This is a genomic window from Mesorhizobium sp. M8A.F.Ca.ET.207.01.1.1 (genome assembly GCF_004794715.1).
GTDB lineage: Bacteria > Pseudomonadota > Alphaproteobacteria > Rhizobiales > Rhizobiaceae > Mesorhizobium.
Genome location: NZ_SRUS01000005.1, coordinates 45,404 through 155,658, shown reverse-complemented (window position 1 = coordinate 155,658; position 110,255 = coordinate 45,404). Strand labels below are relative to the sequence as shown.

The 110,255-nt window shown below is 63.5% G+C and carries 112 protein-coding genes, 3 pseudogenes and 1 riboswitch (1 of these 116 cut by a window edge); of the genes and pseudogenes, 67 read left to right on the top strand and 48 right to left on the bottom strand.

The genetic code is table 11. From position 1 onward, the window contains the following. The 3 genes in view from EN850_RS16265 to EN850_RS16255 are tightly spaced (at most 23 nt apart) and all read right to left on the bottom strand, a layout consistent with a single transcriptional unit that may run on beyond the window. Nucleotides 1-215, bottom strand: partial view of a DUF488 domain-containing protein gene (locus tag EN850_RS16265; RefSeq protein ID WP_135929810.1) — the 5' portion only. It extends 148 nt beyond the left edge of the window; the window shows 215 of its 363 coding nt (coding positions 1-215); its start codon is at nt 213-215; its stop codon lies off the left edge, out of view. A gap of 21 nt (nt 216-236) precedes the next feature. Continuing rightward, nucleotides 237-1,493 carry an aminopeptidase gene (locus tag EN850_RS16260; RefSeq protein ID WP_136091752.1) on the bottom strand — a complete coding sequence of 419 codons (1,257 nt, stop codon included), beginning with the start codon at nt 1,491-1,493 and terminating at the stop codon, nt 237-239. A gap of 23 nt (nt 1,494-1,516) precedes the next feature. Next, the gene (locus tag EN850_RS16255; RefSeq protein WP_135916257.1) at nt 1,517-2,482 is read right to left on the bottom strand and encodes a LysR substrate-binding domain-containing protein; all 966 of its coding nucleotides are present in this window, start codon (nt 2,480-2,482) and stop codon (nt 1,517-1,519) included. A gap of 94 nt (nt 2,483-2,576) precedes the next feature. Here EN850_RS16255 and EN850_RS16250 point away from each other — a divergent pair, with 94 nt between their 5' ends. From EN850_RS16250 to sbmA, 3 genes are all read left to right on the top strand, one after another. Beyond that, entirely contained in the window at nt 2,577-2,801 is a 225-nt protein-coding gene (locus tag EN850_RS16250; protein ID WP_127873071.1) for a hypothetical protein, read from the top strand. A 71-nt stretch (nt 2,802-2,872) separates the two neighbouring features. Next, the gene (locus EN850_RS16245; protein WP_136091751.1) at nt 2,873-4,033 is read left to right on the top strand and encodes a YbfB/YjiJ family MFS transporter; all 1,161 of its coding nucleotides are present in this window, start codon (nt 2,873-2,875) and stop codon (nt 4,031-4,033) included. Nucleotides 4,034-4,147: 114 nt separating this feature from the next. After that, on the top strand, nt 4,148-5,407 hold the full coding sequence (gene sbmA / locus EN850_RS16240; protein ID WP_135865271.1) for a peptide antibiotic transporter SbmA: 1,260 nt from the start codon (nt 4,148-4,150) through the stop codon (nt 5,405-5,407). A 34-nt stretch (nt 5,408-5,441) separates the two neighbouring features. Here the strand turns inward: sbmA and EN850_RS16235 are convergent, their stop codons facing one another. Next, nucleotides 5,442-6,446 carry a polysaccharide deacetylase gene (locus EN850_RS16235; RefSeq protein ID WP_127281116.1) on the bottom strand — a complete coding sequence of 335 codons (1,005 nt, stop codon included), beginning with the start codon at nt 6,444-6,446 and terminating at the stop codon, nt 5,442-5,444. A 216-nt stretch (nt 6,447-6,662) separates the two neighbouring features. On the opposite strand from EN850_RS16235, the gene EN850_RS16230 reads away from it, so the two are divergent. Together EN850_RS16230 and der are read left to right on the top strand one after the other, a co-directional pair. Beyond that, nucleotides 6,663-7,328, top strand: coding sequence for a tetratricopeptide repeat protein (locus EN850_RS16230; protein WP_127281117.1), 666 nt, complete (start codon nt 6,663-6,665; stop codon nt 7,326-7,328). Then, nucleotides 7,325-8,758, top strand: a complete 1,434-nt coding sequence (der, locus tag EN850_RS16225; protein WP_135865273.1) for a ribosome biogenesis GTPase Der — start codon at nt 7,325-7,327, stop codon at nt 8,756-8,758. The genes EN850_RS16230 and der overlap by 4 nt, the downstream gene beginning before the upstream one ends. Nucleotides 8,759-8,777: 19 nt before the next feature. Here der and EN850_RS16220 read toward each other — a convergent pair whose 3' ends face one another. After that, nucleotides 8,778-9,695: a LysR substrate-binding domain-containing protein gene (locus EN850_RS16220; protein WP_136091750.1), complete on the bottom strand. Its 918-nt coding sequence runs from the start codon at nt 9,693-9,695 to the stop codon at nt 8,778-8,780. Nucleotides 9,696-9,812: 117 nt separating this feature from the next. On the opposite strand from EN850_RS16220, the gene EN850_RS16215 reads away from it, so the two are divergent. From EN850_RS16215 to EN850_RS16185, 7 genes are all read left to right on the top strand, one after another. After that, nucleotides 9,813-11,102 (top strand): MFS transporter, encoded by a 1,290-nt coding sequence (locus tag EN850_RS16215; protein ID WP_136091749.1) that lies wholly within the window; start codon nt 9,813-9,815, stop codon nt 11,100-11,102. 145 nt (nt 11,103-11,247) lie between these two features. Beyond that, complete coding sequence (locus EN850_RS16210; protein WP_135916261.1) at nt 11,248-12,432, top strand: cell wall hydrolase; 1,185 nt, start codon at nt 11,248-11,250, stop codon at nt 12,430-12,432. A 258-nt stretch (nt 12,433-12,690) separates the two neighbouring features. Beyond that, the gene (locus EN850_RS16205) at nt 12,691-13,092 is read left to right on the top strand and encodes an AtpZ/AtpI family protein (RefSeq protein WP_136091748.1); all 402 of its coding nucleotides are present in this window, start codon (nt 12,691-12,693) and stop codon (nt 13,090-13,092) included. Between the two features lie 84 nt (nt 13,093-13,176). Beyond that, nucleotides 13,177-13,935, top strand: a complete 759-nt coding sequence (locus EN850_RS16200; RefSeq protein WP_027142301.1) for a F0F1 ATP synthase subunit A — start codon at nt 13,177-13,179, stop codon at nt 13,933-13,935. Nucleotides 13,936-14,018: 83 nt separating this feature from the next. Then, entirely contained in the window at nt 14,019-14,243 is a 225-nt protein-coding gene (locus EN850_RS16195) for a F0F1 ATP synthase subunit C (protein WP_013896722.1), read from the top strand. Between the two features lie 62 nt (nt 14,244-14,305). Beyond that, on the top strand, nt 14,306-14,905 hold the full coding sequence (locus EN850_RS16190; RefSeq protein WP_127280807.1) for a F0F1 ATP synthase subunit B: 600 nt from the start codon (nt 14,306-14,308) through the stop codon (nt 14,903-14,905). Between the two features lie 10 nt (nt 14,906-14,915). Further along, nucleotides 14,916-15,407 carry a F0F1 ATP synthase subunit B gene (locus tag EN850_RS16185; protein ID WP_136091747.1) on the top strand — a complete coding sequence of 164 codons (492 nt, stop codon included), beginning with the start codon at nt 14,916-14,918 and terminating at the stop codon, nt 15,405-15,407. A gap of 284 nt (nt 15,408-15,691) precedes the next feature. Here EN850_RS16185 and EN850_RS16180 read toward each other — a convergent pair whose 3' ends face one another. Together EN850_RS16180 and EN850_RS16175 are read right to left on the bottom strand one after the other, a co-directional pair. Next, entirely contained in the window at nt 15,692-16,387 is a 696-nt protein-coding gene (locus tag EN850_RS16180; protein WP_127280809.1) for a ribonuclease HII, read from the bottom strand. Nucleotides 16,388-16,540: 153 nt separating this feature from the next. Further along, nucleotides 16,541-17,695: a PA0069 family radical SAM protein gene (locus EN850_RS16175; RefSeq protein WP_127277529.1), complete on the bottom strand. Its 1,155-nt coding sequence runs from the start codon at nt 17,693-17,695 to the stop codon at nt 16,541-16,543. Nucleotides 17,696-17,846: 151 nt separating this feature from the next. On the opposite strand from EN850_RS16175, the gene EN850_RS16170 reads away from it, so the two are divergent. Both EN850_RS16170 and EN850_RS16165 read left to right on the top strand, forming a co-directional pair. Continuing rightward, complete coding sequence (locus EN850_RS16170; protein ID WP_127873156.1) at nt 17,847-18,359, top strand: glycosyltransferase; 513 nt, start codon at nt 17,847-17,849, stop codon at nt 18,357-18,359. 150 nt (nt 18,360-18,509) lie between these two features. Then, entirely contained in the window at nt 18,510-19,484 is a 975-nt protein-coding gene (locus EN850_RS16165; protein ID WP_136091746.1) for a hypothetical protein, read from the top strand. Nucleotides 19,485-19,491: 7 nt separating this feature from the next. Here the strand turns inward: EN850_RS16165 and EN850_RS16160 are convergent, their stop codons facing one another. The 7 genes from EN850_RS16160 to EN850_RS16130 all read right to left on the bottom strand — a co-directional run bounded on the left by EN850_RS16160 (nt 19,492) and on the right by EN850_RS16130 (nt 23,776). Continuing rightward, nucleotides 19,492-19,932, bottom strand: a complete 441-nt coding sequence (locus EN850_RS16160; RefSeq protein ID WP_136091745.1) for a hypothetical protein — start codon at nt 19,930-19,932, stop codon at nt 19,492-19,494. Between the two features lie 138 nt (nt 19,933-20,070). Then, the gene (gene moaB, locus EN850_RS16155) at nt 20,071-20,625 is read right to left on the bottom strand and encodes a molybdenum cofactor biosynthesis protein B (RefSeq protein ID WP_127873081.1); all 555 of its coding nucleotides are present in this window, start codon (nt 20,623-20,625) and stop codon (nt 20,071-20,073) included. A 1-nt stretch (nt 20,626) separates the two neighbouring features. Then, nucleotides 20,627-21,514 carry a 4-(cytidine 5'-diphospho)-2-C-methyl-D-erythritol kinase gene (locus EN850_RS16150; protein ID WP_127277520.1) on the bottom strand — a complete coding sequence of 296 codons (888 nt, stop codon included), beginning with the start codon at nt 21,512-21,514 and terminating at the stop codon, nt 20,627-20,629. Nucleotides 21,515-21,540: 26 nt separating this feature from the next. After that, entirely contained in the window at nt 21,541-21,726 is a 186-nt protein-coding gene (locus EN850_RS16145) for a hypothetical protein (RefSeq protein WP_127277518.1), read from the bottom strand. An 83-nt stretch (nt 21,727-21,809) separates the two neighbouring features. Continuing rightward, complete coding sequence (locus EN850_RS16140; protein WP_127277532.1) at nt 21,810-22,673, bottom strand: S49 family peptidase; 864 nt, start codon at nt 22,671-22,673, stop codon at nt 21,810-21,812. 78 nt (nt 22,674-22,751) lie between these two features. Continuing rightward, nucleotides 22,752-23,552 (bottom strand): methyltransferase, encoded by an 801-nt coding sequence (locus tag EN850_RS16135; RefSeq protein ID WP_127873083.1) that lies wholly within the window; start codon nt 23,550-23,552, stop codon nt 22,752-22,754. Continuing rightward, nucleotides 23,552-23,776, bottom strand: coding sequence for a DUF2007 domain-containing protein (locus tag EN850_RS16130; protein WP_015318845.1), 225 nt, complete (start codon nt 23,774-23,776; stop codon nt 23,552-23,554). The genes EN850_RS16135 and EN850_RS16130 overlap by 1 nt, the downstream gene beginning before the upstream one ends. Nucleotides 23,777-23,965: 189 nt before the next feature. Here EN850_RS16130 and EN850_RS16125 point away from each other — a divergent pair, with 189 nt between their 5' ends. The 5 genes from EN850_RS16125 (at nt 23,966) to EN850_RS16105 (ending at nt 28,824) form a co-directional block, all read left to right on the top strand. Continuing rightward, nucleotides 23,966-24,982, top strand: coding sequence for a polyprenyl synthetase family protein (locus EN850_RS16125; RefSeq protein WP_136091744.1), 1,017 nt, complete (start codon nt 23,966-23,968; stop codon nt 24,980-24,982). 107 nt (nt 24,983-25,089) lie between these two features. Then, the gene (locus EN850_RS16120) at nt 25,090-25,758 is read left to right on the top strand and encodes a GntR family transcriptional regulator (RefSeq protein ID WP_135916267.1); all 669 of its coding nucleotides are present in this window, start codon (nt 25,090-25,092) and stop codon (nt 25,756-25,758) included. Between the two features lie 107 nt (nt 25,759-25,865). Further along, complete coding sequence (locus EN850_RS16115; RefSeq protein ID WP_135916268.1) at nt 25,866-26,459, top strand: biotin transporter BioY; 594 nt, start codon at nt 25,866-25,868, stop codon at nt 26,457-26,459. Beyond that, nucleotides 26,456-26,905 (top strand): DUF1284 domain-containing protein, encoded by a 450-nt coding sequence (locus EN850_RS16110; RefSeq protein WP_127873084.1) that lies wholly within the window; start codon nt 26,456-26,458, stop codon nt 26,903-26,905. Before EN850_RS16115 ends, EN850_RS16110 begins: the two co-directional genes overlap by 4 nt. 143 nt (nt 26,906-27,048) lie before the next feature. Then, entirely contained in the window at nt 27,049-28,824 is a 1,776-nt protein-coding gene (locus EN850_RS16105) for a tetratricopeptide repeat protein (protein ID WP_127873085.1), read from the top strand. 101 nt (nt 28,825-28,925) lie between these two features. Here the strand turns inward: EN850_RS16105 and EN850_RS16100 are convergent, their stop codons facing one another. Next, nucleotides 28,926-29,387, bottom strand: coding sequence for a GNAT family N-acetyltransferase (locus tag EN850_RS16100; protein WP_127873086.1), 462 nt, complete (start codon nt 29,385-29,387; stop codon nt 28,926-28,928). Nucleotides 29,388-29,590: 203 nt separating this feature from the next. Here EN850_RS16100 and EN850_RS16095 point away from each other — a divergent pair, with 203 nt between their 5' ends. Beyond that, on the top strand, nt 29,591-30,538 hold the full coding sequence (locus tag EN850_RS16095) for a glycine--tRNA ligase subunit alpha (RefSeq protein ID WP_127873087.1): 948 nt from the start codon (nt 29,591-29,593) through the stop codon (nt 30,536-30,538). Nucleotides 30,539-30,541: 3 nt separating this feature from the next. Here the strand turns inward: EN850_RS16095 and EN850_RS36365 are convergent, their stop codons facing one another. Continuing rightward, nucleotides 30,542-30,718, bottom strand: coding sequence for a hypothetical protein (locus EN850_RS36365; protein ID WP_189521882.1), 177 nt, complete (start codon nt 30,716-30,718; stop codon nt 30,542-30,544). A gap of 194 nt (nt 30,719-30,912) precedes the next feature. Between EN850_RS36365 and glyS the strand changes: the two genes are divergently transcribed. Further along, the gene (gene glyS, locus EN850_RS16090) at nt 30,913-33,291 is read left to right on the top strand and encodes a glycine--tRNA ligase subunit beta (protein ID WP_135881545.1); all 2,379 of its coding nucleotides are present in this window, start codon (nt 30,913-30,915) and stop codon (nt 33,289-33,291) included. Between the two features lie 109 nt (nt 33,292-33,400). Next, nucleotides 33,401-33,688 (top strand): ATPase, encoded by a 288-nt coding sequence (locus EN850_RS16085; protein ID WP_135881544.1) that lies wholly within the window; start codon nt 33,401-33,403, stop codon nt 33,686-33,688. 104 nt (nt 33,689-33,792) lie between these two features. Here EN850_RS16085 and EN850_RS16080 read toward each other — a convergent pair whose 3' ends face one another. Further along, nucleotides 33,793-34,179 (bottom strand): hypothetical protein, encoded by a 387-nt coding sequence (locus tag EN850_RS16080; RefSeq protein ID WP_127280336.1) that lies wholly within the window; start codon nt 34,177-34,179, stop codon nt 33,793-33,795. Between EN850_RS16080 and EN850_RS16075 the strand changes: the two genes are divergently transcribed. After that, complete coding sequence (locus EN850_RS16075; RefSeq protein ID WP_136091743.1) at nt 34,178-34,360, top strand: hypothetical protein; 183 nt, start codon at nt 34,178-34,180, stop codon at nt 34,358-34,360. The genes EN850_RS16080 and EN850_RS16075 overlap by 2 nt on opposite strands. On the opposite strand, the gene EN850_RS16070 is transcribed toward EN850_RS16075, so the two are convergent. Then, on the bottom strand, nt 34,353-34,823 hold the full coding sequence (locus tag EN850_RS16070) for a hypothetical protein (RefSeq protein ID WP_348642430.1): 471 nt from the start codon (nt 34,821-34,823) through the stop codon (nt 34,353-34,355). The two genes, EN850_RS16075 and EN850_RS16070, sit on opposite strands and share 8 nt — an antisense overlap. Before the next feature lie 154 nt (nt 34,824-34,977). Between EN850_RS16070 and EN850_RS16065 the strand changes: the two genes are divergently transcribed. From EN850_RS16065 to EN850_RS16055, 3 genes are all read left to right on the top strand, one after another. Then, nucleotides 34,978-35,952 (top strand): L-threonylcarbamoyladenylate synthase, encoded by a 975-nt coding sequence (locus EN850_RS16065; protein WP_167531502.1) that lies wholly within the window; start codon nt 34,978-34,980, stop codon nt 35,950-35,952. A 9-nt stretch (nt 35,953-35,961) separates the two neighbouring features. Beyond that, the gene (locus EN850_RS16060; protein ID WP_127873094.1) at nt 35,962-37,392 is read left to right on the top strand and encodes an FAD-binding oxidoreductase; all 1,431 of its coding nucleotides are present in this window, start codon (nt 35,962-35,964) and stop codon (nt 37,390-37,392) included. Nucleotides 37,393-37,582: 190 nt separating this feature from the next. Further along, nucleotides 37,583-38,149, top strand: a complete 567-nt coding sequence (locus EN850_RS16055; RefSeq protein ID WP_136091953.1) for a DUF6101 family protein — start codon at nt 37,583-37,585, stop codon at nt 38,147-38,149. 42 nt (nt 38,150-38,191) lie between these two features. Here EN850_RS16055 and ubiA read toward each other — a convergent pair whose 3' ends face one another. Further along, a complete protein-coding gene (gene ubiA / locus EN850_RS16050; protein ID WP_189591153.1) occupies nt 38,192-39,175 on the bottom strand; it encodes a 4-hydroxybenzoate octaprenyltransferase in 984 nt (327 codons plus the stop codon). Between the two features lie 68 nt (nt 39,176-39,243). Then, nucleotides 39,244-40,155 carry a LysR family transcriptional regulator gene (locus EN850_RS16045; protein ID WP_127278162.1) on the bottom strand — a complete coding sequence of 304 codons (912 nt, stop codon included), beginning with the start codon at nt 40,153-40,155 and terminating at the stop codon, nt 39,244-39,246. A 90-nt stretch (nt 40,156-40,245) separates the two neighbouring features. On the opposite strand from EN850_RS16045, the gene EN850_RS16040 reads away from it, so the two are divergent. Then, nucleotides 40,246-41,067, top strand: a complete 822-nt coding sequence (locus EN850_RS16040; protein ID WP_127278157.1) for a phytanoyl-CoA dioxygenase family protein — start codon at nt 40,246-40,248, stop codon at nt 41,065-41,067. A gap of 164 nt (nt 41,068-41,231) precedes the next feature. Then, nucleotides 41,232-42,509 carry a phosphoribosylamine--glycine ligase gene (gene purD / locus EN850_RS16035; protein WP_135921563.1) on the top strand — a complete coding sequence of 426 codons (1,278 nt, stop codon included), beginning with the start codon at nt 41,232-41,234 and terminating at the stop codon, nt 42,507-42,509. A 22-nt stretch (nt 42,510-42,531) separates the two neighbouring features. Here the strand turns inward: purD and EN850_RS16030 are convergent, their stop codons facing one another. Both EN850_RS16030 and EN850_RS16025 read right to left on the bottom strand, forming a co-directional pair. Continuing rightward, nucleotides 42,532-43,641, bottom strand: a complete 1,110-nt coding sequence (locus tag EN850_RS16030) for a glycoside hydrolase family 25 protein (protein WP_135865426.1) — start codon at nt 43,639-43,641, stop codon at nt 42,532-42,534. A 175-nt stretch (nt 43,642-43,816) separates the two neighbouring features. Next, complete coding sequence (locus EN850_RS16025) at nt 43,817-44,053, bottom strand: hypothetical protein (protein ID WP_135865428.1); 237 nt, start codon at nt 44,051-44,053, stop codon at nt 43,817-43,819. Between the two features lie 208 nt (nt 44,054-44,261). On the opposite strand from EN850_RS16025, the gene EN850_RS16020 reads away from it, so the two are divergent. After that, the gene (locus EN850_RS16020) at nt 44,262-46,031 is read left to right on the top strand and encodes an acyl-CoA dehydrogenase (RefSeq protein WP_135865307.1); all 1,770 of its coding nucleotides are present in this window, start codon (nt 44,262-44,264) and stop codon (nt 46,029-46,031) included. 20 nt (nt 46,032-46,051) lie between these two features. Continuing rightward, nucleotides 46,052-46,804: a crotonase/enoyl-CoA hydratase family protein gene (locus EN850_RS16015; protein WP_135932591.1), complete on the top strand. Its 753-nt coding sequence runs from the start codon at nt 46,052-46,054 to the stop codon at nt 46,802-46,804. Nucleotides 46,805-46,815: 11 nt separating this feature from the next. Here the strand turns inward: EN850_RS16015 and pdxH are convergent, their stop codons facing one another. Then, nucleotides 46,816-47,433 (bottom strand): pyridoxamine 5'-phosphate oxidase, encoded by a 618-nt coding sequence (pdxH, locus tag EN850_RS16010; RefSeq protein WP_127280934.1) that lies wholly within the window; start codon nt 47,431-47,433, stop codon nt 46,816-46,818. A gap of 40 nt (nt 47,434-47,473) precedes the next feature. Here pdxH and EN850_RS16005 point away from each other — a divergent pair, with 40 nt between their 5' ends. The 4 genes from EN850_RS16005 to EN850_RS15990 all read left to right on the top strand — a co-directional run bounded on the left by EN850_RS16005 (nt 47,474) and on the right by EN850_RS15990 (nt 50,533). After that, on the top strand, nt 47,474-47,935 hold the full coding sequence (locus EN850_RS16005; protein ID WP_135932592.1) for an RT0821/Lpp0805 family surface protein: 462 nt from the start codon (nt 47,474-47,476) through the stop codon (nt 47,933-47,935). Nucleotides 47,936-48,036: 101 nt separating this feature from the next. Then, nucleotides 48,037-48,969, top strand: a complete 933-nt coding sequence (locus tag EN850_RS16000) for a J domain-containing protein (RefSeq protein WP_135881535.1) — start codon at nt 48,037-48,039, stop codon at nt 48,967-48,969. Nucleotides 48,970-49,074: 105 nt separating this feature from the next. Beyond that, nucleotides 49,075-49,893, top strand: a complete 819-nt coding sequence (fabI, locus tag EN850_RS15995; protein ID WP_015318818.1) for an enoyl-ACP reductase FabI — start codon at nt 49,075-49,077, stop codon at nt 49,891-49,893. A 52-nt stretch (nt 49,894-49,945) separates the two neighbouring features. Next, nucleotides 49,946-50,533 (top strand): histidine phosphatase family protein, encoded by a 588-nt coding sequence (locus tag EN850_RS15990; RefSeq protein WP_135932593.1) that lies wholly within the window; start codon nt 49,946-49,948, stop codon nt 50,531-50,533. A gap of 108 nt (nt 50,534-50,641) precedes the next feature. Here the strand turns inward: EN850_RS15990 and EN850_RS15985 are convergent, their stop codons facing one another. Beyond that, complete coding sequence (locus tag EN850_RS15985; RefSeq protein ID WP_135881533.1) at nt 50,642-50,905, bottom strand: DUF1344 domain-containing protein; 264 nt, start codon at nt 50,903-50,905, stop codon at nt 50,642-50,644. Between the two features lie 185 nt (nt 50,906-51,090). On the opposite strand from EN850_RS15985, the gene aroC reads away from it, so the two are divergent. Continuing rightward, nucleotides 51,091-52,206, top strand: a complete 1,116-nt coding sequence (aroC, locus tag EN850_RS15980; RefSeq protein WP_136091740.1) for a chorismate synthase — start codon at nt 51,091-51,093, stop codon at nt 52,204-52,206. 83 nt (nt 52,207-52,289) lie between these two features. Beyond that, nucleotides 52,290-53,390, top strand: coding sequence for a 3,4-dihydroxy-2-butanone-4-phosphate synthase (ribB, locus tag EN850_RS15975; protein WP_135929836.1), 1,101 nt, complete (start codon nt 52,290-52,292; stop codon nt 53,388-53,390). 19 nt (nt 53,391-53,409) lie between these two features. Here the strand turns inward: ribB and EN850_RS15970 are convergent, their stop codons facing one another. After that, nucleotides 53,410-54,630 (bottom strand): MFS transporter, encoded by a 1,221-nt coding sequence (locus tag EN850_RS15970; RefSeq protein WP_136091739.1) that lies wholly within the window; start codon nt 54,628-54,630, stop codon nt 53,410-53,412. A 119-nt stretch (nt 54,631-54,749) separates the two neighbouring features. On the opposite strand from EN850_RS15970, the gene EN850_RS15965 reads away from it, so the two are divergent. Then, a complete protein-coding gene (locus tag EN850_RS15965; protein ID WP_135865315.1) occupies nt 54,750-55,358 on the top strand; it encodes a TetR/AcrR family transcriptional regulator in 609 nt (202 codons plus the stop codon). Nucleotides 55,359-55,445: 87 nt separating this feature from the next. Beyond that, nucleotides 55,446-56,429 carry a hypothetical protein gene (locus tag EN850_RS15960; protein ID WP_246689228.1) on the top strand — a complete coding sequence of 328 codons (984 nt, stop codon included), beginning with the start codon at nt 55,446-55,448 and terminating at the stop codon, nt 56,427-56,429. A gap of 167 nt (nt 56,430-56,596) precedes the next feature. Here the strand turns inward: EN850_RS15960 and bluB are convergent. Further along, nucleotides 56,597-57,103, bottom strand: a pseudogene (gene bluB / locus EN850_RS37150) (5,6-dimethylbenzimidazole synthase); the annotation flags it as partial. 171 nt (nt 57,104-57,274) lie between these two features. Next, nucleotides 57,275-57,457: riboswitch (cobalamin riboswitch) on the bottom strand. Nucleotides 57,458-57,635: 178 nt separating this feature from the next. On the opposite strand from bluB, the gene EN850_RS15950 reads away from it, so the two are divergent. From EN850_RS15950 to EN850_RS15925, 6 genes are all read left to right on the top strand, one after another. Then, nucleotides 57,636-58,562 (top strand): histone deacetylase family protein, encoded by a 927-nt coding sequence (locus EN850_RS15950; protein ID WP_135865318.1) that lies wholly within the window; start codon nt 57,636-57,638, stop codon nt 58,560-58,562. Nucleotides 58,563-58,565: 3 nt separating this feature from the next. Further along, entirely contained in the window at nt 58,566-58,817 is a 252-nt protein-coding gene (locus EN850_RS15945; protein ID WP_127280686.1) for an exodeoxyribonuclease VII small subunit, read from the top strand. Between the two features lie 92 nt (nt 58,818-58,909). Beyond that, nucleotides 58,910-59,176, top strand: coding sequence for a DUF2277 domain-containing protein (locus EN850_RS15940; RefSeq protein WP_027035955.1), 267 nt, complete (start codon nt 58,910-58,912; stop codon nt 59,174-59,176). Between the two features lie 40 nt (nt 59,177-59,216). After that, entirely contained in the window at nt 59,217-60,137 is a 921-nt protein-coding gene (locus tag EN850_RS15935) for a pirin family protein (RefSeq protein ID WP_136091737.1), read from the top strand. A gap of 72 nt (nt 60,138-60,209) precedes the next feature. Beyond that, on the top strand, nt 60,210-62,147 hold the full coding sequence (gene dxs, locus EN850_RS15930) for a 1-deoxy-D-xylulose-5-phosphate synthase (RefSeq protein ID WP_189524561.1): 1,938 nt from the start codon (nt 60,210-60,212) through the stop codon (nt 62,145-62,147). A 148-nt stretch (nt 62,148-62,295) separates the two neighbouring features. Then, the gene (locus tag EN850_RS15925) at nt 62,296-62,502 is read left to right on the top strand and encodes a hypothetical protein (RefSeq protein ID WP_246689227.1); all 207 of its coding nucleotides are present in this window, start codon (nt 62,296-62,298) and stop codon (nt 62,500-62,502) included. Nucleotides 62,503-62,571: 69 nt separating this feature from the next. Here EN850_RS15925 and EN850_RS15920 read toward each other — a convergent pair whose 3' ends face one another. Beyond that, nucleotides 62,572-62,973: a GFA family protein gene (locus tag EN850_RS15920; RefSeq protein ID WP_127873113.1), complete on the bottom strand. Its 402-nt coding sequence runs from the start codon at nt 62,971-62,973 to the stop codon at nt 62,572-62,574. 172 nt (nt 62,974-63,145) lie between these two features. On the opposite strand from EN850_RS15920, the gene EN850_RS15915 reads away from it, so the two are divergent. The 3 genes from EN850_RS15915 (at nt 63,146) to EN850_RS15905 (ending at nt 67,777) form a co-directional block, all read left to right on the top strand. Then, entirely contained in the window at nt 63,146-63,910 is a 765-nt protein-coding gene (locus tag EN850_RS15915; RefSeq protein WP_127873114.1) for a TlyA family RNA methyltransferase, read from the top strand. Next, nucleotides 63,907-65,142 (top strand): class I SAM-dependent RNA methyltransferase, encoded by a 1,236-nt coding sequence (locus EN850_RS15910; protein WP_127279342.1) that lies wholly within the window; start codon nt 63,907-63,909, stop codon nt 65,140-65,142. The genes EN850_RS15915 and EN850_RS15910 overlap by 4 nt, the downstream gene beginning before the upstream one ends. Before the next feature lie 157 nt (nt 65,143-65,299). Then, complete coding sequence (locus EN850_RS15905; RefSeq protein WP_135916282.1) at nt 65,300-67,777, top strand: caspase domain-containing protein; 2,478 nt, start codon at nt 65,300-65,302, stop codon at nt 67,775-67,777. 142 nt (nt 67,778-67,919) lie between these two features. On the opposite strand, the gene EN850_RS37735 is transcribed toward EN850_RS15905, so the two are convergent. The 4 genes and pseudogenes from EN850_RS37735 to EN850_RS15890 form a co-directional block, all read right to left on the bottom strand. Further along, the gene (locus EN850_RS37735) at nt 67,920-68,039 is read right to left on the bottom strand and encodes a transglutaminase-like cysteine peptidase (protein ID WP_281407279.1); all 120 of its coding nucleotides are present in this window, start codon (nt 68,037-68,039) and stop codon (nt 67,920-67,922) included. An 88-nt stretch (nt 68,040-68,127) separates the two neighbouring features. Then, nucleotides 68,128-68,562, bottom strand: a pseudogene (locus tag EN850_RS15900) (transglutaminase-like cysteine peptidase); the annotation flags it as partial. A 290-nt stretch (nt 68,563-68,852) separates the two neighbouring features. Next, nucleotides 68,853-70,265 carry a metalloprotease TldD gene (gene tldD / locus EN850_RS15895; protein ID WP_135916283.1) on the bottom strand — a complete coding sequence of 471 codons (1,413 nt, stop codon included), beginning with the start codon at nt 70,263-70,265 and terminating at the stop codon, nt 68,853-68,855. A 172-nt stretch (nt 70,266-70,437) separates the two neighbouring features. Further along, a complete protein-coding gene (locus EN850_RS15890; protein ID WP_127281239.1) occupies nt 70,438-70,998 on the bottom strand; it encodes an invasion associated locus B family protein in 561 nt (186 codons plus the stop codon). A 259-nt stretch (nt 70,999-71,257) separates the two neighbouring features. On the opposite strand from EN850_RS15890, the gene coxB reads away from it, so the two are divergent. The 13 genes and pseudogenes from coxB to EN850_RS15830 all read left to right on the top strand — a co-directional run bounded on the left by coxB (nt 71,258) and on the right by EN850_RS15830 (nt 81,272). Next, the gene (gene coxB / locus EN850_RS15885) at nt 71,258-72,274 is read left to right on the top strand and encodes a cytochrome c oxidase subunit II (RefSeq protein WP_167531500.1); all 1,017 of its coding nucleotides are present in this window, start codon (nt 71,258-71,260) and stop codon (nt 72,272-72,274) included. 38 nt (nt 72,275-72,312) lie between these two features. Next, nucleotides 72,313-73,965: a cytochrome c oxidase subunit I gene (gene ctaD, locus EN850_RS15880; RefSeq protein ID WP_127279327.1), complete on the top strand. Its 1,653-nt coding sequence runs from the start codon at nt 72,313-72,315 to the stop codon at nt 73,963-73,965. Between the two features lie 75 nt (nt 73,966-74,040). Then, a complete protein-coding gene (locus EN850_RS15875; RefSeq protein WP_127873117.1) occupies nt 74,041-74,985 on the top strand; it encodes a heme o synthase in 945 nt (314 codons plus the stop codon). After that, nucleotides 74,982-75,149, top strand: coding sequence for a hypothetical protein (locus EN850_RS15870; RefSeq protein WP_167531499.1), 168 nt, complete (start codon nt 74,982-74,984; stop codon nt 75,147-75,149). Before EN850_RS15875 ends, EN850_RS15870 begins: the two co-directional genes overlap by 4 nt. After that, nucleotides 75,149-75,781, top strand: a complete 633-nt coding sequence (locus tag EN850_RS15865) for a cytochrome c oxidase assembly protein (RefSeq protein ID WP_127873118.1) — start codon at nt 75,149-75,151, stop codon at nt 75,779-75,781. The genes EN850_RS15870 and EN850_RS15865 overlap by 1 nt, the downstream gene beginning before the upstream one ends. 1 nt (nt 75,782) lies before the next feature. Beyond that, nucleotides 75,783-76,664 (top strand): cytochrome c oxidase subunit 3, encoded by an 882-nt coding sequence (locus tag EN850_RS15860; RefSeq protein WP_127873119.1) that lies wholly within the window; start codon nt 75,783-75,785, stop codon nt 76,662-76,664. Nucleotides 76,665-76,744: 80 nt separating this feature from the next. Continuing rightward, nucleotides 76,745-76,867: pseudogene (locus EN850_RS37850) on the top strand (L,D-transpeptidase family protein); the annotation flags it as partial. Between the two features lie 18 nt (nt 76,868-76,885). Beyond that, complete coding sequence (locus EN850_RS15855; protein WP_027142361.1) at nt 76,886-77,272, top strand: DUF983 domain-containing protein; 387 nt, start codon at nt 76,886-76,888, stop codon at nt 77,270-77,272. After that, nucleotides 77,269-78,024 carry an SURF1 family protein gene (locus tag EN850_RS15850; RefSeq protein WP_189591130.1) on the top strand — a complete coding sequence of 252 codons (756 nt, stop codon included), beginning with the start codon at nt 77,269-77,271 and terminating at the stop codon, nt 78,022-78,024. Before EN850_RS15855 ends, EN850_RS15850 begins: the two co-directional genes overlap by 4 nt. Before the next feature lie 88 nt (nt 78,025-78,112). Beyond that, nucleotides 78,113-79,123, top strand: coding sequence for a 4-hydroxy-3-methylbut-2-enyl diphosphate reductase (ispH, locus tag EN850_RS15845; protein ID WP_127873120.1), 1,011 nt, complete (start codon nt 78,113-78,115; stop codon nt 79,121-79,123). 6 nt (nt 79,124-79,129) lie between these two features. After that, nucleotides 79,130-80,107 (top strand): homoserine kinase, encoded by a 978-nt coding sequence (locus EN850_RS15840; protein ID WP_127280539.1) that lies wholly within the window; start codon nt 79,130-79,132, stop codon nt 80,105-80,107. Continuing rightward, nucleotides 80,104-80,637: a ribonuclease HI gene (gene rnhA, locus EN850_RS15835; RefSeq protein ID WP_127280540.1), complete on the top strand. Its 534-nt coding sequence runs from the start codon at nt 80,104-80,106 to the stop codon at nt 80,635-80,637. The genes EN850_RS15840 and rnhA overlap by 4 nt, the downstream gene beginning before the upstream one ends. 41 nt (nt 80,638-80,678) lie before the next feature. Then, a complete protein-coding gene (locus tag EN850_RS15830; RefSeq protein ID WP_127280541.1) occupies nt 80,679-81,272 on the top strand; it encodes a histidine phosphatase family protein in 594 nt (197 codons plus the stop codon). On the opposite strand, the gene EN850_RS15825 is transcribed toward EN850_RS15830, so the two are convergent. From EN850_RS15825 to EN850_RS15815, 3 genes are all read right to left on the bottom strand, one after another. Next, nucleotides 81,269-81,745, bottom strand: coding sequence for a DUF2938 domain-containing protein (locus EN850_RS15825; protein ID WP_127280542.1), 477 nt, complete (start codon nt 81,743-81,745; stop codon nt 81,269-81,271). The two genes, EN850_RS15830 and EN850_RS15825, sit on opposite strands and share 4 nt — an antisense overlap. A 93-nt stretch (nt 81,746-81,838) precedes the next feature. After that, on the bottom strand, nt 81,839-82,321 hold the full coding sequence (locus EN850_RS15820) for a peroxiredoxin (RefSeq protein WP_135881522.1): 483 nt from the start codon (nt 82,319-82,321) through the stop codon (nt 81,839-81,841). Nucleotides 82,322-82,404: 83 nt separating this feature from the next. Then, a complete protein-coding gene (locus EN850_RS15815) occupies nt 82,405-83,211 on the bottom strand; it encodes a protein-disulfide reductase DsbD domain-containing protein (RefSeq protein WP_127873123.1) in 807 nt (268 codons plus the stop codon). 172 nt (nt 83,212-83,383) lie between these two features. Between EN850_RS15815 and EN850_RS15810 the strand changes: the two genes are divergently transcribed. Continuing rightward, nucleotides 83,384-83,992, top strand: a complete 609-nt coding sequence (locus EN850_RS15810; RefSeq protein WP_127281136.1) for a YqgE/AlgH family protein — start codon at nt 83,384-83,386, stop codon at nt 83,990-83,992. Between the two features lie 25 nt (nt 83,993-84,017). Here the strand turns inward: EN850_RS15810 and EN850_RS15805 are convergent, their stop codons facing one another. Genes EN850_RS15805 through thrC form a run of 4 tightly spaced genes read right to left on the bottom strand, consistent with a single transcriptional unit; the run spans nt 84,018 to nt 90,223 of the window. Continuing rightward, a complete protein-coding gene (locus EN850_RS15805) occupies nt 84,018-86,906 on the bottom strand; it encodes an EAL domain-containing protein (RefSeq protein WP_127873126.1) in 2,889 nt (962 codons plus the stop codon). Nucleotides 86,907-86,909: 3 nt separating this feature from the next. Next, nucleotides 86,910-87,506, bottom strand: a complete 597-nt coding sequence (locus EN850_RS15800) for a GNAT family protein (RefSeq protein WP_127278135.1) — start codon at nt 87,504-87,506, stop codon at nt 86,910-86,912. 12 nt (nt 87,507-87,518) lie between these two features. Next, nucleotides 87,519-88,811 (bottom strand): pitrilysin family protein, encoded by a 1,293-nt coding sequence (locus EN850_RS15795; protein ID WP_127278136.1) that lies wholly within the window; start codon nt 88,809-88,811, stop codon nt 87,519-87,521. Nucleotides 88,812-88,825: 14 nt separating this feature from the next. Then, nucleotides 88,826-90,223 (bottom strand): threonine synthase, encoded by a 1,398-nt coding sequence (gene thrC, locus EN850_RS15790; RefSeq protein WP_135916285.1) that lies wholly within the window; start codon nt 90,221-90,223, stop codon nt 88,826-88,828. Nucleotides 90,224-90,352: 129 nt separating this feature from the next. Here thrC and EN850_RS15785 point away from each other — a divergent pair, with 129 nt between their 5' ends. Then, nucleotides 90,353-91,078, top strand: coding sequence for a hypothetical protein (locus EN850_RS15785; protein WP_127278138.1), 726 nt, complete (start codon nt 90,353-90,355; stop codon nt 91,076-91,078). A 42-nt stretch (nt 91,079-91,120) separates the two neighbouring features. Here the strand turns inward: EN850_RS15785 and EN850_RS15780 are convergent, their stop codons facing one another. Next, complete coding sequence (locus EN850_RS15780) at nt 91,121-91,810, bottom strand: HAD family hydrolase (RefSeq protein WP_127278139.1); 690 nt, start codon at nt 91,808-91,810, stop codon at nt 91,121-91,123. Nucleotides 91,811-91,988: 178 nt separating this feature from the next. Here EN850_RS15780 and EN850_RS15775 point away from each other — a divergent pair, with 178 nt between their 5' ends. Continuing rightward, nucleotides 91,989-93,122 (top strand): site-specific DNA-methyltransferase, encoded by a 1,134-nt coding sequence (locus EN850_RS15775; protein WP_127278140.1) that lies wholly within the window; start codon nt 91,989-91,991, stop codon nt 93,120-93,122. 58 nt (nt 93,123-93,180) lie between these two features. Here EN850_RS15775 and EN850_RS15770 read toward each other — a convergent pair whose 3' ends face one another. Further along, the gene (locus tag EN850_RS15770) at nt 93,181-93,792 is read right to left on the bottom strand and encodes an HAD family phosphatase (protein ID WP_127278141.1); all 612 of its coding nucleotides are present in this window, start codon (nt 93,790-93,792) and stop codon (nt 93,181-93,183) included. Next, nucleotides 93,785-94,924 (bottom strand): A/G-specific adenine glycosylase, encoded by a 1,140-nt coding sequence (gene mutY, locus EN850_RS15765; RefSeq protein WP_127278142.1) that lies wholly within the window; start codon nt 94,922-94,924, stop codon nt 93,785-93,787. Before mutY ends, EN850_RS15770 begins: the two co-directional genes overlap by 8 nt. A 53-nt stretch (nt 94,925-94,977) precedes the next feature. Between mutY and EN850_RS15760 the strand changes: the two genes are divergently transcribed. The 3 genes from EN850_RS15760 to smc all read left to right on the top strand — a co-directional run bounded on the left by EN850_RS15760 (nt 94,978) and on the right by smc (nt 99,968). Beyond that, nucleotides 94,978-95,478 (top strand): DUF721 domain-containing protein, encoded by a 501-nt coding sequence (locus EN850_RS15760; protein WP_127278143.1) that lies wholly within the window; start codon nt 94,978-94,980, stop codon nt 95,476-95,478. A gap of 164 nt (nt 95,479-95,642) precedes the next feature. Further along, nucleotides 95,643-96,386: a DsbA family protein gene (locus EN850_RS15755; RefSeq protein ID WP_127278144.1), complete on the top strand. Its 744-nt coding sequence runs from the start codon at nt 95,643-95,645 to the stop codon at nt 96,384-96,386. 123 nt (nt 96,387-96,509) lie between these two features. Further along, complete coding sequence (gene smc / locus EN850_RS15750) at nt 96,510-99,968, top strand: chromosome segregation protein SMC (RefSeq protein ID WP_136091736.1); 3,459 nt, start codon at nt 96,510-96,512, stop codon at nt 99,966-99,968. 454 nt (nt 99,969-100,422) lie between these two features. On the opposite strand, the gene EN850_RS15745 is transcribed toward smc, so the two are convergent. Next, nucleotides 100,423-102,060 (bottom strand): ABC transporter substrate-binding protein, encoded by a 1,638-nt coding sequence (locus EN850_RS15745; protein ID WP_135881510.1) that lies wholly within the window; start codon nt 102,058-102,060, stop codon nt 100,423-100,425. Nucleotides 102,061-102,185: 125 nt separating this feature from the next. On the opposite strand from EN850_RS15745, the gene EN850_RS15740 reads away from it, so the two are divergent. Continuing rightward, nucleotides 102,186-103,085, top strand: coding sequence for a LysR family transcriptional regulator (locus EN850_RS15740; RefSeq protein ID WP_127873130.1), 900 nt, complete (start codon nt 102,186-102,188; stop codon nt 103,083-103,085). Nucleotides 103,086-103,174: 89 nt separating this feature from the next. Here EN850_RS15740 and EN850_RS15735 read toward each other — a convergent pair whose 3' ends face one another. The 6 genes from EN850_RS15735 to EN850_RS15710 form a co-directional block, all read right to left on the bottom strand. Beyond that, nucleotides 103,175-104,047 (bottom strand): phytanoyl-CoA dioxygenase family protein, encoded by an 873-nt coding sequence (locus EN850_RS15735; protein WP_189343688.1) that lies wholly within the window; start codon nt 104,045-104,047, stop codon nt 103,175-103,177. 134 nt (nt 104,048-104,181) lie between these two features. Further along, nucleotides 104,182-104,937: a GGDEF domain-containing protein gene (locus tag EN850_RS15730; RefSeq protein WP_136091735.1), complete on the bottom strand. Its 756-nt coding sequence runs from the start codon at nt 104,935-104,937 to the stop codon at nt 104,182-104,184. Between the two features lie 144 nt (nt 104,938-105,081). Next, entirely contained in the window at nt 105,082-105,741 is a 660-nt protein-coding gene (locus EN850_RS15725) for a thermonuclease family protein (RefSeq protein WP_246689226.1), read from the bottom strand. Nucleotides 105,742-105,790: 49 nt separating this feature from the next. Continuing rightward, entirely contained in the window at nt 105,791-106,990 is a 1,200-nt protein-coding gene (locus tag EN850_RS15720; protein ID WP_127279954.1) for a penicillin-binding protein activator, read from the bottom strand. Between the two features lie 29 nt (nt 106,991-107,019). Then, entirely contained in the window at nt 107,020-107,388 is a 369-nt protein-coding gene (locus EN850_RS15715; protein WP_127873133.1) for a hypothetical protein, read from the bottom strand. A 72-nt stretch (nt 107,389-107,460) separates the two neighbouring features. Continuing rightward, nucleotides 107,461-110,255: type I secretion C-terminal target domain-containing protein (locus EN850_RS15710; RefSeq protein ID WP_136091733.1), on the bottom strand; the 2,795-nt coding region annotated here is incomplete at its 5' end.

Sequence of the window (110,255 nt, the reverse complement as noted above, 5' to 3'; positions counted from 1 at the left end):
GTCCAGTATCGCTCCTGAAACTCCGCCCAGCGTGCCGGCTCGTGTCCGAACCACTTGCGCAGCTCATCGCTCGGCGCGATGTCCTTCAACCACAACGCCAGAGCGGCATCCTCCTTGCTGACGCCGCGCGGCCAGATGCGGTCGACCAGCACCCGTTGGCCGTCGGCCTTTCCGGGTGCGTCGTAGACACGTTTGACCGCTAGGTCGAAGGCCATCACAGCTCCACGGCGCGCGTGTCAGGCCCACTCGCCCTTGCGCATCACCGGCACGCGGCTGCCATCCTTGGCGATGCCGTCGATGTCGATCTTGTCCGAGCCGATCATCCAGTCGATGTGGATGAAGCTCTTGTTGCCGCCGCGCGCCCCGATTTCGTCCTGGCTGAGCGAGGCGCCGTCGACGAAGCACTTCGAATAGCATTGGCCGAGCGCGATATGGCAGGCGGCGTTCTCGTCGAACAGCGTGTTGAAGAACAACAGGCCGCTGGCCGAGATCGGCGAGGAATGCGGCACCAGCGCCACTTCGCCGAGGCGGCGCGCGCCTTCGTCGGTGTCGAGCACTTTCTTCAGCACGTCCTCGCCCTTCGAGGCCTTGGCCTCGACGATCCGCCCGCCCTCGAAGCGCACCGAGATGTCGTCGATCAGCGTGCCCTGGTAGGACAACGGCTTGGTCGAGGAAACATGGCCCTCGACCCGCCTCGCATGCGGCGTGGTGAAGACTTCCTCGGTCGGGATGTTGGGATTGCAGGTGACGCCGTTCTTGGCGGTCGAGGCGCCGCCCATCCACTCATGGCCGTCCGCCAGCCCGACAGTCAGGTCGGTGCCGGGTCCAGTGAAATGCAGCGCATGGAAATCGTGGCCGTTCAGCCATTCAGTGCGGCCGCGCAAGGCCGCATTGTGCGCCTTCCAGTTGGCGATCGGGTCCTCGACATCCACACGCGAGGCGGCGAAGATGGCGTCGGCGAGTTTCGCCACCGCCACGTCGTCGGCGTCGCCGGGGAAAACCTGCCTGGCCCAGGCCAGATCCGGATAGGCGATGATGTTCCAGTTGATGTCGAAGCCGGTGATCTTCTCCAGCGCCGGCTGGTAGGCCATCGAATTGGCCTTGTTGGCGCGCGCCACCTTCGCCGGATCCTGCGCCGACAGCAGCGACGGATCCTCGCCGCGCACGGCGAGCCGGGCGGCATTGTTGGAAAAGGCCTTCGCCATGCCTTCATAGAGCCAGCCGGCGGCGTGGTCGAAGCCGGCGTCGGCGCCGAAACGGTAGCGTGCCAGCGTCATCTCGTCATCGTTGAAGATCGGCGTCACCAGCCCGGCGCCGGCCTTGTAGGCGTGCTCGACGATGCGCCTGGTCAGCGGCAGCGCCGCGATCGACGACGTCAGCACCAGGTCCTGTCCGGGCTGCAATTGCAGCCCGACCTTGATGGCGACTTCCGCCAGCCTGTCGAGCTTCACCGGGTCGATCGTTGCGGAAACGCCGCGCGAATGTGTGGTCATGATCCTGCCTGTCGTCGTGGGATTTATGATTGAACATAGACCGGTGCCGCGGTGCTTTCCACCGCGATCGCGTCGCTGGGCTCCGCGACCGACGATCCGAACTGCGCCATGGTCGCCGCGATCTCTTCCTTGATCCAGATTTTGAAGTCCCGGACCTTGCGGCTTTCAGGCTTGGTGGCGGAGGTCACCAGCCAGTAGCCGAGGCCGCTCTGGGCGCGGATTCCGAACGGCGCCACCAGCCGCCCATCGGCCAGCGCATCGGCCGTCAGCAATTGCCAGCCCAGCATCACGCCATGGCCGGCGATCGCCGATTCCAGGCACAGCATCGGGTCGGTGAAGCGCGCGCCTTTCTGGAAGTTGACGGGTGGAACGCCGGCAGCGGCGAACCAGCTTTCCCAGTTGATCATCGCCCGCTCGTCGGTGATGGCGCAGGTCCGCGCAAGGTCGCCGATCGACTTCAGTTTTCTTGCAATGCCCGGTGCGCAGACCGGGAAGACTTCCTGCGCCAAAATGAGCTCCGCCTTCCCGCCCGGCCATTTGCCGTCGCCAAGCCGGATGGCAATATCGATGTCGGAATGATCGAGATTGGCCAGCCGCACCGAGGCGTCGATGCGCAACAGCACGTTGGGATGCCGGTCGAAGTGCCGCGACAGCCGTGGCAGCAGCCATTTGGAGGCAAACGCAGGTGCCGCCGAAACAACCAATGTGCATTGGGTTGCCTCGTCGGCCAGTGCCACGGCCTGCGCAAGCTCGCGAAATCCGGCGCCAAGGCGGGCCGCGAAGACGGCGCCGAATTCGGTCAGGACGAGACCGCTCGTCGTCCGCTCGAACAGGGCCTGGCCGAGCTGCTTTTCGGTGCGGCTGATCTGCTGGCTGACGGCGCTGACGGAAACGTTGAGTTCGCTGGCGGCGGTCGCGAGCGAGCCGAGACGGGCGACGGTTTCCACGGCGCGAAGGCCGTTGAGATGAACGCGGTTGAGCATGGCCATTTGAGATTTTCTAAACCGACCCGGCCGAAATCTCAATTGAAAGAGATACCGAAACGGCTGACTTATGGACGGAGACAGGCCCATGGAGCCGGAAATGCTGAGGATGTTGTCGTCGCTGAAGGTCCTGTTCGCCGCCGCTTCGTCGGATGACACGCGCTGCGACGTCGACACGCTGAGCTGGCTGACCGATCCGCTTGCGCATCCCGCGCTTGACGCGATGTCGGAGCGCGAACTCGGCGATGTGCCGTTCCGCTTGACGGCGCGCCGGACCGTGCATGAGACCGTTTCGCTGAACGCCGGTTTCGGCGGGCGCTGCTGAGCGCGCGGTCCGGCACTGGCCCAACACAAGGCGGATTGTTTCACCCGTGCGCAGATTTATTGTGCACTGCAATGACATCGGCCCCATCGACAGCGCTTCGCTACGCCTTCGCCGGCATGATCGCCATGGCCGTCGCCATGGGCATCGGCCGCTTCGTCTACACGCCGATCCTGCCCGGCATGATGGAGGAACTGCATCTGTCGCCGGCCGATGCCGGCTGGATCGCCTCGGCCAACTATCTCGGATACCTCGTCGGCGCGTTGGTGGCGGCGGGCAACTGGGCGCACGGACGCGAGCGTTCGCTGATGCTGGCAGCCCTCGGTGCCAGCGCCGTGCTGGCCGCCCTGATGGGGCTGACCGATGCCATGGCCGCCTTTCTCGCCATCCGTTTTCTGGCCGGTCTGGCCAGCGCCTTCGTCATGGTGTTCATGGCCAGCATCGTTTTCAGCCATATCGCGGAGGCCGGGCGGGGCGACCTGCAGGCATGGCATTTCGGCGGCGTTGGCCTCGGCATCGCGATGTCGGCGGCGATGATGGCCGTGTTGGTCACAGAACATGCCGGCTGGGCGCAGGGCTGGCTGTGGTCGGGCGCGATTTCGGCTTGCGGCTTCGTCGCCGTGGCGCTGCTGGCGAACCAGGGTCCGCTCACCAATGGCGAAGCCGTCCACGAGCCGGCGCTGCCGAAAGACCTGTCGCTGATGAAGGCGATCGTCGCCTATGGCCTGTTCGGTTTCGGCTATGTGGTGACGGCGACCTTCCTCGTCGCCATCGTTCGCCAAGGCGGCGGCAGCCGCGTCTTCGAGGCCGAGGTGTGGATGGTTGCCGGCCTTGCCGGTTTCCCTTCGGTCTGGCTTTGGCAGAAGATATCGGCGCGGATCGGGCTCTATGCCGCCTATGCGTTGGGGTGCTTCGTCGAAGTTGTCGGCGTTACCGCGAGCGTCGCCGTCGGCGGGCGCACGGGGCCGCTGCTTGGCGGCGTGCTGCTCGGCGGCACCTTCATTGCCATCACGGCGCTTGGCCTGCAGGCCGCACGGCAGCAGGCGCCGAAGTCACCCCGGCGCATCTTTGCCTTGATGACCGCTTCCTTCGGTCTTGGCCAGATCATCGGCCCGATCGCGGCCGGGTTTCTGGCCCAGGCGTCGGGCGATTTCTTCCTCGCCTCCATCGTCGCCGCGGCCGTCCTGGTCGTCTCCGGCGCCGTCACATGGTCGGCCGCGCCAAAATCGCCATGATTTGTGGTCTTGCTCTGCGCCTTAAATCGGGCAGCCATTTTCTTTCCCCCTAATGTGTGACCTTATGCCCGCCGAACCCACCTGATTTGCGCATAGATCGAGGAATTCGCCACAGTGTTCGTATCCTTCTTCCCGCAGCCGAAGCTTTTCTTCTCTTCGGCCGCCATCTGGAGCCTTGCGGCGATCCTGTTCTGGTTTTTCGGCGGGGAGCAATTGGGGGGCCTCGTGGGCCTTCCGCCGGCAGCCGCGGATGCGGCGCCGATCATCGGCATCGCCGTGCTGGTGTCGAAACCGTTCCTCTGGTTTTACATCTATTTCGCGCTTTGCGTGGCCATCTTCTACGCATTCTGGAGCTGGTATTCGCCGCATCCTTGGCAGCGCTGGTCGATCCTGATGACGGCGGTCATCCTGTTCTTCATCTATTTCAACGTGCAGGTCAGCGTCGCCGTCAACGCCTGGTACGGCCCCTTCTTCGACTATGTGCAAGGGTTGATGTCGGGGACCGGAAAATCGACCAACGGCGAATTCTACACCGGGCTGGCCGACTTTTCGTGGCTCGCGCTGGTCGGCATGAACGTGCAGGTGGTGAATGCCTTCATCGTCAGTCACTGGATCTTCCGCTGGCGCACGGCGATGAACAACTACTTCATCGAGAACTGGAGCCGGCTGCGCCATATCGAGGGCGCCTCGCAGCGTATCCAGGAGGACACGATGCGGTTCTCGCAGATCATGGAGGATCTCGGTTCCAGTTTCGTCCAGTCGATCATGACCTTGATCGCCTTCCTGCCGGTGATGATCCAGTTGCAGGCCCATATCAGCGAACTGCCGATCATCGGCGCGATCCCGCAGCCATTGGTGGTCGCGGCACTTGCCTGGTGTCTGTTCGGCACGATCTCGGTGATGATTGCCGGCATGAAGCTTCCGGGGCTGCAGTTCCGTAACCAGCGCGTCGAAGCCGCCTACCGCAAGGAACTCGTCTATGGCGAGGATCATGCGGACAGGGCGCAACCCGCCACCACCGCCGAGCTGTTTGCCAATGTCCGGCACAACTATTTCCGGCTCTATTTCCACTACATCTATTTCAATGTCGTCCGGTACACCTACCTGCAGGCCGACAACATTTTCTCGCTGTTGATCCTGGGTCCGTCGCTGGTCGCGCACAAGATAACGTTCGGTGCGCTGAACCAGATTTCCAACGCCTTCGGCAAGGTGACGGGTTCGCTGCAATTCCTGCTTACCTCCTGGTCGACCATCGTCGAACTGCAGTCGGTCCATAAACGCTTGCGCGCCTTCGAGGCGACGCTGCTGGGCGAGCCGTTGCCGGACATCGATCAGCGCTATCTGGCAAGGCAGGGCGCAGAAGACCCGGCTTAGGAAGTCTGGGATTTATGCGAAACGGGTTGGCAGCTCAGCCGCCAACCGTCGCCTGCTTCTGGCTGCCGTCCCGCCGCGAAACATAATCGCGAAAACTGATGCACTCGACATCTGATTTGACGCAGACCTCGCCGGCAAAGCGTTCCAGTGCGTTCCAGTAGGCGCCGTCATTCATCAGTGTGAAGTGGAAGCCGAGTTCCAGCGGAATGCGCTTGCCCTGATATTGCGTGTTGAAGGCGGCGCGGAAGGCCTGGTAGGTGCGGTCGGCGAATTCGCCGGCCTTGCTTGGCCGCTCGAAGCCGCCGGAATGCCGGACATAGAGATTGTAATCCATGGCGATCACCGGCCGTGATTTCGGCCCTTCCGGAATCAGCGGCAGGGAAAAGCGGGTGATGCCGCCGATGGTCGGCGGCAGGGCAGGGCCCTTTGAAACGCCGCTGGCGTCGAACTGATAGCCGGCTGCCGGCAGCGCCTCGTAAAGCGCCTTGCTTGCCGACAGGTAGGGCGCCCGGAAACCCGCCACCGCATGCGCGAAATCGCGCCAGCCCTCGGGTTCGGGCGCAATGCCGTTGATGGCATAGGCGTTTTCTAGAATGTGCTCGAACGAGGCGAATTCCGTCAGCCAGTCGGCCTTGCTCCAGTCCTTGCCGTCGAAATGGCCGCAGGCGTGGCTGGCGATGTCGTGGCCCTCATGGGCGGCGAGACCGATCTGTTCCAGCCGCTCGGCCACGTCCTGCCTGGAGGCGGCAAAGCCGATGTTGGATTTGCCCGCGGTCTTGCCAGGTGCCGCGTATTGGCCGCGTGTCTCGGGCGACAGCAGGAAGACACAGGACAGAAAATAGGTGAAATGCGCCCCGGTGCGCTGGGCCAGCGCCCGGCTACGCTTCCACTGCGAGATGTCGCGGGCACTGTCGAACGAGATGATGACGACCTGCTTCGGCCTCGCTGGTTCTGCTGGCGCGGGCGGGTCGGCCAGGGCCGCGCCGGCGGCGGCGAGCGAGGCAAGCGAAAACGCAATAACACGGGACAGACTGGGCATCGGCAATTTTACAGGCTCCGGGTGGTCAGCAAGCCGGCTATCCCCGAAATGTGGCGCCGGTGCGATTGGGTTTTCGTGGGTTTGCCCCGGGGCAAACATCCGTTTGCCCCCGGGAATAGCCGATTTTCCGGTCGAACCCCTTCCATGCCGACAAAATTTCGCTAAAACGCGGGCTCACGAACGGCCCCGGCCCGGGGCCAAGAATGGTTTTGATCGATGTCCGACGACAGTTTTATCCGTGAAGTCAATGACGAGATGCGCCGCGAGCAGGCGCAGAAGCTGTGGGACCGTTTCGGCCCGGCCTTGCTTGTGATTGCCATCCTGGTGGTGCTCGGTACCGCCGCCTTCGTCGGCTATCGCTATTGGGACGAGACGCGCGCCAACCGCTCCGGCGATGCTTTCTCGCAGGCGTTGAAGCTTGCCAATGACGGCAAGAACGACGACGCGCTGGCCGCGCTCGATCAGCTGGAGAAGGATGGCTACGGCGCCTATCCGCTGCTCGCCCGCATGCGCGCAGCGACCGTCAAGGCCAACAAGGGCGACGTCGACGCAGCCGTCAAGGATTTCGACGACGTCGCCGCCGACACCGCCATTCCCCAGGGCCTGCGCGACATGGCGCGGCTGAGGGCAGCACTCCTGCTCGTCGACCATGGCTCCTTCGCCGACGTGTCCAGCCGTGTCGAGGCGCTGACCTCGGACACCAACACGCTGCGCCACAGCGCGCGCGAGGCGCTCGGGCTTGCGGCCTGGAAGGAAGGCAAGACGCAGGACGCGCTGAAACTGTTCGACCAGATCGCCTCCGATGACGGCGCCCCGCGCAACACGCGCGAGCGGGCGACCTTGATGTCCGAACTGATCCGCGGGTCGGGCAGTGCATCGTGACCTTCAAAGTCGCCATCATAGGCAGACCTAACGTCGGCAAATCGACTCTTTTCAATCGGCTGGTGGGAAGGAAGCTGGCGCTTGTCGACGACACGCCGGGCGTCACCCGTGACCGCCGTGTCCATGCCGCCAAGCTTTACGATCTGCATTTCGACGTCATCGACACAGCCGGCTTCGAGGATGCCGGCGCCTCGACCTTGCCGGGCCGCATGCGCGCGCAGACCGAAATCGCCATCCGCGAGGCGGATCTGATCTTCTTCACCATCGACGCCAAGTCCGGCCTGCTGCCCGATGACAGGACCTTTGCCGAGATCGTGCGCAAATCCGGCAAACCGGTCGTCCTCGTTGCCAACAAGGCCGAGGCGAAGGGCGCGCAAGGCGGCATGCTGGAGGCCTGGGAACTCGGGCTTGGCGAGCCGATCCCGGTTTCGGCCGAGCACGGCCAGGGCATGCCCGACCTGCGCGACGCCGTGATCGAAGCGCTTGGAGAGGCGCGCGCCTTCGGTGAAGACGAGGACAGCGAAGACGAAGAAGCCGCCATCAACGAAGTGCTGATCGGCGAGGACATCGCCGATCCGGATGCCGAGCCGGCCTATGACGATACCAAGCCGATGCGCATCGCCGTCGTCGGCCGTCCTAACGCCGGCAAGTCGACGCTGATCAATGCGCTGATCGGCGAGGAACGGCTGCTGACCGGACCGGAGGCGGGCATCACCCGCGATTCCATCTCCGTCGACTGGGACTGGCGCGGCCGCCGCATTAAGCTGTTCGACACGGCCGGCATGCGCCGCAAGGCCAGGATCCACGAAAAGCTGGAAGTGATGTCGGTGCAGGATGGCTTGCGCGCCATCCGTTTCGCCGAGATCGTCATCATCGTGCTCGACGCAACCATTCCCTTCGAGAAGCAGGATCTGCAGATCGCCGACCTGATCATCCGCGAGGGCAGGGCACCGGTGATCGCCTTCAACAAATGGGACCTGATCGATAACCCGCAGGAGCTGTTGGCCGAACTGCGCGAGAAGACCGAGCGGCTGCTGCCGCAGGCGCGCGGCATCCAGGCCGTGCCGGTCTCGGCCGAGACCGGACGCGGCCTCGACAAGCTGATGGATGCGGTGCTGAGGACGCACAAGGTCTGGAACAGCCGTGTTTCCACCGGCAAGCTCAACCGCTGGCTCGAGGCCATACTGGCGCATCACCCGCCGCCCGCCGTTGCCGGGCGCCGGCTGAAGGTCAAATATGTCACCCAGGCCAAGACGCGGCCGCCGGGTTTCGTGGTCCAGTGTTCGCGGCCGGACGCGATGCCGCAATCTTATGTCCGATATCTCTCCAACAGCCTTCGCGAGGCCTTCGACATGCCGGGCGTGCCGATCCGCATCGCACTGCGCACCTCGGACAATCCGTTTGCCGGCCGGGCCAAGAAGCGCGGCTGAGCCTCGGCGCTCGTGCCGATCAGGCCACGGCACGCAAGCCGGCGGTCCGCGTATTTTCCGGCAGGGCCTGCCGCGCCGCCTCCAGTAATATGTCGGCAAGGCGGGCCGCCACGGGCTCGGGTTCGGCATCCCGACGATGCAGGAACAGCGCCATCTTGGGCAACGCCGGCAGGCCGGCGATCTCGGGCTTCATCGCACTGACGCTGGCCGGCAAGCCGATGTCGGTGCGGATCGTCAGCCCCAGCCCCGCGGCGACAGCCGCCCAGATGCCACCCAGACTGGGGCTCGAGAAGGCCATGCGCCAGGGCAGCCCGGCGCGGTCGAGCGTTTCAGTCGCGACCGTGCGCAGCAGACATGGCGCTTCGAGCGCCACCAGCGGCAGTGGCTCGCCGTCGCGCAGGCTGGTCTCGATGCGCTTGGCCGGACCGATCCAGCGCATCGGAACATCGGCGACATGCTCGCTATAGGGCAGCGTCTGGCCACAGTGCCAGGCAAGCGCGATGTCGAGGCTGCCTGACATCACCCTTTCGGCGAGGTCGTGGCTGCGCGCGATCCTGGCCTCGATCTTGACCTTGGGATGGGCTCGGGCAAATCGGCCCAGCACGTCCGGCAGCACGGCCTCGCCGAAATCCTCCTGCAGACCGAGCCGCACCCAGCCTTCCAGTTCGACGTCATGGATGGCCGCCGCCGCTTCGTCGTTCAAATCGAGCAGCCGGCGCGCATAGCCGAGCATGGTCTCTCCGGCCTCCGTCAGCGCCAGGCCGCGCCCCACTTTGCGGAAGATCGGCGTCGCTGCCTGTTCTTCCAGTTTCTTCAATTGCGCGCTGACCGCCGAGGTCGACCGGCCAAGCCGGTCGGCGGCCTTGGCGAAGCTGCCCAGCTCCATGCCGGTGACGAAACTTCTGAGGACGTCGAGGTCGAATGTCACCCGTTGCATCGTAGTCCTGTTTTTCAGGATTGATCGTCAAAAACTTCCTTATTTTAAGGACGGATTTATGGCGATAGAGAGATGCCGTCAAGGCCTGAGACACCGGCCCGCAACGGGAATGAAATCATGTCCGCCATCGACTGTGCAGATCAACAGCCACCACAAATCCTGCAAGGCAGCGCTGCCAGCCCTGCCGGCAGAGTGTTCGGCCCCAACCACCGGTGGAAGGTCCTGGGCATCGGGGTTGCCGCGAATGCCGGTTTTTCGGCCACTTTCTCGGGCATACCGGCAACGGCGGTGGTGCTTCGCCAGAGCTATCACCTGGGCAATGCCGAACTCGGCCTGGCACTCGGCCTTCTTGGGCTGGGGGTTGCGCTCAGCGAATTGCCATGGGGTCTGCTCACCGATCGCTGGGGAGATCGCCGCGTGCTTCTGATCGGGCTTGGCGCGACGGCGGCCTGGCTCCTGGCCATGGCGATGCTGGTCGTGCCGACAATGTCAGGCATTCCCCATGTCATGCTGCTGGCGGCAAGCCTGCTCGTCACGGGACTGCTCGGCGGCAGTGTCAATGGTTCGAGCGGCCGCGCCATCATGGCCTGGTTCAGGGAGAATGAGCGCGGTTTCGCCATGAGCATCAGGCAGACGGCGGTACCGCTCGGCGGCGGCCTCGGCGCGCTCGTCCTGCCTTCGCTTGCCCTGGCTTTCGGTTTTGCCGCGGTATTCGGGCTTCTGGCGGCAGTATCCGCGCTCTCCGCCTTGTTTGCCTGGCGTTGGCTGCACGAACCGCCGCCGGCGGGTGAAGCCCACGCCGTCTTATCGGATGGACCGGCTCCGTTGCGCAACATCGAGGTCTGGCGCATCTCGACCGCGATCGGCCTGCTCTGCTTTCCGCAAGTGGCGGTCCTCACTTTCGCGTCGGTGTTCCTGCACGACTTCGCCGGGCTTGGCACGACGGCGATCAGCGCGAGCCTCGTCGCTGTACAGGTCGGCGCCATGGTCATGCGCGTCTGGAGCGGCCGCTTTACCGACCGCCACGGCAACCGCCGTCAGTTTCTTCGCTTGTGCAGTGCGCTCAGCGCGCTGGCCTTCGTGGTGCTCTGGTTGCTGGTTCTGGCCGTTCCCGCAATGCCTGCCAGCCAATCCTTCCTGATCGCCGTCCTGCCCTTGGTGCTTGTCGTCGCCGGCATCTCGGTCTCCGCCTGGCACGGCGTTGCCTATACCGAACTTGCCACGCTGGCCGGTGCCGGCCATGTCGGAACGGCACTCAGCCTTGCCAACAGCTTTGTCTTCGTCGGCTTCTTCCTCGTCCCGGTGGCCATTCCAGGGCTGCTGCACCTCTGGTCATGGCCCGGCGTCTGGCTGTCGGCCGCCGCCTGCGCCCTGGTTGCCTGGCCGATCTTCCTGAAGCGGGCCTGAACGCTCCCGCCGCAAAACCGCCGGACTTCGAAGCCACGACCTCCAGCCGGCTGAGAAAACCCGACCGATCCCGTTAACGTCCCATCAAGGTTAATGCATCATTTTGCTCTCCAGTGGGGTCAGTAGCGTTCCTGGAGAGAGTTCCGTGCATCGACGTGTCTTGACGCGGCTGGCCGCCGCCGCCGGTGAGAAGAAACGCGGCCTTGTGTCTCCGTTCATCATCGGCCTCGGCATCTGGATCGGCTTTCCGACCGTCGCCGCCTACCAGGACATGACAAGCCTTGTATCCGGCCTCGAAGCGCCGACCGCCCGCTGGAACTCCTATGTCGAGAAATCCGTCGCCGGCTCGGTCCACGCCGCCGAGATGCCGTTCGTCGATTCCGACGTCACCGGCTCGATCTCGGGTTCCGGCGTTCGCCTTCCCGGTATCGGCTCCGTCTCGTTCCGCGGCAAGGGCGGCAAGGTCAGCGGGTCGCCCGACGAGGATCGTGTCGTGCGCGCCGACAAGAAGGGCCGCATCGTCCAGGTCTCTCCGGTAGCGCCGCCGAAGAACTTCAATGCAGGCTCGATCTTCCAGCGGACCTCTTCGCTGATGCGGCCGAGCATGGACAGCGACCTGAAAATGGCCTTCGCCAAGCCTCAGATCAAAGGCAAGGAAATCCTGATCGCCGCCGCATTCCACGCGCGTGAAGACAAGAAGCCGGATCCCGGCGTGCCGGCCATGCTCGCCGCCCTCGTCAACAACGACCACCCCGATGTGCTGGCGACCGCCTACGCACAATCCGAGCCGGACTACGCCAAGGCTTCACCCTTTGAAGCCCTGCTTCAGGACGAGCAGCCCAACAGCGGCCGCTTCATTCCGCCGATGGCCAAGGGCGACCACGCCTGGATCCAGAATCCGCTTCCGGCCAGCGTCTTCTCCAAGCCGGAGCAGAAATGCCTGGCCAACGGCATCTATTTCGAGGCACGCGGCGAAACCGTGCGCGGTCAGGCCGCCGTCGCCCAGGTTATCCTCAACCGGGTCCGCAATCCCGCCTATCCCAATTCGATCTGCGGCGTCGTCTACCAGAACGACAGCTGGTTCAACCGCTGTCAGTTTTCATTCGCTTGCGACGGCAGAAAGAAGCGCATCGACAACCCCGTCGCCTACAAGACCGCGCAAGACATCGGCATGGCCGTCACCGCTGGCAAGATCTTCATTCCGGAGGTGGGATCGTCAACACATTACTACGCCAACTATGTCCATCCCGGCTGGGCGCGCACGATGCAGAAGATGACCAAGATCGGCCTGCATATCTTTTACCGGACCTATGGTGGCGGCTGGAGCTGAGCCGGCCGCCGGGCGCCTCTCTTTTCGGGCGGTCGCACGGTCGATCGGAGAGCCATTGCCCGGGGGGATTCGCGCAACGCATCCCTCCGATCGCCGCGGGCACGATGTCGCACCTTTCTAATCCTTTGATTTTACTATTTAAAATACACAGCGCGGAACTTCCCTCCGTGGCTTGACGGGCGCAAACCCTCTAACTATGTTGCCGGCGACTTTAGAAGCGGACGGACGGTGACGGTCTGCCCGGGCAGGGGGGTTGCGATGGCCGATAAAAAAGGGCCAGACGGAACCGGAGAAACCGGCCGCGGCAAAGAGCATGACGCCGAAATCCGCGACGACGATCTTGAGCGACGTCGGCGTGAACTTGGAGCATCGCTTGCGACAAGGCTGCCGAACCGGCTCGAGGGGAAAGACGACGCGAAACCAGTGACCGGATACGGTCAGGCGATCAAACTATCCAGCGAGTTTATCGCCGGGGTGGTCGTGGGCGCCGGCATCGGCTGGATCATCGACCGTATGGCGGGGACATCGCCGTGGGGTCTGATCGTTTTCCTGCTGCTTGGTTTTGGCGCCGGCGTGCTCAATGTCATGCGTTCGGCTGGCGTTGTGGCGGAATTCGGACAAGGCGCGAAGCCGCGCCGTGACCGGGACGACGGCAAATGACCGCCCTTCAGGCGGCATTTGGAAATAGCCGCTTCCATGCGGCAAGGTAATTTTGGCCGTACGCGGCATTGACGGGGTTTGAACGTGGCAGCTGACAAGGTCGATCCGATCCACCAGTTCCATATCAACAAGCTGATACCGATCGAGATCGGCGGCTATGACCTGTCTTTCACCAATTCCGCCCTGTTCATGGTCGCCACCGTGGTTGTCGCCGCGGCGTTCCTGTTCCTGACGACGTCGAGCCGCAGCCTGGTTCCAGGCCGGCTGCAGTCGGTCTCCGAAATGGCTTATGAATTCGTCGGCAACATGCTGCGTGACGCCGCCGGCACGCAGGGCATGAAGTTCTTCCCCTTCGTGTTCTCGCTGTTCATGTTCGTGCTGGTCGCCAATCTGCTCGGCCTGTTTCCCTATTTCTTCACGGTCACCAGCCACATCATCGTCACCTTCGGCCTCGCGGCCCTGGTGATTGGAACCGTGGTGGTCTACGGCTTCATGAAGCATGGTCTTGGTTTCCTCAAGCTGTTCGTGCCGCATGGCGTGCCGGTGTTCCTGCTGCCGCTGGTGGTGCTGATCGAGGTCATTTCCTTCGTGTCGCGCCCGGTCAGCCTCTCGGTTCGTCTGTTCGCCAACATGCTTGCCGGCCACATCACGCTCAAGGTTTTCTCCGGGTTCGTCGTCAGCCTCTCCGCGCTGGGCGCGGTCGGCGTGGCGGGTTCGATCCTGCCGTTGGCGATGGCGGTGGCGCTGACGGCGCTTGAACTGCTGGTCGCCTTCCTGCAGGCCTACGTCTTTGCCGTATTGACCTGCATGTATCTCAACGACGCCCTGCATCCCGGGCACTGAGGCAAGAGTTCCGGCCAAGAGTTTTCAACATTGGTGCCGGATGAAATCGCAACGGAATTTTCAGATCCAAAGGAGTTGAACAAATGGACGCAGAAGCAGCAAAGTACATCGGCGCCGGCATCGCTTGCCTGGGTATGGGTGGCGCGGGCATTGGCCTGGGTAACATCTTCGGCAGCTACCTCTCGGGCGCGCTGCGCAACCCTTCGGCTGCCGACGGCCAGTTCGGCCGCCTGATTTTCGGCTTCGCCGTGACCGAAGCTCTGGGCATCTTCTCGCTTCTCATCGCGCTGCTGGCCCTGTTCGGCTGAGTACTGAGAAGATTGGACAGGCCGGCCGCGCAAGCGGCGGGCCTGATATCTGGGGATAGTCCATGTTCGTGACATCTGCCTTCGCGCAAGAGTCCGCGCCATCAGCCGACACCAGCCACGCTGCGACCGGAGGCGACACGCATTCCGGCACCAGCGTGCCTGCCGAAGCGCACGGCACGTTTCCGCCATTCAATCCGGAGACGTTTCCGTCGCAGCTTCTGTGGCTGGCGATCACGTTCGGGCTGTTCTACCTCTTCCTGAAGCGGGTCGTGATGCCGCGCGTCGGGGGCATCATCGATGTCCGCAACGACCGCATCAGCCAGGATCTCGACCAGGCTGCCAAGTTGAAGGGCGAGGCAGACGCCGCCGTTGCCGCTTACGAGCAGGAACTGGCGGAAGCCAAGAAGAACGCGAACTCGATCGGCCAGCAAGCCAACGATGCGGCCAAGGCGGAAGCCGATACCGCGCGCAAGAAGATCGAGGCTGCGCTCGACGGGAAGCTTGGCGAGGCCGAGGCACGCATTGCTTCCATCAAGGCCAATGCCATGAAGGAAGTCGGCAGCATTGCCGAGGATACCGCTTCGGCGATCGTCGAGGCACTCGTTGGCGGCAAGGCCAGCAAGGCCGAGATCGCGGCCGCGGTCAAATCCGTGGCCCGGTGAGGAGCGCATCATGGACGCTACATCTCTCGCAACGCTCTGGGCCACGATTGCCCTGATCATCTTCCTGGCCATCGCCGTCTACATCAAGGTGCCCGGCATGATCGCCAAGGCGCTCGACGCCCGCGCCGCCAGGATCAGCAGTGAGCTCGACGAGGCACGCAAGCTGCGCGACGAAGCCCAGCAATTGCTTGGCCAGTACAAGAAGAAGCGCAAGGAAGCCGAGCAGGAGGCTGCCGACATTGTCGCGGCCGCCAAGCGCGAGGCCGAACTGCTGGCCGCCGAGGCCCACAAGAAGACCGAGGACTATGTCGCCCGGCGCACCGCGCTTGCCGAACAGAAGATCGGCCAGGCCGAGCGCGAAGCGATCGGCGAAGTGCGCGCCAGCGCCGTCGATATCGCTGTCGAGGCGGCACGCGCATTGCTCGCCGCCAAGGTTGACGCCAAGGCAGGAGCCGATCTGTTCAAGTCCGCGCTGCTGGATGTGAAGGCCAAGCTGAACTGAGCTGACAACATCAAGCAAATCAAAAGCCGCCCGGGAAACTTGGCGGCTTTTTTTGTGCGGTGCGTTGACGCCGCCAATCTCCCCCCTCGTGGGGGAGATGCCCGGCAGGGCAGAGGGGGGCGCGAAGGATCGCGTTCGATTCTTTATCCGTCGCACCGGCTGAGAAGTATCCGGCGAATCTGATCGCAATGAACTGACAGGTCGGCGGGACAGCGCCCCCTCTGTCCTGCCGGACATTTCCCCCACGAGGGGGAGATCGGCTGTAGTTCGGCGCCGCTTTCGCCTCACTCCAGCCCGGCCAAGCTCTCTTCCTCAACCACCTCGACACCCCCAAGCCTGAACGGCGCAAACGAGGTGCGGTGCAGCCGCGCTACCGGCCCGTGCGCCTCGATCGCCGTGCGATGCCGGGCCGTGGCGTAACCCATATGGACTTCGAAGCCGTAACGATCGTGATGATTGCCGCAGCCACACATCATGCGGTCGCGCATGACCTTGGCCACGATCGAGGCGGCGGCGATCGATTGCGAGCGCTGGTCGCCCTTGATCAGCGCGCGCCCTTCGCAGGGCAGTCCCGGCGGCACGTCGCGCCCATCGGCGAGTGCGAGCTTTGCCTGAACCGGCAGCCCGACCAGCGCGCGGCGCATCGCTTCGAGGCTCGCCTTGAGGATGTTGCTGCCATCGATACCCTCCGCGCTGATCGACGCCATCGAGACGCCGAGCGCGGAACCGAGGATGCGCAGGAACAGCGCTTCGCGCTGCAAGTGGCTAAGCCGCTTTGAATCGTCGAGTCCTTCGGGAATGTTGGCGGGGTCGAGCACCACTGCTGCCGCGACGACCGGACCCGCCAGCGGGCCACGACCGGCTTCGTCCATCCCCGCGACCGGCCATAACCCATCGGCCATCGCCTTCGTCTCGAAGGAGAAATCGGGTTTCTCGACGATTTCGAAGAGAAGCGGAGAATCAGAACGCGCGCGAGCCATGTTGCGGCGAGGTTCGCATCGGCTCCGATTCTCCGCAAGTCCCTCCGGGTCGGGTGGGGCGCCGGACCGGGAGGGCACCGTCTGCAGGCCGGGGCAGGCCGGACGGGATTATTGGCCGCAGCGGTCATGAACAGCCGCGGCGATTTTCAATTTTCAGAGCAGCATCAACTGCTCCTGGTCCTTGCCGGCGGCCACGAACTGGTCAGTCCGCAGCGTGCGCCGCTCCGCATTGAGGCCGAGCCGCTTGGCGGTGATTTCGAAGCGCCGGCCGATCTGCCAGGCATAGGGGCCGGCGCCCTTCATGCGCTTGCCCCATTCCGAATCGTAGTCCTTGCCTTCGCGCATCGAACGGATCAGCGACATGACGTGGCGATAGCGGTCGGGATAGTGGCGCAGAAGCCAGTCCTTGAAGATCGGGCTGACCTCCAGCGGCAGGCGCAGCACCACATAGCCAGCTTCACGCGCTCCGGCATGGTGTGCCGAGTCGAGGATGCGTTCCATCTCCTGGTCGGTCAGGCCCGGAATGATCGGCGCCACCATCACCGAAGCCGGAATGCCGGCATCCGAAAGCTGCCTGATCGCTTCCAGCCGCTTGGTCGGCGTCGAGGCGCGGGGTTCCATCGTCCTGGCCAGCATGCGGTCGAGCGTCGTCACCGACAGCGCCACCTTGGCGAGCCCGCGCTCGGCCATGCGCGACAGAATGTCGATGTCGCGCACCACCAGGGCCGATTTGGTGACGATGCCGACCGGATGACCGCGTGCCTCCAGCACTTCGAGGATCTCGCGCATGATCCGGTACTGCTTCTCGATCGGCTGGTAGGGATCGGTGTTGGTGCCGATGGCGATGGTGCGCGGCTGGTAGCCGTCCTTCGACAACTCCTTGTCGAGCAGGCGTGCCGCGTCCGGCTTGGCGAACAGCTTGGATTCGAAATCCAGGCCCGGCGACAGGCCCATGAACGAGTGTGTCGGCCGCGCGAAGCAATAGACGCAGCCGTGCTCGCAACCGCGATAGGGATTGATCGACCGGTCGAAGGAGATGTCCGGCGATTCGTTGCGGGTGATGATGGTGCGCGGCTTCTCCACCTGCACCTCGGTCTTGAACGGGGGCAGTTCCTCCAGCGAACTCCAGCCGTCGTCGAAGACATGTCGGCTCACGGGTTCGAACCGGCCGGACGGATTGATGCCTGCCGACCGGCCACGGTTGCGGTCCGGACGGACCCGCATGCCGCTCTGCTCGATCATCGCGTTGGCCATTTCGGCTCGTCCTGCTCCGAAGGCTGCAATGTCGGCGCGCATGATCGGTTCCATCTTCGCCCGCTCCCAGGGACTGTCCATGTTCTGTCGAATCGCTCTGCTCATGGAAATTATTCCTATTTTGTTGATGAGAACAAAGCAAGAACTTTTTATGGTGCGGCGCAAAAACTGGCGTCGGTCGGCGCTTTCCGCTATTCGGCTCATGATGCTCAGTGTTCTCATCGAAACGCATAATGACGAGGAGGGTCTCGCCCGCACGCTGGCGACGCTGATCGGCGGCGCGGTCGAGGGCGTGGTGCGCGATGTCGTCGTCTGCGACACCGGCTCCACCGACCACACGCATCGCGTGGCCGAGCATGCTGGCTGCCACTATGTGGGGAGCGGCGGCATCGCCGCCGGCATTCGCCAGGCCAAGGGTGATTGGCTGCTGTTTCTCGAACCGGGCGCGAGGCTGGTGGAGGGCTGGATCGACGCGGTTGTCGCCCATACCGCCAGGCAGACAATGGCCGCCCGGTTCTCGCGGGCGCGGGGCAGCCGTCCGCCGTTCCTGGCCCGGGTCTTTTCGGCAAACCGTGCGCTCGCCGACGGCCTAGTGATCAGCAAGCGGCAGGCGGCATCTCTGTCCAAGAATGCCGGCAGCGCCGAGGCGTTGGCGCGCGGTCTGGCGACAAAGAAGCTCGACGCCGAGATCTGGGCGGCGCCGCCGAGGCAGAGGTGATTTTTTGCGGCTGCTCTGTCCATTGTGCGTTGCACAAAAACTGACGCGCGGGTAACTTTCCGACAAGGCGGGTGAATTGGGTTTGGGTCATGCCGGAACGGAAGGCTCCGACATTGCGTCGGCGCTGCCATCATACCCTCAAGGATCCCCATGAACCTTTCGACCACTGACAAGTCCGGCACTGCCAGTCTCGAGGCCATTGCACGCAATGGCAGCCTGCTGCGCCGCATCGCCGTGCGCATCCCGACCTATCTGAAGGACCTGCGCGAAAACCCTGCCTGGCTGCCGATGTTCGTTCTGGCGCGTACTATGCCCGGGCGCCGGATGCATTGGCTGGGCGCGAAGCGCGCTCGTCCGGCCGACAATGCCGGGGACACGATGTTCAGGGGCGTTCAGCGCGAGGCGGTCGTCGGCGCGTTGCGGTCGGACGGGCTGTTCTCGGGGCTGATCCTGCCGCCTGATATCCGCGAGGAGATTGCCAGCTTCGCCCGGCGCACGCCCTGCTACGGCAATTTCGACCGCCGGCTCGAATTCGTGCCCGGCGAACATGCCGAAGCCGAAGAGCGCCTTGGCCGCTCATTGCTGAGCGGCCATTATTTCGAACGCATCCTCGACTGCCCGGCGGCACTCGCCATACAGCGCGACCCGCTGCTTCTCGACATCGCCGCGCACTATCTCGGCGGCCAGGCGAAACTGATCACGACACGCGTCTGGTGGAGTTTTCCGACCGGCGAGGCGTCCGACGCCGACAAGAACCTTGCCTCGCTCGGCAAGTATCATTTCGATCTCGATGACTGGCGGATGTTGAAATTCTTTTTCTACCTCAAGCCCGTCGACGCCGAGACCGGTCCGCATGTCTATGTCAGGGGAAGCCACAGGCGCCGCGCCATAAGGCATCAACTCACCCTTCTCGTCGGCCATCCCGCCCAGGATGTGCTGGACGTGTATGGCGAGCAGAGCCCGGTGACCCTGACCGGAGAGGCTGGCCTCGGCTTCGTCGAAGACCCCTTCGGTTTCCACATGGGCACGGTGCCGGCACGCACGCCACGGCTGATGATGGAAGTTGGCTTCGGCGTCTCCAAGCCGTCGCGCCGTCGTTTCCATGGCGAGCCGGTCATCCGCTGAAGGCAGGTCAGGCGAAGCTCATCTCGACCGGCATCCAGCGAAGGCGACGCCTGGCTTGCCGCTCAGCTCTGTTTTCCCAGTCGAAGTCGACCAGGACCGATTCTCCGGTGAACGCCCTGTGATCGTCCAGGGCGTTGACGATCAGGATGGCCCTGGCCTCGTCATTTTCCCCGGCGATCGCGGCGGCATAGACGCCGCATTCTCGGCAAATCAGATAGTCGGCGGTCTCCAGTCCGAACCGGTATTTGCGCAATCGCCTTGCGTCCTTGACCGAGATGATCAGCCTGCCGTCAGGATCGGCGAAGGCGCGCGCGCCATGCTTTGTGCAGAACGAGCATTGGCAGGCGCGGACTTCGATTTGCGATGGATCCAGCTCGGTCGAAAATCGCAGGCGTATATTGTCGCAATGGCACCCACCAGTGTGCATGGTTCCAGTTTGCACGGCCATATCTGCCTTCTCGTGAACGGTAGGGATCGCCCACGAAGATACTGTCTCCGGCATCCGGTTTGGAATGGCCGTTCGAAGGCGCCCGGCGCTGTTCTGCCTGGCGAACACGGCGTGAAGTCGGCACTTTGCCTAGGCTTTTTAAGGGGCTGATTTGCCGCGCCGCAGATGTTCGTCCAGGCGCGGCATGATCTCGACGAAGTTGCAAGGCATGTGCCGGTAGTCGAGCTGTGCCTCGATGATGCCGTCCCAGGCGTCCTTGCAGGCACCGGGCGAGCCCGGCAGCACGAAGACGAAGGTGGCGTTGACGACGCCGCCGGTCGCCCGGCTCTGGATCGTCGAGGTGCCGATTTTGTCGTAGGAGATGCGGTGGAACACTTCCGAAAAGCCGTCCATGCGCTTTTCGAAAATCGGCTCCAGCGCCTCGGGCGTCACATCGCGGCCAGTGAAGCCGGTTCCGCCGGTGGTGATCACGACGTCGATGGCCTTGTCCCGCGACCACGCCAGGACGGTGTCGCGGATCTTTTCGCGGTCGTCGGTGACGATGTCGCGGCCGGCCAGGATGTGGCCGGCCGCGGTGATGCGATCGGCCAGCGTCTGGCCGGACTTGTCCTCGGCGAGGCTGCGTGTGTCGGAAACCGTCAGCACCGCGATGCGCACCGGAATGAAGGCACGGCTCTCGTCAATCCTGGCCATCTCACTCAGCCTCCGACGCCATGCTACGCGTTGCCGCGACGAACCAATCGGGCTGGCGGCCGCGGATCTCGGCCGCCGCGCGCTTGGCGACATTGCCGGTCTCGAACAGGCCGAAGCACGTCGCGCCCGATCCGGACATTCGTGAAAAACCCGATCCAGCCTTATCAAGCCATGAAAGCGCCCTGCCTATGGTGGGCTGCATCGCAAGGGCTGGCTGCTCGAGATCGTTGCGGGTCACCTCCAGCCAGTTGCGCAGGCTGTGAAACTCGATGCTGCGCGGCAGCGGCGGCAGTGGCTCATTGTCGCGACGGGACAGTGAAGCGAAGATTTCCGCTGTCGAGACGGGCGTTCCCGGATTGACCAGCACCAGACCCAGCGCCGAAAAATCCGGCACCATCGACAGCTCCTCACCGATGCCGCGCGCCACCAGCGGCTTTGCCGCCAGGCACATCGGCACGTCGGCGCCTAGCGAAAGACCGATCCGCGCCAGCTCGGTGCTGTCGATGTCCAGGCCCCAGCTCTCCGCCAGCCCGCGCAGCACGGCCGCCGCGTCGCTCGACCCTCCGCCCACGCCGGACGCGACCGGAAGGTTCTTTTCGAGCCTGATGGTCACGGGCGGCGTGCTCCGAATGCCGGCGGCCTGCCGCAACGCATCGCGTGCCTTCAGCACCAGATTGCCGCCATCGAGCGGGACGTCCGCCGCATAGCGGCCGGACACGCTGAAATCGTCGGCTTCAGCCGGCGCGATCTCGATCCTGTCGCCAAAGCGCGTGAACACAGCCAGGCTTTCGATGAGATGGTAACCGTCGGGGCGCCTGCCGGTGACGTGCAAAGCAAGATTTATCTTGGCGGGTGCCGCCCAGGTCCGGACACGCGGACCGGATTCCACAGTCTCTATTGCGAGTGAAATGAGGGTCAGTCCTTGGCCAGCCGGTATTCGCCGGTCTTCGGATCCTTGACCAGCGTTCCCATCGCGCCGTTGGCCGCCTGTTTTTCGGTCCGCCGCACCTTGGCCGTCACGCGCTCGGCCTCGCGCAGGAAGGTGCGGTAGCCGAAATAGGCGGCGACGCCGACGACGGCGAAGAAAATGAGCTGCGGCATGTCAAAACTCCTACCACGCTGGGCCGGTAAGGGCGGCCGGTCGGGTCTTTCGGGCAACCATGCTAGACGCTTTCATGGCTTTTTCAAAGCCCGAAGCGCGCCCACAATGCGCGCTCTTCCGCCGCATCGATGACGCCGCTGGCGGCAGCCGCGGCGATATCGGGCGCTGAAAAGCCCTTGTTCGAGCCGAACAGGCCGAAGCGGCCGAGGAAACCGCGCGGCGCCGAGACCAGCCTGAGCTGGGTCTTCGGCCCGAAGCGGGTCTTCAGCACCGTGCGCATGTCGCCGAGTGCATCCACGAGGCCGAGTTCCAGGCCTCGCTTGCCGGTCCAGAACAGCCCGGTGAACAGATCCGGATCGTCCTTGAGCTTCGTGCCGCGCCGCTCCTTGACCAGATCGATGAAAGTCTCGTGCACTTCGAGCTGCAGCGCTTTCAGCCGCTCGACGTCTTCCTTCTTCTCCGGCTTGAACGGGTCGAGCACCGCCTTGTTCTGGCCGGCGGTGTGGACGCGCCGCTCGATGCCGATCTTCTTCATCAGCTCCGGAAAACCGAACGAGGCCGACACCACGCCGATCGAGCCTACGATGGACGATGGGTCGGCGAAGATCTCGTCGCCGGCGACAGCGATCATGTAGCCGCCGGAGGCCGCGACATCCTCGACGAAGACCAGCACTTTTTTATTCTTCTCGACCGCAAGGTCATGAATGCGCTTGAAGATCAGTCGCGACTGCACCGGCGAGCCGCCGGGGGAGTTGATCGAGATCGCGACCGCCGGCGCGTCGAAGGAAAACGCTTTTTCGATCAGTCCGGCGGTGGAAGCAAGCGACAGGCTCGGCCGGAACTGGCCGCCGCCGGCCATGATGGTGCCGTGCAGCCGGATGACCGGAACGGTGACGACGGTGGAGCGCCAGGACTTCGGCAGCAGACGGTTGAAAAGACGTTTCACGATGACGTGGTCTCCGGCGGTGGTTGCAGGCATGTAGGGATTTCCCGGCCAACGGCAATGTGCAGGGCCGCGAACAGCTCAATCTCCGAACAGCGAGGCGAGCCCGTTGGTGATCATTTCGCTGCGCTCGTCGGGGCCGTTGCCCGATCGCGCGTGAAGCATCAGGGGCGGACGGATGGCGAGCTTTCCCCGTGCCCCAAGTGCTGCCCGCACGACAATGCGGATTGCCGCTGCGTCCGGGCGAGGGTGCACGGCGAGCATCTCGGCTTCGCCGAAGCGGCCTGAAATCGCGTCGAGAATGGAGCCGAGCTGTTCGGGCCGGGCGATGACGGCAAGTCCGCCGCGCGGCCTGACAACCGCCGCCGCGCTGCGGATCCAGTTTTCGAACAGCCCGTCCTCCATGACATGGGCTTCCTTTCTTAGCTGCTCGGGAGTGGCGCGGTCCCGTGCGGCGTTGAAAGGCGGGTTCATGATGACGAAGTCGAAATCATTGTCGGCAAGGCCGGCGGCGGCCCGGGCCCGACCCGACACGGTGACATCGGCCACAAGCACGGCCGCGCGATCGCTGAGATGTGCATTGCCGGGATGGGCAAGCGTGGCCGCCGCGAAGGCCGCCATCTCGGGCGCGCGTTCGACCAGCACAGCCTGGGCGCCCGGACAGCGCGACAGCACCGCCAGACCGGCAGCACCGGCGCCGGCTCCGAAATCGGCGAGCCGTCCGCCAAAGGAGGATGGCACGGACGCGGCCAGCATCATCGCATCCATCCCGGCGCGATGGCCGCCATGCTTGGGCTGCACCAGCCAGAACCGGCCGCGGTGGAAGGCATCGACCGTATGGGCCGGCGCATCCGTGGCAAGGGCGGCTGGCGCGGCCGACATTATTTCCCCCGGATCTCGTTTGCGATGCCGGCATCGGTCAGGATGCGGCGCGCGGCGTCGGCCTGGTCGGCATCGACCATGACGCGCCGCGGCAGGATACCGAGCGAGCCGTCGAGCACGCTCATGTTCTGGTCGGCGACGAAGCAGCCGATGCCGGCATCGCGCATCAGCGATTCGACAAAGGAGATGATGACGGCGTCGTTGGTGCGGATGAGTTCTATCATCGCAAGAAACTCGCAGGTTGCAGCGTGCATGTAAACGTGCGGCCGCATTCCCGCATTTCCCGGCGTTGACACGCTGTCGCCGCCGCCGCGCCAATTCGCCACTTGCCGTGCCCGTGTCCGCCGCCCTAGAGTCCATGCCGGGACTAAGGGTGCCGTCGCACGCGTTATACCAAGACGGGAGTGATTGTCGTGGGTGTCGTTCTCAACATTGAAAACGGGAAGCGGGAGCCCGCCTCCATCAAGGATCTGATCGATCTGACGGCGACCGATATGGGGCGCGTCAACGAGCTGATCCTGTCCAAGGCCGGCTCCGACGTCGAGATGATTCCCGAGGTTGCCAACCACCTGATCTCGTCCGGCGGCAAGCGGCTGAGACCAATGCTGACGCTGGCCGCGGCGCAGATGTTCGGCTATGCCGGCGAAGGCCATGTCAAGCTCGCCACTTCGGTCGAGTTCATGCACACGGCCACGCTCCTGCACGACGACGTCGTCGATGAAAGCGGCATGCGGCGCGGCAAGAAGACCGCCCGCATGATCTGGGGCAACCAGGCCAGCGTGCTGGTCGGCGATTTCCTGCTCGGCCAGGCCTTCCGCATGATGGTCGATGTCGGCTCGCTCGAAGCGCTCGACATCCTGTCGAGCGCCGCTTCGATCATCGCCGAGGGCGAGGTGATGCAGCTTGCCGCCGCCAAGAACCTCGAAACCACGGAGGACGAGCACTTCGCCGTCATCAAGGCCAAGACCGCCGCGCTGTTTTCGGCCGCCGCCGAGGTTGGCCCGGTCATCGCCCAGGCGACCCGCAACGATCGCGCGGCGCTGCGCTCCTACGGCATGAATCTCGGTCTTGCCTTCCAGCTCATCGACGACGCGCTGGACTATGGCGGCACCAGCAAGGATCTCGGCAAGAATGTCGGCGACGATTTTCGCGAGGGCAAGGTGACCTTGCCGGTCATCCTCGCCTACCGGCGCGGCAGCAAGGCCGAACGCACCTTCTGGAAGCGTGCCATCGAGGACAATGTCACCGACGACGCCGGGCTGGAAAAGGCGATCGGCCTGATGACCCGCCACGGCGCCATTGCCGACACCATCGGGCGCGCCCGCCATTTCGGCGAGATCGCCCGCGACGCACTGGCGCCGCTGGAAGAGACGCCGCAGAAATCGGCGCTGATCGACGTCATCGACTTCTGCATCAGCCGGGTGAACTGAGAAGACCGGCTTCACGGGGCTCCTACCGGCTGCGCCAGTGGAGAGACGCCTGTGAATTCGCCCCTTCCGTCTCGACAAGCGGCCTTGCCGCAAATTATCTATAAATCATGGCAAAGGGCACGGACGACACCATAGCGGTGCGCATCAGCAAGGTACTGGCGGACCGCATCATCTCCGGCGCGATCGAGCCGGGGGCGAGGCTGCGGCAGGATCATGTCGCCGAGGAATTCAACACCAGCCATGTCCCCGTGCGCGAGGCGTTCCGCCGCCTCGAGGCGCAGGGCCTGGCCGTCAGTGAGCCGCGCCGTGGCGTGCGCGTCGCTGCCTTCGATCTGGGCGAGGTCAAGGAAGTCGCCGAAATGCGGGCCGCACTCGAAGTGCTGGCACTGCGCCACGCCGCGCCGCACCTGACTTCGGCCATTCTCGACCAGGCCGAGGAGGCGACCAAGGCCGGCGACAAATCCCGCGACGTCAGGTCGTGGGAGGAGGCCAATCGTGCCTTTCACCGGCTGATCCTCGCACCATGCGGCATGCCGCGCCTGCTTGCCACCATCGACGACCTCCACGCGGCAAGCGCCCGCTTCCTGTTCGCGGCATGGCGCTCGGAATGGGAGACGCGCACCGATCAGGACCACCGGGCGATCCTCACCGCCTTGCGGCAGGGAAATACCGAATCCGCCGCGGCAACACTGGGACGGCATGTCCAATGGATTGGCCGCAAGCCGATCAGGACAGCCTCCGGCGCCACGCGCGAAGCCTTCGCGATCGTGGGGTAAGCGACCTTTTCCCAAGCCCGGGCTTGCTATCGGTCCAAAAATGTGGATTCGATAATAGATCGAATGCAGAAATTATCTATAATTTTGGATCGATTGAAGGGAAGCCTATGACCAACCTCGCATTCTCGTCCGCAAGACCGTCCTTCAGCCCGCTGCGCCTCCAGCAGCGATCGCTCGGCTGGCAGGCCGGCGCCGTCGTGCTTGGCACGCTCTTCCTGGCGCTATCCTCCTACATCGAGGTGCCGATGGTGCCGGTTCCGGTGACCATGCAGACCTTCGCCGTGACGCTGATCGGCGCACTCTATGGCTGGCGGCTTGGCGCGGTGACGATCGCCGCTTGGCTGGTCGAAGGCGCTGTCGGCTTTCCTGTCCTGGCCGGGGGAGCTGCCGGCATGCAGCACTTCGTCGGCCCTACGGGCGGCTATCTCTTTGCCTTCCCGGTTGTCGGCGCGCTTGTCGGCTGGCTGGCCGAACGCGGCTGGAACGGCAACAGGGTCGTGCTCGCCTTTATTGCCATGCTGCTCGGCAATCTTGCCTGCCTGGTGCTCGGAACGGCCTGGCTTGCCGTCATGATCGGCGCCGAGAAGGCCATCACCTTCGGCTTCGTGCCGTTCATCGTCGGCGGATTGCTGAAGTCGGCGCTTGGCGCCGCGACGCTGATGGCGCTTCCGCGCGGCAAGATGAACCTGCTGAAGCCGTGACGATCAGGCTTCGCGCCCATCATCTCCTTTGCCTGCTCACCTATGTGGGCAAGGGATACAGTCCCGCTTTCACCGCCAATTATGACGGGATCGCGGAGCGCCTGAGCCGGGGCGAGGACATCCTCCTCGTTTCCGGACCGGACGACATCTGCGCCCCGTTGCTTGGCGAGCCGGATCCGCACTGCTTGCGCGACAGCGCGGCCGGGCGAGACCGGCAGGCAAGGGATGACGTGGAAGCGCTGCTGGCTCGGCCGATCCGTGACGGCGTCCGCCTCGATCTCGATGCCACGATCCTGATGCGGCTACGGCAGGCGTTTTCGGCCGGCCACGTGCGCAAGGCTTGCGTGGGCTGCGAATGGAACGGGCTGTGCGGCGCGGTGGCAAGCGGTGGTTATCGCGATACGCGGCTGCAACGGCCTGTTGACGCGCAAAACTGTCCCATTTAGCCATGGTTTGTTAATCGGGTGACCCGATTGTGAATTTCGGGTAGATTGAAGCGCGACCCCAAAAAGGCCATGCTTTGCCCGGAAAGATCGAGTCTGGGTCGATCCCGCTGATGCGGAGATGGCGCCTGGCTGAAAGGGATATGATGCAGCAAGGACGTGCGCGCTGGCTGACAAGGCTGGCAATTGTGACGGGCATGGCGATCTCGGCTTTGCCGGCCTATGCCAAGCAATCAACCGAACCGGTCAAGATCTCGTCGTTCTCGGGCGCCTACCTGGCTGCCCGGATCGCGGAAGGCGACAACGACCTCGACAGCGCCATCGCGTACTACAAGCAGGCCTTGGCTTTCAATCCGAGCGACACCGCGCTGCAGCAGAGCCTGATGCTGTCGCTGATCGCGCAAGGCCGCTTCGACGAGTCGCTGGTCTATGCCGACAAGCTCAAGGAAGTGCCCGATGTCGAGCGCTTCTCGCGCCTGGCGCTGGCGGTCGATTCCTTCCACAAGAAGGATTTCACCAAGGCGCAGTACTGGCTCAAGCTGTCGCTGGAATCCGATCTTGACCGGCTGATCTCCGGCGTCATGTCCGGCTGGGCCGAACAAGGTGCCGGCCAGGCCAGCGAAGCGATGGCTTCGATCGACAAGCTGCAGGGGCCGGACTGGTTCGGCCTGTTCAAATCCTTCCACCGCGCCCTGGTCGCCGATGCCGCCAACATGCCTGAAAAGGCGGAGGCGATCTACGCCGCGACGATGCAGGATACCGCCGCCGGCGGTGCGGCGCCTGAAACCTGGATGCGCAACGCGCAGGCCTATGCCTCATTCCTGGCCCGCAAGGGCGACAAGGCCAAGGCGATCTCGGTGCTCGACCAGGCCGAGGCGTTTTCGCCGGGCAAGCTGGAAATCGTCGCCTTGCGCGCCAGGATAAGCAAGGGCGACAAGATCGCGCCCTTCGTGTCCGGTCCGTCCGACGGTGCTTCCGAAATCCTGCTCGATCTTGCCACCGCGCTCAACCGTGGCGGCGGCGAGCCATTCGTGCGCCTCTATTTGCAATATGCCTTGGCCCTGAAGCCGGACAGCGACGCGGCCCTCGTGCAGCTCGCCGCCGTCGCCGAACAGTTGAAGGACGGCGAAGGCGCCATCGCGCTCTATCGGCGTATCCCCGACTCTTCGCCGCTGAAGGAGATTTCGGACCTGCAGCTTGGCCTCAACCTTGCCGATCTCGACCGCCATGACGAGGCGATCACGCATCTCAAGGCCTTCGTCGAAGCCCATCCCGACGACATGCGCGCCTATCTGGCGCTCGGCGGTGTCTACTCCTCGAAGGATGATTTCCGTTCCGCCGCCAATCTCTACGACAAGGCCGTCGAGGTGCTGAAGACGCCGACCGCTGCCAACTGGAACATCTTCTACCAGCGCGGCATCGCCTATGAGCGGCTGAAGGAATGGCCGAAAGCCGAGCCGAATTTCCGCAAGGCGCTGGAGTTGCAGCCAGACCAGCCGCAGGTGCTGAACTATCTCGGCTATTCCTGGGTCGACATGAACACCAACCTGAAGGAAGGCCTGGAGATGATCCAGAAGGCCGTCGATCTCAGGCCGAGCGACGGCTACATCGTCGATTCCCTGGGTTGGGCCTATTTCCGCCTCGGCCGCTTCGATGACGCGGTGCGCGAGATGGAACGCGCGGTCTCGCTGAAGCCGGAAGATCCGGTTCTGAACGACCATCTGGGCGACGCCTATTGGCGCGTCGGCCGCAAGCTGGAAGCGACTTTCCAGTGGAACCAGGCCCGCGACCTGAAGCCCGATCCCGATGTGCTGGCCACCTTGCAGCAGAAGCTGATGAAGGGCCTGCCGCCGATCGAGTCCAACACGGCGCAGGAAACCCCGAAGGTCAAGCCAGAGCCGGTTCCCGCCCCGAAGGGGTGAAAATCGCCTTTTTGAAATGCGAACGGGGCTCTTCGGAGCCCCGTTTTCGTTGGAAAGGCGCATGGCGTTCCCAGTAGACGCGGCGACGCGCTGGAGCGTCCTCAGAACATCTTTCGATAGACGACGAAGCCCGAGCGTTCGCCGACCTTGTCATAGAGCTTCATCGCCGTGTGATTGGTTTCATGCGTCAGCCAGTACACTCGGCCGGAACCGGCCGCCCGGGCGCGCTCATAGACGCCTTCGATCAGCGCCCGGCCGATGCCTTTGCCGCGCGAGGCCTCGTTGGTGAAAAGGTCCTGCAGATAGCAGTTCGGTGCGATCGCCGTCGTGCTGCGGTGGAACAGGTAGTGGACGAGGCCAAGCAACTGGCTCCCGCTTTCGGCGACCAGCGCATGGACCGGCTCGTAGGCGTCGAAGAAGCGCGACCACGTCATTGCGGTGATGTCGCTCGCCAGCGCCATCTCGCCCGAACGGCCATAGAACGCGTTGTAGCCGTCCCACAGCGGCAGCCACTGCTCGAAATCGTGGCGCGTGACGGGGCGGATGATGATCGGGTTGGACATGGCTCGACCTGCTGTGCTTGACGCGGATGCTTTGTCGAATTGGATCGCGGACCGTGGCGGCGGGCAATGGGCCAGTCGCTGGGCAACGTTTCAACATAGTCCGGCATGCTCACCGCGGCTCGCATCGGACGCGCCTTGCTTGACGCTTCGCCGCGGTGTCTCTAGGACGTGGCCGCAAGCTAGCCTGTGTCGCCGAGGCCATCGTGACGATTGAAATCCCAGCCCATATGCACCCCAGCCGCTCGTTCCAGGGGCTGATCCTGACCTTGCACAATTATTGGGCCGCCTATGGCTGCGTCATCCTGCAGCCCTATGACATGGAGGTTGGCGCCGGCACGTTTCATCCGGCAACGACGCTGCGCGCACTCGGGCCAAAGCGCTGGAACGCGGCCTACGTCCAGCCTTCGCGCCGTCCCAAGGACGGCCGCTATGGCGAGAACCCCAACCGGCTGCAGCATTACTATCAGTACCAGGTGATCCTGAAGCCCAATCCGCCAAACCTGCAGGAGCTCTATCTCGGCTCGCTGGCGGCGATCGGCGTCGACCCTCTGCTGCACGACATACGCTTCGTCGAGGACGACTGGGAAAGCCCGACGCTGGGCGCCTGGGGCCTTGGCTGGGAATGCTGGTGCGACGGCATGGAAGTGTCGCAGTTCACCTATTTCCAGCAGGTCTGCGGCATCGAATGCGCGCCGGTGGCGGGCGAACTCACTTACGGCCTGGAGCGCCTGGCCATGTATGTGCAGGGCGTCGACAATGTCTACGACCTCAACTTCAACGGCCGCGAAGGCGCCGACAAGGTCACCTATGGCGACGTGTTCCTGCAGGCCGAGCAGGAATATTCGCGCCACAATTTCGAATACGCCAACACGGCGATGCTGCTGCGGCACTTCGAGGACGCCGAAGCCGAGTGCAAGGCGTTGCTCGAGGCCGGCGCGCCGGCATCGAACGACAATCTGCCGATGCACAAAATGGTCTTTCCAGCCTACGACCAGTGCATCAAGGCGAGCCACGTCTTCAACCTGCTCGATGCGCGTGGCGTGATCTCGGTCACCGAGCGGCAGAGTTATATCCTGCGGGTGCGTAATCTGGCGAAAGCCTGCGGCGAGGCGTTCCTGAAAACGCAGGCCGGTGGATTGGCGGCGGCCTGAGTCTCAAGCGCCGTTGATCATTTCGAGGGAAGCGCTGATCGGCGGCAGGATCTGGCCGCTCGGACCAGACATCGTCCGCAGCGCCTGCCGCACGCCCGGCATGGAGAAGGCGCCGTGGGCCTGCGCGGTGAAGCAGGCGCTGAGCGCGAGGATTTGAAGAAGTCTGGATGCCGTTTTCATCGTCGTTCAGCCAATAGTTCTCTGCCTGAGCGTGGGTCGCTTCAGCGCTGCGTTAGGTTCATGGAAATCTTTGATCCAAGGACGGGCCGGATCGCCTCATCCCGACAGGAGGGTCAAAATTTCTGGAAAGGGTGACAGCGGCCAGCCGAGTTGCTATGCCCCGCGCGGACCACTCTCCCGCATGAGCTGACCCTATGCCTGACCTGCTTCTAGAACTTCGCTCCGAGGAAATCCCCGCTCGCATGCAACGCAAGGCGGCGGGCGATCTGAGAAAGATGCTGACCGACGGTCTGGTCGAGGCGGGACTGACCTATGAGGCGGCGCGTGAGTATTGGACGCCGCGGCGCCTTACCCTCGATATCCGTGGCCTCAACGCTCGCTCGAAGGACATTCACGAGGACATCAAGGGGCCGTCGACATCAGCGCCTGAACAGGCCGTCCAGGGCTTCCTGCGCAAGGCCGGGCTGTCATCGATCGCCGAAGCGCATGTCCATTCCGACCCGAAGAAGGGCGACTTCTACGTCGCCCATATTTCGAAGCCGGGCAGGGCGGCCGAAGAGATCATCGCCGGACTGGTGCCTGATATCATCCGCAATTTCCCCTGGCCGAAGTCGATGCGCTGGGGACCGGCCTCGGCCAAGCCGGGATCGCTGCGCTGGGTGCGGCCGCTGCAATCGATCCTGTGCACCTTCGGCCCCGAGACCGAGGAGCCGGTCGTGGTCGATTTCGAGATCGACGGCATCCGTTCCGGCAACATCACCTACGGCCACCGTTTCCTTGCACCAGGCGAAATCACGGTGCGCCGCTTCGACGATTACGTGAGCAAGCTGGAAGCGGGCAAGGTCGTGCTCGATGCCGACCGGCGCAAGGAGATCATCCTTGCCGATGCCCGCAACCTCGCCTTCGCCAACGGGCTCGACCTGGTCGAGGACGAGGGCTTGCTCGAAGAAGTGTCCGGGCTGGTCGAGTGGCCTGTCGTGTTGATGGGCGAGTTCGAAGAGGCTTTCCTGGCCATTCCGGCCGAGGTGATCCGGCTGACCATCCGCGCCAACCAGAAGTGCTTTGTCACGCGGCCGCAGGGTGAAAGCGAGGCGCTCTCCAACCGCTTTATCCTCACCGCCAACATCGAGGCGAAGGACGGCGGCAAGGAGATCGCCCACGGCAACGGCAAGGTGGTGCGCGCCCGCCTGTCCGACGCGCTCTATTTCTGGACGACCGACCAGGGCGATCTGCCCGATCTCGTCGAACTGGAAGCATCGGCGAAAAAATTTGGGCTCGATCTGAAGAAGCCGCTCGACCAGCGCATGGCCCGGCTCGACCATCTCAATGTCACGTTCCATGCCAAGCTCGGCACGCAGGGCGAGCGGGTGGAGCGGATTGCCCGGCTGGCGGAAGAACTGGCGCCGATCGTCGGTGCGGATCCAGTGCTGGCGCGCCGTGCTGCTGTCCTGGCCAAGGCCGATCTCACCACCGAAGTGGTCGGCGAATTTCCGGAATTGCAAGGCGCCATGGGCCGCAAATATGCGCTGCTGCAAGGCGATCATTCTTCTGTCGCGGCGGCGGCGGAAGAGCACTACAAGCCGCAGGGCCCGTCCGATTATGTGCCGAGCGATCCGGTGTCGGTCGCCGTGGCGCTCGCGGACAAGCTGGATACGCTGGTCGGGTTCTGGGCCATCGACGAAAAGCCGACTGGATCGAAGGATCCCTACGCGCTGCGTCGCGCTGCGCTCGGCGTCGTGAGGGTCATACTGGAAAACAAGCTCAAGCTTTCGCTGGGCATCGCCATCGCGACCGCGGTCTCCTCGGCACTCGCCGCGTACGAACAAAAAGGCGAAGGCGCCGAGAGCAGTGGCGTCGTTGCGATGCTCGACTTGCGCATTCGCGACTACAAGGGTGCAAGCCGATTGTTGTCGGAAGCAGGCGTGATTTCCAACTTGTTGAAAGGCGGGCTGGCCAAGGCGAACTCAGAAACCTTTGGCTCCGCCGATCAGGAGCGAGAGTTCTTTGACGGTCAGCGTCTGATGGAGCTTGAGGCATCGCTGTCGCCATTGATCGCTGACCTCTTGTCGTTCTTCCACGACCGCCTCAAAGTCTATCTCCGCGACCAGGGCGCACGGCATGATCTGATCGACGCCGTCATCACGCCGCAGTCCGACGACTTGCTTCAGATCGTTCGGCGCGTCGAAGCGCTCGGCTCCTTCCTCGACACCGAGGACGGCAGGAATTTGCTCGCCGGCACCAAGCGTGCGGCGAACATCCTGGCCGCCGAGGAGAAGAAGAAAACGCTGGTCGCCGAAACCGTTGAGCCGGCGTTGTTCCGGCAGGGTGCGGAGAAGTCGCTGTTTGCGGCGGTGAATCAGGCCGAGAAGCAAGCCGGCGAAGCGATTCAAAACCAAGACTTTTCCGCTGCCATGCTGGCGCTTAGCGTGTTGCGTGAACCCGTTGATTCATTCTTTGAGCATGTTCTCGTGAATGATGAGGACCTGTCCGTGCGCGCCAACCGCCTTGCGCTGCTCACGCGCATTCGCACGGCTACCGGTCAGGTCGCGGATTTCTCGAAAATCGCTGGTTGAGAGGCGAGGAAAATATCGTCCAGCCGGCCGTTCGAGCCGGCTCACAGTCATATGACGATGATCTCTCCGTGGCAAAAGGGACATGTTCCCCAACCCCACGGAGGCTTCCATGAATTCCGATCACGAAATCGAAGTGACAGAAGAAACCTCGGCCCCTGCCGAGGCGATTGAATCCGCTTCCGAAACCGCTCTCTGTCATGCCGCTACCGCAGTAGAAGCCGCCGATCTGTCTGACGAAGACGAGGATGGCGATGACGAAGAAGGCGACGACGAAGACGGCGAAGACTCCGACGAAGACGACGCCGTGAAGGCCGAAGGCGACGACGCCGAGGGCGAAGAAGAATCCGAAGACGGCGAGGCCGAAGAAGACGACGACGACAAGGAAGAAGCGGCCTGATTTTTCAGGCGGATTTTCTCGAAGGAAGGGCGGCGCTTTCGCGTCGCCCTTTTTCGTCGTCTTTCCGAATACTGATTTGATCAGTTTTCCCGAACGCCGACTTTTCAGTTCTCCAGGATGCTGACGCGCACGCTGTTTTCGTAGACGTCGACCTGGATCAGCGGCTCGCCATTGACGATGGCGCGCTTGGTTGAGGAACTCATCGCGCCGGGGCGCTCCAGCATGCGCTGCAGGTCGGCGCGCTGGTCGTTGGTCCTGAACCAGGCGTCGCCCTCGTCGTCGCTGTCGCGGCGATGGAATTTGTGCCAGTTGGCGCGGTCCTGCCGCACCATCTGCGCCGCGCCGTCCAGCGCATAGCCGTCGCTCGCCTGGTGATCGCGATCGGAAATGCGCGCGACATAGGATCCCAGCATGTCGTCCGCATGAGCCACGCCAGCAAGCAATGACGCCAGCAAAAGCCCACCCACTGTTACGGTCTTCGATTTTTTCATGAGCAACCCCCTTGCCTTGAACGATGCAATCCCATCTGCCGAAGCCCCTTGGCGAAAGTCAGGTCGCAGGGCCGCCAGCGAGATACGTCTGGAAGAAATTCGCCTGACAATGGTGCGCAGGCGCCAGACTGCCGTCAAGCCGTTGAGCATGCTGATCGGTGAGTGGCAGGTCGCTATTTGACCTTGCCGGCTCCTGAAGCAGGCTGTTGGGCTGCCGGCGGTGGCGCGGCTGTCGCCGGTGCCGTTTTTCCGTGCGCCGGCGCGGGGGCTGCCGAGGCGGTCGCCGTGGCGGGGGCGGTTGCCGCAGCCGGCGCGGTTGCCGCGACCGGCGCCTTGGCTTGCACGGGTGTTGAGAAGGCGCCGCCGACGACGCCGCCACGAATGATCATCGGGCTCTGCGGGAAGGCATGCCTCGCCTCGGCCTTGTCCGGGATTGCCGCCACCTTTTCATAGGTGACGTCGGGCTCGCCGAGCGCAACGACGGACACCACGTCGCTCGCCTTGCCGTCGGTTGGCTTCAGCACAACGACGGAGGGCGTCGAGGCCGGCGCGCCGGGAAAGACCAGCGACGAGGCCTGAGCCTCGCCAACCATGGCAGCCAGAGTGATGACAAGCGTTCCCCAGATACGCACAGACACTGACATAGCTCCCCATTGCCCAGAAGCGGCACGATAGTGCTCGGCGATTGATGCCGGCTTTCATGGAAAGATAGCATTTTAGGAATTGATGAATTGCCTATGCCCGCTTGCCCCGGCGGCGCTGTCGTACTACGCAGCCGGCATCCGCGAGGTGACGAGAGTGGCTGAAATACTTGCCGTCGGCGAAGCGATGGAACCGGCGTTGGCGCTGCTTGAGGGCGGCGATGTCGTCGCCATTCCGACCGAGACCGTCTATGGACTGGCTGGCGACGCCACCAACGGCATCGGCGTGGCGCGCATTTTCGAAGCCAAGGGCCGGCCGCGTTTCAATCCGCTGATCGCCCATGTCGCCGACATGGCGATGGCCGAGCGCATCGCGCTGTTCGATCCGCTGTCGAGGAAACTCGCGCTTGCCTTCTGGCCGGGTCCGCTGACGCTGGTGCTGCCGCAGCGCCCCGGCAACGGCATTCATCCGCTGGTCACCGCCGGGCTCGACACGATCGCCTTGCGTATGCCGAGGGGGTTTGGTGGCGACCTGATCGCCAGGCTTGGCCGACCGCTTGCCGCGCCCAGCGCCAATTCATCCGGCAGGATCAGCGCGACGACGGCGCAGGCCGTTGCGGTGGACCTCGGCGCCCGCATCAAGCTCGTGGTCGATGGCGGCGCCACACCGGTCGGGCTGGAATCGACCATCGTCAAGGCCGAAGGCGAAAGATTGCGCCTGCTTCGGCCCGGCGGCATCGCCGCCGCGGAGATCGAGGCGGCCATCGGCATGGAGTTGCTGCGCGGCGGCGCTGCCGGGGTCGAGGCGCCGGGCATGCTTGCCTCGCACTACGCGCCGGGCGCGGCGGTGCGGCTCAATGCCGGCACGGTTGGCGAAGACGAAGCGTTGCTTGCCTTCGGCGACCAGCGCGCGGAAGGCTGGCATCATGCGGCCGCATTCTTGAACCTGTCCGAAACAGGTGACCTGCGTGAGGCGGCAAGCAATCTCTTCGCCTACATGCAGGATCTCGACCGTAGCGGCGCGCGCACCATCGCGGTTGAGAAGATTCCCTTTGACGGGCTCGGCGAGGCGATCAACGACCGGCTCTCCCGTGCCGCCGCTCCTCGTGACAACGCACAGCCCACAACGTAGTTTTCCCGGATGACCGAAACCGCCAAGACACTCGATCCCGCTCTCATCGATCGTTTCGTGGCCATCGTCGGCGACAAATATGCGCTGCGCGACCAGCAGGACATCGCGCCTTATCTCATCGAGCGACGCGGCCTCTGGCATGGCGCGACGTCCCTGGTCCTGCGGCCGGGCAGCGTCGACGAGGTCAGCCGGATCATGCGGTTGGCGACAGAGACCGGAACGCCAATCGTGCCGCAAAGCGGCAACACCGGGCTGGTCGGTGCGCAGGTGCCTGACAAATCCGGCCATGAGATCGTCCTGTCGCTGTCGCGGCTGAACCGCATCCGCGAGATCGATGTCCTGTCCAACACGGTCACGGTCGAGGCCGGCGTCATCCTGCAGACCTTGCAGGAAGCGGCCGACGCCGCCGACCGGCTGTTCCCGCTGTCGCTCGCCGCGCAAGGCTCCTGCCAGATCGGCGGCAATCTTTCGTCCAATGCCGGCGGCACCGGCGTGCTTGCCTATGGCAATGCGCGCGAGCTCTGCCTCGGCGTCGAGGTGGTGCTGCCGACCGGCGAGGTCTTCGACGATTTGCGCAAGCTGAAGAAGGACAACACCGGCTACGACCTGAAGAACCTGTTCGTCGGCGCCGAAGGCACGCTAGGCGTGATCACCGCCGCCGTGCTCAAACTGTTTCCGAAGCCCAAGGGAAGGGACGTCGCCTTCGTCGGCCTGTCGTCGCCCGAGGCCGCCCTTTCCCTGTTCAGCCTGGCCATGGACCGCGCCGGGGCCGCGCTCACCGCCTTCGAACTGATCGGCAAGCGGCCATACGATTTCACGCTGGCGCATGCCCCGGGCGTGACACGGCCGCTGATGGAGGATTGGCCCTGGTATGTGCTGATGCAGATATCGTCCGGCCGTTCGTCGGAGGATTCGCGGGCGCTGATCGAGGATGTGCTTTCGGCGGGTCTCGAGAAGGAATTCGTCGGCGATGCCGTCATCGCCGCCAGCCTCGGGCAGGGCGATGCCTTCTGGAACTTCCGCGAGCTGTTGCCCGAGGCGCAGAAGCCGGAAGGCGCTTCGATCAAGCACGACATATCGGTGCCGATCGCATCGATACCGCGCTTCATCGCGGAGGCCGCCGGCGCGGTGGCCTCGGTCAGTGCCGGCGCCCGGGTGGTCTGCTTCGGCCATATGGGCGATGGCAATCTTCATTATAACATTTCACGGCCCGTCGACGGCGACGACGAGGCGTTTCTGGCGCTCTACCATGCCATGAACAGGGCCGTGCATGACGTGGTGCGCAGCCTGCACGGTTCGATCTCGGCAGAGCACGGCATCGGCCAGTTGAAGCGCGACGAACTGATCGCCACCGCGCCGCCGATGGCCATCGATCTGATGCGCAGGGTGAAGACCGCCTTCGACCCGGCCGGCATCATGAATCCCGGTAAGGTTATCTGATCCTTTCAACATCTTGTGGCTGGTGGCATTCCGATAACCATCCCTGAGATCAGCAAAATTTAACCGACTTTCTTAAGCGCGGCGGTAAGGAGCCGGCGCTACTGTTTCCCCATAACGAGGCCGGGAAAACTGGCCCGGAGAGAACCGGACACCGGCTCTCAGGAGACAGACAGGAAGGCGCTCTATGAACGTGAACACCGGACTCAAGCCAGTCTGGGCGGGACGCAACATGCGTCTCGACCCATTCCGCCTGCCGCAGGTGGTGAGCTACGCGACGCGCGACGATTATGGCGACGTAACCTTCACCATCGACCAGCGCGGCGCCGTGATCCGCCGCCTGCTCGAGATGAGCGGCCTGTCGGCGATCATCGTACTGCCCGCCAATGCATTTCGCGGTGTCGCCGCCCGTGCGATGGAGGATCCGGAGGGCAATGTCACTGTGACCCTGGAACTCCTGCACAACGATCCGATGCTGTCGGTGCCGCTGCTGGTGGCCGACGATCTCGAAGACGTCGCCGCCGATTGGCGCGCCTGGGCCGATGCCTACCGTCTGCCGATGCTGCTGATCGAATCGGACGGCGTCGCCCGTACCCTGGAAGAATCGCTCGGCGCCGCCATCAAGACACTGCCGCCGCAGGACCGTCGCAAGGGCCGCGTTTCCAACACGCGCCGCCCGCGCTTCCTTGCCCGTCGCAGAACCGGGGACCTCGGCCTCAGGCTGGTCATCGACGGCCAGGAAATCATTTCCCGCGATTAGCTTTCTTCTCCCCGTATAGTGACGGGGAGAAGGAAAAAGCCGCTAAACCAGCGGCTTCAGCGCCACCCACAGCGCACCACCGATCAGGCCGAGGAAGATCAGCCAGCCGACCTGGTTGTTCGACCGGAACAGCCGCAGGCACTGGTCCGGATCGCCGATATCCAGCACCGCGATCTGCCGGGCCAGATGCGCACCGGCGCCGATCAGTCCCGCCAGCGCCACCACCGGGGCCTGCGCCGAGGCGAAGGCGATGGCGAAGCAGATCAGCATGCCGCCATAAAGTCCAGCGAGCCACGCCTTGGTGTTGTCGCCGAACAGCCGTGCCGTCGAACGCACGCCGACAATGGCATCGTCTTCCTTGTCCTGGTGCGCGTAGATCGTGTCGTAGCCGATCACCCACAGGATCGAACCGATATAGAGCATGATGGCGGGGCCATCGAGATCACCGAACTCGACCGCCCATCCCATCAGCGCGCCCCAGGAAAAGGCAAAGCCGAGAAACAGTTGCGGCCAGTTGGTTATCCGCTTCATGAATGGATAGACGGCGACGATCACCAGCGAGCAGACGCCGAGCAGGACGGCAAAGCTGTTGAACTGCAGGAGAACCGCCAGGCCGACCAGGGCCTGCAGCACAAGAAACAGCCAGGCTCGCCGGCGCGTGGTCTGGCCGGACGGCAGCGGGCGCGAGCGTGTGCGTTCGACCTGGTTGTCGATGTCCTCGTCGACAATGTCGTTATAGGTGCAGCCGGCGCCACGCATGGCGATGGCGCCAATCAGGAACAGCACGAGGTACAAGGGCGCCGGCAGCAGCGAAAGCAGCGGGTCGCCAGGCCGGGGATAGGCGCTCGCCGCCAGCGCGGCCGACCACCAGCATGGCCACAACAGCAACTGCCAGCCGATCGGCCTGTCCCATCGCGCAAGCTGGGCATAGGGCCAGATCGCGCGCGGCAGCACGCGGTAGACCCAATGGCCGTTCGGCGCATCGGCGACGCGGCCCTGGGATGCTTTCGACTGGACAGGTTCCATTGGCATGGAGTGGCAGCAGCGGCGGAACCCGTCAAGCGGCAAGCAGGCAGGGAGCGCCCAACCATCCGTCAGGAGGTGAAGATATCGCGTGTGGAAAACCAGACTTTCGCCACCTCGATGAAAGCCAGCGCCGCGTTCGACACGCGCTGCTGCGTATCGTGGGTGAGAATGATGCGCTGCATGGGCAGCGGATCCGACAGCGGTTTGCACACCAGACGCAAGCCGTCATAGCTGTGGTCGCCATGCGGGCGGGTATAGCTGACCGCGACGCCGAAGCCGTTGGCCACCATGCTGCGCTGGAGTTCGAACGAGCTTGTGCGCATGTCGGCGACGGGCGACAGGCCACGGCCGCGGAACAGGTCGAGCATATGCTGCCAGCTATGTGGCTGGTCGGTTGTGATCAGCGGGTAGGCGGCCAGATCCGCAAGGCTGACCTCGGAACGCTCGGCCAGCGCATGGCCCGCCGGCAACAGCGCATGCGGCCGCAGCTCGTGCATCAGGATGCGGGCGAAATGCGACGGCAGGCCGAGATCATAGCTGAGGCCGAGATCGACGGCCGCGTCCGCCAGGCGCCGCCCGAGCGTCTCGAACGTCTCGTCGCGGACGATGACGGTGACCGCTGGATGGCGTTCGGAGAAGGCGCGGATGAGGCCCGGCGCGAAAAAGGGCGCCAGATCCTCGAAGCAGCCGAGCACCAGTTCGCCGCCGACCGCCGAGTTGGCCTTCCCCAGGCCCAGGAGTTCGTCTGTCTCGGCAAGAACCTGCCTGGCCTTCGCCACCACGACACGGCCGAAGGAGGTCAGCGAAACACCGCTTCCCCGCTGGCGCACGAACAGTTTCTGGCCGAAATCCTTTTCGATGGCGTCGATGGCCACCGAAATAGACGGCTGCGAAACGTTGAGCGCCCGGGCCGCGCCGGTGACACTGCCATGGCGGGCGACGGCGATGAGATAGCGGAGTTGGGTGAGGGTGAGACTCATAGTCAAAACCTATGTGTCAGATGAGAAGTTATTATTTTACTGAATGAGCGGCCATTGCGATAGTCGCCTCCATCCTGAAAGGAGGACATTATGGCTTCCCAAACCGCTACACGGGCAACGGACACCGAAATCATCGATGCCCGGACAATCGCCGACTACCAGCGTGACGGCGCGGTCTGCATCCGCGGCGCCTTCAAGGGCTGGGTCGACACGATCGCCGCCGGCATCGAGCGCAACATGCAGAACCGCAGCGCCACCGCGTCCGACATCGCCAATGGCCGCGGCAGTTTCTTCGACGATTACTGCAACTGGGAACGCATCCCCGAATTCGTCAAGGTGGTGCGCGAATCGCCGGCGGCGCGACTGGCAGCCGCGGTGATGCAGTCGCGCACGGCGCAGTTCTTCCACGACCATGTCCTGGTCAAGGAACCCGGTACGCAGAAACCGACGCCGTGGCACCAGGACATTCCTTATTATTTTGTCGATGGCCAGCAGACCGTGAGCTTCTGGATCCCCATCGATCCGGTGAAGGAGGCGACGCTGCGCCTGATCGCCGGCTCGCACAAATGGGACAAGATGATCCTGCCGGTACGTTGGTTGGACGACGGCAATTTCTATGCCGCCGAGGGCGATTATCGTCCGGTGCCGGATCCCGACCAGGATCCATCGATGAAAGTTATCGAATGGGAGATGGAGCCCGGCGACGCCATCCTGTTCGACTTCAGGACGGCGCACGGCGCGCGCGGCAATATGACAGCGGCACGGCGCCGGGCGCTGTCGCTGCGCTGGGTCGGCGACGATGCCCATTATGTCGAGCGGCCCGGCCGCACCTCGCCACCCTATCATGGCCATGGCATGCAGCCGGGGCAGAAGCTGCGCGAGGACTGGTTCCCGGTGGTCCACCAGGGCTGAGCGAGTGCCGCAATAGGGGCGCCGGTGGCGGGCGCCCCTATTGCGCAGGGGGATAATGTTCCCGTGCGCAATTCCGATCAATCCACCCTGATGCCTTGACCCGTCGTCCAGAGAGCAATAGCGGGTTGTTCTCTCTATGGGATAGTCGGCATCAAGAGGTGGCCATGAACGTTCTTCTTCTCGGCTCCGGCGGCCGCGAACATGCGCTGGCCTGGAAGATCGCCGCTTCGCCGCTGCTGACCAAGCTCTATGCGGCTCCAGGCAATCCGGGCATCGGCGCCGAGGCCGAGCTGGTGAAGTTGGATATTGCCGACCACGCCGCCGTCGCCGCCTTCTGCCGGGAGAAAAAAATCGACCTCGTCGTGGTTGGCCCGGAAGGGCCGCTCGTCGCCGGCATCGCCGATGATCTGCGCGCCGAAAACATCCGCGTCTTCGGGCCTTCGAAGGCCGCCGCGCGGCTGGAAGGCTCGAAGGGCTTCACCAAGGATCTCTGCGCCCGGTACAACATCCCGACCGCCGCCTATGGCCGTTTCGGCGATCTGGCCTCCGCCAAGGCCTACCTCGAAAAGACAGGCGCGCCGATCGTCATCAAGGCCGATGGGCTCGCCGCCGGCAAAGGCGTCACCGTCGCCATGACAATGGATGAGGCGCAGGCGGCACTCGCTTCCTGCTTCGACGGCTCCTTCGGCGCCGCCGGCGCGGAGGTGGTGATCGAGGAATTCATGACCGGCGAGGAGGCGAGTTTCTTCTGCCTCTGCGACGGCACCACGGCACTTCCTTTCGGCACGGCCCAGGACCACAAGCGCGTCGGTGATGGCGATGTCGGGCCCAACACCGGCGGCATGGGCGCCTATTCGCCGGCCCCTGTAATGACGCCTGACATGATCGAGCGCACCATGCGCGAAATCATCGAGCCGACCATGCGCGGCATGGCCGAGCTTGGCGCGCCTTTCGCCGGCATTCTGTTCGCCGGGCTGATGATCACGCAAAACGGGCCGAAGCTGATCGAATACAACACCCGCTTCGGCGATCCGGAATGCCAGGTGCTGATGATGCGGCTCAGGGATGACCTGCTGGTCCTGCTCAATGCCGCCGTCGACGGCCAGCTCGCGCATACCTCGGTGCGTTGGCGCGACGAGGCGGCGCTGACCGTGGTGATGGCGGCGAGGGGTTATCCCGGCACGCCGGAAAAAGGCTCCGTCATTCGCGGCGTCGAGGACGCCGCGGGCGAAGGCGTTCAGGTTTTCCATGCCGGCACCGCCATCAATGGCGGTGCGCTGGTCGCCAATGGCGGCCGCGTGCTCAACGTCACGGCGACCGGAGCCACGGTTGGCGAGGCGCAGGCGCGAGCCTATGCCGCGCTCGACCGCATCGATTGGCCGGACGGATTCTGTCGCCGCGACATCGGCTGGCAGGCCGTGGCGCGCGAGAAGGCGGGCTGAAGCTCCGACCGGTGGGCGACGGCTACCGCTGGCTGCGATCGAGTTCGGTCGAAGCGGTGCTGAGCGGATCGGCCGCAGCGAAGGCGGCGTCGAGTTGTGCGGGCGAGCGCTGCCCGGCCCGCTTCCAGGCGACATACTGGACGATGCCGAAGCCCGGCCGTGGCGGCACCGTCTTCACGACAGGCATGCGAAACCCGTCGCGGAATTTCGACCAGCGCGAACCGAGCACCGCGACTATTTCCTCGACGGTCGGCGGCGTCGCCACATCGGCGTAGATGATAGTGGCCTTGCCGGTCAGGGCGGCTTCCCGCGAGAGTGGCACCGGCACGCTGGCAAGATAATCGGAAGGCACGTCGAGCAGTCCGCCGAATGGCCATTGCTGGCGCAGCGCGGCGGCATTCGTCGGCACCACGTTGACGTCGATATCGTTCGGCGTGCCGGCGACCCGATAAGGGCAGCGGAAGCGGCCGCAATTGGCCTGCGCCGAGAACTGCCAGAGCGCATAGCCCTGCCAGTTGCCCATCGGAAAATGCACTTCGATGTCAGGTTTGTAGCGCGCGTACCAAAGCGGCAGCCGCGACAAGAGCCGGTATTTGTAGCGGTTGTCGGCGATGTACTGGGCGGTCTTGCCGTTGGTGTAGAGCACTGGGAAGCGGCCGATGCGCCGGTGCACCTGGCGCACGAACTCCTCGGCGTCGTCGAGCGACATCCATTGCGTGGGATCGATGCCCTCGATGTCGAGGGCCATGAGATCATCCGGCGCGGGGTCGGCGAAATCGAGGAAATTGTTGGCCTGCTCGACTGGATTGCCGGGGCGGGCGAGGTGATAGGCGCCCCACTTCATGCCGAGCGCCTTGGCCACGACCCTGCGTGTCTGGAACAGCTCGCGCGTCACCGCGTGGCGCTTCCATAGCGTCTTGCAGAGCTTCACCTCAGTGTCGCCGCCGGAACAGAAATAGGGTGGCGGCATGCCGTCGGACGCCTTGTTGATGAAGGCGACGATGCGCTTGTCGGTGGCAAGCTGGGCCCAGTCGATGGAATTGTATTCGTAGGCGTCGATGACCAGGGCGCGGTCGGCGTTCTTCCACGGCTCGGAGAAATCCGAAGCCTTTGCCGCGGGCGACAGCGCCATTGCTGCCGCGAAAGCGAGAAGCGCCGTGCGGCGAAGGAAGCGCGCCGTCCTTTTCAAAACAGGGAATCCCCGTTGATCAAGGGCGAATGCTGAACCGCTATGGTTAAGGAATACTTTTCGAGCCGATGCGGTGCGTCAGGCGAACAGCTTCAACGCCGTCGCTACCAAGCTGTGGTCACCGTCGGATAAGGGGCTGAAATTCAAACGGGTCGGGCGCGGGCTCTTGTCGCAATGTGCCTTCCGCGACGCGCTTGCCGTGGTGGGCAAGCGAGCATCGCGGCGAGCACAATATGCCGCGATCCGACCAGTAGGCGGCGCCGTTTGCCAGCTCGCCGTGATAGTAGGAAAACCCGGCTGCCCGGTAGGGCAAGCCGCATTCGATACAGCGATAGGCGTCAGGTCTGGCAAGCATGGAATGTTCCGGTCGGCTGGTTTTTTCGCCGGTCGATTTGATCCGGCATCGGTCGAATTTAGTACAGGCCGGCCCGATTGCAAAATCCGCGTGACAAAATTTGACGTTTACGTAAAAAGAAGATGGGAGACCGCCCAAATGCGGATGGTTTTGCTGCGGCACTGGCTCTAGGGTCGGCGAGGCCGATGCATCAGGAGGATCGAGCGGCATGTATCGGGCACCGGTCGAGGATATCGCGTTCACCGTGAAGCATGTGGCCGGCATGAAATCGGCCATCGATGCCGGAGCGTTCGGCGATCTCGGCGAGGATCTGGTCGATGCCGTCCTTGGCGAGGCCGGCCGTTTCGCCACCGAGGAGGTGGCCCCGCTTTACAAGATCGGCGACGAACAAGGTGCCGTGCTGAAGGATGCGGTCGTCACCACCCCGACGGGCTGGAAAGAACTCTATCGCCGCTGGATCGACGGCGGCTGGAACGCGCTCTCCGGGCCGGAAGAGTATGGCGGGCAGGCGCTGCCGACGATGCTCGGCGTCGCCGCGCTCGAAATGTGGAATTCGGCCGCCATGGCGTTCGGCATCGGCCCGACGCTGACCATGGGCGCGGTCGAAGCGCTGGACAAGCACGCTTCCGAGGAGCTCAAGGCGAAATACCTCGCAAAGCTCGTCTCCGGCGAGTGGATGGGCACGATGAACCTGACCGAGCCGCAGGCGGGCTCCGACCTCGCCGCGCTACGCGCCCGCGCCGAGCCGGCCGGCGACGGCACCTACCGCATCTTCGGCCAGAAGATTTTCATCACCTATGGCGAGCACGATTTCACCGACAACATCGTCCATCTGGTGCTGGCGCGTCTGCCCGATGCGCCCGCCGGAACACGCGGCATCTCGCTGTTCCTGGTGCCGAAATTCCTGGTCGGCGACGATGGGTCGATCGGAGCGCGCAACGACGTCTTCTGTTCCGGCCTCGAGCACAAGCTCGGCATCCACGCCTCGCCGACCTGCACCATGATCTATGGCGACGGCTTTCAAGGCGCCAAGCCAGGCGCCATCGGCTGGCTGATCGGCGAGGAGAACAAGGGCCTCGCCTGCATGTTCACCATGATGAACAATGCCCGTCTGGCCGTCGGCATGCAGGGTGTCGCGGTCGCGGAAGCCGCGACCCAGAAAGCGATCGCCTACGCCAATGAACGGCGTCAGGGTAAGGCGGCGGATTACGCTGGTGCCGGCATGGCGCCGATCGTTCACCACCCGGACGTGCAACGCAATCTCCTGACGATGAAGGCGCTGACGCAGATCGCCCGCGCCATCAGCTACAGTTGCGCCCACGCCATCGATCTCGCGCGCGTATCGTCGGGTGACGAGGCGGGGCATTGGCGCGACCGCGCCAATCTCTTGACGCCGCTGGCCAAGGCTTTTTCCACCGATATCGGCGTCGAGGTTGCCTCGCTCGGCGTCCAGGTGCATGGCGGCATGGGCTTCATCGAGGAAACGGGTGCGGCGGCTCTCTACCGCGACGCCCGCATCGCGCCGATCTATGAGGGCACCAACGGCATCCAGGCGATCGATCTGGTGATGCGCAAGCTGCCGCTCGGCGGCGGCGAGCACGTGCATCGCTTTATCGACGAACTGGCTGGTATCGCCAATGCAGTGCGCACCTCCAACCTGCAAGGCTTCGGCCGAACCGCCGATCTTCTGGGTGCGGCCCTTGGCGATCTGACGCAAGCGACCCGCTTCCTGCAAAAACTGGCGGCCGATGGTCAGACGGACAAGGCGCTGGCTGGCGCCACGCCGTATCTGCGGCTGATCTCGCTCGCCGCCGGCGGCGCCTATCTGGCGCGCGGCGCTCTTGCCGATCAGGGCCGCATCGCGCTGTGCCGCTTCTTCGCCGAGAATCTTATCGGCGAGGCCGGCGCGTTGAAAGACCGCGTCATCGACGGCGGCGACAGCCTTGCCGCTGCCGGCAAGGCGCTGATTTCCGCCTGACATTCACTGAGGATACAATCGTGACAGACCACATTCTCGTCGAGCGCCAGGGCGCGATCCAGATCATCCGCATGAACCGCCCCGACAAGAAGAACGCGCTGACGCGCGCCATGTATGCGGCGATGTCGGCGGCCCTTGCCGAAGGCGACGCCGATCCGGCGATCCGCGTCCATGTCTTTCTCGGCGTGCCCGGCGCCTTCTCCTCCGGCAACGACCTCGGCGACTTCATGGTGGTGGCCACTGGCGGCGATGGTGGCACGGAGGTCTGGGATTTCCTGATGGCGCTGGCGCGGGTCGAGAAACCGATGGTCTCGGGCGTCGACGGCATCGCGGTCGGCATCGGCACCACGATCAACCTGCATTGCGACCTGACCTTCGCCACGCCACGCACCGTGTTCCGCACGCCCTTCGTCGATCTCGGCCTCGTGCCCGAGGCCGGATCGAGCCTTTTGGCGCCGCGCGTCCTCGGCCAGCAAGCTGCGTTTGCGCTGCTCGGCCTCGGCGAGGGCTTTTCGGCCGAGCGGGCGAAGGCCGCCGGGCTGATCTACGAGGTCGTCGAGGAAGGCGGGCTGGAGGCTTCGGTGCTGGCGGCGGCTGGCCAGATCGCGGCCAAGCCGCCGCAGGCGCTGAGGATCGCGCGCGACCTGATGCGTGGCTCACGCGACGACCTCGTCGCCCGCATCGGGGTAGAGAGCGAGCATTTCCGTGAGCGGCTGAAATCCGACGAGGCGCGCGCCGCCCTCACGGCATTCATGACCAGGAAAAAGGGCTGAACCTTACCCTTTCAGGGATACAGCCTTGTCTTGCTCCAGCCACCATCGGCGTCGCGCGAGAAGACCACTCGGTCATGCAGCCGGAACGGCCTGTCGTGCCAGAATTCGATGGTCTTCGGGACGATGCGGAAGCCCGACCAATGTTTCGGTCGCGGGATATCGCCGATGGCATAACGCGCTGTGTATTCGGCGACCGCCTTTTCCAGCGCGAAGCGGCTTTCCAGCGGTCGCGATTGCTTCGAGGCCCAGGCGCCGATGCGGCTGCCGCGCGGGCGCGTCGCATAATAGGCGTCGGCCTCGGCATTGTTGACGATCTCGACCGGACCGCGCACGCGCACTTGCCGGCGCAGCGATTTCCAATGGAAACACATCGCCGCCTTCATACTGCCTAGAATCTCCTGGCCCTTGGCACTCTCGAAATTCGTGTAGAACACAAAGCCGCTTTCATCGAACCCCTTGAGCAGCACCATCCGTACGTCCGGCATGCCCTCGGCATCGACGGTCGCCAGCGCCACGCCGTTGGCGTCGTTGATTTCGCTCTTGGTGGCGTCGTCCAGCCATGCGGCAAAAAGGCGAAACGGCTCGGCGGCCTCGGTAAAGTCACCGCTTGTTAACTCTGCATCACTCATAGTTTTTCTCAAATTGTCACGAAATCAGGGAGGTTGCCGATTGTCGCGTATCGCGCAAGCTTTTGACAGCAGGCAATGGGGCGTTATCGCTTCTGCCAGCGCGAAAGTTGCGATCGTGTCAATCGTCCTGCCGCTTGCTGGCTGCGGCGCGGGAGGCTTCAGCCTTGAGAAAGCCGAAGTCGACCGCTCGATCCTGACCTCAAGCACATCGGCTTCGGCCAAGCCCGCTGATACGGATCGCGACTCCGACCAGACGACGATCGGCAATGCGGTATCGTCCGCCGACATCGAGCAACTCGGTGGCCAGGCAGTGCCCTGGGCGAATGCCGGCACCGGCTCGCGCGGCTCCATCACGGAGCTGGCGGAATTGAAGGACAGCGGCATGACGTGCCGCCGCTTCAAGGCTTCGCGCGAGAGCTTTGACGGCGTTGCCATGTTCGAGGGCGAACTCTGTCTCGCCAGTGCCGGCGGCTGGCGCATGCAGGGCTTCAAGGCGCTCTGATTTTCCACCTTTGATATGACGCACCGCTACTGGAATTTCTTCCTATGCGAGCGCATATAGGGGGCAAGTATGGACTCAACTCCTTTTCCAGGGCAGGAAGCATGCGCGACCCCTATGAGGTCCTGGGCGTTGCAAAGAACGCATCGGCCAAGGACATAAAATCGGCGTATCGGAAACTCGCCAAGAAGCATCATCCGGACCAAAATCCGAATGATCCCAAGGCGAAGGACCGTTTTGCCGCGGCCAATCAGGCCTACGAGGTCATCGGCGACGAGAAGAACCGCGCCGCTTTCGATCGTGGCGAGATCGACGCCGATGGCAAGCCGCGTTTCCAGGGTTTTGAAGGCGCGGCCGGTGGCGGCGACCCCTTTGCCGGGTTTCGCCGCCAGCAACAGGGCGCCGGCGGCTCGCGATTCGAGTTCCGCTCGGGCCGTCCGGGTGGCGATCCGTTCGACGGCAACAGCGACATCTTCAGCCAGATTTTCGGCGATGCCTTTTCTGGCGCGCGCGGGCCAAGCGCTGGCGACCGCCGCCAGCCGGCGACATCGGCCGATTTGAACGTCACGCTCGACATTACCATCGAGGAAGCCGCGAACGCCGAAAAGGTGACGGCGGTGTTTCCGGACGGCCGCAAGGTCGCGGTCAAGCTGCCGGCCTATGTCGAGGATGGCCAAACCATCCGTTTGAAGGGCCAGGGTGAGCAGGGGCCGGGCCAGCCCGGCGACGCGCTGGTCAAGATTCACATCCGTCGCCACCCGCGCTACCGCATCGAGGGCCGCGACCTCCATGCTGATCTGCCGGTGACGTTGGCCGATGCGGTGCTGGGCGCCAAGGTGCCGGTCGAGACGCCGACCGGCAGACTGGCGGTCAATGTTCCCGCCTGGTCGAGCTCGGACAAGGTCCTGCGGCTCAAGGGCAGGGGCCTGCCCGAGAAAGCCGGCGGCCATGGCGATCTCTATGTCCATGTGCGCATCATGCTGCCGGAAGGCGGCGACAGCGCGCTCGAATCGCTGTTGCGCGGCCAAAAGGGCTGATCGAGAGCTTTTGTCCCCCGAACTGTCTGGTTTGAACGCTTGAAGGGGCTGTGTGCCTGTGCGATAGGCACTCCACAAAGCAGAAACCTTGCGGAGAGCGCTGACATGGCGGGTGGACAGGGCCTAATGGCCGGCAAGCGCGGCCTTATTCTTGGCGTCGCCAACAACAGGTCGATCGCCTATGGCATTGCCAAGGCCTGCGTCGATCACGGCGCTGAGATCGCACTGACCTATCAGGGCGAAGCCTTCAAGAAACGAGTCGAGCCGCTGGCGGCGGAGTTGGGCGCCTTTGTCGCCGGTCATTGCGACGTCACCGATCCCGCGAGTTTGGACGAGGTTTTCGCCAATGTCGCCAAGCATTGGGGCAAGCTCGACTTCCTCGTCCACGCCATCGCTTTTTCCGACAAGGACGAACTGACCGGCCGCTATGTCGAGACGACGCGCGACAATTTCCTGCGCACCATGGACATTTCGGTCTATTCCTTCACCACCATCGCCAAGCGCGCCGAAGCGCTGATGACCGAGGGCGGTTCGCTGCTGACGCTGACCTATTACGGCGCCGAGAAGGTGATGCCGCACTATAACGTCATGGGCGTCGCCAAGGCGGCGCTCGAGGCCAGCGTGCGTTACCTCGCCGTTGATCTTGGCGCCAAGAAAATCCGCGTCAACGCGATTTCCGCCGGCCCGATCAAGACGCTTGCCGCCTCCGGCATCGGCGATTTCCGCTACATCCTGAAGTGGAACGAATACAATTCGCCACTGAAACAGACGGTCACGCAGGAAGAAGTCGGCGATTCCGGCGTCTATTTCCTGTCCGACCTGTCGCGTGGCGTCACCGGCGAGGTGCACCATGTCGATTCCGGCTATCACGTCGTCGGCATGAAGGCGGTCGACGCGCCGGATATTTCGACGGTCAAGGACTAGTTCTCTCCGCCTGTCCTGCGTCCAGGCCCTGGCCCGATCTCCGGAAGAGCTGATGTACCCGCTGGTTTATATCGTGCGCCACGGCCAGACCGCGTGGAACGCCGAGTTCCGGCTTCAGGGCCAGGCCGACACCGATCTCAATGCTCTCGGCCGCGAACAGGCGACCGGAAACGGCCATCGGCTGGCCGAACTCGTCGGTGATCCCCAGGAATTCGACTTCGTCGCCAGTCCGATGAGACGCACGCGCGAGACGATGGAACGCATCCGCGCCGCCATGAAGCTCGATCCGCTCGCCTACCGAACCGATATCAGGCTCATTGAAGTCAATTTCGGCGATTGGCAGAGTTTTACTTTTGCCGAGCTCGAGACGCGGTCTCCCGGGGCAAGCATGACGCGTGCTCGCGACAAATGGAATTTTCAGCCGCCGGGCGAAGGTGCCGAGAGCTACCAGATGCTGCTCGAGCGGGTGAAGCCATGGTTCGACGAGATCGACCGCGAGACGATTTGTGTCACGCATGGCGGCGTCATGCGCACCCTGTTTCGCTTCGTGCTTGATATGCCCGAGGACGAAGCCGCGAACCTGGAGATACCGCAGGATCGCGTGCTCAAACTTGAAGGCCGGAGCCTGGAATGGCTTTAGGGCGCCTGATGACGGCCTATTGCTAATGCATGTCGCCCAAAAGTGACCTCGGTTTTGGGGAAGACGACATGCATAAAAACAAAGAACTAAAGCGCGTCGCGACGCGCTTTAGTTCGTGTCGCCGTCTCCCGGCAACTGCATGTCGGTGACGACGTTTTCGCCGTCGGTCACATCGAAAGCGATGACGATGTCCATGCCCGGCTTCAGCGCGTCGAGATCGGTCTCGGCATTCAGCTTGTAGGATTTGCCGTCGTCCAGCGTCAGGGTCAGCGCATCCTTGTCGACCTTCTTGATCAGGCCTTCGGTCTGGCCGGCAAAGGCGGCGGTGGAAAGCAACAGCGTGGCGGCAACAGCGCCAATCAGGGTACGCATTATCGTCCTCTTTGGTCATTGCGCCGGCCTGGGTGGCGGCGGGTCCTCAACGGCGAATGGAAGAAAGCAGAAACCAGCCGAATGTGTCAAAACTTAAACGGCGGGGATGACAGTTTGACCACTGTGGAAAACGCCAATAGAAGGCTGGCTTCAGCCGGTTTTGATGCCGGGCAGGGCGCTTTTCCATGTCTCACAACACGTTTGGCCATCTTTTCCGCGTCACCACCTGGGGCGAGAGCCATGGCGCGGCGCTCGGCTGCGTGGTCGATGGCTGTCCGCCGGGTATCCGTTTCACGCGCGATGAAATCCAGGCCGAGCTCGACAAGCGCCGCCCGGGCCAGTCGCGCTTCGTCACCCAGCGCCGCGAACCGGACGAGGTGAAGATCCTCTCGGGCTTCGTCCTCGACGAGGACGGCACGACGATGATCACCACCGGCACGCCGGTGTCGATGCTGATCGAGAATGTCGACCAGCGCTCGAAGGACTATGGCGAGATCGCCCGCCAGTTCCGGCCGGGCCATGCCGACTACACCTATGACGTCAAATACGGCATACGCGACTATCGCGGCGGCGGCCGCTCCTCGGCGCGCGAGACGGCGGCCAGGGTCGCCGCCGGCGCGCTCGCCCGCAAGGTGGTGCCGGGCATGGTGGTGCGCGGCGCGCTGGTGTCGATGGGCGAAAAGTCGATCGATCGCGGCAACTGGAACTGGAATTTCATCGGCGATGCGGAGAACCCGTTCTTCACCCCTGATCCGGCTTCCGTTCCTGTCTTCACGCAGTATCTCGACGGCATCCGCAAGGCCGGCTCCTCGGTCGGCGCGGTGATCGAGATCGTCGCTGACGGTGTGCCTGCCGGCCTCGGCGCGCCGATCTACGCCAAGCTCGACCAGGATATCGCCTCCGGCCTGATGTCGATCAACGCCGTCAAGGGCGTCGAGATCGGCAATGGTTTCGAGGCCTCGCGTATCACTGGGGAACAGAATGCGGACGAGATGCGCATGGGCAATGACGGCAAGCCGGTCTTCCTCTCCAACAATGCCGGCGGCATCCTCGGCGGCATCTCCACCGGGCAGGCGATCGTCGCGCGCTTTGCCGTCAAGCCGACCTCGTCGATCCTGACGCCGCGCAAATCCATCGACAAGGACGGCAACGACGTGGAGGTGATGACCAAGGGTCGCCACGACCCCTGCGTCGGCATCCGAGCCGTGCCGATCGGCGAGGCCATGGTTGCCTGCGCCATCGCCGACCACTATCTGCGGCACCGAGGACAGACAGGAAAGGGAATAGGCGGTAGGGATTAGGCATTAGGCCAGTCTGCCCGCCCGAAAGAGCCAAAGTTTCCTTTCCCTACTGCCTATTTCCTCCGAGCGAAGCGAGCATTTCCATGCCTTACGACCAGAAGAAGATCGTCGAAGCCATCCGGGCTTTCGAACGCGGCGAGATCGTCGTCGTCATGGACGATGATGGGCGTGAGAACGAGGGCGACCTGATCGTCGCCGCCGTCCACTGCACGCCGGAGAAGATGGCCTTCATCGTGCGCAACACGTCGGGCATCGTCTGCACGCCGATGCCGCGCGAAGAAGCCAAGCGGCTGAACCTCGCGCCGATGGTCGCCGACAATGATTCGGCCCACACCACCGCCTTCACCGTCAGCGTCGACTTCAAGCACGGCACGACGACAGGCATTTCAGCCGACGACCGCACGCTGACCGTGCGCAATCTTGCCAACGGCAATGTCGGCGCTTCGGATTTCGTCCGCCCCGGCCACATCTTCCCGCTCATCGCGCGTGAAGGCGGCGTCTTGATGCGCTCGGGCCATACCGAGGCGGCCGTGGATCTGTGCAAGCTCGCTGGCCTGCCGCCAATCGGCGTCATCTCGGAACTGGTCAACGACGATGGCACCGTCAAGCGCGGCCCGCAGGTACAGGCTTTCGCGGAGGAACACGGCCTGAAGCAGGTTTCGGTCGCCGATCTGATCGCTTACCGGCAACGCAAGGAAACGCTGGTCGAGCGCGTCGCCTGCTCCGACATCGAAACGCTGGGCGGCAAGGCGCAGGTCTTCACCTACACGCTGCCCTGGGACACGATGCATCACGTCGCCATCGTCTTCGGCGACATCCGCGACGGGGAGGACGTGCCGGTGCGGCTGCATTCGGAGGACGTGGTGACCGATGTGTTCGGCACCAGCCACCGGCTCGACGCCATCATGAAGGCGATGGGCGAACGCAAGCGCGGCGTCATCGTCTATCTCAGAGAGGGCTCGGTCGGCGTCGCCCACCAGGAGCGCAATCGGCCGATGTCGGGCGACCGCGAGGACCATGAAGAGGCGCGCCGGCGCGAGAGCGAATGGCGCGAGATCGGGCTTGGCGCCCAGATCCTGAAGGATCTCGGCATTTCCTCGATCAACCTGATCGCCTCACGCGAGCGCCACTATGTCGGCCTCGAAGGCTTTGGCATTCATATCGCCAAGACCGAGATTATCTGAGCTCAACAAACCCTGGCGGTCATTCGGCAGGGATTGCCGCCTCGCATCCTTCCAACTCGCATTCGTGGGTGGCGAGGCTGCGCTGGCCGAGCAGCACCGTAACCAATGCGATAACGCCTGATGCAACCGAAACCCAGAACCCGTTCTGGGCGCCGAACGCATCCACCACCGCGCCGGCGGCGAAGGAACCGAGCGCCATACCGATGCCGATGCCGGTCATCACCCAGGTGATGCCTTCGGTCAGCATCGCTTCCGGCACATGCCGTTCGATCAGGCCGAAGGCGGTGATGAAGGTCGGCGAGATCGCCACGCCGCTGATGAACACGGTCAGCGCCAGCAGCGGCACCGTACCGGCGGTGAGCGGCAAAAGCGTGCCAAGCGCGACCAGGGCGACCGCGATTGCCAACTGGCGTTGCAGCGGTGCTTGCAGGTTGAGGGCGCCGACGATGATGCCGAGCACGAACGATCCCAGCGCATAGACGCCGATGACAAGGCTGGCGGCGCCCGGCTGGCCGAATTCCCCAGTGATGGCCACCGTGCTCACTTCCGTCGTCGCGAAGGTCGCGCCGATGAAAATCAAGGCAAGGGTGATGATCTGCACCGGCCGCAGCCTTATTGCCGAGCCGCTCGTGGCACGGTCCACCGGCCGCACCTGCGGTTCGGTCGAGCGCTGCAGGATGAAAGCCGTTGAACCGATGGCCAGCAGCACGGTGCTGACCAGGACGCCGGCTTCAGGAAAGAGGCCTGCGCTGAGCCCCACCGACAGCGACGCGCCGGCAATATAGACCAGTTCGTCCGCCGCCGATTCGAATGCGAAAGCGGTGTTCATCTGCGGCCGTCCTCTGAAGATCTCGGTCCAGCGGGCGCGCACCATTGCCGGCATGCTGGGCATGGCCGCGGCCGCCAGTGCCGAGACGAACAGCGTCCAGACCGGCCAATCCTGATTGGCTGCCGCGATGAGGACCGCGAAGGCGATCACGGTGATGATGGTGGTGGGGACCACGATGCGTGTCTGGCCCAGACGGTCCACCAGCCTTGATATTTGCGGCGCCACGAAAGCGTTGCCCAGCGCGAAAGTCGCCGAGACCGCGCCGGCCAGCCAGTATTCGCCACGCGTCTGAGACAGCATCGCGACGATGCCGATCGGTGCCATGGCGATCGGCAGGCGCGCCAGGAAGCCGGCGGCCGCAAAGCCTTTGGCTCCGGGGGCTCGAAAGATTTCCGAGTAGGGGTTTTGCATGGCGGGTTCCTCGACAAAGGATGATGCGACAATTACATACGATGCGTATGAATGTCAGATAGTTCATACGTTGCGTATGTCAATTGGCATACGAGACGTATGTGGATAGGTCCAGAACCATGCACAGACCCCGCAAGGAGATGATTGCCGAGACGCGAGCCAAGCTGATCACGGCGGCCCGCCAGGCTTTCGGCACCATTGGCTACGCCGAAGCGTCCATGGACGATTTCACCGCGTCGGCCGGGCTGACACGCGGTGCCCTCTATCATCACTTCGGCGACAAGAAGGGACTGCTGCAGGCGGTTATCGCCGAGATCGACGCGGAAATGGCCGCCCGGGTGAATGAGGTCGCCGCGAGGGCGCCGACCCGCTGGCAGCATTTCGTCGACGAATGCACGACCTATATCGAAATGGCGCTGGAGCCGGAAATCCAGCGCATCATGTTCCGGGATGGCCCGGCCGTGCTGGGCGATCCGGCGCAATGGTCTAATGCCAATGCCTGCGTCGGTTCAATGACCGATCATCTGACGGCGCTGCAACAGGAGGGGATGGTGGTGCCGGGCGTCGATCCCGAAACGGCGGCGCGGTTGATCAACGGTGCGAGCAGTCAGGCCGCACAGCGGATCGCCAACTCGAACGATCCCGAAGCGACGTCGAGAAAGGTGGTGGCCGCGTTCAAGCAATTGCTCGAAGGCCTGCTCGACAAACCGGAAGCACGGCCAAACTGAGCCGCCGTGGCGCTTCCGCCACCGCCTCCAATTGACAATAGCCGGTTTGGGCGCATCCTCCACAGCCACCTCTGGGGGATTCGGGGCATGTGGGATTTCGATATCGGCAGGTCGGTGTCCATCATGATGCGGACCTGGCCTTTCATTGTCTTTCGCATGATCGTCTATTTCGGCATCACGCTGGCCTACATCATGGCCACCGGCACCGGTGCCTCGGTCGGCTACGGCGTCGGACATATCTCCACCGATCCCGACGGACCGTTGTCCTTTGCCCTCTGGGGCGGTGTGGTCGGATTCGGCGTCGTCTCGATCGCTGTCTATTGGCTGCGCGAATACATCCTCTACGTCGTCAAGGCAGGCCATATCGCCGTCATGGTGCATCTGATCGACGGACATGACGTTCCCGACGGCCAGAACCAGATCGCCTACGCGAAAGAGGTTGTGACCGAGCGCTTTGCCGAGGCGAACATCCTTTTCGTCGTCGACCAGTTGGTCAAGGGCGCCATCCGCGCCATCACCGGCCTGCTGGGCGGCATCGCGGCCTTCCTGCCCATTCCGGGCCTGAGCGGCCTGGTCTCGTTCCTCAACACGGTGATCCGCCTGTCGCTGACCTATGTCGACGAGATCATTCTCGGTTACAATATCCGCATCAATTCGTCCTCGCCCTTCGAGACGGCGCGGCAAGGCGTGGTGCTCTACGCCCAGAACGGCAAGACCATGGTCAAGAACGCCGTCTGGCTGGCGGTCATCATGTGGGGCGTGTCTTTCGTGATTTTCCTGCTGATGCTGGCTCCGGCAGCCGCCATTCTTTATGTCATGCCCGGGCAACTCGCCGGCTGGGCTTTCGTGCTCGCCATCGTCTTTGCCTGGGCTTTCAAGGCGGCCTTCATCGAGCCATTCGCCATTGCCTGCCTGATGCAGGTCTATTTCAGGACCGTCGAGGGCCAGGTGCCCGATGCCGCCTGGGACGCCAGGCTGGCCGAAGCCTCGTCGAAGTTCCGGGAACTCAAGGACAAGGCGCTCTCCACCTTCGGCGGCTCGCGCTGGGACATGGCCGGCGCGACGCGCTGATCGGCGGGGCTGGCGGGCGCACCTGCGACGGTGTCGAGGCGCGCCACCGCCGATTTGAGCGGTGCCTCACCCTGGCCGCAAAACGTCTCGCTCATGATCAGGTCGGGCAGCGGCAGGCGCCGGCCCCAGCCATGCGTTTCGAGGTCTGGTTTCGGCGCGAACTCCGAGACACGGCCGACGCAGAGATAGGCGATCGGCGTCACGTGATCGGGGATAGACAGCAGGCTGTTCAGCGCTTGCGCCTCGATGATGCTGACCCAGCCGACGCCAATGCCTTCAGCGCGCGCGGCCAGCCAGAAATTCTGCACCGCGCAGACCGTGCTGTAGAGATCCATTTCCGGGTTGTGCCAGCGCCCCAGCGGCGAGCCTTTCGAGCGCTCGCGGTCGCAGGTGATACAGATGTTGAATGCGCTTTCGCAAATGCCTTCGAGCTTGAGGTTGCGGTAGAGCGCCTGCCGGTCTGCCTCGATTGCCGGCAGTTCCTGCTCGCGCGCGGCAAGGAACAGGTCGCGCACCTTCGCCCGTCGCGCGGCATCGCGGATGACGATGAAATTCCAGGGTTGCATGAAGCCGACCGATGGCGCGTGGTGGGCGGCAAGCAGCAGCCGCGCCAGCACTGCATCGTCGATCGCCTCCGATGTAAAATGGCTGCGGACGTCGCGCCGCGTGAACATGGCGCGATAAACCGCGTCACGCGCTATCTGATCAAATCCATCGCCCATTGGAGCGGTCATGGCTTCCGGCATCGCTTGTCCCCTTGCGATTGCAGCAGTTCAAATTCTCAGAGCGAACTTTGCGCGTCCAAGAGGACCCACATCGCTCTGATGTCATCCGCCTGACCATGCGGATGACGATGCCTGCCAGGCCGGTCTTCTGGCTCGGGATCAACCCGCGTCCGGTGCCTTCCCGTCATCGACAGTGGCATTTACCGGCGCGGTCCCCCTTACAGCGTTGGGCACGCCACGGAATTTAACCGTGTTCCCGATTCTCCCGCCGGAGCATTTGCAGCCAAGTGAAATCACTTGGCGTCGCAGAATGCGGCTAAAACAAACAGACCGGCAGGCACCAGGCAGTGTCGGTCACCTTACGCCGAAGCCCCGGCGTCGCCAATCCCCGCAGCGACGCCAATGGACGCAGGCGTGATTTTCCCCAGCGATCAAGCCGCCATGCATGGCCATTACGGCGCCGGGGCACTAGATAGGGGAGATGGCTACCCGTCTCTACACGCACCCCATCTTTCTCGAACACGTCACCCCGCCGGGTCACCCCGAGCGGCCCGACCGCCTGCGCGCCATCGAGCGCGTGCTCGACGACGAAGCTTTTGCCGCGCTCGACCGCGTCGAGGCACCGCAAGGCGACGAGGCGACGATCCTCTATGCGCATCCCGCCGATTTCGTCGCGCGTGTCCGCGCCGCCATCCCCCACGAAGGCATTGCCCACATCGACGCCGACACCACCGCCAGCCCGAAGAGCTGGCAGGCCGCGATCACGGCGATCGGCGCCGCCAACGCCGCCGTCGACGACGTCTTTGCGGGCCGCGCCGACAATGTCTTCGTCGCCGCCCGTCCGCCCGGCCACCATGCCGAAAAGACCACCGCAATGGGCTTCTGCTTCTTCAACACGGCGGCGATCGCTGCCCGCTACGCGCAGAAGAGGCACGGCGCCGAGCGTGTCGCCGTCGTCGACTGGGACGTGCATCACGGCAACGGCACGCAGGATATTTTCTGGGACGATCCGTCGGTGCTCTATTGCTCGACGCACCAGATGCCGTTGTACCCAGGCACCGGGGCGAAGAACGAGACCGGTGCCGGCAACATCGTCAACGCGCCGCTGGCGCCACAGACCGGCAGCGAGGTGTTTCGCGATGCCTTCCTGTCGCGCGTGCTGCCATCGCTCGACAATTTCGCCCCCGACCTGATCATCATTTCGGCCGGCTTCGACGCGCACCACCGCGACCCGCTGGCCGAGATCAATCTGACCGAGGACGATTTCGACTGGGCGACCGGCCAGTTGATGCAGCGCGCCGCACGCCACGGCGGCAACCGGCTCGTCAGCCTACTCGAGGGTGGCTACGATCTGCAGGGATTGGCATTTTCGGTCGCCGCCCATGTCGGGCGACTGATGAAAGGATGAATGATGAGCGGTGAGATCAATGAAGACGTTAAGGCGATGAGCTTCGAACAGGCACTCGACGCGCTGGAGAAGATCGTCGATGATCTCGAGCGTGGCGACGTGCCGCTCGACCAGTCGATCCGGATCTACGAGCGTGGCGAGGCGCTGAAGGCGCATTGCGACCGGTTGCTGAAGGCAGCCGAAGACAAGGTCGAGAAGATCAGGCTGTCGCGCGATGGCAAGCCGGTTGGAACCGAGCCGCTCGACGCGGACTAAGGCTCCGAGCAGCCTTACCGATTTTTGGACACGATCATGATTGAGGATACAGTTCGTCCCGATTGAAACGGACCAGAGGAGGTTTGGAAACGATGTGCAGAAACATCAAGACCCTGTTCAATTTTGATCCGCCGGCAACCAATGACGAAGTCCGCGACGCGGCACTCCAGTTTGTCCGCAAGCTGAGCGGAACGACGCGGCCGTCGAAACAGAACCAGCATGCGTTCGATCATGCTGTCGAAGCCATCGCGGCATCCGCACGCGAATTGCTTGATTCCCTCGAAACCCACCAGCATCCGCGCAATCGCGAAGAGGTGGCGGCCAAACTAAGAGCAAAGGCCGCGATCCGCTTTGCCTGATGCGGCCGAGGCAGCCACCGAGCGCTGACCAGGAGAGTTCATGAGCTTCTTCCCGGGGAAAGACCCTGAGGCCGGCGATGCCTTCGCCAGCGACCAGATCGAGCTGATGGTCATCCCGAACGCCAAGGATATTGGCGGCTTCGAAGTGCGCCGCGCCTTGCCGACCGCCAAGCGGCGCCTGGTCGGGCCGTTCATCTTTTTCGACCGCATGGGTCCCGCGATCCTGCGCGCCGGCCAGGCGCTCGATGTCCGTCCGCATCCGCATATCGGCCTGTCGACCGTGACCTATCTGTTCGACGGCAAGATCAGGCACCGCGATTCGCTCGGCACCGAAATGGTGATCGAGCCCGGCGACGTGAACCTGATGACCGCGGGCCGCGGCATCGTCCATTCCGAGCGCACGCCGCAGGAATTGCGCGGCGCGCCGATGTCCATCTCCGGCCTGCAGACCTGGCTGGCATTGCCCGACGGCAAGGAAGAGGTTGCGCCGGTGTTCGAGAACACAGCGGCGCTTCGGCTTCCCGAAATCGATGCCGAAGGCGTCAGCGGGCGCGTCGTCATCGGTGATTTCCAGGGATTGCGGTCTCCGGTGCGGGCGGATTCCGAAACGCTCTACGCTGATTTGCGGCTGGCGCCCGGCGCCAGTGTCAAAATCCCGGCCGATGCGGAAGAGCGCGCCATCTACACGCTGGAGGGCGAGGTCTCGATTTCGGGCGACGTCTTTCCGGCGGAACGGCTGCTGGTGTTCCGCCCCGGCGACGAGATCGTCATATCATCGTTGACCGGTGCGCATTTCATGCTGTTCGGCGGCGCCTCGCTCGGTTCGAAGCGCTACATCTGGTGGAATTTCGTCTCCTCGTCCAAGGAGCGCATCGAGCAGGCCAAGCAGGAATGGAAGACCGGCAGCTTCGATATCGTTCCCGGCGATGAGAAGGAATTCATTCCACTGCCGGAAGGTTGAGCGGATCGACAGGCTGACCGTCCGCGTCACCGACACGCATTTACTTTCGCCGGCCGGCGGCCTATCCCGCCGATGAACAGAAAGTCTGGGCCCAACGTGAACGCAACGCCGCATACGCCGCTTCTCGACAGGATTCGCATCCCGGCCGACCTGCGCACGCTGGCCGAGAGCGAATTGCCGCAATTGGCATCCGAGCTGCGCGCCGAGCTGGTCGATGCCGTGTCCCGCACCGGCGGCCATCTTGGCGCCGGCCTGGGCGTGGTCGAACTGACAGTGGCGCTGCACTATGTTTTCAACACACCCGATGACCGGCTGATCTGGGATGTCGGCCACCAGGCCTATCCGCACAAGATCCTGACCGGACGCCGGGACCGCATCCGCACCTTGCGCCAGGAAGGCGGCTTGTCGGGCTTCACCCGCCGGGCCGAGAGCGAATACGACCCGTTCGGCGCCGCCCATTCCTCGACGTCGATATCGGCCGGCTTGGGCATGGCCGCCGCCCGCGACCTCTCAGGCGGCCGCAACAATGTCATTTCCGTCATCGGCGACGGCGCAATGTCGGCCGGCATGGCTTATGAGGCGATGAACAATGCCGGCGCGCTCGATGCCCGGCTCATCGTCATCCTCAACGACAACGACATGTCGATCGCGCCGCCGACCGGCGCCATGAGCGCCTATCTGGCGCGACTGGCTTCCGGCAAGACCTATGTCGGCCTGCGCGACTTCGGCAAGAAGCTGACCTCCTATCTCGGCAAGCGGGCCGATCGCGCCATCACGCGGGCGGTCGAGCATGCGCGCGGCTACGTCACCGGCGGCACTTTGTTTGAGGAACTCGGCTTCTATCACATCGGCCCTATCGACGGTCACAATCTGGAACATCTGATTCCGGTCCTGAAAAATGTCCGCGACAACGGCAAGGGCCCGGTGCTGATCCATGTCGTCACCCAGAAGGGCAAGGGCTATGCGCCGGCGGAAGCCGCCGCGGACAAGTATCACGGCGTCAACAAATTCGACGTCATCACCGGCGCGCAGGCCAAGGCGCCGGCCAACGCGCCGGCCTACACCAAGGTGTTCGCCGAAAGCCTGATCCAGGAGGGCCGCGAGGACGACCGCATCGTTGCCGTCACTGCCGCCATGCCGAGCGGCACCGGCCTTGACCTGTTCGGCGAGGTGTTCCCGTCAAGGACCTTCGATGTCGGCATCGCCGAGCAGCATGCAGTGACCTTTGCCGCCGGCCTGGCATCGGAAGGCTACAAGCCGTTCGCGGCGATCTATTCGACCTTCCTGCAGCGCGCCTACGATCAGGTCGTCCATGACGTCGCGATCCAGAAACTGCCCGTGCGTTTCCCCATCGATCGCGCCGGCTTCGTCGGCGCCGACGGCGCCACCCATTGTGGAGCGTTCGACACCACCTTCCTGGCAAGCCTGCCGGGCTTTGTGGTGATGGCGGCGGCCGACGAGGCGGAACTGCGCCACATGGTGCGCACCGCCGCCGGCTATGACGACGGGCCGATAGCCTTCCGCTATCCGCGCGGTAACGGCGTCGGCGTCGACATGCCGGAGCGCGGCTCGGTTCTCGACATCGGCAAAGGCCGCATCGTCCGGGAAGGCAGCAAGGTCGCCCTGCTGTCCTTCGGCACAAGGCTGCAGGATTGCCTTGCCGCCGCCGAGGAACTCGGCGCGGCCGGGCTTTCCACCACGGTTGCCGATGCCCGCTTCGCCAAGCCGCTCGACCAGGATCTGATCCGGAGGTTGGCTCGCTCGCACGAGGTTCTGGTCACCGTGGAGGAGGGCGCCATCGGCGGCTTCGCCAGCCACGTGCTGCAGTTCCTTGCCCAAGAAGGATTGCTGGAGAGCGGCCTGAAGGTACGCCCGCTGGTTCTGCCCGACGTGTTCGCCGATCACGCCAAGCCGGAAAAGATGTATGCCGACGCCGGACTCGACGCCGCCGGGATCGTGCGCACCGTTTTCACCGCCCTCGGCCACACGGTCCGCGCCCAGCGCGCCTGAATCAAAATCTGAACAGTCTGACTCAGTTTGCCGGCTTGATTTCATAACGCATTGTTAACGCTGCCGTTTGGCCTTTCGCTTACCGTGTCCCTTGGCCGTTTTTCAACGGCGCCCTGCTAGACAGCAGCCAGGCAGGGAGACAACGAAAATGAAGACGCTTCTGTGCGGCACGGCCCTCTTGGCCGTGATAGTGGTACCGGCTGCCGCCGAGACGCCCTACGACCGCAATCTTGAAAAGGCGGCGACAGGGATTGTCGCCGGCAAGATGGGCGGTATCCGCGGCGGAGATGCCGCAGCTTGTGGTCGTGCCCAACGCCGCACCTCAGCCCGCTGTTACGACCGAGCATCCACGTGAACAGGCGTCGGGCAACCGGAACGATGGTCTGTCTCCGGCTATCGAGCGCCAGGTTCCGCGAACCATCTTCTAAAACCACATATCGCGCACGCAGCGACCATCGCGTGGCAAATCGTCGAAAGAGTCGAGGCCATCGAAATGGTCGATCGGCAGGTCGGCAACGGCTTCGGGTGGCGCCAGCCGCACATTGACGGCGATGCGTATTCGGCCAGAATCGCTGGCGCGCAAGCCGCGCCAGGCCAGCACACAGGCGCAGGTCGGGCAGAACAGGACTTCGAGCGACGGCGTGTCCTTTCCGGCGCGCCTATAGCTGGCCGTCGGCCCCGAAACGCGAATGCGCTCGTCGACATAATCATAGGCCCAGAGCGCGCCATAGCGGCGGCAAAGCGTGCAGTTGCAGGCGGTCACCGGGCCGGGATCGCCCTCCAGGGTCCAGTGGGTCGCGCCGCAGTGGCAGGTTCCCGTCAGCATTCGTTCTCCCCGGATTCCCCGATGGAGGCTGTCCCCGACGGCCATTTTGCCGGACCCGACGCGATGCGCGCAAGCCGCGGCTTGGCCCGCTGCTCCAGCCGTTCACGCACGACGTCACCCTGTTCCGTGTAATGTCCTTGCCTTCATCGCGGGCTTTCGCCAGAGAAGGCCGATGAATTCGCCTCTGCCAGCCAGCACACGCCAGCGGCTCGACGACCTGCTCGTCCAGCGTGGGCTGTTTGCCAGCCGTTCGCGCGCCCGTGACGCGGTCGAGCGTGGCACGGTGACGGTTGACGGCGCAATTGCCCGCAAGCCCGGCCAGAACGTTTCGCCGCAATGCCTCGTTGTCATCGACGATCCGGCGCAAGGCTATGTTTCGCGCGCGGCGCTCAAACTGATCGGCGGGCTAGACCATTTCGGCCTCGACCCCGCCGGCCGCGAGGCCCTCGACATCGGCGCCTCGACAGGCGGTTTCACCCAAGTATTGCTCGAACGCGGCGCGTCCCATGTCACGGCCATCGATGTCGGCCACGGCCAGATGCATCCTGATGTCGGCGGTGATCCGCGCGTAACCGTGATCGAAGGCCTGAACGCACGCGATCTCACCGCCGCCGATCTTGCCGGCCACAGTCCGGATTTCATCGTTTCCGACGTCAGTTTCATCTCGCTGAAACTTGCGCTGCCGCCGGCGCTTGCTCTTGCGAGGCCCGGCGCCGGCGCGGTCTTTCTGGTCAAACCGCAATTCGAGGCGGGTCGCGAGGCGATCGGCAAGGGCGGTCTGTTGAAGGACCCCTTCGATGCCGCCCGTGTCGCGGGCCTGCTGCAGGATTGGCTGGATGCCGTTCCCGGCTGGCGCTCGCTCGGCCTCCATCTGTCGCCGATCGAAGGTGGCGACGGCAATCGCGAATTCCTGCTCGGTGGGATCAAGGACCGATGAGCGCACGCTTCACAATACGAAAGCTCGGATCGCAGGGCGACGGCATCGCCGAAACCGAAAGCGGCGATCTGTTCATTCCCTTCACGCTGCCGGGCGAGACCGTCACCGCCGCGCGCGAAAGGGATCGCGCCACGCTGATGGCGGTGCTGGAGGCCTCGCCGCTGCGCGTCGACCCTGCCTGCCGCCATTTCACCGAATGCGGCGGTTGTGCCCTCCAGCATTTCGAGACCGAAGCCTATCGCGGGTGGAAACGCGAAAAGGTGGTGCACGCATTGAAGGGCATCGATTGCGAGATTGGCGAACTGGTCGCCTGCGCGCCGCGATCGCGCCGCCGTGTCGTGCTTGCCGCCCGGCGCACTGAAACAGGCATGTTGCTCGGCTTCAATCGCCATCTGTCGCCGGAAATCATCTCGATATCCGAATGTCCGATCTCGCTGCCGGAGATCGTCGCCGCGCTCGGCCCGTTGAAGGCGCTGGCCGGATTGATATGTGCCACCACCAAATCATTCCGGATGGCGGTCACCGTGACGGCTTCGGGCCTCGACGTCGCGGCGCACGACCCCGGCAAGCTCGGCGAACACCAGCGCCGTATCGCTTCCAATTTTGTCATTGCGCAGGGCTTTGCCAGATTGTCCATCGACGACGAGATCGTCATCGAGCCGAGGAAGCCTGTCGTCATGTTCGGCAGCGTCGCGGTCGCCGTGCCGCCGGGCGCCTTCCTGCAGGCGACCGAGGCAGCCGAACAGACAATGGCCGAGATCGTCGGCGGACATCTGAAGCGTGCGAAAAAGGTCGCCGACCTTTTTGCCGGTTGCGGCAGCTTCGCCTTGCGGCTGGCCGCGAAGTCGGAGGTGCACGCGGTCGAAGGCGATGCGGCCGCACTCTCGGCGCTCGACCGGGGTTCCCGCTTCGCGACCGGCATCAAGCGGGTGACGGGCGAACGCCGCGACCTGTTTCGCCGGCCACTGACGTTCAAGGAGTTGAACGCCTTCGACGGCCTTGTCTTCGATCCGCCGCGCGCCGGCGCCGAGGATCAGTCGAAGCAGATCGCCCGCTCGGATGTCCCGTTCGTTGCCGCGGTGTCCTGCAATCCGGTGACGCTGGCTCGCGACCTGCGCATCCTCATCGATGGCGGCTACAGCTTGAAAAGCGTGACGCCCATCGACCAGTTCCTGTGGTCTCCTCACGTCGAAGCGGTCGCCTTGCTGGAAAGGCCGAAGAGGCGGCGGTAGTTCACGACCGCCGGTTCGCAGGAAATTTCTGAAGCCTCTGTTCTTTCGACCAAATTGTGCCCTAAAGCCGCCTTTGTGCGGGTTCCTAATTTCGCATCTTTGGGAAACATTTCGGCCCATTCGCCGTTACTAATATGAACCGATGGCGATAACGGACATGCAGACCCTTCAGAAATTCACCGGCCTCATCATCGTTCTTATCTTTTTCGCGGTCAGCTCCTCGACCGGAGCCCTCGCGCAAGGTGAAAAGCGCTTGGCGTTCGTCATCGGCAATGGCGCGTATCAGGCCGGCGAGCTCGCGACCGCCGCCAATGATGCGGGCCTGATCGCGCAGACCTTGCAGGCGGCCGGGTTCGATGTGGTCGGGGCGCGCGATGTCGATCAGGAATCGCTGCGCGGCGCATTGCGCGATTTCCTCGGCAAGGTCTCCGCCGCCGGTCCCGACGCGATTGTCTTCGTCTATCTCGCCGGCCACGGCGTGCAGTTCGAAGGCGAGAATTACTACTTGCCGATCGATGCCCAGATTGCCAGTCCAGCCGACGTGCCGCTTCAGGCGATGCGGCTCTCCGATGTCACCAAATCGCTGGCCGGATTGCCGACGAAGGTCAACATCGTCGTGCTTGACGCGGCGCGGCCAAATCCCTTCCCGAAGTGGAAAGAGCCGCTGGCCGGCGGCCTTGCGTTGGTCGATCCCGACCCGAACATGCTGATTGCCTTCAACGCCGCTCCCGGAACGGTCGCGCCCGAAGGCAAAGGCCCCTACGGTGCCTATGCCCAGGCGCTGGCCGAGATGATACGCCAAGGCGGATTGTCGCTTGACGACGTGTTCGACCGCACACGATTGCGTGTCAACGAGGTGACGCAAGGTGCGGAAGTGCCGTGGAACGCCTCGAAAATCGTCACGCCTTTCGTCTTCTTCGACCGCGCTGCGGACGCGCCCGCGCCCAAGGTCTCGGAGGCCGACTCCCGGTCCAATCGAACCAGGGCGATCCGCGATTTCAATGCTCATGACGCCTATGTCGCGGCTCTCGATCGCGACACGATGCGCGGCTACGAGGATTTCCTCGTCACTTATCCACACGATCCGATGGCCAAGCGCGTGCGCGCCATCATCGCCGCGCGGCGCGAGGCGATCACGTGGCGTGAGACCTGGCTGCAGGACACCCCGGAAGCCTATTGGTCTTATCTGCGACGCTATCGGCATGGTCCGCATGCCTGGGACGCGCGCTGGCGGCTCGAGCATTTCGACGCTGCGCTGGAACCGCCGGAGGAATTCACCGTCTATGACTATGATTTGCCGCCGCCGCCGGAGGAGGAAATCGTCTACGTCGACAGGCCGGTGCTCTATTTCGACGATCCCGATTTCGACTTCGAGCCGCCACCGCCGATCGCGGTGATCTTCCTGCCGCCGCCGCCGCCGGAATTCGTCGTGTTGGAAGCGCCTCCGCCGCCGGTTGACGTCTTCGTCCTGCCGACACCGGTATTCGTGCCGATACCTGTGTTTATCAATCCGCCGCGTCACATCGTGCCGCCGCCGAACGACATCATCTTCAACAACATCCACAACACGACCGTCATCAACAACATCAACACGACGATCAAAAACGAGACCATCAATCACAATGCTCAGGGTGGCCTCACGACAGGCCAGAAGACGGCCGGAGGCACGGTTGGGGCCGGCCCGGCTGCACTGGCGGCCAGGGTCGCGCTGCCGCCGCTGCTGAAAAAGAGAGTGGCCATGTCCGGTCAGGCCCCGTCCAATCAGCAACAGGGCGGCTTGCCGCCGAAGCCTGGCCAACGTGTGATACAGGGCCAGCAACCTGATGCAGCGACTCCGCTGTCGAAGACCTTGTCGACCGGTAAGCTTGAAACCGATCACGCCCTGCCAGGAGCCAACGGTAGAAAGCTGCCGCTCATCAACGGTAGGCCGGCGCTGAACGACGAGAATTTGCCCAGCAACAAGTCCAGGAAGCAGCTTGGCAAGCAAGGCATCGTTGGCCGCAACCAAGAGGCGACTGGAAATGCCGGTGCAGCTGTTACCGGAGAGCAGGGCACAGCTCGGCAGAACGGCAAGAAGTTCCGCAAGCTGCCGACCGTCAACGGTGCTCCGGCCGAAAATCGGCCTGGCGTGCAGGAGCGGCTCAGGAAGAACAATCCGGAGCTGTTCTCCAACCAAGGTCAAGGCCCGGCCAGCGGAAACGACAGGAGCAGGAAGCTCCGCAGACTGCCGACCGTCAACGGTGAGCCAACCGACAACGGACCGGGCGTGCAGAAACGGTTCAGCAGGAACAATCCGGCGGTGTTCTCCGACGAGAATCAGGGCTCCGCCAGCAGGAACGACAGGGGCAGGACGTTGCGCCGGCTGCAGAACAGCGAACAGGGGGCCGCCGGCCCGCAGGTTAACGTCCAGCGCAACCTCAAGATCAGGCCGAACGAGAATGCGCAGCGTCAGTTGAGACAGGAAAGGCCTAACGAGCAGGTGCTCCGGCCGCAGAGATCGGAGCCGAAGCCGGAATTCCGGGCGCAGCCGAGACAGCAGATGCAAGAGCGGCGTCTCCCGCAGGAGCAGCCGCCACAGCAGCTCAAGAAAAAGCCGTCTTGCGGAAAGCAGGGCGAACCGGCCTGCAACCAGTAGGCTGCCGCGGCCGGGAGTCGCCCTTTCCGTTCGCGGGGCGAACATCCTTGCTCGTTGCCAGACAGGGGGCCTCTGGTGTGGCGCATCAGCCCGTCAAAGGCGATCGCTCCGGCCGCTCAGATTACGCGCTTGGCGGCATCCGTCAGGTTTTCGGCGTGCCGCCTCGCTGGTTGACTGACTGCCAGACATTCGGATTCTGCTGCGACTGACGTTTCAGAAAGTAGTAGCCGGTCGCGTTCCAGGGCCTGATTTCGTCGACCATATTGTCGAGGACGAGATCGCCCTTTGTCGGTTTTCACCGTCAGGATGGTGTGGCCTTCATTGTTGAGGTCGCGCACGACCGTCATCAGCAGCGCCTGTCTGGGAAATCCAGCCTCCTGAAGGAGCTTGCGTTTGTAGAGTGCGTAGATCTTGCAATCGCCCTTGCCGTCAACCGGGTAATCCCAATGGTCCGCCATCGTGCCCCAGTGATCGAAATTGCTGACGGGTTTGATGGCGCTGTTCGCCTTCTGATTTATCCGCTTGAGGATGCGGAGGTTCCGTGCTGTCAGCTTGACATTCGCGGCCGGCAGAGCGGGCACCTTGCACTCTTTTGGCCGGCGATGACAGAAGTCGATCCAACCGTAGGGGACGCTGGTGCTTCCACCCACGGCGGCGGCAGAAGATTGCGTCGATCGCGCCTTGAACCACGTCGACTGTGCTGCCGCCGGACTGGCTTGCAGCGCTGTCGCGCCAATCAACGAAACGAAGCCAAGCAGGAAAGACGAAGTCAGGACGGGCCGCATTGCCAAAACCACCACCGCAACGAGGAACTGGTGCTGCGTTCGTGCGCAAAAGGCAGCCCAAGCAGTCAAAGACCTAATAATGTCTTAATGTGGATTGTGTTCGCTTCAAGGTCGCGGCCGGGATTCAGGTTGGGAACGCCGGCAATAGCCTGTCGCTGAGAGAATACGCTCGACGAAGGCAGGCACCATCCGTGTCGCCGGCCGCTCGATCTGTTCGTCGAAGTTCTATCGCCACGAACAGGTCGAAACGCGTCAGCGCTTCGTCGATCTCTTCCGAACGGCGCCGAGCCTCAAACCCGGGTGCCGCCGACCGTCATCTGGTTCATCCTCAGATGCGGCTGGCCGACGCCGACCGGCACGCCCTGGCCGGCTTTGCCGCACATGCCGATGCCATTGTCGAGCTTCATGTCGTTGCCGACCATCGAGACGCGGTGCATGGCGTCAGGTCCGTTGCCGATCAGCATCGCGCCCTTGATCGGCTGCGTCACCTTGCCGTTCTCGATCATGTAAGCCTCGGTGCAGCCGAACACGAATTTGCCCGACGTGATGTCGACCTGGCCGCCGCCGAAGGACACGGCATAGATGCCGTTCTTGACCGAGGCGATGATCTCGTCCGGCTCCATGTCGCCCGAGGTCATGTAGGTGTTGGTCATGCGCGGCATCGGCTGGTGCGCATAGCCTTCGCGCCGGCCATTGCCGGTGGCTTTCATGCCCATCAGACGCGCGTTCTGCCGGTCCTGCATGTAGCCGACCAGCTTGCCGTCCTCGATCAAGACGTTGCGGGCCGAAGGCGTGCCTTCATCGTCGACAGTGAGCGACCCGCGCCGCTCGGCGATGGTGCCGTCGTCGACGACGGTGACGCCCTTGGCGGCCACCTGCTGCCCCATCAGGCCAGCGAAGGCCGAGGTCTTCTTGCGATTGAAATCGCCTTCCAGCCCGTGCCCAACGGCTTCGTGCAGCATCACGCCCGGCCAGCCGCTGGACAGCACGATGTCGAAAGTGCCCGCCGGGGCCGGGATCGCCTCGAGGTTGACCAGCGCCTGCCTGAGCGCCTCCCTGGCGGCGTGCTTCCAGCTGTCCTCGACCAGGAAGTCGCCGAACGCCTTTCGCCCGCCCATGCCATAGGAGCCGCTCTCCTGGCGGTCGCCATCGCCGACGACGACCGAGACGTTGACGCGGACCAGCGGCCTGATATCGCGCACCACCTGGCCGTCGGCGCGCACGATCTCGATATGCTGCCAGGATGCGGCGATCGAGGCCGTTACCTGGCGCACGCGTGGATCCTCGGCGCGCAGCCAGGCGTCGATTTCCTGCAGCAGCTTCCCCTTGGCCTCGAAGGAAGGCGAGGGGATCGGGTTCTCGTCGCCGTAGAGATGGCGGTTGGTGCGGGCGGGGGCCGCGGCAAGCGTGCCGGAATACCCACCCTTGACGGTCGACACGGCATTGGCCGCGCGCAGCAGCGACGCCTCGGACAGGTCGCTGGAATGAGCGTAGCCGCTGGCTTCGCCGGCGACCGCACGCAGGCCAAAGCCCTGGTCGGTGTTGAAATTGGCGGTCTTCAGCCGGCCGTTGTCGAACATCAGCGCCTCGCTCTCGCTGTATTCGAGGAAAAGCTCGCCGTCGTCGGCGCCCTTGATGGTGTCGGCGACGATCTGCTTGATGCGATCGTCTGAAATGTCGAATTGGCCGATCAGGCTGTTCATGGCGCGTCCGTCCGTGGGATGATTGCTTTCCCCCGATGTAGGCGTGAAGCCGCGCCCGCACAATCGGCAATGAAGATCAGCGCCGACGAATGACATCGTCCGCTCGATGGCAAGGCATGCATCCGGGGTCGGCAAAAGCCGCGTCCAGGTCTGGTTCAGCGCCAAGCCGCGATCAGGGCAGGGCGGCGAAACCCTCGGCGAAACCCTTGAGGTCGACCGGGATGCCGATGCCTTCCTCAGGCGTCTGGAAGACGATGAACGTTGCCGACGTGCCGGTCTTCAGCGTGTCGAGCAGCGGCTTTTCGAGAATGACCTCGGCATAACATCCGTCCTGGAAGCAGCGCACGAAATAGGCGCGGCCGATGTCCTTGCCGTCGACGTTGAGACCGAGGCCGTTCGGCAACAGCACGCCGAGCGGCGCCAGCACGCGCAGGATCTCGGCCTTGTTGTCGGCGGTGCGCAGCACGACGACCGAAAGCCCCATCTCCGGACGGTCCTCGGCGACGACGTTCTGCATCATCACGCATTGTTCCGAGGTCGCGCCGGCCGGCGTGTCGCAGATGATCGACCATGCGCCATGCGTCGACTTGACCGTGCCGCTCGGCTGGGCCGCATTGGCCTGCCCGGCGACGAACAGACCGGCCGCCGACAGGACGGCGAGAAACATGGCGTTTGCCAGGGTTCTCGAAAGTCTCAGTCGCGTATGCCTCAGTCTCGAAAGCCAAGAGTTCATGACGGCTCCATTGCGAATCACGGCACTTTAAGCTGCGCCAATGCCAAGTAAAGGACGAGACCGCGGCCGGACTGTCCCGAAACAGGCAATACAGCGCTTTTCCCTGTCAAATTCGCCTGAATTACGACGCTCTGCGGGCTCCGCCAGCGTAGGGCGGACAGCCCGCCGAACATACGCGATTCGCCACCATCGCCATTGCCTTCGAAGAGCCATGTCAGCTTGCGCGCAAAAATGCCGCACGGTTTCGACCGCTCCTTTCTTGCGGAGGGAAAAAGAGTATGGTTTGAACCACCTTGAGACTGTCGGGATTCCCGTCCCGGCATTGTTCGTTATTCTCGTTGGCGCAGCCGCGAGGAACTGGGAGACGAAGAGGGCGATGAGAAATTTCCTAGCTGGCGCCAGGTTTCTAGCAAGTGCCAAGTTTCTGAGTGCTTGTGCCGCCGCCACGATTTTTGCCGGCACATCCGCCCAAGCCGATCAGCCCGTGGAGTGGGAGACCACCTTCCAGGCGCCGGCGACCGACATGATGCGGCAGATCGAGTGGTTCGGAAACTACACGATGTGGTTCATCGTTCCGATCACCATTCTGGTGCTCCTTCTCCTCGCCTACTGCATCGTGAGGTTTCGCGCGAGCGCCAACCCGGTTCCCTCCAAGACCAGCCACAACACGCTGATCGAGGTGATCTGGACCGTCGGTCCGGTCGTCATCCTGCTTTGCCTCGCCATTCCCTCGTTCCAGCTCTTGACCGCGCAATATACGCCGCCTGAAGAGGCCAAGCTGACAGTCAAGGCGACCGGCAACCAGTGGAACTGGGATTACGAATACCAGACCGACAACACGCTCGCCTTCAACTCCGCGATCCTCCAGGACGGCGACCGCGCCAAGGCCGGCAAGGAAGACCGCAAGGTCTATCCGCGCCTGCTCGCCGTCGACAACGAGCTGGTGGTGCCGGTCAACACCATGACCCGCGTGCTCGTCACCGCGACAGACGTGATCCACTCCTTCGCCATGCCGTCCTTCGGCATCAAGATCGACGCCATTCCAGGCCGTACCAACGAGACCTGGTTCAAGGCGGAAAAGGAAGGTCTCTACTATGGCCAGTGCTCGCAGCTTTGCGGCAAGGACCATGCCTTCATGCCGATCGCCATCCGTGTTGTCTCGGATGCGCAGTTCAAGACCTGGCTGGCGGCAGCCAAGACCGATTTGCCGGGCGCCAACAAGACGCTCATGGCCGAGGTCGATGGCCAGAACAAAGTAGCGGCCGCCGGCAATTGATGCCGCTGGTTAGCAAGATTTAGGGAACGGAGCGGAACATGGCAGACGCTGCAGCTCACGACGGGCACGACCACAAGCCGTATCATGGCTGGGTGCGGTGGGTTTATTCGACCAACCACAAGGACATCGGTACGCTCTACCTGATCTTCGCGATCATGGCCGGTATCATCGGCGGTGCGCTGTCGGTCGCCATCCGCATGGAGCTGCAGGAGCCTGGCATCCAGATCTTCAGCGGCCTGGCGCAGATGGTCTACGGCATGAACGGTGACGCCGCGGTCGACGGCGGCAAAAGCATGTACAATGCCTTCGCCACCGCGCACGCCCTGATCATGATCTTCTTCATGGTCATGCCGGCGCTGATCGGCGGTTTTGCCAACTGGATGGTGCCGATCATGATCGGTGCGCCGGACATGGCGTTCCCGCGCATGAACAACATTTCGTTCTGGCTGCTGCCGCCGGCCTTCATCCTGCTGCTCACCTCGATGTTCGTGCCGAGTGCGCCGGGCGCCTACGGCGTTGGTGGCGGCTGGACGCTCTACCCACCCCTCTCGACCTCGGGTCAGCCCGGTCCGGCCATGGATCTGGCGATCCTGTCGATCCACATCGCCGGCGCCTCCTCGATCCTCGGTGCCATCAACTTCATCACCACGATCTTCAACATGCGCGCCCCTGGCATGACGCTGCACAAGATGCCGCTGTTTGCCTGGTCGGTGCTGGTCACTGCGTTCCTGTTGCTGCTGTCCCTGCCGGTTCTGGCCGGCGGCATCACCATGCTGCTCACCGACCGCAATTTCGGCACCACCTTCTTCGCTCCCGATGGCGGCGGCGATCCGCTGCTGTTCCAGCACCTGTTCTGGTTCTTCGGCCATCCGGAAGTCTACATCCTGATCCTGCCGGGTTTCGGCATCATCAGCCATATCGTCTCGACCTTCTCGAGGAAGCCAGTGTTCGGTTACCTCGGCATGGCTTACGCCATGGTCGCGATCGGCGCCGTCGGCTTCATCGTCTGGGCGCACCACATGTACACGACCGGCCTGTCGCTCGACACGCAGCGTTATTTCGTCTTCGCCACCATGGTCATCGCCGTGCCGACGGGCGTGAAGATCTTCTCCTGGATCGCAACGATGTGGGGCGGGTCGATCTCGTTCAAGACGCCGATGCTGTGGGCGCTGGGCTTCATCTTCCTGTTCACCATCGGCGGCGTCACCGGCGTCCAGCTGGCCAATGCCGGCCTCGACCGGTCGCTGCATGACACCTATTTCGTCATTGCCCACTTCCACTACGTGCTGTCGCTGGGCGCGGTGTTCGCCATCTTCGCCGGCTGGTACTACTGGTTCCCGAAGATGACCGGCTACATGTACTCGCCCGTCATCGCCAACACCCACTTCTGGGTCACCTTCGTCGGCGTCAACCTGATCTTCTTCCCGCAGCATTTCCTCGGCCTCGCCGGCATGCCGCGCCGCACCATCGACTATCCCGATGCGTTTGCGGGCTGGAACTATGTGTCGTCCATCGGTTCTTATATTTCGGCCGTCGGCGTCCTGATCTTCCTCTACTGCGTGTTCGAAGCCTTCCAGAAGAAGCGGGTGGCCGGCGCCAATCCGTGGGGCGAGGGTGCAACGACGCTCGAATGGCAGCTGCCTTCGCCGCCGCCCTTCCACCAGTGGGAGCAGTTGCCGAAGATCAAGTAAGGCGGCTCTCCCTCGAATGCGAAACCGCCGGTCCGCCGGCGGTTTTGGCCAACGGAATAATGGACTTCAGTACGCATGGCCCTAGTCGACGAAACCAGCATTGACGAAGCGGGCTTCCGCATGTCGGAAGCGACGGCGGGCGATTTCTTCGCCCTCCTGAAGCCGCGCGTCATGTCGCTGGTGGTGTTCACCGCCTTTGTCGGGCTGGTCGCCGCACCGGTGACCATCAATCCGCTGCTGGCGGTGATAGCCATCCTGGCCATTGCGATTGGGGCTGGCGCCTCCGGTGCCCTCAACATGTGGTACGACGCCGACATCGACGCGGTGATGACCAGGACCGCCAGCCGCCCGGTCCCGTCCGGCCGTATCCAGCCGCACGAGGCGCTCAGCTTCGGCCTGGTGCTTTCGGTCCTGTCGGTGATGACGCTCGGCGTGCTGGTCAACTGGCTGGCCGCCACGCTGCTTGCCTTCACCATCTTCTTCTATGCCGTCGTGTACACGATGTGGCTGAAACGCTCGACGCCGCAGAACATCGTGATCGGCGGTGCCGCGGGCGCCATTCCTCCGGTGATCGGCTGGGCCGCGGTGACCGGGTCGGTCAGCCTCGAAAGCATCATCCTGTTCCTGATCATTTTCCTTTGGACGCCGCCGCATTTCTGGGCGCTTGCGCTGTTCAAGTCCGAGGACTATGGCCGCGCCGGCATCCCGATGATGCCGAACGTCGCTGGTCATGCATCGACCCGTCGTCAGATTTTCGCCTATGCATTGGTGCTGGCCCCGGTTGGCGTGCTGCCCTGGCTGCTCGGCTACACGACGCCATTCTATGGCATGGCCGCTCTGCTGCTGGGCGCTGGTTTCGTCTGGTATGCCTGGAAAGTGCTTGGCATGGTCGACGATGACCGCGCCATGAAGCCGGCCAAGGCCCTGTTCGCCTATTCGCTGCTCTATCTCTTCGCCATCTTCGCCGCCTATCTGGCCGACAGTGTCGTCGAACGCGCGCTTGCCATGGGTGGGGCATGACCATGGTCGAGAAAGAACTCGAGACGGTCACCCTGACCGATCGCCAGAAGAAGGCCCAGCGCAGCCGTTCCATCGCGATCGGCGTGGCGCTGGCTCTGCTGGTCGTGATTTTCTACATCGCGACGATCGTGAAGTTCGGCCACAATTTGTCGGGCAAGATGTGATGAGCATCGAGACGCCCAGAAAGACGGCGGGCAAGACCAGCAACCGCGTCGTCGCGGCTGTCTGCCTCGCCTTCTTCACCGGCATGATCGGCATGGCCTATGCAGCCGTGCCGCTGTACAAGATGTTCTGCCAGGCGACCGGTTATGGCGGCACGACGCAGCGTGTCGAGAAGCAGTATGCCGGCCGCGTGCTTGACCGCGAGATCACCGTCCGCTTCGATGCCAACATTGCCGGCGTGCCGTGGGAGTTCCAGCCGGTCCAGCGCTCGATGACCATGAAGATCGGCGAAACGGTCCAGGCACATTATCAGGCGACCAACAAGTTCGATCGCCCCGTCACCGGCCGCGCCACGTTCAACGTGCAGCCGGAACTGGCGGGCCCTTACTTCAACAAGGTCGAATGCTTCTGCTTCACCGATACGACGCTGAAGCCCGGCGAGACGCTGGACATGCCGGTCCTGTTCTATGTGGATCCCGACATCGTGAACGTGCCGGAACTGAAGGACATCAAGACGATCACGCTGTCCTATACGATGTTCCCGGTCGAGAAGAACAAGCCGGTCGCCTCCTCGGAGCCGGCCAAGGGCAATAGCAAGACAGTTTCAGATACCGAAGCAAATCTCGGGGGTTGATATGGCAGACGCGCACGCAAAACCACACCATGACTACCATCTCGTCGACCCGAGCCCGTGGCCTTTCCTGGGATCGGTCGGGGCGCTTGTCACCGCTTTTGGCGGTGTCTGCCTCATGGAATACCTGAAGGGCGGTTCCTTCCCGATCTTCGGCTTCAACATCGCCAATCCTTGGCTGTTCTTCATCGGCATCGTGATCGTGCTGTACACCATGTTCGCCTGGTGGTCGGACACGATCAAGGAAGCGCATGAGGGCCACCACACGCGTGTCGTGTCGCTGCACCTGCGCTACGGCATGATCATGTTCATCGCCTCGGAGGTGATGTTTTTCGTCGCCTGGTTCTGGGCCTATTTCGATGCCAGTCTTTTTGCCGGTGAGGTGCAGAACTACGCGCGCCACACGTTTACCGGTGGTGTCTGGCCGCCGAAGGGCATGGAGGTTCTCGATCCCTTCCACCTGCCGCTTTACAACACCGTCATCCTGCTGCTGTCGGGCACCACGGTCACCTGGGCGCATCACTCGCTCATCCATGGCGACCGCAAGGGGCTGATCAACGGCCTCGTGCTGACCGTCGGCCTCGGCATGCTGTTCACCATGGTGCAGGCCTACGAGTACATGCACGCGCCGTTCGGCTTCAAGGATTCCATCTACGGCGCCACTTTCTTCATGGCGACCGGCTTCCATGGCTTCCATGTCATCATCGGCACCATCTTCCTGCTGGTCTGCCTGATCCGCGCGATGAAGGGCGACTTCACCCCCAAGCAGCATTTCGGCTTCGAGGCGGCCGCCTGGTACTGGCACTTCGTCGACGTGGTCTGGCTGTTCCTGTTCGCCTCGATCTACGTCTGGGGATCGGTTGGCGCGGTGATCGAGGGCCACTGATCCAGCCTTTGGGATTTCGATTTGGGGAAGGCGGTCGCGGCAACGTGGCCGCCTTCTTCTTTTCGGCGCAATGATTGTCGTGGTGGGGCTGGCTGCTTCAATTGGTCGACTGGACCGACGGCTGCATTGCGGTTACGGACTCCGACATGGACGAAATCTGGGCAATGGTGGCCGATGGGACGCCGATCGATGTCGAGCAATGACCATGAATGAAGACAACCATGAGTGAAGATAGGGCGATCTGGCCTCCGATCGATCCGATTTCGGCCGGCCTGCACGGCCGTTGCCCGCGCTGCGGCGAGGGGCGGCTGTTTTCCGGCTTCCTCACCGTCGGCAAGCGCTGCGTCAATTGCGGCCTCGACTATTCCTACGCCGATGCCGGCGACGGGCCGGCGGTGTTCGTCATCCTGATCATCGGCTTCATCATCGTCGGGCTGGCGCTCTGGGTTGAAGTGACGCTGAGCCCGCCGCTCTGGCTGCATCTGCTGATATGGATCCCGCTCGCCCTGGTGCTGTGCCTGACGGCGCTTCGCTTGATCAAGGGCGTGCTGCTCACCCTGCAATACCGCAACAAAGCGGCCGAGGGTCGGCTGGATCGCGGCGAATGAGCGAAGCTTTCGCCAACGCCGGCGGCCGTTCGCGGCCGAGATTGGCGCTGTTGATCGCCCTTGGCCTTGTGCTGTTCTTCATCCTGCTGGCGCTCGGCACCTGGCAGGTCCAGCGCCTGCACTGGAAGGAAGGCCTGCTGCAGACCATCGACCAGCGCACCCATTCGGCGCCGTTGCCGCTGGCAGAGGTCGAGAAGGAATTCGCCTCGACCGGCGACGTCGACTACACGCCGGTCACGGTCACCGGCACTTTCCTGCATTCCGGCGAACGGCACTTCTACGCGACCTGGGAAGGAGATGCCGGTTTCAACATCTACACGCCGCTGGCCCTCGACGATGGCCGTTTCGTTCTGATCAACCGTGGCTTTGTGCCCTACGACCTCAAGGATGCCGCCAAGCGTGCCAAGGGACAGCTAACGGGCAAGGTCACGGTCACCGGGCTTGCTCGCAACCCGCTGTCGGCAAAGCCCTCGATGATGCTTCCAGACAATGACGTGGGGAAGAACATCTTCTACTGGAAGGACCGCGACGTCATGGCCGCGAGCGCCGGCCTGCCGGCTGGGTTCAAGCTGGTGCCGATCTTCATCGATGCCGACAAGACGCCTAACCCCGGCGGCCTGCCGGTCGGAGGCGTCACCATCATCGACCTGCCGAACAGCCATCTGCAATATGCTGTCACCTGGTACGGGCTCGCCGCCGCGCTTGCCGCCATACTCGTCCTGCGGCTTCGCCGGCCCGCGAAAGAGGACTGAACGCGAGCGACGCCCCCCTTTCTACACAGACCCTTGACAGGGCGGGGGTGGGCACCTCATTTCGGCGCTGACGAACCGGCAGGATTTAATGCTTCACACAACCGCCAAGCCTCCTCTGACGATCCGGCTCTGCCAGCCGCGCGGTTTTTGCGCGGGCGTCGACCGTGCCATCCAGATTGTCGTGCTGGCTCTGAAGAAATATGGCGCGCCGGTCTATGTCCGCCACGAGATCGTGCACAATCGCTATGTCGTCGAGGGGTTGCAAAGCCTTGGCGCCGTGTTCATCGAGGAACTTTCCGAAATCCCGGCCGAACATCGGCAGTCGCCCGTCGTCTTTTCGGCGCACGGCGTGCCCAAGTCGGTGCCGGCGGACGCGCAGGCGCGCAACCTGTTCTATCTCGATGCAACCTGTCCGCTGGTCTCCAAGGTCCACAAACAGGCGATGCGGCATCAGCGGCTTGGCCGCCACGTTCTGCTGATCGGCCATGCCGGGCACCCCGAGGTGATCGGCACCATGGGACAGTTGCCGGAAGGCGCGGTAACGCTGATCGAGACCGAGGCCGATGCCGCCCGGCTTGTGCCGGCCGATCCCGAGGCACTCGGTTTCGTCACCCAGACAACGCTCTCGGTCGAGGATACTGCCGGTATCATCCGCGCGCTGCAGGAACGCTTTCCGGACCTCCAGGCGCCGGCGGCGGAATCGATCTGCTATGCCACCACCAACCGCCAGGAAGCGGTCAAGGACACGGCCCCCGGTGCTGACCTCTATCTGATCGTCGGCGCTCCCAATTCTTCGAATTCGCGCCGCCTCGTCGAAGTTGCCGAACGCGCCGGCGCCGCCATGTCGCTTCTCGTGCAGCGCGCCGCCGAAATTCCGTGGAATGACATCGGCAGCATTTCGACGCTTGGCCTGTCGGCGGGAGCATCGGCGCCGGAGATCATCGTCGACGAGATCATCGACGCGTTCCGTCAGCGTTTCGATGTGACCATCGACCTGGCCATCACGGCCACCGAAACAGAGGATTTTCCGGTCATGCGGGTATTGCGCGATGTCGAACTGACGCCGGCCGACATGGCCTTCGTCAACGGGGCCGCGTAAACGGCCATGGCGGTGTACACCGACGTTGCGGAGGGCGAACTCGGCGCTTTCCTGAAGCACTACCCGGTCGGCGACCTCCTGTCCTACAAGGGCATCGCCGAAGGCACCGAGAATTCGAACTTCCTGCTGCACACCTCCAGCGGCTCCTACATCCTGACGCTCTATGAAAAGCGGGTCGAGAAGGCGGACCTGCCGTTTTTCCTTGGGCTGATGGGCCACCTCGCCAACAAGGGGGTGTCCTGCCCGTTGCCGGTAACCGCGCATGACGGCAGCGTCATCGGCACGCTGGCCGGCCGGCCGGCGGTCATCATCACCTTCCTCGAAGGGCTTTCGCTGCGGCGACCGGCCGCGACCCATTGCGCCGAGGTTGGCAAGGCGCTGGCCGCGCTGCATCTGGCCGGCGCCGATTTCTCTATGACCCGCCCCAACGCGCTCGCCATCGACGGCTGGCGCAAGCTTTGGGACGCGGCCCGCGCCCGCGCCGACGAAGTCGAGCCGGGACTGGCGGCCGAGGTCGATGCCGACTTCGCCGATTTCGAACAGAACTGGCCCAAGGGGCTCCCCAAGGGCATAATCCACGCCGATCTTTTCCCGGACAATGTCTTTTTCCTGGGCGAAAAGCTTTCGGGTCTGATCGATTTCTATTTCGCTTGTGACGATCTCTACGCCTACGATGTCGCCACCTGTCTCAATGCCTGGTGCTTCGAGAAGGATTTTTCCTTCAACCTTACCAAGGGCAAGGCATTGCTTGCCGGTTATCAGAGCGTGCGCCCGCTGAGCGCGGAGGAGAAGGCGGCGCTACCGATGCTGGCGCGCGGCTCGGCGCTGCGCTTCATGCTGACCCGGCTTTACGACTGGCTGACCGTCCCCGATGGCGGGCTCGTCATGAAACGCGACCCGACCGAATACATCAGAAGGATGCGGTTCCATCGGGCGATCAGATCTCCTTCGGAATATGGATTGGCCGAATATGGGGCATCATGAGCAAGCAGGTTGAAATCTTTACCGATGGCGCCTGTTCCGGCAATCCCGGCCCCGGCGGCTGGGGCGCCATCCTGCGCTTCAACGGCGCCACCAAGGAACTCTCCGGCGGCGAGGCCGAGACGACCAACAACCGCATGGAATTGCTGGCGGCCATTTCGGCGCTGAACGCGTTGAAGGAGCCTTGCACGGTCGAGCTTCATACCGACAGCAAATACGTCATGGACGGCATTTCCAAATGGATCCATGGCTGGAAGAAGAACGGCTGGAAGACCGCCGACAAGAAGCCGGTCAAGAACGGCGAGTTGTGGCAGGCGCTGGACGAGGCCAACCGACGCCACAAGGTCACCTGGAACTGGGTGAAGGGCCATGCCGGCCACACCGAGAACGAGCGTGCCGACGAACTGGCACGGGAAGGCATGGCGCCGTTCAAGAAGGGGCCTTTCAGGCCGGCAGTGCTGGCGCCAAAGCCTGATGGCCAGGCAGAGCAGCCGCTGGCTTCGAAGCCGCGTCGTTCTACGCAGAGCTATTGAGCTTCTGTTCGAGGGGGCTGACCGGCCGGAGAGTTTCTGTCATGTCGATCGCCTACTACATCACCCATCCTCAGGTTCAGATCGACGCCACCATTCCGGTACCGGATTGGGGTCTGTCCGACATCGGCCGCGCCAGGGCGCATGCAATGCTGGACCAGCCGTGGATCGCATCGATCGCGCGTGTGGTGTCATCGGGCGAACGCAAGGCCGTTGAAACCGCCGAGGTGCTCGGGCGGCACCTCGACCTTGCGGTGCAGGTGAGGGAGCGGATGCATGAGAACGACCGGTCGGCGACGGGTTTCCTGCCGCCTCCTGAGTTCGAGGCGGTCGCCGACCGTTTCTTCGCCAATCCGCACGAAAGCATTCGTGGCTGGGAGCGAGCCATCGACGCGCAGCAGCGCATTGTGAGCGAGGTCGAGGCCGTGCTTGATGCCGGCGGCGCCGGAGATATCGCCTTTGTCGGACATGGCGGTGTCGGCACGCTCCTGCTGGTGTCGCTGAGCGACAGCCGGATCAGCCGCGACGCGGATCAGCCGGCGGGCGGCGGCAACTATTTCGCCTACGATATCGGCGCCCGCCGCCTCATCCATGGATGGCGGCCGATCGACAGGGTAGAACAGCCCCTGAATCCTTAGCGGATCAGCAGCGCCGTTCCCCAAAGACCGAGTGCGAACACGGTGTGCGAGACCAGGTTGAGGGCGCGGATTAGCATCGGATTAGGCCGCTTTGACGCCGCCCAGCCGGCGCCCATGCCTGGCGCCAGCAGGAACCAGCCGGCGCCGATGGTGACGATGCCGAGGATGAAGGCCGGCAGGAAGGTCGGGGCCGCCAACCAGCCCGCGCCCGCCAGCACCACCAGGATGATGCCGTAGACAATGCCGACGAAGTAATGGAAAGCCCAGCCCAGCGCCTTCTCATGGGCGTAGGGCGTGGCATCGCCAATATCGTCGTGAAACACCTTGTGACGCAGATGCCAGACCCAGCGCCCGACCGGCCCCCAGTTTGGCCGTGGTTGGCCGAACGCCTTGTGCAGGAAGAAGGCCCAGATATCCATCAGGACAGTGGCGCCGACGCCGATCGCGATAGCGCGCCAGATGATGTCAAACATCGTTGGAATTCCCCCCGAAAGCCGGCAGTTCTGGAGCGCAGCCGCTTGTTAGGCGAGGCCAGCCGTTGCCCCCGCCTGACCGGCCGTCGAAGCTCAGAGCTGGCCGAGAATATGAGCCGCGCCGGACTCGTCGACGCCGGGTTTGGTCTCGACATTGAGCGCGGTGACCTTGCCGTCGTCGATAATCATCGAAAACCGCTTCGAGCGCAGGCCCATGCCGCCACCGGAGTAGTCCGCGTCAAGACCGACCGCCTTGGCGAAATCGCCATTGCCGTCGGCGAGGAACAGGATCTTGCCTTCGCCGCCGGTGAAGCGCGCCCAGGCGCCCATGACATGGACGTCGTTGACCGAAACGACCGCGATGGTGTCGACGCCGCGCGCCAGGATCGCGTCATGGTTCTCGAGATAGCCGGGCAGATGGTTGTTGCTGCAGGTCGGCGTGAAGGCGCCGGGAACGCCGAACAGCACCACTTTCTTGCCCGGGAAAATCTCGGCCGACGTGATCGCCTTGGCGCCGTCGGCGGTCATGGTCTTGAAGGTCGCCTCGGGCAGCTTGTCGCCAACGGAGATGGTCATGAGTTCCTCGCTTGGGGATTGGGGAAGGACGGTGCTTGGGTAGCGAACTCGGCGGCTTCCTGCAACCGTTCGGGCAAGCTGGATCAAGGGAAAGGCAGCAGCCCTTCGACCGCGCCCGCCGAACTCGTCAGCGTGTAATGAAGCCCGCCGTCCGTCGGCGTCGTCGAGGGGCGATCGAGGATCGGCACGGTGAAGATCAACTTGCCGTCCTTTTCCGCACGGGAAGGGGTGCCGAACATATAGTCGCGCTCGCCGGCGACGAAGAAATCCGCCGCCTGCGGATCGCCAGGAAAACTCGCCTCGACAACCAGCGTCTCGTGATTGCCCGGCAGCACGTTGATGCCAAAGTCGGGTTTTGCAGCCGCCGGCAATGCCGTGAAACTCGCCTTTACCAATGCCGTGTCGTCGGCATTGTCGGGATCGGCAGCGGGGTCGACGCTCAGCCGTGTCTGCACGGGGATGCAGATGGTTTCGCAAATGCCGAGAAAGACGTCGGCATCGATGACGGCCGGCTGGTTCGGCGTCGACAGCGTGAACGTCACCGGCAGCGAAACCGGATAGTTGTAGCCGGCCCATTTGCCATAGCCATCGTCGTGACGCTGCGGCGCGGGAAACGACAGTGTCGCATCGCCGATATTGGTGCTGGCCGAAATGTCGAGCTGCGGCGGCACGCCGGCGTCACCCGGGTCGCGCCAATAGGTCTTCCAGCCGGGTTTGAGGGCTATGTCGAGGACACCTCGGATGCGGCCGGCGTCGTCCGGCTTGCCTGATGTCACCAGCCGTACCTTGCCGCCTTCGCTGTTGTACCAGGCGGATGAGGAGGCGGTGGCGGGAAGGGCGGTTGCCAATCCGATGGCGGCGCCGAGCAACAGGATTTTCAAGCTTTGCATGGCGGTGATTTGATCGTCCGTTCGTGGCCGCGCAATGATTTCATGGCCGTACTGATATCATATTTGCGTGACCTTTGCGGGCAAGCCAAGACCGGCCCCGCAATATGGGCTTTGGTCGAATCCGGTACGGCGCATCTTTTCGGCGCCCGGGAAACGCGTTACCCTCCCTGGAATGGATTTGTTGCGCCACAAGAAGACAGCCGCCCGCCGTGGCTTTCTCGACGATCAGTTCCTGATTGCCATGCCTGGCATGAAGGACGACCGTTTCACGCGCTCGGTCATCTACATCTGCGCGCACAGCGATGAAGGCGCGATGGGCCTGATCATCAATCAGACGCAGCAGATGCTGTTTCCGGACCTTCTGGTGCAGCTCGGCATCATGAACGAGCAGGAGGCGATCCGCCTGCCGGCGCAGGCGCGCGATTTCGTCGTGCGCAATGGCGGGCCTGTCGACCGCAGCCGGGGCTTCGTCCTGCATTCGGGTGACTACCGCGTGGAATCCTCGCTCACCGTTTCCGACGACATCTGCCTGACCGCGACGGTTGACATATTGCGCGCGATATCGTCGGGGCGCGGGCCGCGTCGTGCGCTGATGGCGCTGGGCTATTCCGGCTGGGGCGCCGGCCAACTGGAGACCGAGATCGCCGAGAATGGCTGGCTGACCTGCCCGGCAACACCGGAATTGCTGTTCGACGCCGATATCGAGCGTAAATACGACCGGATCCTTGCCTCGATCGGCATCGATCTCGCGCATCTCAGCCTCGCCGCCGGCCACGCGTAACATATCGGGCCGACGCCCAAGGCCTCTAGGCCTGCGTCAGCGGATACTGCTCCTTCAGCGTCTTCAGCACCTGGTCGCCCGGCATCGGCGCGCCGAACATGAAGCTCTGCACATATTCGCAGCCCATCTGGCGCAGCTCCAGCGCATCGCGCTCGTCGGAGATGCCCTCGGCGACGACAGACAGGCCGAGCTCATGCGCCATGTTGACCATGGATTTGAGCAGCACGGCGCGCTTGGGCGTGCTGTCGTCGACGAAGCTCTTGTCGATCTTGATGGTGTCGAAGGGGAACCGCGTCAGATAGGCGAGCGATGAATAGCCGGTGCCGAAATCGTCCAGCGACAGGCCAATGCCGAGCTGTTTCAGCTTGGTCAGCACATGAGCCGTCTGTTCGGGATTGTCCATGACCAGGGACTCGGTGAGTTCGAGCCGGAAGCAGCGCGGCTTCAAATTGGCGCGTGCGATCACGGAACGCACATCGCTGACCAGGTCGCGGCGGATGAGCTGGCGGCTGGACAGGTTGACCGAGACCGACAGCGGTGCGTCGCCGATCTGCTTTTGCCATCCCGCGAGATCCTCGGCCGCCTGCTGCATGGCGAACAGGCCAAGCTGCACGATCAGCCCACAGCTTTCGGCGACCGGGATGAAATCGGCCGGCGGGATCATGCCGCGGCGTGGATGGTCCCAGCGCAGCAACGCTTCGAAGCCGGCGACACTGCCGTCCTCGAGCCGCACGATCGGCTGGTAGGCAAGCGTGAATTCGCGCCGCTCGATGGCGCGCCGCAGGTCGGATTCGAACTGCAAGCGGTCGGTACCGACGGTGCGGAATGCAGGGCGGAATGGCTCGATCCTGTCGCCGCCGAAGCGCTTGGCCTGATGCATGGCGAGCTCGGCGTCCTTGACCATGTCCTCGGCCGAGGTCTGCGCCGAGGTCCAGGTGATCAGCCCGATCGAGGCGGTCAGCACGATCTCGCGCTTGGCAAAGGTGATCGGGTTGTTGATCGCGTGCTTGATGGCATCGGCCACGCCGGCGATACGGGCGGGATCCTGCTCGGACAGCAGCATCAGGGCGAACTGGTCGCCGGCGAAGCGCGACAGCGAATCCTTCGGCTTCAACAGCCGGTGCAGGCGGCGCGCGATGGTGAGCAGGATGGTGTCGCCGGCCGAGATGCCGAGCCCGTCATTGACCTGCTTGAAGCGGTCGATGTCGATGACGAAGACGGTCGGACGCACCTTCTCTTCGGTACGGGCGATCGAGATGATCGCCTCCAGCCGGTTCATGAACAATTCGCGGTTCGGCAGGCCGGTCAGGTTGTCATGCACGGCGTCGTGCAGCAGCCTTTCCTCGGATTTCTTCTGTTCGGTGACGTCGACCATGGTGCCGACGCAGCGGATCACCTCGCCGTCCGACCCGATGACCGGGCGCGCGCGCAGGGCAAACCAGTGATAGTGCCCGTCGGCGCCGCGCAGGCGGAAATTCTGCGCCACCTTGCCGCGGCGATGTTCCAGAACGACGTCGAGCGTCGTGCGGAACGTGTCGCGGTCATCGGCGTGCAGCACCGGCAGCCAGTTGCGCGCGGCACCGCCCAGGCTGTTGGGAGCAAGGCCGAGCTGGATGCTGACATCGGGTTTGGTCACCACGCGGTCGCGCAGCACGTCCCAGTCCCACACCGTATCGCCCGACCCCGCGACGGCCAGCGCCTGTCGCTCGAGGTCGGAGAACAGCCCCTGATGCAGCGCACCGCCTGCAAAGGCATGCTGCATGACGGTGAAGCCGATCAAGAGGATGATCAGGATCAGCCCGCCGCCAAGTGCTGGCTGGGCGATGTCGTTGTCGAGCATGCCGGTGATCGCCATCCACGACCCGCATAGCCATAACAGCACCATGACCCAACTGGGCACCAGCATGATGGCGCGGTCATAACCACGAATGCCGAGGAAGATGATCAGGCCGAGCCCGGTCAGCGCCGTGGCGGCAAACGAGATGCGGGCGATGCCGGCGGCGACCGCCGGATCGACGATGGCGACGCCGGCGATCAGCAGCAGGCCTAGAATCCAGACCAGGGCGCCATAACTGAAATGGCCGTGCCACCGATTGAGGTTGAGATAGGCGAACAGGAAGACCACGAAGGTCGCCGCCAGCGCCACCTCCGTTCCGGCTCGCCACATCTGCTCGTTGCCGGGCGAAATCTCGATGACCTTGTTGAGGAAGCCGAAATCGACGCAGATATAGGCAAGCACCGCCCAGGCGAGGGCTGCCGTCGCCGGGAACATCGACGTTCCCTTGACGACGAACAGGATGGTCAGGAACAGCGCCAGAAGGCCGGCAATGCCGATGACGATGCCGCGAAACAGCGTGTAGGAATTGACCGAGTCCTTGTAGGATTCCGGATCCCAGAGGTAGACCTGCGGCAGCTTCGGCGAGGCAAGCTCGGCGATGAAGGTGATCACCGTGCCGGGGTTCAGCGTCACCCGGAACACGTCGGCATCGGGGCTGGTCTGGCGGTCGAGTGCGAAGCCTTCGCTGGGCGTGATGGCGGCGATGCGCGTCGAGCCGAGATCCGGCCAGAAGATGCCGGAATTGACCAGCCGGAAATGCGGCGCGACGATCAGCCTGTCGAGCTGCTGGTCGGTGGTGTTGGCGAGCGCGAACACCGCCCAGTCGCCGGTCGAGCGGGCGTCGTTGGCTTCGACCTCGATGCGCCGCACGATGCCGTCCGGCCCGGGCGCGGTCGACACCTGGAAGTTCTCACCCTGATTGCGGTAGATCTCGACGGCGCGCGAAAGGTCGAGCGCGACATCGTCGCGGGCAATCTTGATGGGTTCTACGGCAAAGGCCGACGAAGCCGCGCACAGCGTCAGCATCGTCGCCAGCAGAAAGGCGAACAGCGGTCCGTTTCGCAGGAAATTCGTCAAAAATCAGTCCTTCGTTCCAGCGCCCGGCGGATCGTCGGCGATCCGGGCGTAGAGGTAATGGTCCTGCCAGATGCCGTTGATCCTGAGATAGGATCGCAGAAGTCCTTCGCGCCGGAATCCGGCTTTTTCAAGCACGCGGATCGACCTGATATTGTCGGGAATACAGGCGGCTTCGATCCGGTGCAACCTCAGCGTATCGAAGGCGAAGCGGGCCACCACCTTGACCGCGTCGGTCATCAGGCCACGGCCGCCGAAGCGTTCGCCGATCCAGTAGCCGACATGGCCGCTTTGCGAGACACCGTGACGTATGTTGCCGAGCGTGATGCCGCCCGCTAGCTTGCCGCTCGACTTCTCGAAGATGAAGAAGGCGATCGCCGTTCCCTGTGCATAGTCCTCGCGATAGCGGCTGATGCGCAGGCGCCATGCCGTGCGGTCGAGTTCGTCGGGGGTCCAGCGCGGCTCCCACGGCTCCAGGAACGTCCGGCTTTCGCCGCGCACCGCCGACCACTCGCGATAATCGCTGGTGAACGGCACGCGCAGCGTGACGAGGTTGCCCTTCAGTGCCGGCAGGTCACGGCGAAAGAAAGGGAGCGCGAACACGGCGCTTGGGACTTAGACGGCGAGCCTGCGGGCCGTGGCCTGCGTACCCGGAAGCGAATCGAGGATCGCCTCGTATGGTGCCAGCGTACCCACGGGCCCGACAGCGGTAAGCGTCGGCTTGGTCGAGAACATCCGCGACGACAGGTCGGTCAGGCGCTCGATCGTCAGCGCCGCCAGCCGCTCCATCAACTCTTCCTTTGCGATCGGACGGCCGAAAAGCAGCAGTTGGCGCGCGATCTGCGAGGCACGGCTGGCCGGACTTTCGGCGGACATGATCAACCCGGCGCGATACTGGGCGCGCGCACGGTCGAGTTCTTCTTGAAGGATGCTCTCGCCGGCCTTCTGCAACTCGTCAATGATGACAGGCACCAGCTTGGCGATGTCGCTTTGCCCCGTGGCGGCATGGACGCCGAATATGCCCGTATCGGAAAAACCCCAGTGGAAGGCATAGACCGAATAGCACAGGCCGCGTTTCTCGCGGACTTCCTGGAACAGACGCGATGACATGCCGCCGCCGAGAATCATCGACAGCACCTGCGAGGCGTAGAAGTCGCGCACATGATAGGCGCGGCCCTCGAAGCCCAGCACGATCTGCGCGTCCATCAGGTCGCGGTCCTCACGGAAATCGCCGCCGACATATTGCGCGTATTGCGGAATGGTGCTGTCGGCCTTGCTGCGGAAGCCGCCGAGCCGGTTTTCGACCTCGCGCACGAACTTGTCGTGCTTGATGTCGCCGGCCGCCACGATCACCATCCGCTCGGCGCCATACTGGCGTTCGATGAAATCGTGCAACTGCTTGGAGGTGAAGGATTTTACCGTTTCGGGCGTGCCCAGGATCGAGCGGCCGATGGTCTGGTGGCGGAAGGCCGTCTCGGTGAAACGGTCGAAAACGATGTCGTCGGGCGTGTCGTGCGCGGCGCCGATCTCCTGCAGGATGACGTGCTGCTCGCGCTCGAGTTCCTGCGGGTCGAATTCGGACTCCTGCAGGATGTCGGACAGGATGTCGACGGCCAGCGGCACGTCGTCGGAGAGCACCCTGGCGTAGTAGGAGGTGGTCTCGACGCTGGTGGCGGCATTGATCTCGCCGCCGACGTCCTCGATTTCCGAGGCGATCTCGAAGGCGCTTCGCCGCTTCGTCCCCTTGAACGCCATGTGTTCGAGCAGATGGGCCATGCCATGCTCTTCTTCGCGTTCATTGCGGGCACCCGACTTGACCCAGGCACCCAAGGCAACCGATTCGATACTTGGAAGGGTTTCGGTGGCGACTGTCAGGCCGTTCGACAGACGGCTTACCTCAACACCCATATGGCTCGTACTCCCTAACGCGCCGCCCGCGCACGGCGGCTGACGTAATCTTCCACCATTTTCAGGTCGGATGGAAGTACCGTGTATTTTTCCTCAAATGTCATCAATCCCCCTAGCCATGCGGGCAGGGCGGGCGAGACACCGCTGGCGGCCTCGACGGCGGCCGGGAATTTCGCCGGATGTGCAGTGCCCAGCACCACCATCGGCACGGCGCCCGATGCTTTGCCGGCCGCGACATACATGGCCGCGGCGGTGTGCGGATCTAGAAGATAATTGCTGCCCGCGAGCGTCGAGCGGATGGTGGCGGCGACCTCGTCCATATCGGCGCGGCCGGCATCGAATTCGGACCGCATCCCGGCAATTTCCCGGGCTTCGATGGTGAAAGCGCCCGATTGCTTCAGGCCGGCCATGTAGCGCCGCACCGTCGCCGCATCGCGGTTTGATGCCTCGAAAAGCAGGCGTTCGAAGTTCGAGGAAACCTGGATGTCCATCGACGGCGAGGTGGTCGCAAAGACGCCCTTGGTGCGGTATTCGCCGGTCGCGAAGGTGCGAGCCAATATGTCGTTGTCGTTGGTGGCGATGACCAGCCGGTCGATCGGCAGGCCCATCTTCTTGGCGGCGTAGCCGGCGAAGATATCGCCGAAATTGCCGGTCGGCACGGTAAAGGAGACCGGCCTGTCCGGTGCGCCGAGCGACAATGCCGAGGAGAAATAATAGACGATCTGGGCCATGATGCGCGCCCAGTTGATCGAATTGACCCCCGACAGCGACACCCGGTCGCGAAAGCCGTGATCGTTGAACATATCCTTCAGCAGGCCCTGACAGTCGTCGAAATTGCCTTCGATCGCCAGTGCATGGACATTTTCAGCCTTCGACGTGGTCATCTGCCGCTGCTGCACCGGCGAGACGCGGCCATGCGGGAACAGGATGAAGATGTCGGTGCGGCTGCGCCCGGCAAAGGCGTCTATGGCCGCGCCGCCGGTATCGCCCGACGTGGCGCCGACGATGGTGGCATGCTGGCCGCGTTCGGCAAGCACATGGTCCATCAGCCGGGCAAGCAATTGCATCGCCACGTCCTTGAACGCCAGCGTCGGCCCATGGAAGAGTTCGAGGACAAAAGTGTTGGCGCCGGTCTGGACCAGCGGGCAGACAGCCTCATGGCGGAAGGTGGCATAGGCTTCGCGGACCAGGCGCTCGAAGACCGGTGCGGCGATCTCGCCGCCGAGGAACGGCGTCAGCAGGCGGATTGCAAGGTCAGGATAGGCAAGGCCACGCATGGCGCGGATCTCGGATGACGAGAAGTGTGGCCATTCGCGCGGCACATAAAGCCCGCCATCGCGCGCCAGGCCGGCCAGGACGGCGTCGGAAAATCCAAGCGCGGGCGCTTCCCCGCGGGTACTCACATAGTGCATGTCACAGATCCGTTTGCCGCCTGTTTTTCCGTTCACCACAAGGTGGTTAATTTCTGCACCGGCTGTAGTCGCATTTTTGCCGCGCGGTTGATATACGTCACCAGCTTTGCGAGAGGGAAGTGCAGTTTCATGGCGTTTCGTATATCAAGTGGTCGCTTTTTGGCGGGTCTCGCGCTCACGGGCTTTATGCTTGCCGCCGCCGGCTGCCAATCCGGCGACAATGGCATCTTGAACCTCGGTTTCGGCAAGAAGGACCCGACGGCGCCACCGCCGCCGCAGGACCCCAAGGTGCTGGCCAGCCAGCTGAACGCCTACTGCCCAAGGGTGACGGTGCGCGATGGCACGGCGTTCTTCAACACCTATGTCAACGAGGCCCGGAAGCCCAAGCCGAAGCTCAAGAAGACCGGCGACGCCGCTGCGGATGCAGCGGCCCAGGCAGCGGCTGACGCCGCCGCCGCTACACCGCCCGACGATTCGGCGAGGATCATTTATCAGGCATCGATCAGCGACGTGACCCGCGATTGCAGCCGTGCCGACGGACAACTGACGATGACGATCGCGGTTGCCGGCAAGATCGTACCAGGGCCGAAATTCACTCCGGGCACCATCACCATGCCGATCCGTACCGCGGTGATGCACGGCACCGACGTGCTTTATTCGCAAATCCACCAGTATCAGGTCCAGGTCACCGATCCCTCGGTCGCGACCCAGTTCGTCTTCACCGATTCCAATATCGTCGTACCGGCGCCGACGGCTGCGGACTATCAGGCCTATGCCGGTTATGATGAAACCGCGCCCAAGGCTACAACCGACAAGTCGAAGCGCAAGAAGAAGAAAGCCGCGGCAACGAACTGAGCGGCCCTCAGCGTGGCGTGCGTCCGGTCGGGCGCACGCAGCTCAAGCATTCGCAGACCACTCCGACAGCGCCGCGATAACGCTTTTCAACTCCGCCCACCGCCGGATCACCGTTTCGGCGCCGGCCTCGGTCAGGGCATCGGCGTGGCCGGGATAACTGTGGCTCGCGCCCGTAAAACCGATCACGCGCATACCGGCGGCCGTGGCGCCGGTGACGCCGTGCACGGAATCCTCGATGACGAAGGTGTTCGCCGGGTTGGCGCCGAGCTTTTCGGCGGCATGCAGGAACACGTCCGGGGCCGGTTTGGTCTTTCCGGTCGGCGTCTCCAGCGCCGAGAAGATGCGTCCGGCGAAGAATGGCAGCAGATGCACCTTCTCCAGCATGAACTCGATCCGCTCCGAACGTGAATTGGAGCAGATGCAGCGTTGCGTCGTGACCGAGGCGACCGCTTCCCGCACGCCTTCGATGGCACGAACGTCGCTGCGCAGTTTGCGGTCGACCAGTTCCTCGGCGCGATCGATCAACGAGACCTGGAACGGGATCTTGGACTTCTCCTCGATCCGCATCAGTATGTCCTTGAAGGTCAGGCCCGCATAGGTCTCGGCAATCTCCTCCGCCGAGACTTCATATCCGGCCAGGGTGATCAATTCGGCCTCGACCCGTGCGGCGATGATTTCGGAATCGACGAGCACGCCGTCGCAATCGAAGATGACAAGGTCTGGCTGGGGCATGATGATCCGGACGATGGAGGATGGAGAAATGGCCGCTCAGGGCTCAAGCGGCGCGGCATACACCAATGGGCACGCCTTCGCAAACTCCTGCACCGGATCGATAAAGCTTCACCGAATATTTACGCTGATCGGTAACCATAACGGGGAGTAAACAGTAACGCGTGCCTTGGGTGTAAAAATGTCAGCCGTGCGTCTTCTCGACGAGCTCTCCCATGCTCCCCAGCAATCCGAATGGCTGGACACGATCCTGAAAGGCGACTGTGTCGCGGCGCTCGACCGCCTGCCGGAAAAGTCGATCGACGTCATCTTTGCCGATCCCCCCTACAATCTGCAGCTCGACGGCGATTTGCATCGTCCCGACCAGTCCAAGGTCGATGCGGTCGACGACGACTGGGACCAGTTCGAGAGCTTCGAAGCCTATGACGCCTTCACCCGCGCCTGGCTGCTGGCGGCGCGCCGCGTGCTGAAGCCCAACGGCACGATCTGGGTCATCGGCTCCTACCACAACATCTTCCGGGTCGGCGCCAAGATGCAGGATCTCGGCTTCTGGATCCTCAACGACGTGGTCTGGCGCAAGACCAATCCGATGCCGAATTTCCGCGGCCGCCGGTTCCAGAACGCGCATGAGACGATGATCTGGGCCTCGCGCGATCAGAAGGGCAAGGGCTATACCTTCAACTACGAAGCGCTGAAGGCGTCGAACGACGATATCCAGATGCGCTCCGACTGGCTGTTCCCGATCTGCACCGGCGGCGAGCGCTTGAAGAACGACAATGGCGACAAGCTGCATCCGACACAGAAGCCCGAGGCGCTGCTTGCCCGTATCATGATGGCCTCGACCAAGCCGGGGGACGTCGTGCTCGACCCGTTCTTCGGCTCCGGCACGACGGGTGCCGTGGCCAAGCGCCTCGGTCGCCACTTCGTCGGCATCGAGCGCGAGCAGGCCTATATCGACGCCGCCAATGAGCGCATCGATGCCGTGCGGCCACTCGACGAAGCGGATCTCACCGTGCTTACCGGCAAGCGCGCCGAGCCGCGCGTCGCCTTCGTCAGCCTGATCGACACCGGTCTGGTGACGCCCGGTGCCACGCTCTATGACGCCAAGAAGCGCTGGGCCGCCAAGGTTCGCGCCGATGGCACCGTGGCGATCGGCGACAGCGCCGGCTCGATCCACAAGATCGGCGCCGAGGTGCAGGGGCTGGACGCCTGCAATGGCTGGACCTTCTGGCATTATGAGCGCAGCGGCGGACTTACCCCGATCGACGAACTGCGCCGCATCGCCCGCCTCGGCATGGAGCGGGCAGGGGGCTGATCCCCTGCCGCTTATTCGTTGAATCAAAGTCTCAACGGATCGCCCCAAGCGATAGAGATCACGCCTTTATTCCGAAGCGTTCAAGATCCGCTTGAAGCGTCCTGGCATCGGTGAACAGCACCGCTTTCCAGCCGGCCGCCTTGGCGCCGTCGACATTCTTCTGGCTGTCGTCGATGAACAGTGTCGCGGACGGTTCGAGGCCGAACGCCGCCACGTGATGGTCGTAGATGTCGCAGTCGGGCTTGATCTTGCCGATATCGCCCGACACTGTCACGCCGCGTGGGCGGTTGAGAAAATCGAAGCGCTGCCGGGCTTCGGCCAGCGTGTCGGAGGCGAAGTTGGTCAGCATGGTGACATCATGGCCGCTTTCGATCAGGCCGAGCATGATGGCGACGCTGTCGTCATAGGCATGCGGCACCATCTCGTGCCAGTGGCGGCGGAAATTGCGGATGTTTTCAGAATGATCTGGATGATCCGAAATGAGCAGCGCCTCGGCCTCTTGCCACGTCCGGCCGCGATCCTGCTCGAGGTTCCAGTCATGCGTACAGACATTGTCGAAGAACCACTTTCTCTCGTCGGCATCGGGAATGAGGCGGCTGAACGGAATGTTTGGATCGTAGTGGATCAGCACCTTGCCGATGTCGAAAACGATGTGGCGGATTTCAGTCATGGGGTCTCTTTGCACCTGATGGCGACGGTTTTTTCGTCGCGCCGGGTATCGCAGCCTCGATTGCCTTTTTCATGACAGTCGGCAGCGCCTCGCCGGAAATCTCGCCAGCGGGCGACCAGAAGTGCCCTGCCACCGCATCACCTTTGATGTGGGCGTGAAAGACTTCGAGTGCGAGCGCGAAATGGGTGAAGACATGCGTGATTGACCCGGCGTGCCGCCAGGCGCCGGGAAAGGGCGCCGCCGCTTGCGTGGTGGCTCCGTCCACCCGCGCTGTCCAGTCGGTGGTAGGCACTTCCGTCATGCCGCCGAGCAGCCCTTTTTCCGGCCGCTTGCGCAAAAGAATGGCGCCGTCCTCACGCACGGCCACGAAAGCCGCGCCGCGCCGCAGCGGTTTGTCGGCCTTTGGCAGCCGCACCGGGAAATTCTCGGGGTCGTCTGCAATGGCGGCGCTGCAGTCCTCGCGCAGCGGGCACAGCATGCAGCGCGGCCGGCGTGGCGTGCAGATCGTGGCGCCGAGATCCATCATCGCCTGGGCGAAGTCTCCCGATCGCGTCGCCGGCACCATGCGCTCGACCTGGGCCCGTATCTCGGCCTTGGCTTCGCTGAGCGGCGTCGTGATCGAAAACAGCCTTGAGATGACGCGTTCGACATTGCCGTCGACAACGGCCGCCGGGCGGTCGAAGGCAATCGCCGTTATTGCCGCCGACGTATAGGCGCCGATGCCGGGCAATTCTCGAAGTCCGGTCTCGGTGTCGGGAAACCGGCCGCCGCGTGCCGCCACCAGATCGGCACAGGCCTTGAGGTTGCGGGCGCGGGAATAGTAGCCGAGCCCGGCCCAGGCTTTCATCACATCCTCGGTCGGCGCCGCGGCCAAGGCTTCGACATCGGGCCATTTCTCGACAAAGGCGCGGAAATAGGATTTCACCGCTTCGACGGTGGTCTGCTGCAGCATGACCTCGGACAGCCAGATACGGTAGGGGTCGGGCCGCACGCCGCGTGCATGCTCGCGCGGCGTCACGCGCCACGGCAGTTCGCGATGATGCGCGTCGTACCAGGCGACCAGCCGTGACGCCGTATCGTCGGCCTTGGCTCTGCTGGTCTGGGCCTTGCGGGTCTGGTCTGCTGGTGCCATTGATCTTGCGTAGGCTTGGCCGGTGTCTGCTGGGTCGTGGCTGGAGAACGCACATGGCAGGGAAAAGGCCCTTCGGCAATCCCGTTCCGGTGAGCGACCTCGCCACCGAGATCCTCGACCCGGTGCTGCGCAAGCGGGCAGGCATCTCGATCGGTCTCGTCCAGTCCTGGGAAGAGATTGCTGGCCCGCGCCTGGCCATTCACTCGCGGCCCGAAAAGATCCAGTGGCCGCGCCGCCTGCACGAGGACGATCCATTCGAGCCGGCCGTGCTGGTCATCGCCTGCGAAGGCATGGCCGCGCTTCACCTGCAGCACGAGACCGGCGAGATCATCAACCGGGTCAACGCCTTCCTGGGCTTTATCGCGATAGGCCGCATCAGGATCGTGCAGAAGCCGGTGACTTCTGGAAAAGCCCGGCCCAAACCTGCTCTCAGGCCACTGAGCGCGGCGGAAAAGGCGAAATTGGCCGATACAGTCGGATTGATCGAGGATGACGGACTGCGCGCCTCACTGGAAAGGCTGGGTGCGACCATTTTGGGCACAAGGAAAGCCTAGTTCTGACTGGAAACAGTCATAGGTTTGTCGTTAATCTCGCGCATTCGTGATCACCCTTGTCAGGTTTCGCGATTGGATTGGGGACAGGGATGCCTTAATTCGCGCCAACTCTCGCTTTTTCGTGTCTTTGCATTGCAAAATTCAACCCTTATCAGGTGATTCGTATGAGCCGCACCCCGTTTGGCCAAAGCTTCTCTCGCAGAAACGTCCTGACTTCGCTGGCCGCCATTCCGGCGGTGGCCCTGCTCGCGGCCTGCAGTGATTCCGGCGAACAAGCCAAGGCGGCGGATGTCAAGCCCGCGGACCCGGCAACGCCCGCGAAGCCGGCCACGCCCGCAGCGGTCCAGGTGCCGGAGGCGCAAGGCACGGTGGATATGGCCGAATTGTTGAAGCCGGGTGCGCTGCCCGACAAGCAGCTCGGCAAGGACGACGCCAAGGTCACCATCGTCGAATACGCTTCGATGACCTGCCCGCACTGTGCGCATTTCGCCGAGACCACCTTCCCGGATTTGAAAACCAAGTACATCGATACCGGCAAGGCCCGCTACATCCTGCGCGAATTCCCGTTCGATCCGAGCGCCGAGGCGGGTTTCATGTTGGCACGCTGCGCCAAGGATAACTATTTCCCGATGGTCGATGTCCTGTTCCGGCAGCAGGCGAACTGGGTCGGCGTGTCCAACACCAAGGATGCGCTGCTGCAAATCTCCAAGCTTGCCGGTTTTACACAGGAGTCCTTCGAGGCCTGCTTGACGGACCAGAAACTTCTGGACGATGTGAGATCGGTCCAGAAGCGTGGCGCCAATGAATTCAAGGTCGACTCGACACCGACCTTCTTCATCAACGGTAAGACCTACAAAGGGGCGATGTCGATTGAGGAAATGTCGGCCATCATCGACCCTCTGCTCTGACATCGGCTCAGCGCTGAAGCGGCAGCGCTCCGGCGCTGCTTGCCTTTCCATCTGTTCGCGCGCCATGCGCCCTATCGCAAAACTTCGGTACACTTTTGCGGAACCGGTGTATGAGGCGCGTGAATGAAGTTTTCGCGCCTCCGCCTTCTTGGTTTCAAGTCCTTCGTGGAACCCGGCGAGTTCGTCATCGAACGCGGCCTGACCGGCATTGTCGGGCCGAACGGGTGCGGCAAGTCGAACCTCGTCGAGGCGCTGCGCTGGGTGATGGGCGAAAGCTCCTACAAGAACATGCGCGCGTCCGGCATGGACGACGTGATCTTTTCCGGCTCGGGCACGCGTCCCGCCCGAAACACCGCCGAAGTCACGCTTTTCCTCGACAACAGCGACCGCTCGGCGCCATCCGCCTTCAATGATGCCGACGAGCTGCAGGTGTCGCGCCGCATCGAGCGCGAGGCGGGCTCCCTCTACCGCATCAACGGCAAGGAAGCACGCGCCAAGGACGTGCAGCTTCTGTTCGCCGATCAGTCGACCGGTGCACGCTCGCCTTCGATGGTCGGGCAAGGCCGTATCGGCGAACTGATCCAGGCCAAGCCGCAGGCCCGTCGCGCCCTGCTCGAAGAGGCGGCCGGCATTTCCGGCTTGCACACCCGCCGCCACGAGGCGGAACTGAGGCTGAAGGCCGCCGAACAGAATCTCGAACGCCTGGACGACGTCGTCGGCGAACTGGAAAGCCAGATCGAAAGCCTGAAGCGCCAGGCGCGCCAGGCTTCGCGCTTCAAGAACCTGTCCGCCGACATCCGCAAGGCCGAAGCAACGCTCTTGCACCTGCGCTGGACGCTGGCCAAGACGCAGGAAGGCGAGGCGCGTTCGGCGCTGTCTACGGCCACGGCGCTCGTTGGCGACCGCGCCGCCACGCAGATGAACGCGGCCAAGGAGCAGGGCATCTCCGCCCATCGCTTGCCTGACCTGCGCGACGCGGAAGCCGCGGCTGCAGCCGCCTTCCAGCGGCTGTCGATCGCCAGGTCGCAGATCGAGGAGGAAGCCGGCCGCATCCGCACCCGTCAGGCCGAACTCGAGCGCCGGTTGCAGCAGCTCGACGGCGACATCGCCCGCGAAGAGCGGATGGTGCGCGACAACGCCGACGTTCTCGAGCGCCTGCGCGCGGAAGAGGCCGCGCTGAACTCCGAAAACGCTGGTGCCGCGGAGCGCGAGGCCACCACCCGCGCGGCATTCGAACAGGCCGCCTCGACGCTTGCGCAAAGCGAAGCCAAGCTCGCCGCGCTGACCGCCGAGCGCGCGGAGGCTGCCGCCTCGCGCCATCAGATCGAACGCACTTTGCGCGAAACCGCCGAGCGGCGCGATCGCTTCGCCCGCCAACTCGCCGATGTCGACCGCGAATTGTCGGACATCCTCGCCAAGGTGGCCGGCCTGCCGGACCCGGCCGAGAAACAGATGCTGGTCGAACAGGCGCTGGCGTTGCTGGAAGAGTCGGAGGCCGCGGCGGAGCAGGCCGAGCAGTCGGTCATCGACGCTCGTGGTGCCGAAAGTGCCGCGCGTCCGCCGCTCCAGGACGCCAGGGCGGAACTGGCGCGGATCGAGACCGAAGCGCGTACGCTGGCCAAGATCCTGAACGCGGCCAGCGGCGATCTCTTCCCTTCCGTGCTGGAGCAGATCAGCGTCGAGCGCGGCTTCGAGACGGCTCTTGGGGCGGCCCTGGGCGAAGATCTCGACGTGCCGCTCGACCGCAACGCGCCGGCGCATTGGGGCGAAAGCGAAATCCAGCCCGGCGACGCCGCGCTTCCGGAAGGGATCAGGAGCCTTGCCAGCATGGTTCGCGCGCCGGCACAGCTTGCCCGCCGGCTGGCGCAGATCGGCATCGTCGAGGCCGCTGACGGCCGCCGGTTGCAGGGGCTTCTGGCTCCCGGCCAGCGCCTGGTCAGTCGTGAGGGCGCGCTGTGGCGCTGGGACGGCCTGACCGCCAGCGCCGATGCACCGACCGCCGCGGCACAAAGGCTGGCGCAGAAGAACCGGCTTGCCGAACTCGATGCCGAAGCGGTGCAGGCGACGCTCGTCCTGCGCCAGGCCGAGGAGGCGCTGGCACAGGCCGAGCAGGCCCTCCGCCAGGCAAGCGAAGCGGAGCGGACCACGCGCCAGGCCGGACGCGAGGCCCAGCATCGGCTGGATGCCGCCCGCAATGCGCTGGCCGAGGCCGAAAAGGCCGGCGGTGAACTGTCGAGCCGCCGTGCCGCGCTGGACGAGGCGCGTGCCCGCATAGTCGACAGCCACGAGGAGACGTCGGCGGCTTTCGTCGAGGCCGAGATGTTGTTGCAGGACGCGCCGGATCTCGGCGACCTGCAATTGCTGCTCGAACAATCATCGGCCAATGTCTCTCGCGACCGCGCCGCACTGGCCGACGCGCGCGCCGTCCATGAAGGCTTGCGGCGCGAAGCCGAGGCACGCACTCGGCGTCTGGATGCCATCGGCGCCGAGCGCGGCAACTGGCTGGCGCGTGCTGAAAACGCCTCGACCCAGATCGCCTCGCTCGGCGAACGCAAGGCGGAGGCCGAGGCCGAGCGCGAACGGCTGGCCGATGCGCCCGACGAGATCGACGCCAAGCGCCGTGCATTGCTGTCGCAACTCACCGAGGCCGAGACTTTGCGCAAGGCGGCCGCCGACCGTCTGCAGGAGGCGGAGAACCGGCAGGCCGAACTGGACAAGGCCGCCACATCAGCCATCCAGTCGCTGGCCGAAGCGCGCGAAACCCGCGCCCGTGCCGAGGAACGGCTGACGGCGGCGGACGAGCGCCGGCTGGAAGTCGAGGCGCGTATCCAGGAAACGCTGAACACGCCGCCGCATCTGGTCATCCGCCACACCGGCCTGGAAGCCGACGATCCGATGCCCGAGATGCCCGAGATCGAACGCCAGTTGGATCGGCTGAAAATCGAGCGCGAACGGCTCGGCGCCGTCAATTTGCGCGCCGAGGAAGAGCAGAAGGAGCTTTCCGAGCGCCTGGAGACCATCGTGTCGGAGCGCGAGGACATCATCGAAGCGATCCGCAAGCTCAGGCAAGCAATCCAGAGCCTCAACCGTGAAGGCCGCGAGCGGCTGCTGGCCGCCTTCGATGTGGTCAACAGCCATTTCCAGCGGTTGTTCTCACACCTGTTCGGCGGCGGCACGGCGGAATTGCAACTGATCGAATCCGAGGATCCGCTGGAGGCGGGACTGGAGATTCTTGCCCGCCCACCCGGCAAGAAGCCGCAGACCATGACGCTGCTGTCGGGCGGCGAGCAGGCGCTGACGGCGATGTCGCTGATCTTTGCGGTGTTCCTGACCAATCCGGCGCCGATCTGCGTGCTCGACGAAGTCGACGCGCCGCTCGACGATCACAATGTCGAGCGCTTCTGCAATCTCATGGACGAGATGGCCAAGACCACCGAGACACGGTTCGTCATCATCACCCACAATCCCATCACCATGGCGCGCATGGATCGGCTGTTTGGCGTGACCATGGCCGAGCAGGGCGTCAGCCAGTTGGTCTCCGTCGACTTGCAGGCCGCGGAGGCGATGCGCGAGGCAAGCTGACGCCGACAGCGCCGCGGCCCGTAGGAACTCAATCAGCCGTCATCCGGACCGCCTTTGTCGTGACGCCCCCGTCGCGTCCTGACCCTCGCGCTGCTGCCGCTGGTGCGCGAGGCGAATTTTCCCGTTTTTAGGGAAGGTTGTTGTCCGTCAAAGCGGGTTTCGCTTCATTTCGGCAAGGATAAGCTCTCGCCATCAATTGGAGCGGCTTGACGATGACAGACCCAGACACCGGGATTCTTCGTATGCCTGACGATCCGGCGGACCTGGCGACGCGGCCACGGATACGCGCGGACATGCCGGGGCAAGGCACGTGCGGGCGCATCTGTGCGACGTGTCCGAAGCGAAACCTGAACTGCGCCTCGTCGGCCCTCGACAGTGTCGCCACGAGGCGAAGCACGCAGTGAAAAAACGGCAGGGCGGCACCGTGGAATGCACCGCCCCGTCGGATGAGCAATCAGGCGGCGAGCCAGGCCTTGGTGAAATCCTGCTCGTAGGCCTGATGCATCTGATAGCCCATCAAGGCGGGTTTCATATGGCAGAACAGCTTTCGCCAGTAAGGCTGAACGATGATGCCGGACTCCTGCAACATCACCTGCAATTCCTTCATCACCGCCCGACGCTGGTCCGGATCGGCGATGGCGTTGGCCTTGTGAACCTTGGCATCGAACGCGGCATCGGCGAAACCCGTCTCGTTCCATGCCGAGCCGCTCTGATAGGCGAGAGCATAGGTCTGGATGCCGAGCGGGCGGGCATTCCAGTTGGTCGTGGCGAAAGGATATTTCGTCCAGTCGTTCCAGAACGCCGATTCCGGGATGACGGTACGCTTCACCTTGAAGCCGGCGTCGCGCATCTGCTGGGCAACCACGTCGGAACTTTCCTTGCGGTAGTCGGCTTCGACCGAGATCAGGTCGAACTCGAAATCGAGCTGGCCGGCTTCCGCGAGCAATGCTTTCGCCCGGGCCGGATCCCGCTTGATCGGCGGCAGTTCGGCATGTTCGGGATGCATCGGGCCGACGTGATCGTTCTGCGCCACGATGCCCATGCCGTTGGCGCCCAGTTGCAGCACCGCCTCGTTGTCGACCGCAAGCTGGATGGCATTGCGCACGCGCTTGTCGTCATAAGGCTTGGCGTTGACGTTGCAGCGCGAGACGATCGTGGCGGCGGTGACGATCTCGCTCTTCTTCAGGCCCAGCCCGTCGAGCATGGCGACGTCATAGGATTGAGTCTGGCCGTTCAGATCGATCTCGCCGGATTCGAAGGCGGAGACGGTGGCGGCCGAGTCGGTGCCGTAGTCGATCCAGTCGATACCATCCAGGAACACCTCGCCGCCCCACCAGGAGCCGTCAGGCCGCCTGCGCACGGAGGCCGCGACACCGACATTGAGCTTCTTGAGTTCAAAGGGGCCCGTGGAGATCGGGTTGGCGGACAGGGCTGCTTGTTTCGGATTGAACGTGCGATGCACGATCAGCGCCGGGTAGTCAGTCAGCGCCGGAATTATGGTGATGTCGGGTTGCGACAGTTTCAGCACCACGGTGTGGTCGTCACGAACCGTGATGGCGCCGGCGCGCGCGGCCTTGGTTTCGGGATCGATAAGCGACGTCATGCGGCCGGCCATCGAATTGCCGGCGGCCCCCTTCTCGCACCAGCGCGTGACGTTGAAGGCAACGTCCTCGGCGGTGAAATCGTCGCCATTCGACCATTTCACGCCAGGGCGCACCTTGAGCACATATTCCGTGGCATCCGTATTGATTTCCCAGCCCTGCAGCAGCACCGCCTCGAAGGTGAAATCCGGCTTCCAGCGCACCAGCGGCTCGAGAAACTGCATGGCGATGTTGCCCATCTGCGAAACCTTGAAACTGCGCGGATCCTCCATCTCCATCACCTGCATGGCGACGCGCACGATTCCGCCCTTTCTGGGTTGGGCGGCGTCGTCGGCCAGGGCCGGAACCGGCTGGCCGATGAGCCCGTAGGCGACCGCCGTGCTGGCGCCGAAGGCGCTGGCCAGCGCCAGGAATTCGCGGCGGCTGAGCGCGCCGTTTTTGGCACCCCGCGCAAAGGCGTCGATCGCGGGATGAAGAGGCTTGGATGTCATATCGTTTCTCCCATTGTTGATTTTACGTCCAAATCGGGTGGAATGCCCTTGCCGCAACAGCGCTGGGCACGGTCTTTTGTTGGAAACCGCGAGCGGCCGAGCCGATGCGGCGAGGGGGAAACAGGATGAATCTTCTGACGGCCATGCGGGTCTTCGACCGGGTCTGCCTGCTGGGCAGCCTCTCGGCGGCGGCGCGCGATCTCAACATGTCGACGACGGCGGTCAGCCGGACGATCAAGGAGCTGGAAGAGGATCTTGGCGTGCGTCTCATCAACCGCACGACCCGGCGCCTCAGCCTCACCGAAGCCGGGCGCGACTATGCACCGCGGGCCCGCAGCCTGCTGGACGAGATTTCGGAACTGCAGGATTCGACGCGCGGCCTGCACAAGGAGACGCGCGGCCTGATCCGGGTTTCCTGCTCCAATGTCCTTGGCCACACGCGCATCACCAAGCTGGTGCCGAAATTCCTGGAGGAGAACCCGCTGACTACCATCGAATTCGATCTGACAGCGCGCTACGTCGTCGGCATCGTCGAGGAGGGTTATGATGTTGCCATCCGTTTCGGCGGCCAGGCCGATTCCGCTCTGATTGCGCGGCGCCTGGGCGAAGTCCGCAACTATGTCTGCGCCACGCCGGATTATTGGGACAGAAACGGCCGACCGACCCATCCGGACCAACTGGCAAGCCATTCCTGCGTCTTGAGCAATTTCGCCAAGCGGCTCGGCACGTGGCCCTTCATAGGGCCTGACGGGCCGTTTGACGCACCGATCGGCGGGCGCATCTCGACCAACAGCGTCGAGGCCGCCTATCAGATGACGATCGCCGGCTTCGGCATCGGCAACCTGCCGAGCCTCCTGGTCGATGCGGCAATCCGCGATGGACGGCTGGAGGTACGGCTCGACGAGTTTCGCCCGGATTCCAGCCCAATCTATGCCCTCTACCCACACCGGACCTATATCGCCGCCAAGGTCCGCGCCTTCGTCGATTTCCTGATCCGTGAGCTGTCGGCGGATTTTACCGCCTGAGGCGCGGCAGGGGCATCGCCAGTCGGCGCCAGCAAAGGCCCGGCGCGAACGCCAGGCCACCCTTGCCCCCAACGGCAAACTCGGCGGTGTCATTTCCACCAGGCGGTGGTGTCGTACATCGGTCCCGGCTCCTCGAAGAGCTTCTCGTATTTGCAGAGCGCCGGCGTCTTGCCGAGCGCCACCGAGGCACCATCCTTGAACGCCCACTCGCCGCGTTGGGTCGAGTCGGCCCGCACATAGCTGGACAGGGCAAAGGCCCGGTCGTGCTGCGACAGGTTGGGCGAGGAGCCATGCACGGTAAGCAGCCCCCACATGGCGAGGTCGCCAGGCTCCAGGACCAATGGAACGATCGTCGCCGGGTCGATGCCGACCTTGCGCAATTCTTCCTCGGCGGTCAGCCCCTTCATCAACTCGCCCTTGCCTTCGTCGGACAGGCCGAGATAGCCGAGCTTGTGACTGCCAGGCACGACCTGAAGGCAGCCATTGTCGAGCGTCGCTCGGTCGACGGCGAGGCCCGTCGTCACTGTCGCATCGGCGACATTGTCGAAGGCGGCCTGGTTGCGGAAGCGCAGATCCTGATGGAAGCGATAACCAGTGACATTGGCCCCGGGTGGCTTCCAATGCAGCTGCTGGGCGATTTGCTTGATGTCACGCCCGATCAAGCCTTCGAGCAGTTTCAGGTAATTGGGATTGCGCCGGAATTGCTCGAAATAGGAATTGATCCAGGAAAACCAGTAGGCCTGCAGCACGTAGCGTTGGCCGAAATCCGACTCGGGCAGGATCTGGAAGTTGAGATTGCCGTCCCGGAAAGTAGCGTGATGCTTGAGCCCTTCGGCGTAGACGGCATCCGTTTCCTTCTTCAGCCGGACCATCTCGTCGCCGTCGACGAATTGTCGAACGACCGCGTATCCCTCCTCGCGGTACTGCTCCACCGCCTCGCGTGCCTGCTTGTCCGTCAGCATGTCCTTGGCTATCCCTGTCTGATGATCTCCAAGGATCGTAGCGAAGGGATCGCGGGCGATAAGCCACGGATTTTGGCATCGACTTTCCCGATAATCGCAAAAGTCGCGGCAAACTGAACCGGTCTTGGAGGACGTCAGGCTGAAGCGCGTTGAATACGCGACAACTCAAAACCGCCTTTGCCCGACAAGCTCTGTTCCGCCGGCCGGAACATATCCTCGAAGTCGAGGTCCTCCTCGAAAACCACGCCTCCGACGGTCACGGCCAGGATCTCCACGGCGCCCTGAGGGGAAAAATAGACCTGCGAGACACTGGCGCGGATACGCTCGCCAACCATCCTGGCTTCGGCCTCGCTCGTTCCGGGAAGGAAGACGCCGAACATCGACGCGCCTATGCGGCCGATGACGTCTTGCGAGCGCACGCAAGACCGGATGGTTGAGGCTATGAGACGCAAGGCTTCGTCGCCCCAGCTCAGGCCGAAGCGCAAGTTGATGGCGTTCAGATGCTCAGGATGAATGACCAGGAAGGCGCCCGATCGCTCGCCTGGAACGGAAGGCCTGATTGCCCGTCTCTCGATCAGCGACGTGAAGACCCTGCCGTTCAGGCAACCGGTCAGCGTATCGAAGGTAGCGGCCCTGTTGAGTTCCCGCCGGTAGCGACGGATCTCTGCCAGTTTCAGGCCTATGAACACAAAAAGCGGCAGGCAGATCACCAAAGGCAAAAGCGTTGCGGTGATCATGCCGCGCCCGAAAGGCGTCAGCGTCTCGCTGAACAACAGCAGATAGTTCAGGCTCAGGGAGACGCAAAGGCTGCCGATGGTTCCAAGGAAAGCCAACCAGCCGACGCTCCTCCATTCGTGATGGGCCGGGACATCAGCTGCTGCGTTGGACATGATCGATCTCCGTTGGATCGCCAAGCATAAGACCGGCAAGTTAGGATTTCGGTTTCAAAGAACAATACAATTTGAGGCGTCGGATACATCGCTCAGCTTTCTGGAGGCGATGCCGGCCTTTGCGGCGACTCCGGTTGCTGCCGCCTATGGAGAGCCGAAGATTCCCATCTCCGCCGTCCTGGCTGTTGCTTCGGCCTTGCCATAGATACCGCCCGGCAAGGCCAACGCCCAGCCATTCGACACGAGCCAGGCTCCGACATCCTGTTTGCCCAGCCTGCATGTCGCCGCGACAGGGAAGCGGTCGACCACTGGAGGCACGAAACAGCTCAGCGCCCGCCCGCGCATCCAGTTGTTGAAAGCCGCACGCGCCCGCTGTCCACAAGGCCAGGCACTCTCGTGAAACAGGCAGATCCTGTCGGCTTCGACGCTCTGGGTTCCACTGATGAACAGTTTTCGCCCCATGGAGTCGAAACCAGCCGAGGACGTGGCCACCGGATGATACAGCGGTGTTTCCCGCCAATCCCTGGGCATCGATGGCTTGGGTTGTGACGCGAGGCCGAGGTCGCCAAGGGGCAAGCGAGGTTCCACCCGCTCCACTTCTGACCCCACGACCTGCGGCGGTGCGATGAGATCTTCGGCAATCTTGCGGGCTGAATTGACGATCGATCGAACCGGGTGCTGCGCGACGTCGTCGCTGACGTCCGGGGCCGGGTCGGTGACGGTCCGCTCGACAGGGAACAGGGTCGCTGCCTTGACCAGCAGCAGGATGCCGACGAGAAGCTCGAGGCTTGCGACCGCGATCATCACGCGAAGGCGCCCCGCTTGTCCCCCCGGACCGCCCGCGCCCAATTCGCTAGAAGCTGGACGTCGATTTGGCAACCAGTTTGAGCGCACCTTTTTCAATCCGGTAAAACGGCATCGAGCGTTCGCTGGATCCATCCGCGCGGAACCTGAACAAGCCGGTCGATCCGCGAAATCCGTTCGGGTTCTCGAAAACCTGCCTGTTGAAGCCGGTCGGTCCGGCAGCGCTCGCGATGCCCGCGGTCAGGGCGACCATGTCATAGGCATAGGCGACATTGACGTCGGCCTGGTAGTTGAAGGTTGTCTTGAAACGATCCGAAATGGGGCCTGTTTCGTGTTGGTCGAGGGTCGCGATATAGGCACCTTCGAATAGTGGACTGGCCGGGTACTCCAGCCAACGGTTCGTGCCAACCACCGAGGTCGATTTTCCGGGAATGCCTTTTGCCTTCAGGGCGATCAGGATTGGCGACGGATTGCTGTCGCCGCTGGCGACGACCACTGCATCGGGGGCGTCCACCAGCGAGCCCATGTCCGTCACCGCCTTTGTCGCGCTGTCGGCGCTCGTATAGGGTATGGTGATCGCAAGTGCGGCTCCGTACACGCTGAGGCTGTTGGCAACCCGCTTTTCGACGATGTCGGCACTCGCGCCCGCCGGCACCAGCAGGACGAACTTCTTGCCGCCCTTGGCCGCAATCGCGCCGGCGCCTGCAGCGGCGCTGTCTGCCTCGCTGAGACATACCGCATAGACGCCCGGGCCACCGGCAAAATTGTCCGCAAGAGCCAGAACCACCGGCCGGTTTGCGCCGGACAGTTTCGCGACATGCTGGGCCGCCGGCAGTTCGGTCGGACCGATGACCACTTTCGCTCCCGAAGTTATGGCCTTTACCGCCAGTTGCTGCGAGTAGGTCGCGTCTCCCTTCGTGTCCTCGACGGTAAGCGTCAGCAGCGGGTTGCCGAGATCCGTCATCGCGAGCTTGGCGGCGTCGAGCATCTTTCTGCCGTTTTCGCCTGCGGATCCGGAGGCGGAGAGGGGCAGCAGCATGGCGACTTTTGTGGGGCCGGTGCCGAGAGACTGCGTTGCCATGCTTGCGTTGGCGACAGCAACAGCAGCCGGCTGATTGGGGGCCTGGATGGCAGCGGGGTCGAGCGCGTCTGACACCGCGCCTTTCGATTGGCAGCCGAGCAACGACATTGCCAGCGCGCAAGCGACCACGCACGTTCGCAAGCTGTGGACCTGCCGGTCAGATACCATTTTCTGCCGGCGCGCTCTCGCTGTTGCGGTCAGTTCATGTACTCGACCATACGGTCGTGAAAACACTCGCACTTGTTGAGCGTGTCTTCGTCCTTGTAGTTCGTCTTCAGGTAGCCGTAAGCCATGCCGCAGGCGACCTTGGCTTCCGATGCCCAGACGAAGACCGGCCGCGACGAGTTGATCCATTCCGGGCTCTTGGCGACGGCGATCGACTCATCCATCAGCTTCACGACCTGTTTCGTGAGGTCGACCGTGTTTTCGGTCAGCACGAGATTGGAGGTTCCAACGGTGCGGCAATAGTCGGCCGTCGGACCTTCGATGATGTCGGCGGCAAAGCCGGTGGATCCAGCCAAGAGCAGCGCCGCGGCCGTGCCCAGCAATCTTGAACGAATTTTCATGTAAGCCCCTCTCCAAATTGCCATTTCATGTTCCGCTAATGCATAGCATGGGAGCACAAGCACGCAGAAGTGTTAAATCGTGACATGCTGCTGCGTATGTGTTGCGTCGTCATAGAGGATGTTGATCGTACCGGCTGCGGGTGCGTTCTGCAGTACGGCCACATCCACGAAGTTTGCCGCGTTGCCCGAGCCGCTGGTATCGACGCTTACTGTGCTGGTCGCGCTGTTGTAATGCACATAGTCGGCGATGTTGCCAGCCGGCGCCTTGTCGAAAAGCGCCGTCAGGTCGATCTTATCCCCTTCGTCGCCATGGTAGTCGACGATCAGATCCTTGATGTTGAGATTGTCGATCTTGAACGTGTCGGCTCCCGAAGTGCCGTCCATGGCCACCGACGGCTGCGTCGAGGCAACCAGCGATGTATCGAGTTCCACCTCGACATAGTTGCCGCTCGTGCCGTCGGCCATCTGGAAAGTGCCGTTGCCGGTCACGGTCTGCCCGTCGATTTCGCCGACAGCCGCGTTCGCTGCCGTGCTGATGGAGACAATACCGTTGTCGGCGAGGTGCGACAATTCCCCGGTGTCGCTGATGCCGTTGGCATTGGCGTCCTGCCAGATCAGCAGGCTGCTGAACGCCGCGTCATTGTGGTCGATGACGCCGTCATGGTTGCTGTCGAGCGACGCCAGCGCGGCCGCGCCGCTGGCGAAGTGGCCGCCATTGAAGTTCGGCGTGAACAGCTCCGTGCCATCGTCGATCTTGCCGTCATGGTTGAGGTCGACCGCCAGCATGCCATCATTCGAGGTGTTCCAGGCAACCTGGTCCTTCGCCCCATCGCCGTTGATGTCGAACTGGACACCGTGGCTAAGGTCGGAGAAGGCGAACCCATCATGATTCAGGTCGAGGATGATGGGATCGGTAGCGCTGTTGTAGACGACAAAATCCGTGCTGGTAAGCGTGGTAAGCTGCCCAAGCGTGGTGATGTTTTCGAAGGTTGCGACCTGGGTACGGCCAGTAGCATCGCTCCAATTTGTGTCGAACCAGAGTTCGCCGTGCCCCGTGGTCGAGTTGAAGACAAGGACATAGGCGTTGGTTGCCGCTGCAGCTGTTGCCGCCGCAATTTGCACCGGGGTCTGTGCCGCGTCGATTCTAACGACATGCGCAGAGTCTCCAGCCGTGAGTGCGGAGATCGAGGTTCTGTTCGCAAAGTCGCTGGCGTTGAGAGCAGTGCCGGCGGAAGTTCCGATGGTGTTGACGAAATTGACGCTGCCGCTTCCGGTCGCCCCCGTGTCCAGCAGACCGATCTTGTCGGTGCCCGCCACGAAGTCCTTGATGGTATCCGTGTCGGTGTTTGTTGCCATCCGGAACTGATCGACACCGGTGCCGCCGGTTAGAGTGTCGTTGCCGACCCCGCCAACGAGGATGTCATTTCCATCGCCTCCGAAAAGAATGTCATTGCCCCCACTGCCGCTCAACTTGTCGCCGTTGGCTGTACCCTGCATGGTTTCGGCATCCGCAGTGCCCGTATACGTAACACCGTTGACAACGTGAACGTCCAGTTGCTGTGCCGTTGAGGTATCGCCGTCAGCGTCTTTTACTGTGACATTGAAGGTCAGATCGGCATTTTGTGCCGTCGTAGTGGTGCTGGCGAGACCGATGTCGGAAATCTTGAACCCAAGATCATTGCTATCGGAACTCAGGTTTTGAGTGCCAGTACTCGCTCCGCCGGCACCGATGGCGCCGTTGAGGTTGATGGCCGTGCCGGTGATGCCTTCATCGGTCGGCGTGATTTGCGCGCCAACCAATACATAGTGCTGACCAGCAGTATTGTAATCGTTAGATTCGATGATCAAAAGCCCATCATTGTTGTCGAGCGTCACACTCGAGTAGATGCCTGGGCCAGAACCTGGGCCCTTAAAGATATCGGCATTCTCGACGTACATTGCCTTGGTCGTATAGGTTCCGGCCACCGTATCGTAGAGTTTCAGAATGACGATGAAGTCTTCGGAGTTCCCGATGCCATCGAACTTCAGGAACATCGAATCCACTTGGGCAGTGGGAGTCAAATTCGTAAGCCCGGTCGGATTCGTGGTAAAGAAGTCCATATCCATGACTTCACCCTTACCCATTGTGTCGCCGGCGACACCGTTTGCCGTACCGGAGATCGACACATAGGATGGAGCTTGGGTGATCAGTTCTCCGTCCACAAAAGTAAGCGGGTTGGCGTCGATTGAACCCGCTTTCAGGTTGTCGGCTCCAGTGCCACTGCCTGGTTCCGCGTAACCGGTAAACTGAATAAACAGGTTTGTGTTGACTTGCGCTACCGCCACGTCCGGCTGGCTATTGTCGACCGTCGAGGTTCCTTCGTGATAACCGGTGATCGACGACGAATTGCTCACCGTGCTGATCGTTACCGCCGAAATCGGGTCGGCTAGATCCACGGTATAAGTTCCCGCCACCTTGTCGAAAGTGATGGTGCCCGTCTCGTGGGTGGATGCTCCACCCGTGAGATAGTCGAAGCTGACATTGAACACGGCCGTTGTCGAGGTCTCGGAAGCCCAGGTCACGGTCGGCGACGTGATAGCGTTCCCGGCCACCGTACCGGCCAATGTGATGGCGGCAAAGTCAGAATTGACATTGCTGTACGTCGTATGTCCGTCAGCCCCGATTGCGTAGTCAAACACACCGGTTCCACTGACGGTCCCGCTGTTGGCGAAGTAGAGATCCGTCTTGTCGAGAACCACCGGGATGTCGTCGACGATTGAGATGACGATCGATGCCGGCGTGGCATCGCTGTCGCCGGTGGCGTCGGTGACCGCCATGGTGATTGTGTCGCTGAGCGGGTTGACCTCGCCCTGGCCGGTGTGGGTCA

What these genes read in the sequence shown, in the direction of transcription:
- EN850_RS16260 (WP_136091752.1), bottom strand. Translation starts at nt 1,493, where the DNA reads ATGACCACACATTCGCGCGGCGTTTCCGCAACGATCGACCCGGTGAAG.
- EN850_RS16255 (WP_135916257.1), bottom strand. Translation starts at nt 2,482, where the DNA reads ATGGCCATGCTCAACCGCGTTCATCTCAACGGCCTTCGCGCCGTGGAA.
- EN850_RS16250 (WP_127873071.1), top strand. Translation starts at nt 2,577, where the DNA reads ATGCTGAGGATGTTGTCGTCGCTGAAGGTCCTGTTCGCCGCCGCTTCG.
- EN850_RS16245 (WP_136091751.1), top strand. Translation starts at nt 2,873, where the DNA reads ATGACATCGGCCCCATCGACAGCGCTTCGCTACGCCTTCGCCGGCATG.
- EN850_RS16235 (WP_127281116.1), bottom strand. Translation starts at nt 6,446, where the DNA reads ATGCCCAGTCTGTCCCGTGTTATTGCGTTTTCGCTTGCCTCGCTCGCC.
- EN850_RS16230 (WP_127281117.1), top strand. Translation starts at nt 6,663, where the DNA reads ATGTCCGACGACAGTTTTATCCGTGAAGTCAATGACGAGATGCGCCGC.
- EN850_RS16220 (WP_136091750.1), bottom strand. Translation starts at nt 9,695, where the DNA reads ATGCAACGGGTGACATTCGACCTCGACGTCCTCAGAAGTTTCGTCACC.
- EN850_RS16215 (WP_136091749.1), top strand. Translation starts at nt 9,813, where the DNA reads ATGTCCGCCATCGACTGTGCAGATCAACAGCCACCACAAATCCTGCAA.
- EN850_RS16205 (WP_136091748.1), top strand. Translation starts at nt 12,691, where the DNA reads ATGGCCGATAAAAAAGGGCCAGACGGAACCGGAGAAACCGGCCGCGGC.
- EN850_RS16195 (WP_013896722.1), top strand. Translation starts at nt 14,019, where the DNA reads ATGGACGCAGAAGCAGCAAAGTACATCGGCGCCGGCATCGCTTGCCTG.
- EN850_RS16190 (WP_127280807.1), top strand. Translation starts at nt 14,306, where the DNA reads ATGTTCGTGACATCTGCCTTCGCGCAAGAGTCCGCGCCATCAGCCGAC.
- EN850_RS16185 (WP_136091747.1), top strand. Translation starts at nt 14,916, where the DNA reads ATGGACGCTACATCTCTCGCAACGCTCTGGGCCACGATTGCCCTGATC.
- EN850_RS16180 (WP_127280809.1), bottom strand. Translation starts at nt 16,387, where the DNA reads ATGGCTCGCGCGCGTTCTGATTCTCCGCTTCTCTTCGAAATCGTCGAG.
- EN850_RS16175 (WP_127277529.1), bottom strand. Translation starts at nt 17,695, where the DNA reads ATGGAACCGATCATGCGCGCCGACATTGCAGCCTTCGGAGCAGGACGA.
- EN850_RS16170 (WP_127873156.1), top strand. Translation starts at nt 17,847, where the DNA reads ATGCTCAGTGTTCTCATCGAAACGCATAATGACGAGGAGGGTCTCGCC.
- EN850_RS16165 (WP_136091746.1), top strand. Translation starts at nt 18,510, where the DNA reads ATGAACCTTTCGACCACTGACAAGTCCGGCACTGCCAGTCTCGAGGCC.
- EN850_RS16160 (WP_136091745.1), bottom strand. Translation starts at nt 19,932, where the DNA reads ATGGCCGTGCAAACTGGAACCATGCACACTGGTGGGTGCCATTGCGAC.
- moaB (WP_127873081.1), bottom strand. Translation starts at nt 20,625, where the DNA reads ATGGCCAGGATTGACGAGAGCCGTGCCTTCATTCCGGTGCGCATCGCG.
- EN850_RS16145 (WP_127277518.1), bottom strand. Translation starts at nt 21,726, where the DNA reads ATGCCGCAGCTCATTTTCTTCGCCGTCGTCGGCGTCGCCGCCTATTTC.
- EN850_RS16135 (WP_127873083.1), bottom strand. Translation starts at nt 23,552, where the DNA reads ATGTCGGCCGCGCCAGCCGCCCTTGCCACGGATGCGCCGGCCCATACG.
- EN850_RS16130 (WP_015318845.1), bottom strand. Translation starts at nt 23,776, where the DNA reads ATGATAGAACTCATCCGCACCAACGACGCCGTCATCATCTCCTTTGTC.
- EN850_RS16120 (WP_135916267.1), top strand. Translation starts at nt 25,090, where the DNA reads ATGGCAAAGGGCACGGACGACACCATAGCGGTGCGCATCAGCAAGGTA.
- EN850_RS16115 (WP_135916268.1), top strand. Translation starts at nt 25,866, where the DNA reads ATGACCAACCTCGCATTCTCGTCCGCAAGACCGTCCTTCAGCCCGCTG.
- EN850_RS16105 (WP_127873085.1), top strand. Translation starts at nt 27,049, where the DNA reads ATGCAGCAAGGACGTGCGCGCTGGCTGACAAGGCTGGCAATTGTGACG.
- EN850_RS16100 (WP_127873086.1), bottom strand. Translation starts at nt 29,387, where the DNA reads ATGTCCAACCCGATCATCATCCGCCCCGTCACGCGCCACGATTTCGAG.
- EN850_RS36365 (WP_189521882.1), bottom strand. Translation starts at nt 30,718, where the DNA reads ATGAAAACGGCATCCAGACTTCTTCAAATCCTCGCGCTCAGCGCCTGC.
- glyS (WP_135881545.1), top strand. Translation starts at nt 30,913, where the DNA reads ATGCCTGACCTGCTTCTAGAACTTCGCTCCGAGGAAATCCCCGCTCGC.
- EN850_RS16085 (WP_135881544.1), top strand. Translation starts at nt 33,401, where the DNA reads ATGAATTCCGATCACGAAATCGAAGTGACAGAAGAAACCTCGGCCCCT.
- EN850_RS16075 (WP_136091743.1), top strand. Translation starts at nt 34,178, where the DNA reads ATGAGCAACCCCCTTGCCTTGAACGATGCAATCCCATCTGCCGAAGCC.
- EN850_RS16080 (WP_127280336.1), bottom strand. Translation starts at nt 34,179, where the DNA reads ATGAAAAAATCGAAGACCGTAACAGTGGGTGGGCTTTTGCTGGCGTCA.
- EN850_RS16070 (WP_348642430.1), bottom strand. Translation starts at nt 34,823, where the DNA reads ATGTCAGTGTCTGTGCGTATCTGGGGAACGCTTGTCATCACTCTGGCT.
- EN850_RS16060 (WP_127873094.1), top strand. Translation starts at nt 35,962, where the DNA reads ATGACCGAAACCGCCAAGACACTCGATCCCGCTCTCATCGATCGTTTC.
- ubiA (WP_189591153.1), bottom strand. Translation starts at nt 39,175, where the DNA reads ATGGAACCTGTCCAGTCGAAAGCATCCCAGGGCCGCGTCGCCGATGCG.
- EN850_RS16045 (WP_127278162.1), bottom strand. Translation starts at nt 40,155, where the DNA reads ATGAGTCTCACCCTCACCCAACTCCGCTATCTCATCGCCGTCGCCCGC.
- EN850_RS16040 (WP_127278157.1), top strand. Translation starts at nt 40,246, where the DNA reads ATGGCTTCCCAAACCGCTACACGGGCAACGGACACCGAAATCATCGAT.
- purD (WP_135921563.1), top strand. Translation starts at nt 41,232, where the DNA reads ATGAACGTTCTTCTTCTCGGCTCCGGCGGCCGCGAACATGCGCTGGCC.
- EN850_RS16030 (WP_135865426.1), bottom strand. Translation starts at nt 43,641, where the DNA reads ATGGCGCTGTCGCCCGCGGCAAAGGCTTCGGATTTCTCCGAGCCGTGG.
- EN850_RS16025 (WP_135865428.1), bottom strand. Translation starts at nt 44,053, where the DNA reads ATGCTTGCCAGACCTGACGCCTATCGCTGTATCGAATGCGGCTTGCCC.
- EN850_RS16020 (WP_135865307.1), top strand. Translation starts at nt 44,262, where the DNA reads ATGTATCGGGCACCGGTCGAGGATATCGCGTTCACCGTGAAGCATGTG.
- pdxH (WP_127280934.1), bottom strand. Translation starts at nt 47,433, where the DNA reads ATGAGTGATGCAGAGTTAACAAGCGGTGACTTTACCGAGGCCGCCGAG.
- EN850_RS16000 (WP_135881535.1), top strand. Translation starts at nt 48,037, where the DNA reads ATGCGCGACCCCTATGAGGTCCTGGGCGTTGCAAAGAACGCATCGGCC.
- fabI (WP_015318818.1), top strand. Translation starts at nt 49,075, where the DNA reads ATGGCGGGTGGACAGGGCCTAATGGCCGGCAAGCGCGGCCTTATTCTT.
- EN850_RS15990 (WP_135932593.1), top strand. Translation starts at nt 49,946, where the DNA reads ATGTACCCGCTGGTTTATATCGTGCGCCACGGCCAGACCGCGTGGAAC.
- EN850_RS15985 (WP_135881533.1), bottom strand. Translation starts at nt 50,905, where the DNA reads ATGCGTACCCTGATTGGCGCTGTTGCCGCCACGCTGTTGCTTTCCACC.
- aroC (WP_136091740.1), top strand. Translation starts at nt 51,091, where the DNA reads ATGTCTCACAACACGTTTGGCCATCTTTTCCGCGTCACCACCTGGGGC.
- ribB (WP_135929836.1), top strand. Translation starts at nt 52,290, where the DNA reads ATGCCTTACGACCAGAAGAAGATCGTCGAAGCCATCCGGGCTTTCGAA.
- EN850_RS15970 (WP_136091739.1), bottom strand. Translation starts at nt 54,630, where the DNA reads ATGCAAAACCCCTACTCGGAAATCTTTCGAGCCCCCGGAGCCAAAGGC.
- EN850_RS15965 (WP_135865315.1), top strand. Translation starts at nt 54,750, where the DNA reads ATGCACAGACCCCGCAAGGAGATGATTGCCGAGACGCGAGCCAAGCTG.
- EN850_RS15960 (WP_246689228.1), top strand. Translation starts at nt 55,446, where the DNA reads ATGTGGGATTTCGATATCGGCAGGTCGGTGTCCATCATGATGCGGACC.
- EN850_RS15950 (WP_135865318.1), top strand. Translation starts at nt 57,636, where the DNA reads ATGGCTACCCGTCTCTACACGCACCCCATCTTTCTCGAACACGTCACC.
- EN850_RS15945 (WP_127280686.1), top strand. Translation starts at nt 58,566, where the DNA reads ATGAGCGGTGAGATCAATGAAGACGTTAAGGCGATGAGCTTCGAACAG.
- EN850_RS15940 (WP_027035955.1), top strand. Translation starts at nt 58,910, where the DNA reads ATGTGCAGAAACATCAAGACCCTGTTCAATTTTGATCCGCCGGCAACC.
- EN850_RS15935 (WP_136091737.1), top strand. Translation starts at nt 59,217, where the DNA reads ATGAGCTTCTTCCCGGGGAAAGACCCTGAGGCCGGCGATGCCTTCGCC.
- dxs (WP_189524561.1), top strand. Translation starts at nt 60,210, where the DNA reads ATGAACAGAAAGTCTGGGCCCAACGTGAACGCAACGCCGCATACGCCG.
- EN850_RS15925 (WP_246689227.1), top strand. Translation starts at nt 62,296, where the DNA reads ATGAAGACGCTTCTGTGCGGCACGGCCCTCTTGGCCGTGATAGTGGTA.
- EN850_RS15920 (WP_127873113.1), bottom strand. Translation starts at nt 62,973, where the DNA reads ATGCTGACGGGAACCTGCCACTGCGGCGCGACCCACTGGACCCTGGAG.
- EN850_RS15915 (WP_127873114.1), top strand. Translation starts at nt 63,146, where the DNA reads ATGAATTCGCCTCTGCCAGCCAGCACACGCCAGCGGCTCGACGACCTG.
- EN850_RS15910 (WP_127279342.1), top strand. Translation starts at nt 63,907, where the DNA reads ATGAGCGCACGCTTCACAATACGAAAGCTCGGATCGCAGGGCGACGGC.
- EN850_RS15905 (WP_135916282.1), top strand. Translation starts at nt 65,300, where the DNA reads ATGCAGACCCTTCAGAAATTCACCGGCCTCATCATCGTTCTTATCTTT.
- EN850_RS37735 (WP_281407279.1), bottom strand. Translation starts at nt 68,039, where the DNA reads ATGGTCGACGAAATCAGGCCCTGGAACGCGACCGGCTACTACTTTCTG.
- tldD (WP_135916283.1), bottom strand. Translation starts at nt 70,265, where the DNA reads ATGAACAGCCTGATCGGCCAATTCGACATTTCAGACGATCGCATCAAG.
- EN850_RS15890 (WP_127281239.1), bottom strand. Translation starts at nt 70,998, where the DNA reads ATGAACTCTTGGCTTTCGAGACTGAGGCATACGCGACTGAGACTTTCG.
- ctaD (WP_127279327.1), top strand. Translation starts at nt 72,313, where the DNA reads ATGGCAGACGCTGCAGCTCACGACGGGCACGACCACAAGCCGTATCAT.
- EN850_RS15875 (WP_127873117.1), top strand. Translation starts at nt 74,041, where the DNA reads ATGGCCCTAGTCGACGAAACCAGCATTGACGAAGCGGGCTTCCGCATG.
- EN850_RS15870 (WP_167531499.1), top strand. Translation starts at nt 74,982, where the DNA reads ATGACCATGGTCGAGAAAGAACTCGAGACGGTCACCCTGACCGATCGC.
- EN850_RS15865 (WP_127873118.1), top strand. Translation starts at nt 75,149, where the DNA reads ATGAGCATCGAGACGCCCAGAAAGACGGCGGGCAAGACCAGCAACCGC.
- EN850_RS15860 (WP_127873119.1), top strand. Translation starts at nt 75,783, where the DNA reads ATGGCAGACGCGCACGCAAAACCACACCATGACTACCATCTCGTCGAC.
- EN850_RS15855 (WP_027142361.1), top strand. Translation starts at nt 76,886, where the DNA reads ATGAGTGAAGATAGGGCGATCTGGCCTCCGATCGATCCGATTTCGGCC.
- EN850_RS15850 (WP_189591130.1), top strand. Translation starts at nt 77,269, where the DNA reads ATGAGCGAAGCTTTCGCCAACGCCGGCGGCCGTTCGCGGCCGAGATTG.
- ispH (WP_127873120.1), top strand. Translation starts at nt 78,113, where the DNA reads ATGCTTCACACAACCGCCAAGCCTCCTCTGACGATCCGGCTCTGCCAG.
- EN850_RS15840 (WP_127280539.1), top strand. Translation starts at nt 79,130, where the DNA reads ATGGCGGTGTACACCGACGTTGCGGAGGGCGAACTCGGCGCTTTCCTG.
- rnhA (WP_127280540.1), top strand. Translation starts at nt 80,104, where the DNA reads ATGAGCAAGCAGGTTGAAATCTTTACCGATGGCGCCTGTTCCGGCAAT.
- EN850_RS15830 (WP_127280541.1), top strand. Translation starts at nt 80,679, where the DNA reads ATGTCGATCGCCTACTACATCACCCATCCTCAGGTTCAGATCGACGCC.
- EN850_RS15825 (WP_127280542.1), bottom strand. Translation starts at nt 81,745, where the DNA reads ATGTTTGACATCATCTGGCGCGCTATCGCGATCGGCGTCGGCGCCACT.
- EN850_RS15820 (WP_135881522.1), bottom strand. Translation starts at nt 82,321, where the DNA reads ATGACCATCTCCGTTGGCGACAAGCTGCCCGAGGCGACCTTCAAGACC.
- EN850_RS15815 (WP_127873123.1), bottom strand. Translation starts at nt 83,211, where the DNA reads ATGCAAAGCTTGAAAATCCTGTTGCTCGGCGCCGCCATCGGATTGGCA.
- EN850_RS15810 (WP_127281136.1), top strand. Translation starts at nt 83,384, where the DNA reads ATGGATTTGTTGCGCCACAAGAAGACAGCCGCCCGCCGTGGCTTTCTC.
- EN850_RS15795 (WP_127278136.1), bottom strand. Translation starts at nt 88,811, where the DNA reads ATGGGTGTTGAGGTAAGCCGTCTGTCGAACGGCCTGACAGTCGCCACC.
- thrC (WP_135916285.1), bottom strand. Translation starts at nt 90,223, where the DNA reads ATGCACTATGTGAGTACCCGCGGGGAAGCGCCCGCGCTTGGATTTTCC.
- EN850_RS15785 (WP_127278138.1), top strand. Translation starts at nt 90,353, where the DNA reads ATGGCGTTTCGTATATCAAGTGGTCGCTTTTTGGCGGGTCTCGCGCTC.
- EN850_RS15780 (WP_127278139.1), bottom strand. Translation starts at nt 91,810, where the DNA reads ATGCCCCAGCCAGACCTTGTCATCTTCGATTGCGACGGCGTGCTCGTC.
- EN850_RS15775 (WP_127278140.1), top strand. Translation starts at nt 91,989, where the DNA reads ATGTCAGCCGTGCGTCTTCTCGACGAGCTCTCCCATGCTCCCCAGCAA.
- EN850_RS15770 (WP_127278141.1), bottom strand. Translation starts at nt 93,792, where the DNA reads ATGACTGAAATCCGCCACATCGTTTTCGACATCGGCAAGGTGCTGATC.
- mutY (WP_127278142.1), bottom strand. Translation starts at nt 94,924, where the DNA reads ATGGCACCAGCAGACCAGACCCGCAAGGCCCAGACCAGCAGAGCCAAG.
- EN850_RS15760 (WP_127278143.1), top strand. Translation starts at nt 94,978, where the DNA reads ATGGCAGGGAAAAGGCCCTTCGGCAATCCCGTTCCGGTGAGCGACCTC.
- EN850_RS15755 (WP_127278144.1), top strand. Translation starts at nt 95,643, where the DNA reads ATGAGCCGCACCCCGTTTGGCCAAAGCTTCTCTCGCAGAAACGTCCTG.
- smc (WP_136091736.1), top strand. Translation starts at nt 96,510, where the DNA reads ATGAAGTTTTCGCGCCTCCGCCTTCTTGGTTTCAAGTCCTTCGTGGAA.
- EN850_RS15745 (WP_135881510.1), bottom strand. Translation starts at nt 102,060, where the DNA reads ATGACATCCAAGCCTCTTCATCCCGCGATCGACGCCTTTGCGCGGGGT.
- EN850_RS15740 (WP_127873130.1), top strand. Translation starts at nt 102,186, where the DNA reads ATGAATCTTCTGACGGCCATGCGGGTCTTCGACCGGGTCTGCCTGCTG.
- EN850_RS15735 (WP_189343688.1), bottom strand. Translation starts at nt 104,047, where the DNA reads ATGCTGACGGACAAGCAGGCACGCGAGGCGGTGGAGCAGTACCGCGAG.
- EN850_RS15730 (WP_136091735.1), bottom strand. Translation starts at nt 104,937, where the DNA reads ATGTCCAACGCAGCAGCTGATGTCCCGGCCCATCACGAATGGAGGAGC.
- EN850_RS15725 (WP_246689226.1), bottom strand. Translation starts at nt 105,741, where the DNA reads ATGATCGCGGTCGCAAGCCTCGAGCTTCTCGTCGGCATCCTGCTGCTG.
- EN850_RS15720 (WP_127279954.1), bottom strand. Translation starts at nt 106,990, where the DNA reads ATGGTATCTGACCGGCAGGTCCACAGCTTGCGAACGTGCGTGGTCGCT.
- EN850_RS15715 (WP_127873133.1), bottom strand. Translation starts at nt 107,388, where the DNA reads ATGAAAATTCGTTCAAGATTGCTGGGCACGGCCGCGGCGCTGCTCTTG.